This window comes from Thioalkalivibrio sp. ALJ21, assembly GCF_000378605.1.
GTDB lineage: Bacteria > Pseudomonadota > Gammaproteobacteria > Ectothiorhodospirales > Ectothiorhodospiraceae > Thioalkalivibrio.
The window spans coordinates 398,463-508,053 of sequence record NZ_KB905156.1 but is presented as its reverse complement, the minus strand read 5'-3'; the positions used below and the strand labels follow the sequence as shown (position 1 = coordinate 508,053).

Below are 109,591 nucleotides of genomic sequence, written 5' to 3'. Positions count from 1 at the left end.
CCTGAAAGGCACTCTCGCCGCCGGCACCGTCGGCGTGGCCGTTGGGGCTGGCCTGCTGGCTCCGAGCAAGCTGCTGGCCGCCTGGCCGTCGGATGTGTTCGAGGCCCAGGGTCTGGACGCCGCGATGGAAGCCGCGCTCGGCTCCACCGACATCCCGGACAGCGACGACATCGATCTGAGCGCCCCGGAAATCGCCGAAAACGGCGCCGTGGTCCCGGTTTCGATCGAAACCAGCCTGGACGACGTCACCGAAATCGCCCTGTTCGCCGAGGAGAACGACTTCTCCGCGACCGCCCATTACGTCCTGGCCTCCGGCACCAAGCCGAAAGTGTCCAGCCGTATCCGTCTGGGTGAGTCCTCGAACGTCGTGGCCGCCGTGAAGTCCGGCGATAGCTGGTACAAGACGGTCCGCGAAGTGAAGGTCACGGTCGGTGGCTGCGGCGGTTAAGCCGCGCGTCCCTATCGCTGATCGAACCCTATTGGAGGAATAAGATATGTCTATTCGAGTTCGCGCCCAGGAAAGCAACGGCGTTGTTAACGTCCGCGCTCTGATGAGCCACGACATGCTGGTCCCGGATGATGACGGTGGCCCGCACTTCATTGAAACCGTGGAAATCAAGCGTAACGGCGAAGACGCCATTACCGCCCACTGGAACTTCACCGTCTCTCGTAACCCGTTCCTGCAGGTCGAGTTCGACGGTTCCGCCGGCGACACCGTGTCCGTCTCCTGGACGGACAACAAGGGCGAATCCGATTCGACCGAAGTCGAAGTCGGCTAAGGAAGCCTCGCTTCCTGACGTCCAGCCGGGGCCTTCGGGCCCCGGCTTTTTTTTGCCAATTACATGACAGACGAATGCCTCGATCCGGTGTGCGTACCGGGCCGTGGCCAGCCTTGCTACACTGGGCCTTTGTCGTCTTGAATCGGAATCATGACTGAACGTACCGCTAGCGTCCGCCGCGACACCCTCGAGACCCAGATCACCGTCGAGCTCAACCTTGATGGCAAGGGCACAAGCCAGCTGGAAACCGGTGTCCCGTTCCTCGATCACATGCTCGACCAGGTGGCCCGCCACGGCATGGTCGATCTCTCGGTGCGCGCGCAGGGCGACCTGCACATCGATGCGCATCACACCGTCGAGGATGTCGGCATCACGTTCGGGCAGGCACTGGCCAAGGCCCTCGGGGACAAGAAGGGCATCCGCCGCTACGGTCATGCCTACGTCCCGCTGGACGAGGCCCTGGCGCGGGTAGTGATCGACTTTTCCGGGCGCCCGGGGCTGGAGATGCACGCGGACTTTCGGCGTTCGCACATCGGCGAGTTCGATGTGGATCTCTTTCACGAGTTCTTCCAGGGGCTGGTCAACCACGCCTGGATGACCCTGCACATCGATAGCCTTCGCGGAGACAACGCGCACCACGTGGCCGAGACCATCTTCAAGGCCTTTGGGCGCGCGCTGCGCATGGCGGCCGAGGCCGACCCGCGCGCGGAGGGGATCACCCCGTCGACCAAGGGCAGCCTGTAACGCGAATCACGGAAGGGATTTCCCGGCCATGGAAACAGTTGCCGTCATTGACTACGGCATGGGTAACCTGCACTCGGTGGTTCGCGCGCTCGAACACGAGTCCGGTGCCGATCAGCGCATCCTGCTGACGGACGACCCCGACACTCTGCGTGAGGCGGATCGCCTGGTCTTCCCGGGGCAGGGGGCGGCCGGCGATGCGATGCGGGCGCTGGCCTCGCGCGGGCTCGATTGCCTGCTGCCCGAGCTGGCTGCGGATCGGCCCTTCCTTGGCCTGTGCCTGGGGCAGCAGATCCTGATGCAGCACAGCGAGGAGAGCGGCGGGGTCGATCTTCTGGGCATACTGCCGGGGCGGGTCGCACGTTTCCCGGAACGCGAAGGCCCGGACGGCCGGCGCCTGAAAATCCCGCACATGGGATGGAACCGGGTCCTGCCGACGGGCGACCACCCCCTGTGGCACGGCCTGCCCGAGACGCCGTGGTTCTATTTTGTACACAGCTATCGCGTGTTGCCGGAGAACGAGGCGGATATCGCCGGGCGCACCGATTATGGCGAGACCTTTGCCTCGGCACTGGCGCGTGGCTCGCTGTTCACCATGCAGTGCCACCCGGAGAAGAGCGCCGCCTGCGGGCTGCGCCTGTTGCACAACTTTCTGCGCTGGGACGGTGAGGGTCCCGGGGCTGCGTGAGGAGTCGAAGATGCTGGTCATTCCTGCAATCGATCTGAAGGAAGGCAAATGCGTGCGCCTGCGCCAGGGCAAGATGGAGGATTCCACCGTGTTCGGCGAAGACCCGGTGGAGATGGCGAGGCGCTGGGTGGATGCCGGGGCAGAGCGCCTGCACATCGTCGACCTGGATGGCGCCTTCGCGGGCCATCCGCGCAATGCCGAGGCCGTGCATGCGATCGCCGAGGCCTTCCCCGACCTGCCGATCCAGATCGGCGGCGGAATCCGCGACGAGGACACCGTGCAGGCCTATCTGGACGCCGGGGTGGAGTTCGTGATCATCGGCACCCGGGCGGTGAGCGCGCCGCACTTCGTCAATGACCTGTGCCTGGAGTTTCCCGGGCGCATTATCGTCGGGCTGGACGCGAAGGACGGCAAACTGGCGGTGGATGGCTGGTCGAAGCTGTCGCACCACGATGTGATTGATCTGGCCCAGCATTTCGAGGCCGATGGTGTGGTGGCCTTCGTCTATACCGATATCGCCCGCGACGGGATGATGAAGGGCCCCAATGTCGAGGCCACCGCCCGCCTGGCCAGCAACGTGCGCGTGCCGGTGATCGCCTCTGGCGGGATCAGCTCGCTGGATGACCTGCGCCAGCTCGCCGAGAACGAGGAAGAGGGCATCACGGGGGCCATCGTCGGACGCGCGCTGTACGAGGGCGCGTTCACGCTCGAAGAGGCGCGCAAGGCGGCGTCCGGGGGCTGAGATGCTGGCCAAGCGCATCATCCCCTGCCTGGATGTCGATGCCGGCCGCGTCGTCAAGGGCGTGAACTTTGTCGGCATCCGCGATGCCGGCGACCCGGTGGAGATCGCGCGGCGCTACAACGCGCAGGGCGCGGACGAGATCACCTTCCTCGATATCACGGCCTCCAGTGACGACCGCGACACCATCCTGCATGTGGTCGAGGAGGTGGCGCGCGAGGTTTTTATCCCGCTAACCGTGGGTGGCGGCGTGCGTGCGGTGGAGGACATCCGCCGCCTGCTGAACGCCGGAGCCGACAAGGTCTCGATCAATACCGCCGCCGTGCATCGTCCGGAGCTGGTGCGCGAGGCGGCCGACTGGGTCGGCAGCCAGTGCATCGTGGTGGCGATCGACGCCAAGCGCGTCAGCGCGGACGGCGAGCCCCCTCGCTGGGAGGTGTTCACCCACGGTGGGCGTCGCGAGACCGGTCTCGAGGTGATTGAGTGGGCGCGGAGGATGGAGTCCCTCGGGGCCGGCGAGATCCTGCTGACCAGCATGGATCGAGATGGCACCCGGATCGGGTTCGATCTGGAGCTGACCCGGGCGGTCAGCGATGCGGTGGGTATCCCGGTCATTGCCTCCGGTGGCGTGGGCGAGTTGCAGCACCTGGTCGAGGGTGTGACCGAAGGCCATGCCGATGCAGTGCTGGCGGCCAGCATCTTCCATTTCGGTCAGCACACGGTGGGCGAGGCCAAGGACGCGATGGCCGCGGCGGGTGTGCCCGTGCGGCCGAACGATGCCGGGGTGGCCGCCTGATGGCCGGGCGTGTGTCCGATACCCCGGCGGGTGCCGAGCTCCTGAGCGCGCTGGCCGAAGTGATCGAACAGCGGCGCCAGGCCGACCCGGAGCAGTCCTATGTGGCGAAGCTGCATGCCCGGGGGCTCGACGAGATGCTGAAGAAGCTCGGCGAGGAGTCGGCGGAGACCATCATCGCCGGCAAGAACGATGACAGCGACGCGCTGGTGTCGGAGATGGCGGACCTGTGGTTTCATAGCCTAATCGTCCTGGTGGCCCGTGGCCGTCACCCCGACGATGTCCTCGATGAGCTGGCGCGGCGGTTCGGGTTGTCCGGCATCGAGGAAAAGGCCGCGCGCGGGCGCAGCGGCCAGCGCTCCGATAAAAACGATAAATAAAACGCTGCGTATTGATTATGGGCCTGGCGCCGTTCAGGCTTATCCCAAAGTTGAATGATCTTGGAGAGAGTCCATGGGTATTGGTGGCATCAGCATCTGGCAACTTCTTATTATCCTGCTCATCGTCGTGCTGCTTTTCGGCACGAAGAAGCTGCGCAACATGGGTGGCGACGTCGGCTCCGCGCTGAAGAACTTCCGTCAGGCGGTCAAGGATCCGGACGGCGAGAACAAGCAGGGTGAAAACGCGGAAGGCCAGGATGGCGAGACCCCCGAAGTCGAGGACCAGACCGGCGACAAGGGGCGTGTGGTCGACGGCGAGGTAAAGAAGAACTCGGAGCAGGAAACCGAGACCTCGCAGTCGGACAAGAAATCCTGATCCGCGCCCCGCGCGGGAGCACCGGACTCGGGCGGCGCTAGCGCATGTTCGACATCGGTTTCTGGGAGATCATCATCATCGTGCTGGTCGCGCTCCTGGTCGTCGGACCGGAGCGGCTGCCCGGCCTTGCGCGCGAGATCGGGCGCTGGGTGGGCAAGACCCGGCGTTTCGTGCACAGCGTGCGCTCGGACTTCGAGCAGGAGCTGCAGACCGAAGAGCTGCGCAAGATGCTCCAGAGTCAGGAGCGCGAGATTCGTCAGCTCAAGGGCACGATGGAGGAGACCGAGAAGGATCTCCGCGAGGACCTCGAGGAAACCGAAAAGGATCTGCGCGAGGATATCGAGGGGAAGCCCTCCTCCCGCAAGGGCCTGACGCGGGACCACCTGAAGGCCCTCGGCGACAAGCGCGCTGCGACGGATAAAAAGGCGAAGAAACCGGCCGTGCGTGAGCGCCGCACGGCGGATGCGGACGACACCCAGGGCGAGGGCGATCCCGAGCAGGCTGAAGTGCGCCGGGTGCCGACCCGCTCGGGTATAGACGGCAACCTGATGACCGACGACCCGGCGCTGGAAGCCGAACGCAAGGCACGCGCCGGAGAGGCGGACCGACCCAGCCGCAAGAAGCCGGCCGTGCGCCCGCGTCGGACCGCGAAGTCGGATACCCCCGAGTCCGCGGACCGCCCGGATGCCGACCAGGATCAGGCAAGCGACCCCACTCACGACGACCAGGCCCCCGACAAGCACTCATGAGCAAGACCAAGCCGGAGGTCGAACCGAGTCCGGAGGCCACCGAAACCCTGCTCACGCACTTGATCGAGCTGCGTGATCGTGTCCTCAGGATGTTCATCGCCATTCTGGTGGTGTTCCTGGTGCTGTTCCCGTTCGCCAACCCGATCTACACGTGGCTGGCGGATCCGCTGATGCAGCACCTGCCGGAAGGCACCAGCATGATCGCGATCGACGTCGCCGCGCCGTTCCTGATCCCGTTCAAGTTGGTCCTGCTGCTGGCCGTGGTGATCAGCATCCCGTACCTGCTCTATCAGGTCTGGTCGTTTGTTGCGCCGGGTCTTTACAGCCACGAAAAGAACATGGCCCTGCCGCTGGTGGCCTCGTCCACCATCCTGTTCTACCTCGGGATGGCCTTCGCGTATTTCGTGGTTTTTCCGCTGATCTTTGCCTTCTTCACCGCGACCGCCCCGGAGGGGGTGTCGGTGATGACCGACATCTCGCGCTATCTCTCGTTCGTCATCATGCTGTTCATCGCGTTCGGCATCGCATTCGAGGTGCCGGTGGCGACGATCCTGCTGGTCTCGCTGGGGGCGACCACACCCGACAAGCTGGCCAAGAAGCGCCCCTACGTGATCGTGGGGGTGTTCCTCATCGGCATGGTGCTCACGCCGCCGGATATCATCTCGCAGACGTTGCTGGCCTTGCCGATGTGGCTGCTGTTCGAGATCGGGCTGATCCTCTCGCGCATCATGGAACGCAAGAAGGCCGAGAAGCGTAGCGCGCAGGGTGGCGATGAGGCCGATGACCTGAGCGATGACTCCGGCGATGGTCCCGATGACCCGAGCGGTGGGCCCGGCGGTGGCGGCAAGGGTGCGTCTGGCGCCTCTAGCCGCAAGGCCGCAGCCGCCACGGCCACGGGCGGTGCGGCCACCTCCAGCACCACCGCTCGGGAGACCCCGGCCTCGGCGCGCGCGGGCTACACCCCGATGACCGATGAGGAGATGGATGCCGAGCTCGATCGCATCGAGGCGGAACAGGCCGAGCTCCAGCGCCAGAAAGAGGCACGCAAGTCCTCCGAATCGCAGACGGACGAAACACCAGACGCCGATTCGGCGCAGGACGACACGCCGCAGGAACCCGCCCGTGACGATGCCCGGGGCGATGGGGGACCCTCGCAGGAAGACTATGACGAGGGGCGTTTCCGCTAGGAGATCATTGATCAATTTCCCCGGGAGACGCTCACTGTTTCACACGCCAGCGTCTCCTGGATCACCGCGGCATCCATCTGCGCATTGGAACTTGCTAAAATGCCCGGATAACCCATTGACCCAGGTAATGAACCCGCGATGGCCGACCCGCGTCCGACCCCCCGCCGCCCTGTCCTGCTGATCGTTATGGATGGGGTTGGCGTAAACCCCTCCAAGGTGAACAACGCCTACGCCGAGGCCAACACCCCGCGCCTTGACGAGTATCTGTCCACCCATGCCCATACCACCCTGGATGCCTGTGGCCGTGCCGTAGGCCTGCCGGATGGTCAGATGGGCAACTCCGAGGTGGGCCACCTGACCCTGGGTGCCGGGACTGTGATCAACCAGGATCTGGTGCGCATCGACGACTCCATCGCCGATGGCAGCTTTTACGAGAACGATGCCCTGGTCAGTGCCGCCCGCGCGGCCGCCAACAACGACCTGCCGCTGCACTTGATCGGCCTGGTCTCCGATGGCGGCGTGCATTCGCATATTCGCCACCTGCGCGCGCTGGTCGAGATTTGCCAGCGCGAAGGCGCCAGGCCGATGGTGCACATGATCACCGATGGTCGCGACACGGCCCCGCGTTCCGCGCTCAACTACCTCGACCCGCTGGAAGAGGAGCTGGCCAGCGCCGGTGGTGCCATTGCCACGGTATGCGGTCGTTATTACGCCATGGATCGGGACAAGCGCTGGAGTCGCACCGAAAAGGCCTTCCGCGCGATCGCCTACGCCGAGGGCGAGCCCGCGGCCTCGGCGCGCGAGGCCATCGAGGCCGCCTATGCCGCTGGAGAGGACGACGAGTTCATCAACCCCCGCATCATCAACGGCGGTGCCCCGCTCGGGCAGGATGCGGTCTGTGTGCTGTTCAACTTCCGCAACGACCGGCCGCGCCAGTTGACGGCCGCGCTGGGCCTGGACGACTTCGACGGCTTTGACCGTGGCGACTTCCGCCCGGTGGCCGAGACCTGCCTGACCGAGTACGACCCGCGGTTCCTGTCGCCGATCGCCTTCCCGCCCGAACGCCCCTCGACCACCCTGGGGAGCACGATCGCCTCCGCCGGTATCCCGCAGTTCCACTGCGCGGAGACCGAGAAATACGCCCACGTCACCTTCTTCTTCAACGGCGGGAAGGAAGAGCCCTACGCCGGAGAGCAGCGCGTGATGGTGCCCTCGCCGCCGGTAGACACCTACGATGAGCAGCCGGAGATGAGCGCGGTCGAGGTGGCTGACGAGACCATCAAGGCTATGGAAGGGGGACGCTATGGGTTCATCCTGGTGAACTTTGCCAATGGCGACATGGTGGGCCACACAGCCAAGCGCGAGGCCCTGATCCAGGCCGTCGAGGTGCTGGATCGCGAGGTCGGACGCGTGCTGGACGCGGCGAAGGATGCGGGTTACTCCGTGATCGTGACGGCCGACCACGGCAACTGCGACGAGTACATCGACCCGGTGACCGGCGACCCGCACACCCAGCACACGATCTACCCGGTGATGTGCATGATTACCGACTCGCAGCGCTGGCGCCTGCGTACCGGGGGCGGTCTGGCCGATGTGGCCCCGACAGTGCTGGAATTGATGGGGGTACCCAAGCCCGCCGCCATGGGTGGCTGCAGCCTGTTGCTCGAGGAAGTCCCCGAGCCGGCATGAGGCCGATCATGTATACGCGCTACGACGACATCCCGGCCTATGACACCAAGGACGGCTCCGAAATCCGCGAGCTGATGCACCCGGATACCCATGGCAATGCGGCCCAGAGCCTCGCCGAGGCAGTGGTTGCGCCGGGTGCGACCACGCACCTGCATCGCCATGCGCAGACCGAGGAGCTCTACCACATCACCCGCGGACGCGGAGAGATGCGGCTCGGGGAGGAGATCTTCGAGGTGACGGTCGGGGATACCGTCTGCATCCATCCCGGTACCCCGCACAACATCCGCAACACCGGGGCCGAGCCACTGCATATCCTGTGCAGTTGCGCGCCACCCTATTCGCACGACGACACCGAGCTCTTGTAGCCGGGACCCGGCTTGCTCAAGCGGGGGGTGTCCGTTCCGGGCGGTCTGCCTCCCTCTCTTCTTCCAGTATCAGCGTCCGCTCGCTGTCGGATTCCGCTTGCGGGGCTTGCCGTTGGGGTGTCGGGCGCTGCTTCATGCGCGCCTCCAGCGAGTCCGCCATCGCGTTGTAGGCGGCATATACCCGTTCGAAATCATCGCGTCGCCGGGCGCGGATGCGCGTGTCCAGCCGGCCCTGACCGATCTGATCAAGGGCCCCGCGCAGGGTGTCCAGCGGGGCCTGCAAGCGGCGTGCGAGTACGTAGGCGCCCAGCGAAACGGCAAGCAGCGTCACCAGCGCGAGCAGCGTCAGGGCCAGCAATGTGGTCTGGTTGGCGGCCCGCAGCGAGCGCGTCGAGAGCCCCACCTGCAGCCGCCCGATCTCGATCTCCTGAAAGCGCACGGGCGCCTCGAACAGGAACATCTCGCGCCCGTCCGGGTCCTCCAGGGACCAGATCGCCTGCCCCCCGCGGCGGGTCAGCAGGTGCTCCTCCGAGGGCGATTCAAATGGGCTGCCAAGCGATGCGCGATCGCTGCTCGCCACCACGCGCCCCTGGTGGTCAGCCACGCTCAGCAGGGCAATCTCGCGATTGTCCTGCATGTCCTGCAGCCGCCCCTGTACGGCGATGGTGTCTTCCAGTAGCAGGTCCTCCGCGCTCTCCACCGAGATGATCTGCGCCAGCGTGGACCCGTAGTCGAAGGCCAGGTCCGTGATCACCTCGTTCTGTTTTTTCTGTACCAGGGCACCGGCGGCTGCCAGCGTGATGGCAACGGTCCCCACGAGGATTGCCGGCCAGCGCCACCGCAGCGGAATGATCCGCCGTCCGGCGCCGGCTCGCTCGCGCTCCATGCGCTCTTCGTCGAGCCGTTGCAGCTCTACCAGCAGCTCACCGGCTGACTGGTAGCGCTGGTCCGGTTGTTTCTCCAGCAGCCGTACGACCAAGTCGATCAGCTCTGGAGGGCAATCCTGGACGATCGGACGCAAGGGCGGCGGAGGGTCGCGCACCACGCGGGTCAGCAGCCCCTCGACCTCGTGCCCGCGAAAGGGTGTCGAACCGGTGAGCAGTTCATACAGGACGACCCCGACCGAGTAGAGGTCAGCGCGGGCGTCGGTGGGCAGCCCGCGAATCTGTTCCGGAGCCATGTAGTGGGGCGAGCCGGCTACGTAGCCATCCGAGTCGGCCCGCCAGGCGGGGTCATTCAGGGTCTGGGCAATACCGAAGTCCATCACCTTGATGTTCACCGTGGCGCTGGTGACGATGATGTTCTCCGGCTTGATATCGCGATGCACCACGCCATTGCGGTGGGCGTAATCCAGCGCCTCGGTCAGCTGGATCGCGATCTTCAGGACGTTGCGCAACAGGAGAGGGCGGAACTGCTCGGCGAAGGCGGCGAGCGTAATCCCGTCCAGCAGTTCCATTGCGATGAACGGGCGGTCCCCGGATTCGCCGACATCGAAGATCGTCACGATTCCCGGGTGGGTCAGCGTGCCGGCTGCGCGCGCCTCGGCCAGAAACCGTCGGCGGTACTCGGGCCGGCGTGCGTAGTCATCCTGCAGGCACTTGATCGCAAGCTCGCGGCGGATCTCCGGGTCGAAGCCGCGATAGATCACGGCCATGGCCCCGCGACCGATCTCCTCGCCTACGCCATAGCGACCGATCCGCTGCACGCCGGACGGCTCGTTCAGGTACTTTCGAGCAGGATGCGCGCGACTGCCGCGAGCACCAGGATCGCGACTGCCACCCCGATCCAGCGCCAGGAGGAACGCCGCACGCCACCGGCGGGCAGCACCTCCGAGCCGTCATCCCGGCGCCGGAAGATGAACTCCGCGCGCCCGAAGCGGACATGGTCGCCGTCATTCAGCGTGGCCTCGTGTACCTTGCGCTCGTTCACCCAGGTGCCGTTCGTCGAGAGCAGGTTGACCACGCGACAGACTCCGCCGTCGTTGACCAGCCAGGCGTGTTGCGACGAGACACTGCCTTCCTGCAACACGATGTCATTGTCGCCTTGTCGGCCGACGGACTGCTTGCCAGGCTTGAGGGTCAGGCGTTGCTGGCGGAACGGTTCGACGACGCCCACCAGGACGGGGTGTCCACCGGGGGGCGTCTGCGACTGCTCTGCGGTGGCTTCCGTTTCCGGCAAAGTCGCGCCCTGGAACAGCATGGTCCCCTGCGGGCCACTACGCTCGCGTTCACTGTCTCGTCCCTGATCGCTCATGCGGCCTCCATTGCGCAGCTGCGGTGTACCGCCCGAGTATGCCTTTCGCCCCGATGGCGAACAATGCGCGGTGCCCCGGTCAGGCTGCTATGCTCGAAACCGTTACCAACCCAAAGGGCAGGAGTATTCGCATGGAAGCACAATCGACAGCTAATCCGCAGCTTCGCGAACTGATCGAACCGCTGGTCCGCGGCAAGTTCTGGATGCAGTTGATCGGCGTGATGCTGATCATCTCGGGCGTGCTTACCGCCCTGTCCATTGTCGGCATCCTGATTGCCTGGATCCCGATCTGGGCCGGAGTGGTACTGATGCAGGCGGCAGGCGCCGCGCAGCGTGCGTTCGATAGTGCCGACCCGCTGGAGATCAAGTACGCACTGAGCCGGCTGCGCATCTACTTCACCATCTTCGGCGTGCTGCTGCTGATCTACCTGGCCCTGATGATCGTCGGCATGCTGTTCGGCATTGGCGCTGGCATGATGGGCCTCGGCGCCATGGGCGAACACATGCAGTAACCGCAGGGCCATCTCCCGCCCGGAACGGCTTCCGCAAGCCGGGGTCATAACGGCCGACCCTGGCAAGCAAGGAACAGGATCTTGGATATAGCAAGGCGACTGCGGGGACGGATGGATCCGCTATACGCGGAGGGCGAGGACACACGGCGAGGGTTTGCGGCCTGGCTGCGTGCCACGCGCATTCCGCAGGTGCGCTACATCGCGTTTCTGACCGCTGCGCTATATCTGTTGTATGCCGCCATCGAGCAGACGGTAGCCGTCGATGCGTCGGGCCAGCGGCTGCTGGCCCATGGCTTGCTGGTGCCCGGCATGTTGCTGGCCGTGGCGGCGATGACTTTCCGCGCGTCGCTCCAGCGTCCGATGTGGGCCTTGCTGATTATCGCGCCAGTGGTCGCGAATGCCGCCAACCTCTACCTGAATGCCGGTTCGCCACAGTTTCTGGTGTTCGCCCCCGAGATCTATCTGAGCATCATGTGGACCTTTGCGATCTCGGGCCTGGCCCTGCGTCAGGCCGCACTGGCCGCTACCGGGATCGTGGTGCTGGTCGTGGCGGCCAGTCTCCTCCAGACCCTGGAGGCCGGCTTGCTACAGCTGCACCTGCTGTGGGTGCTGGCGGCGTTTTCGTTTGGTTGCCTGAGTGCCTTCGTGCTGGAACGAGCCCTGAAACTTACCTTCCTGCAGCAACGGGAGCTGGCGCATTCGGCGCAGGTCGACGAGCTGACCTCATTGTCGAATCGTGCGCATATCGAGCAGTTGTTCGAGGAGGAGTGTGCGCGCACCGAGCGCTATGGCCAGCCATTTTCTGTGATCCTGATCGACATCGACTACTTCAAGGCCGTGAACGATACCTGGGGCCACAGGACCGGTGACACGGTCCTCAAACAGTTCGCCGAGCTTCTGCGCCAGAACCTGCGCAAGGTGGATGCCATTGGGCGTATTGGCGGCGAGGAATTCTTCGTGCTGCTGCCACAGACCGACGCCGAGCAGGCGCAGGCGGCGGCCCGCGACCTGCAGGCCCGGATCAACGCCTTTGACTTTGACGCCGTCGGGCGGCGCACCGCGAGCTTCGGTGTGACCGAATACCGCCCGGGCGAGCGCCGGGTCGATACCTTCGACCGGGCCGACCAGGCCCTGTACGCGGCCAAGAAGAACGGCCGCAACCGCATCGAGGTGCGTTGAGCCCGGACAAGGGCACAGTAGTGGTTTTCCGACGGCCGTTGGTGTGGCCGGTTAGCGTGTTATCGAGGGCCGAAGTGAAAGCGGACACCGGTGCCGATGAAATTGGAACCGCTGGCATCGCTGACCACACCAAAGACGCCGGAGCGGTGATGGATACGCAGGAAGGCCTCCCAGGAACTGTCTCGTGACGCGGACGGCGCGAAGGTGACTTCGGCCATCATGAACGCCTGGGTGCGGCTGGGGCGGCGATCCTCGATGACCGGATCGCCGAAGGCACGCGAGGGGCCGATGCCCCAAGCGGCCGAGGTGTCCACCAGGTGGTCCCAGGGGAAGCGGGTCCAGCGCAGGTTGGCGGCCGCGTTTAGTTCGAAGTGATCCTGCTGACCCCAGTGCCGGGCGACATTGATCTCGCCTTCGAGATGCAGATGGTCACTGAAGCGGTGGAGGCGGCGAGAGATGCCCACGGCCGCCAGGTGCGAGTCCTGCATCGCGGTCTGGAACTGGAGGATCTCGACGAAGCGGGTGTCGGTCCAGCGAGCGCCATAGGCGAAGACCGAGATGTCTGGCCGCTGCTGCACGGCCGCTCCGTCGTCTCGGGCTGTGGCCGCCCCAATCTGACAGGCGGCCAGCAACGCGGCGAGGGCGCTGGCGCTGCGATAGCGGCTGGCGGTCGCGATGCCGTGGTCCTCCTGGCGGTACTTGTGCCGGGCGCAGTACAACAAGCGTAGACGTCCATTCTGCGCGGGGCGAGCGATCGGTTAGTGGCTCGTCACAGAACCCGCCTCCCCGTCAGCCGATAACGCCGCCATGATCGCCTCTTGCGATTGAATCAGCGTGTCCCGGGCTGCCACCCGGGTTTCGTTGTTGGGGCCTCAGGTCTTCCGGTAGATCTCCGCGCCCTTCTCGACGAATTCCACCGCCTTCTCCTGCATGCCCTTCTGCAGGGCCTCGTCAGCGCTGATGCCCTGGGCCGCGGCATAGTCGCGCACGTCCTGGGTGATCTTCATCGAGCAGAAGTTCGGCCCGCACATGGAGCAGAAGTGGGCGACCTTGTGGGCCTCCTTGGGCAGGGTCTCGTCGTGGAATTCGCGCGCGCGCTCCGGGTCCAGTGCCAGGTTGAACTGGTCCTCCCAGCGGAACTCGAAGCGTGCCTTGGACAGGGCGTTGTCCTGCAGCTGCGCGCCGGGGAATCCCTTGGCCAGGTCGGCGGCGTGGGCGGCGATCTTGTAGGTGATGATGCCGTCGCGCACGTCCTGCTTGTTGGGCAGGCCCAGGTGTTCCTTCGGTGTCACGTAGCAGAGCATCGCGGTGCCGTACCAGCCGATGTTGGCCGCGCCGATGCCGGAGGTGATGTGGTCGTAGGCCGGGGCGATGTCGGTCACCAGCGGGCCGAGGGTGTAGAACGGCGCCTCGAAGCAGTCCTCCAGCTCCTTGTCGACGTTCTCCTTCACCTTCTGCAGCGGGACATGGCCGGGGCCCTCGATCATCACCTGCACGTCGTGCGCCCAGGCCTTCTGCGTCAGCTCGCCCAGGGTCTCCAGCTCGCCGAACTGCGCGGCGTCATTGGCATCGGCCAGGCAGCCGGGGCGCAGGCCGTCGCCCAGCGAGAACGAGACGTCGAAGGCCTGCATGATCTCGCAGATCTCGTCGAAGTGGGTGTAGAGGAAGTTCTCCTGGTGATGCGCCAGGCACCACTTGGCCATGATCGATCCGCCGCGGGAGACGATGCCGGTCACGCGGTCGGCGGTCAGCGGCACGTACTGCAGGCGCACGCCGGCATGAATGGTGAAGTAGTCCACGCCCTGCTCGGCCTGCTCGATCAGGGTGTCGCGGAACAGCTCCCAGGTCAGGTCCTCGGGCTTGCCGTCGACCTTCTCCAGCGCCTGGTAGATCGGCACGGTGCCGATCGGCACCGGCGAATTGCGCAAGATCCACTCGCGGGTCTCGTGGATGTTCTTGCCGGTGGACAGGTCCATCAGGGTGTCGCCGCCCCAGCGCGCGGACCACACGAGCTTCTCCACCTCTTCCTCGATCGAGGAGGTGACCGCGGAGTTGCCGATGTTGGTGTTCACCTTCACCCGGAAGTTGCGGCCGATGATCATCGGCTCGAGCTCCGGGTGGTTGATGTTGGCGGGGATGATCGCGCGACCGCGGGCAATCTCGTCACGCACGAACTCGGGGGTGATTTCATCCGGGATGGAGGCGCCGAATGATTCACCGGCGTGTTGCCGCAGCAGCTTCCGGTAGCGCGGGTCGGCGCGCAGCTCCTGCAGGCGGTTGTTCTCCCGGATCGCGACGTACTCCATCTCCGGGGTGATGATGCCCTTGCGGGCGTAGTGCATCTGCGAGACGTTCGCGCCGGCCTTCGCGCGGCGCGGCGGGCGGATGTGCTCGAAGCGCAGGCGGGCCAGTTCCGGGTCCGCGGCGCGGGCGCGGCCGTACTCCGAGCTCGGGCCGTCCAGCCACTCGGTGTCCGCGCGTTCGTCGATCCACGGGCCGCGCAGGTCCGCCAGGCCCCGGTGCAGGTCGATGCTCGCCTCGGGGTCGGTGTAGGGGCCGGAGGTGTCGTACACCGGGATCGGCGGGTTCTCCTCGGGCGTGCCGGAGGTCATCGTCGGCGTCTGCGCGACCTCGCGATACGGCACGCGGATGTCCGCGCGCGACCCCTCGACGTAGCGCTTCTCGGAGTTCGGGAACGGGCGGGTGACCTCCGCGGAGACCTCGGCGGTCTTGCGGGCAAACGACTCGGGGATGGCGCTCATGATCGGACCTCTGCTGTCGCGTGAGGCGAAGGGAGCGCGGGCAGGGCGATCGCGGGGGCAGGGACCCCGGGTACAGCAGACCGTTGACCGAGCTTCCCTCCGCCGGTGTTAACCGGTTCAGGTGCGGGGAAACACGGACCAATGTACACGCTCGCGCTCGAGTCGCTTTTGCGTGCGAACAAGGCGCGGCGACTGCCGTGCAGTCATTCTGCACAAGGGAGCCGCAACGCCGTGCGCGCGCAAAAGCGGCCGAGCCCCTTGGGGTTGGTACCCCAGGTTCCCCGATCCTGCGTTGCGTCGCTTGCGGGTAGAACCACTACCCGCTGCCCGACGCGCCTTGTCTCGGAAAACCTGGGCCACCAACGCGAGTGTGTACATTGGTCCGTGTTTCCCTAGGGGACTCTCTCAGCCCGATATGTGGTACGGGCACCCCCAGCTCTGATCGCGAGTGTAGCGCACGCGGCGCAGATTCGCCTGCAGGCGACAGGGTATCGAGGGTTGTTTTGCGGTACATTGCGCCTTTGTGACATCCTTCGCGCCGCCATGAGCCCCAAGAACTTCGTCTTCGAACTGTTTGGCCGTTCGCCAGTGCGCCCCCTGCAGGCGCACATGGAGAAGGTGCGTGCCTGCATTGCCGAACTCCCGCCCTTCATCGAGGCCATGGCCCGAGACGACTGGGACACCGCGCGCGTACAGCAGAGGAAGATCGTCAAGCTCGAGCACGAGGCCGACCGCCTGAAGAAGGACCTGCGGCTGCACCTGCCCAAGGGCATGATGCTGGCGATGTCACGTCGCGACGTGCTCGATACCCTGCTGATCCAGGACCGTATCGCGAACATGGCCAAGGACATCGCGGGGTTGATGCTCGGACGTCAGATGCAGTTCCCGGCCAACATGCAGGATCCGTTGCAGCGCTTTCTGGATCGCAGTGTGGATGCGGTCAATCAGGCCGGGCGCGCGGTCAACGAGCTGGACGAGCTGGTCGAGGCGGGCTTCCGCGGGCACGAGGTCGAGGTGGTCAACGACATCCTCACCGAGCTGGACCAGATCGAGCACGAATCCGACGAGGCCCAGCGCGAGGTGCGCGAGATCCTGTTTGCCCAGGAGGCGGAGTTGCCCCCGGTGAACGTGATCTTCATGTATCGCGTGATCGACTCCATAGGCGAACTGGCCGATCTGGCCCAGCGCGTAGGCAGCCGCCTGCAGCTGATGCTGGCCAAGTAACCACCCGCACCACGTACCGAGGACCGCATGGAATACGGCACCCTGCTGCTCGGCCTTGCAGTCATCTTCGGGCTCTTCATGGCCTGGGGCATTGGCGCCAACGATGTCGCCAACGCAATGGGTACCTCGGTCGGCTCGCGGGCCTTGAACATCCGCCAGGCGGTCTTTGTGGCCGCGGTGTTCGTGTTCGCCGGGGCCTGGCTGGCCGGCGGCGAGGTCACGCAGACCATCCGCAGCGGGATGGTGGACGCGGCACTGCTCGCGGACAGTCCCTCGCTGCTGGTCTACGGGATGCTCGCGGCGCTTGCGGCGGCCGGCACCTGGCTATTGACCGCCTCCTATTTCGGCTGGCCAGTCTCCACCACGCACTCCATCATCGGCGCGATTATCGGCTTTGCGGTGGTGGGCCTCGGATTCGAGGTGGTGCGGTGGGAGCGTGTCGGGACCATCGCGATCTCCTGGGTGCTGTCCCCGATGATCGGCGGGATGATCGCCTTCGCGCTATTCCGCAGCATCCAGTTGCTGATCCTCGATACCGTCGACCCGCTGAAGAACGCCAAGCGCTGGGCGCCGCTGTATATCTTTCTGACCGCCTTCGTGACCGCGCTGGTCACGATGTTCAAGGGGCTGACGCACGTCGGGCTGGACCTGACCACCGGCCAGGCCTACGGCCTCGCCGTGCTGATCAGTGTGGCGGTGGTGGTGGTCGGGCTCTTCGCGATCCGGCGCCTGCGGTTCGAGGAGGTCACGCCGCAGGCCCATGGCTCGCATTTCAGCGATGTCGAGAAGGTCTTCGGCGTGATGATGGTCGTCACCGGCTGCGCGATGGCCTTCGCGCTGGGCTCCAACGATGTCGCGAACGCGGTCGGGCCGCTGGCCGCGGTGGTGGACGTGATCCAGACCGGCGAGGTGGACCCGGAGACCGTGGTGCCGATGTGGGTCCTGCTGCTGGGCGGTTTCGGGATCGTGTTCGGGCTGTTCACCTATGGCCACAAGGTGATCGCCACGGTCGGCACCGGCATCACCCAGCTCACGCCCAGCCGCGGTTACGCGGCCACCGCGGCGGCGGCCGCGACCGTGGTGCTGGCCTCCGGTACCGGGCTGCCGATCTCCACCACCCATACGCTGGTGGGGGCGATCCTCGGTGTCGGCATGGCGCGCGGGATCGCCGCGATCGACCTGCGCCTGGTGCGCATGATCTTCATGTCCTGGATCGTGACCCTGCCGGCCGGGGCGATCCTGGCCATCGTGTTCTTCTTCATCCTGCGCGGGGTGCTCGGCTAGTCGGCGTTTACCGGGCCGCACCAGCGCCCAGCCCGGGTGCCTCAATAGAAAGGCCCGTCCAGTGAGACGGGCCTTTCTTTATGGGGCGCTTTGCGGTGACGTCAGCCGCCGGTCATGGACATGAACCGCATGACCTTCTCCGGGCGTTCCGAGAACTCGTGACGCTCGGGCTTCAGGTTGATCGCCTGGATCACAAGCTCTTCGAGCTCCGAATCGCTGCTGCCTTCGCGCAGATAGGGACGCAGGTTCAGGCTGTGGTCGTTGCCCAGGCAGGTATAGATGGTGCCGTCCACCGACAGGCGCACGCGGTTGCAGGTGTCGCAGAAGTGCTGCGAGATCGGGGTGATGAAGCCGATGCGCACGTCGGTATCCGGGATTTGCATGTAGCGCGCCGGACCGCCGCCGGGCATCACGCCGGGCACTAGGTTGTAGCGCTGCTCCAGACGGGCGCGCACATCCTGCAGGTTCACGTAGTGACCCTCTTTCGCCTCGCGGCCGGTGTCGCCCATCGGCATGGTCTCGATGAAGCGCAGGGTGAAGCCGTGTTCGATGCAGAAGTCGACCATGTCCTCGACTTCCGGCTCGTTGATCCCGCCCATTACCACCATGTTGATCTTGATCGGGTCGAGCCCGGCGGCCTTGGAGGCCATCAGTCCGTCCAGCACCTTGTCCAGCTTGCCGCCGGTGATCTCCTTGAAGACCTCCGGCTTGAGCGAGTCGAGGCTGACGTTGATGCGGGCGACCCCGGCGTCCTTCAGCTCCCGGGCGTGGCGCGCCATCCGCGTGGCATTGGTGGACAGCGAGATGTCGTCGATGCCGGGCAGCGCGTTCAGCCGTGCGGCCAGGTCCGGGAGGTTCTTGCGTACCAGTGGCTCGCCGCCGGTCAGGCGCACGCGGCGGGTGCCCAGCCGCCCGAAGGCCCCCATCACCCGCTCGATCTCCTCGAAGCTCAACCAGTGGTCCGGCTCCTCGAAATCACGAAAGCCCTTGGGCATGCAGTAGAAGCAGCGCAGGTCGCAGCGGTCGGTAACCGATAGGCGGACATATTCGATGCGGCGGCCAAAGGCGTCGACCAGCGCATTCTCATCCTTGAGGGGTTCTTCCATGGGGTGTCCCGTCCTGCCGATGGGGGCGATATGTTTCATGGTACACATCGTAGACCACTTTTCCGCGATTGCCACAACAAGGCCCCAAATTCGATGCGGCAATAAATAAATTCTCTTATAGATTATTTTTGCTTATCCATAGATAAGAACTTTTCGTTGGTCAAAAGGCTTCTTTATGGCCAATATGCCCAGCGTGAATAAGCAAACCATTATCTATGGGGTCGCCTGAATGAGTGCCTTACCCGAGTTCGAGAACCACAGCGAGCAGGAGATCAAGTACACCACCTGCTACATGTGTGCCTGCCGCTGCGGCATCAAGGTTACGGTCCAGAACAACAAGGTCCGCTATATCCAGGGCAATCGGCATCACCCGATCAACAAGGGTGTGCTGTGTGCCAAGGGCAATGCCGGCATCATGAAGCAGCAATCCCCGGCGCGCCTGCACCAGCCGATGCGCCGCAAGCCGGGCACCGAGCGTGGCGCCGGCGAGTTCGAGCCGATCTCCTGGGACGAGGCCCTGGACATGCTGTCCACGCGTCTGCAGAAGATCCGCGAGACCGACCCGCGCAAGCTGGCGTTTTTCACCGGCCGCGACCAGATGCAGGCCCTGACCGGTCTTTGGGCGACCCAGTTCGGTACCTACAACTGGGCGGCCCACGGTGGCTTCTGTTCGGTCAACATGGCCACCGGCGGTCTGTACACCACCGGTTTCGCGTTCTGGGAATTCGGCGACCCCGACTGGGACCGCACCAAGTACCACATGCTCTGGGGCGTGGCGGAAGACCATGCCTCCAACCCGATCAAGATCGGGCTGGAAAAGCTCAAGCGCCGCGGCGGCAAGTTCGTCGCGATCAACCCGGTGCGCACCGGCTACCAGGCAATCGCCGACGAGTGGGTGGGCATCAAGCCCGGTACCGACGGCCTGTTCGCGCTGTCGATGCTGCACGTGCTGCTGAAAAACGACCAGTTCGACTGGGACTTCCTGGTGCGCTACACCAACGCCACCCAGCTGGTCGTGCAGACCCCGGGGCAGAAGGGCGATGGCCTGATCCTGCGTGACGAGGCCGGCAATCCGCTGGTCTGGGAGCTGGAGCAGGAAGCGTTCGTTGACGGCACCCAGGTCGACATCAAGCCGGCGCTGTTCGGCGAGTACACCGCGCCTGACGGCCGCCCGGTCAAGACTGTAATGACGCTGCTGGCCGAGCGTTACCTGTCCGAGGAATATGCCCCGGAAAACACTGCCAAGATCACCGGCGTGCCGGCCGACCAGACCGAGCGCCTGGCGCTGGAGATGGCCCACGTCGCGTTCAAGGAGACGATCGAACTCGACATCGAGTGGACCGACTCCTGGGGCCGCAAGCACGACAAGGTGTTCGGCCGTCCGGTGTCCATGCACGCGATGCGCGGCATCTCCGCGCACTCCAACGGCTTCCAGACCTGCCGCGCGATCCATCTGCTGCAGATCATGCTGGGCTCGGTGGACTGCCCCGGTGGTCACCTGGCCAAGCCGCCGTACCCCAAGCACGTCCCGCCGGGCATCAAGCCGGCCAAGGAATGCGCGCCGAACACCCCGCTGAAGAGCCCGCCGCTCGGTTTCCCGACCGCGCCGGAGGACCTGGTCATCGATGACGATGGCAACCCGCTGCGCATCGACAAGGCCTTCTCCTGGGATGCGCCGATCTCCAACCATGGCCTGATGCACATGGTGGTGACCAACGCGGTCAACGGCGATCCCTATCCGATCGACACGCTGATCTTCTTCATGGCGAACATGTCCTGGAACTCCTCGATGAATACCGCCGAGGTAATGGACATGCTGCGGGCCAAGGACGAGAGCGGCGAGTACAAAATCCCGTTCCTGGTGGTCGCGGATGCGTTCCACTCGGAGACGGTCAACTTTGCCGATCTGGTGCTCCCGGATACGACCTATCTGGAGCGTTACGACACCATCTCCATGCTGGACCGCCCGATCTCCGAGCCGGCCGCGGCGGCGGATTCCATCCGCCACCCGATCCTCGAGGTCGACCGCGACGTGCGTCCCTGGCAGGAGGTGATGGTCGAGCTGGCCGGCCGCCTGAAGTTCCCGGCGTTCACCAACGACGACGGCAGCCGCAAGTTCGAGGACTACAAGGACTTCATCGTCAACTTCGAGAAGGAGCCGGGCATCGGCTTCCTGTCCGGCTACCGCGGTAAGGATGGCAAGACCCACCTGCGTGGCGAGCCGAACCCGAAGCAGTGGGAGGCGTACATCGAGAACCAGGGGTTCTTCGTGCACCACCTGGCGCCGAACCAGCAGTTCTACCGCTTCGCCAACAAGGAGTACCTGGAGCTGGCCAAGCACGCCGGCTGGGTGGGCAAGACGGATCCGATCACGATCGAGCTCTACTCCGAGACCCAGCAGCGCTTCAAGCTGGCCGGCCAGGGCCTGTATGACGGTCCGCAGCCGACCAAGCAGGAGCACAAGGATCGCCTGACCCAGTTCTTCGATCCGCTGCCGATCTGGCACAAGCCGCTGGAGCAGACCCGTATCGACGAGGACGAGTACCCGTTCTACGCGGTCAACCAGCGCCCGATGTTCATGTACCACTCCTGGGATTCGCAGAACGCCTGGCTGCGCCAGATCTGCGCCCAGAACTACCTGTACATGAACCGTGGCAAGGCGGAGTCCATGGGCATCGAGGACCTGTCCTGGGTGTGGATGGAGTCGCACAACGGCCGTGTCCGCGTGCAGGTCAAGCTGATCGAGGGCTGCGAGCCGAGCACCGTCTGGACCTGGAACGCCATCGGCAAGCAGAAGGGCGCCTGGGGCCTGAAGCCGGAGGCGAACGAGTCCAACAAGGGCTTCCTGATGAACCACCTGATCAGCGAGCTGCTGCCGAAGAAGGGCGATCCGGTGGACAACATCACCAACTCCGACCCGGTGACCGGCCAGGCCGCGTGGTACGACCTGAAGGTCAAGATCACCCCGGCCGATCCGGAAGAGACCAGCACCTGGCCCGATTTCGACACGGTCAAGCCGGCCCCCGGCATGTCCGAGGCCCCGGACCAGCTGCGCTACGCCGCGCACAAGCCGGTGCACCTGAATCGTTCCATCCGTGACGTGCTGACCCGCGGCTCGCTGGACGAAGACCGCTAGGTATCACGGATCCGGGCCATGCCGCCGGCCCCGGCCGGCGGCCCGAGGAAATTTGAGGAGTAGTTGTATGCGACTTGGACTCGTAATCGACATGGACACCTGCGTGGGCTGCCACGCCTGCGCGGTGGCCTGCAAGCAGTGGAACACCAGTGGCACCACCGGTGCGCTGACCGACTATCGCCCGTACGGCGAGGATCCGAGCGGCGTCTGGTTCAACCGTGTGCGCCACTACGAGGTTGGGGATTACCCCAACAACAAGACCGTGAACATCCCGATGTCCTGCATGCACTGCCAGCATGCCGACTGCGTGAATGTCTGCCCGACCGGCGCCTCCTACAAGCGTCCGGAAGACGGCATCGTGCTGGTCGACCAGGACAAGTGCATGGGTTGTAACTACTGTGCCTGGGCCTGCCCCTACGGTGCGCGCGAGCTGGACCGCGAAGACGGCGTGATGAAGAAGTGCACGCTGTGCGTGGACCGCATCTACGACGAGGCCCTGCCGCCGGAAGAGCGCCAGCCGGCCTGCGTGATCACCTGCCCGGCGCATGCCCGGTTCTTCGGTGACTTCGACGACGACAACTCCGAGGTCAGCCGCCTGGTGCGCGAGCGCGGCGGTGTGAAGCAGATGCCGGAGTTGGGCTACAAGCCGGTCAACACCTATCTGCCCCCGCGTATCACCCGTCCCATCCCCATCGACGACGTGCGGGCCAACCGCCTGGTCAGCTCGGTGAAGGATTGGGTCAACAAGATGGTCGCGCGCTAGGCGCGGCCCGATCGGGAGAATTCATATGCATCCGGCATTTTCCGTCATCCTGTTTACCGTCATCTCCGGTGCGGGCTATGGCCTGTTCATCCTGCTGGCGGCCTTCCATCTCGCGGGCATCGGCCCGGCCATGAGCCACGGCGAGCTGCTGGCGCACGGCGTGGCGTCACTGGGTCTGATCACCCTGGGTCTGGTCTTCTCGACCGGCCACCTGGCGAACAAGAAGAACGCCTGGCGCTCGTTCATGCGCTTCAAGACCTCCTGGCTGTCGCGCGAGGCCGTGTTCGCGGTGCTGTTCTATCCCTTCGCCGGCATCTACGGCCTGGGTGTCCTGCTGCAGGGCGCGGCCATCGGCCCGCTGCCGGCCATGGCGGGCCTGATCGCCGCCGTGCTCGCCGTGATCACCCTGTTCTCCACGGGCATGATCTACGGCTGCCTGAAGACCATCCGTCAGTGGAACACCGCGCTGACCCCGGCCAACTACATTATGCTGGGCATCGCGACCGGTACCACGCTGTTTGCCGCCATTGCCACCGTGTTCGGCAATGCCACGGCGATGCATGCGGGTGTCGCGATGGTCGCGCTGGTTTCTGCCGCCGTCCTGAAGGCGATCTACTACTTCTGGATCTCGCGTGTGAATGGCCCGACGATCAACACCGCAACGACCTTCAACCGGGCGACCGTGCGTCTGCTGGATACCGGCCACACCGCCGGCACCTTCCTGACCGACGAGTTCGGCTACGACCCGCGCAAGGACACCATCGACAACGTGAAGATGGGCGTCTTCCTGCTCGGCTTTGTGGCCCCGGTTCTGGTGTTCGCGTCGATCCTGTCGGGTGCCCCGGCCGGCATCGCCTGGCTGGCCGCCGTCTCGAGCCTGATCGGCATCGGCATGGAGCGCTGGCTGTTCTTCGCCGAGGCCAAGCACGTCGTGCGCCTGTACCACGGTGCCCAGACCTGCACCAACTCCCTGGCCGAGCCGGCTCGCGGCCGTACCTCGGTCGCGCCGGTCACGGACCCGACCGACGCACGTCGCTGGGAGCTGGGGGACACCCCCGGGGGCTCCGGCTCCTGATGCCAGTCGGCCTTCGGCGGTTACCGGGCGCAGCGGCCGGGTGACCGTCGAGGGTCTCGTCAGGGAATACCCAACTGAAAACGGGCCAGCATGCTGGCCCGTTTTTTATGGTGCCTGGTTTCCCCGCGGCGGGTTACTTCGCCCGGTCGTCCTCGTGCATGCCATGCAGGATGAAGTACCCGACATACACGAAGAACGCCACGATGCCCACCAGGGTCAGGATCGTCAGGATCCCGATGGGCGATTGAAACATGATTTCCGTCAGCATCACGCACTCCCGGTTGCAGTGGTCACCTTCAAGCTAGCGCTGCTGCCGGGACTTCGATTTGATCTGGATCAAGGGAGTGGCGGCATTTGCCGTTCAGGATGCCGGATCGCTTGGCTGGTCGAGCGAGGCCTGTTGGAGGCGGCCCGATAGTGCGCCCGAGAGGGTGAGCCGGGGTTTCGCGAAGCACGGCTTCGCGCCGGCGAATGTTCCGGGGCTATCGCCGAGGGGGTGACTTGCGATGCCGTGCGCGCTGCGCAGGCCTTGATTTCGACGGGGGCGCGGCGTTGGGCTCGGGGGTGTTCAGGCGTCGCGCCCGAGAGGATGGCTTTGCAGCCTGTGGCGGCTCGGTCCTCCGGACCGGTGCAGCCATTGGCTGCACCGCGATGTCGGCCCGCTTTGCGGGCCTCGATTCGAACGGAGGTTCGAATCGGGCTCCCGGGGCACACCCCCATAAAGAATAAGGGCCCGCTAAGGGGCCCTTATTCTTTATGATGGCGCGCCCGAGAGGATTCGAACCTCTGACCTCTGCCTCCGGAGGGCAGCGCTCTATCCAGCTGAGCTACGGGCGCAAGACGGGTAATGATACGGGGCGCCGAATGGGTCCGTCCAGCGCATTTTTTGACTGCCCTACTGGGTTTGTGGTCTCGAGCGGGACGATGCCCTATACTCGGCGCCCGATTTGCGCGCCAGGCGCGTGGGAAGACTTGGGCTAGGAACCATACGGCCGCGCGCGGCCCGCACCTTTCGGAGGAAGATCAAGTGGCGAATCAACCGATCAAGATGGACACCGGTAACAAGGTGTTGCTGTTCATCGCGTCCGTGGCGCTTGTTGCCACCCTGATTTTTCTGGTCAGCCACCTGGCGAGCTTCATCGGTCAGCTCAAGCTGGGTGAGCCGAGCGAAGCCGAGCGTGACCGGATCGCCGAGCGCATCCAGCCGATCGGTCGTGTGACCTCCGGCCCGGTCGACGCTGCGGAGGAGACCGCCGACCTGAGCCCGGGCGACATCTACAGCAATGTCTGTGCAGCCTGTCACGATACCGGCGCCTCCGATGCCCCGATCAAGGACGACACCGACGCCTGGGCCGCCCGCCTTGACGAGCGCAGCCTGGACGAGGTGTTCGACAACGCCATCAACGGCATGGGTGCGATGCCCGCTCGTGGTGGTGATTCCAGCCTGAGCGACGAGGAAGTGAAGCTGGTGGTCGCTTACATGCTGGATGAAGCCGGCATTGATCATGGCTGGGAGCCGGAAGACGCCAATGGCGACGAGAATGGCAACGGTGATGAGAACGGCAACGGCGAGGCCGTGACCGAAGATGACGATGCCGCTGTCGAGGACGATGACGCGCTGGAAGGGATCGCACTGGACGCCGGTGACCCGAGTCGTGGCGAGTCTCTGTACAGCACCTGCATCGCCTGCCACGGTGCGCAGGGCCAGGGTTCCCCCGCGTTCCCGAAGATCGCCGGCCAGACCGCCGAATACATCGCCGACAAGCTGGTTCGCTACCGCGCCGGCGAGACCGTCGGTGAACGTACGGGCCTGATGGCGCCGAATGCCGCCCGTCTGTCGGATGAAGATATCGCCGACCTCTCGGTCTTTATCGCGGCGTTTGACGACTGATCGGGTCTGACCCGGTCCCGAGGCCCGCGCCGGCAGCCGCCGCGCGGGCCTTTTCTTTGGGTGACCTTACTGCGTTCGCCAGTGATCGAGCGCGCGATAGCTGAGCGCCTCGGTCAGGTGGGCGGTGGTGATCGGATCGCTGGGTTCGAGGTCGGCGATCGTCCGCGCGAGGCGCAGGATGCGGTGATAGGCACGCGCCGACAGGCGAAAGCGCTCCGCCGCCCGGTCCAGCAATGCGCGATCGCCTGCCTCCAGGGTGGCGTGCTGGTCCAGCGCCTGGCCCGCCAGTTCGCGATTGAGGGAGCCCTGGCGTTGCCGCTGGCGTTCCTGCGCCAGGGCGACGCGTTGCGCGACGGTCCTCGAATCTTCGCCGGGTTCGCCATGCCAGGCCAATTCGGGCGGCGGGATGCGGGGGACCTCGATCGCCAGGTCAATACGGTCCAGTAGCGGCGCGGACAGGCGCCGCCGGTGGCGCGCCATCTGTTCCGGGGAGCACTGGCAGCGCGCCCCGAGGTCGCAGTCGAAGCCCTGTGGACAGGGATTCATCGCCGCTACCAGCTGGAACCGGGCGGGAAACTCGGCCTGCCGGGCGGCTCGGGCGATATGAATCGTCCCGGTCTCAAGCGGCTCGCGCAGGACATCGAGCACACTGCGCTGGAATTCGGTCAGCTCGTCCAGAAACAGCACGCCGTGATGCGCCAGCGAGATCTCGCCCGGGCGTGGTGTGGAGCCACCACCGACCAGTGCGACCCCCGAGGCCGTGTGGTGGGGCGAGCGGAACGGTCGGGCGCGCCAGTCGCGCTGCAGGTGGCCGGTGTCGCGCAGGCTGTGGATCGCGGCGGTCTCCAGTGCTTCCGCCTCGGACATCGGTGGCAGGATGCCCGGTATGCGTGCGGCCAGCATGGACTTGCCGCTGCCGGGCGGGCCGACCATTAACAGGTGGTGGCCACCCGCGGCCGCGATCTCCAGTGCGCGACGTGCCTGGTGCTGACCGCGCACATCGGCCAGGTCGGGGTAGCGATCCGGTTCCGCTTCGACGGGTCGGCCCTCGTCCAGCTCGCCCTGGCCCTGCAGCCCGGCGCAGACCGCGATCAGGTGGTCGGCGGTGCGCACCCGCGCGGCGCTGGCCAGTGCCGCCTCGGCCCCGTCCTCGGGGTTCACGATCAGCTCGCGCGCCTCATTAGCGGCTGCCAGTGCGGCGGCCAGCGTCCCGCCGACCGGTCGCAGGGTCCCGTCCAGTCCCAGTTCGCCCAGAAACTCGCGCCCTTCGAGGGCGCTGCCCGGGATCTGCTGGCTGGCGGCGAGGATGCCCAATGCGATGCCGAGGTCGAAACGCCCGCCATCCTTCGGCAGGTCGGCCGGGGCCAGGTTGACGGTGATGCGGCGGCGGGGAAAGTCGAAGCCGCTGGTCTGGATGGCCGCGCGGACGCGGTCGCGGCTCTCGCGCACGGCCGCCTCCGGCAGGCCGACAATCTGGAATGACGGCAGGCCGTTGGCCAGGTGAGTCTCGATGGTGACCAGCGGTGCCTGGATCCCGGCGACCGCACGGGCATGGCTGATGGCAATGGGCATCCTTGCCCTCCCTGTTGCGGGTCCGGGCCTCCGTGCCCGGTGGTTCTATGGGGAGTGTGTTACTCCGCGGTCTTGCGTTCGGCCTCGAGGGCCTCCACGCGGGCTTCCAGCTCGGCCAGGCGTTCGCGGGTGCGTTCCAGCAGCGCAACCTGGACGTCGAAGTCCTCGCGGGTGACCAGGTCCATGCGCTCGAAGCCGTGCTGCAGCGACGAGCGGACTTGACGCTGGACATCCTCCTGCATGTGGCGCACCGACTCCGGCAGGCTCTCGGTGATCCGGCGCGCGAGATCGTCAAAGCGTTTGGGGTCGATCATGGGCCGTTCTCTTCTTTTGATTCGATGATGCATTCAGTGTAGCGCGTCGCGCGGATCGTTACTGCGAGGCGGAGCGTCCGCCATCCACCGGGATCACCTGTCCGGTGATGTAAGGCGCATCCAGCAGCAGAAAGCGTACCGTACGGGCGATGTCGTCGGGGTGGCCCTCGCGTTTGAGGGCGGTGCGCTCGACCATCGCTTCGTGCGTCCCGGCATTGTTCGGATCCTCGGGCGAGAGGATCGCGCCGGGTGCGACGCCGTTAACACGCACGTCCGGGCCCAGTTCGCGGGCATAGGCCTGGGTCAGGGCCCAGAGTCCCGCCTTTGCCGCGGAATACACGGGGTAACCCTTCAGCGGGCGCAGGGCATGAATGTCCACGATGTTGACCACTGCGCCCCGGGTGCGCGCGAGCGCCGGCGCACAGGCCTGGGTCAGAAATGTGGGGGCCTTCAGGTTGGAGCCGACCAGGTCATCCCATGCCTGCGTATCGATCGCGCCGACCGGGGTCGCGTAGAAGGTCGAGGCATTGTTGACCAGGTAATCCAGCCGCCCCCAGGCCTCTTCCGCCTCGCGTGCCAGGCGCTGGATGTCGTTCAGGTTCAGCAGGTCGGCTTGCAGGATGCGCGCGCTGTCCTCGCGCCGGGCATTCAGCGAGTCGGCCAGGGCGGCAGCGTCGTCGCGCGACCCTCGATAGTGAATGAGCACGCGCAGGCCCTCGCCGTGCAGCCAGCGCACGATGGTCGCGCCGACCCGGCGCGCGGATCCGGTGACCAGCACCACGCCGGTTTCCGATCGCTCTCCCTGTGTGTGTTCCGTCACGTCATGCCTCGCCTTGGTACCATTTGTCGCCATGCTGCCGCCGAAACCTAGCACACCCACGCCGGACGACCCGGCTGCCGCCATCGCGCGGCAGATGCACGACTCCCTGCAACAGAGTATCGCCGCGCACGGCGGGTTCCTCCCGTTTGTCGATTACATGCACCAGGCGCTGTATGCGCCGGGGCTCGGCTATTACGTGAACGGGGCGCGCAAGTTGGGCGCGGGCGGTGATTTCGTGACCGCGCCGGAGCTGTCCTCGCTCTTCGGCGAGACCCTGGCCAGCTGGCTGGCCCCGCTGCTGCGCGACGAACTGGCGGGCGGCGGGCAGTTGCTGGAGTTTGGCGCGGGCAGCGGCCGGCTGGCCGGCGATGTGCTTGTGACGCTGCGCGAGCTGGGCGTGGGCTGGCAGTGCTACAAGATCATCGAGGTCAGCCCGGACCTGCGGGCCATGCAGCAGGAGCACCTGGCGGAACGCCTGGAGCCGGAGGAGTACGCCCGGGTGGAATGGCTCGATGCCCTGCCCGAGGAGCCGATCCGGGGTGTGGTACTGGCGAACGAGGTGCTCGACGCACTGCCGGTGGAGCTCTTTCGCTGGCGCGAGGGCCAGCCCTGGCAGATGGGTGTCACAGTGGATGGCGACGGCAGGCTGGTGCTGGCGGAGCAGTCGGCCCCCGAGCCACTGGCGGACGTCGTGCGCGAGCTGCAGGCGGTGCATGGCCCCTGGTCCGACGGATACACCTCCGAGTGGCGTCCGGCTCAGGCGGCCTGGGTTGCGAGCGTGGCCGCTTGTCTGGAGCAGGGTGTAGCGTTGCTGGTCGACTACGGGTTTCCGCGGGCCGCGTATTACGCCGCGGAGCGCCACCAGGGCACGCTGGTTGGCTATTACCGTCAGCAGATGATGCTGGACCCCCTGGCGCAGCCCGGGCTGATGGACCTGACGGCCAGCGTCGATTTCACTGCGGTGGCCGAGGCCGCGGATGCGGCGGGGCTCGATGTGCTCGGTTATGCCGCGCAGGGCGAGTTCCTGCTGGGTGCGGGTCTGGCGCAGCGCTTCGAGGCGCGCGTCGGCAGTGGCGAGGATGCCCGCAAGACCATGCAGGCCGCGCAGGCCGTGCGCATGCTGACCCTGCCCGGAGAGATGGGCGAGCGTTTTCAGGTGATGACCCTGGGTCGCGCCTGTACCGCGCTCGATTTCACCGCGATCCCCGATCGGCGCGGCCGCCTGTGAGGGACTCGCAATCCCGTCCGGTTCGCCCGGAATCCTTCCCCGCACCCGTGCCCCGAGGCATGCTGCTCTTATGAAAGTCCTGGGTATCGAGACCTCCTGCGACGAGACGGGCGTGGCGCTGATCGATGATCAGCGCGGCCTGCTCGCGCACCGGCTGTACAGCCAGACTGACCTGCACGCGGTCTACGGCGGCGTGGTACCGGAGCTCGCTTCGCGCGATCACATCCGGCGCCTGCTGCCGCTGCTGCGGGCGGTGCTGGACGAGGCGGGCGTGAAGGGCCCCGAGCTGGATGCGATCGCCTATACCGGCGGGCCGGGCCTGCTTGGGGCCCTACTGACGGGGGCCTCGGTCGCGCGTTCGCTCGCCTGGGGCTGGGGCGTGCCGGCGATGCCGGTACATCACCTCGAAGGCCATCTGCTGGCCCCGTTCCTGGAAGACGCCGGGCTCGATTTCCCGTTCCTGGTGCTGCTGGTCTCGGGCGGGCACACGCAGCTGATCCACGCCCGATCTCTGGGCGACTACGAACTGCTGGGCGAGAGCATCGACGACGCCGCTGGCGAGGCCTTCGACAAGACCGCCAAGCTGCTGGGGCTGGGCTATCCCGGAGGTCCCGCCCTGTCGCGCCTGGCCGAGCAGGGGGCGAGCGATGCCCTGCGCCTGCCGCGCCCGATGCTCGACCGGCCGGGGCTGGACATGAGCTTTTCCGGCCTGAAGACGGCCGTGCTGACTGCCCTGAACAAGCAGGAATACCGCCCGCAGGATGTCGCGCGCGCGTTCGAGGAGGCGGTCAGCGAGACCCTGGTGGAGAAGACCCGGAGGGCGCTGGAGCAGAGTCAGGCCCCGGCGCTGGTGGTCGCCGGTGGGGTGGCCGCGAATACCCGGCTGCGCGCGGGACTGCAGGCGATGGCCGCGCAGCAGGGGGTGCCGGTGTATTTTCCGCGGATCGAGTTCTGTACGGACAACGGGGCGATGATCGCGCTCGCCGGGCTGCGCCGCCTGCAGGCGGGCTGGACCCCCGACGACCAGGCCCCGGCGATCACGGCGCGTGCCCGCTGGCCGTTGGCGGAGCTCTCCGCCTGAGGCAGACCGCTAGTCTCGGGGCGGCTCTTCCGCTTCGGCTTCGTCCTTCTTGTAGCCGATCTTGCCTTCCTCGCCGCGCATCAGGCGGCGGATGTTGGTGTCGTGGCGGATGAACAGCACCACGGCCATGCCCGCCACGATCAGCGCGACCCAGAAGTCCGGCTCCAGGAACACGAAATAGACGGGTGCCAGGGTCGCCGCGACCAGGGCCGACAGGGAGGAGTAGCGCCAGATCGCGGCGACCACGAGCCAGGTCAGCAGCGTGAGCCCGCCGACCAGCGGGTTGAGCGCCAGTAGCACGCCCAGGGCCGTGGCCACGCCCTTGCCCCCACCAAAGCGGTAGTACACGGGAAACACGTGTCCGAGGAAGGCGGCCAGGCCGATCAGGCCAAGCGCCCAGGTCGGGAAGATGCCGAGCTGGGCGGCGACGAACACCGGCAGCCAGCCCTTGCCGACATCCCCGATCAACGTGATGATGGCCGCCTTCTTGCCGCCGTAGCGCAGTACGTTGGTCGCACCGGGGTTGCCCGAGCCCGTGTGACGCGGGTCCGGTAGCCGCAGCAATTTGCTCACGACGATGGCCGTGGAAAGCGATCCCAGCAGATACGCGATGACAATGCCCAGTACGATGTCCATGCAAACTCGACCTGAAGATTCGGTTGGGTGGGGTTCGGCGCGAACCGGCGCCCATGATACGCAAGCCGGGGCGCTGAGTTCAGGGTGGCGGCGGGTTGGCCCGCGATGACGCGCCCGACCCTGGTGCTGCTGCATGGCTGGGGGTTCTCCCCGGCCGTCTGGGCGCCGTTGCGTGCCGCGCTGCCCGGGTTCGAGATCCACGCGCCGGCCCTGCCCGGGCACGGGGAACTCGCTGGCGGCGAGGCCCTGGGCGATCCTGTAGCCACCTGCGAGGCCATCCGGGCCCAACTGCCGCGCACACTGTCGCATCCCGTCTGGGTGGGCTGGTCGCTCGGCGGGCTGGTTGCACTGGAGCTGGCGCGAACGATGCTGGATACCCGCGGGCTCATGCTGCTTAATGCCACGCCGCGTTTTGCGGCGGCCCCGGACTGGGCCCGTGCGCTGCCGGTCGCGGAGCTTGCGGACTTTCAATTGGCCCTCGAGGGCCCCCGACGGCGGTTGCACCGGCGCCTCGCCATGCTCTGTGCCAGGGGCTCGCCGGAAGCGGCCTCGCTGGCCGCCGATCTGGTCGGTGAGCTGGAGGGCGCCCCGGCGACCGATTCGGGCCTCGCGGCCGGGCTGGCCTGCCTGATGGAGTGTGACCAGCGCGCCTGCTGGCAATCCAGTCCGGTGCCGGTCGCGGCCTGTCTCGCCGAGGGGGACGCGCTGGTCCCGGCCACTGTGGCGGACGACCTGCGCGGCCTGCGTCCGGACGCCCGGCTGGCCGTGCGGCCTGGGGGGCATGCGCAGTGGTGGCGGGACCCGGCGCCCGTGGCGGCCTTTATAAACGAGTTTGTAGCGGCACTGGAGTGATCGTCGATCCATGACGGGGGCGGATGAATACGCACTGGACAAGGCGCGCGTACGCGACGCCTTCGGGCGGGCGGCCGCGGGCTACGAGGCCCATGCGGTGCTGCAACGCGAGGTCCAGGGACGGCTGCTCGAGCGACTTGATCTGGTCAAGCTGCAGCCCGCCCGCGTGCTGGATCTGGGCTGCGGGACCGGGGAGGCGCTGGATCTCCTGGCGCGGCGCTACCGCAAGGCCGAACTGACCGGTGTCGACTTTGCCCCGGGTATGGTCGCGGCGGCGCAGCGCCGCGGCCGCTGGTGGCGCCGGCCGCTGGCCGTATGTGCGGACATCGAGGCACTGCCCCTGCCGGAGGCGCACTACGATCTGGCGGTCTCCAGTGCGGCGCTGCAGTGGTGTTCCAGCCTCGATCAGGCCTTCACGGAGGTGCGGCGTGTGCTGGCGCCGGGGGCGCTGTGGACCTTCTCCACCTTCGGCCCGGATACCCTGAGCGAGTTGCGCGCGGCCTTTGCCGAGGTCGATGGCGGGGGTGCGCAACACGTGAATGCCTTTGTCGATATGCATGACATCGGTGATGCCCTGGTGCGCGCGGGGTTCGCCGATCCGGTGATGGATCAGGAGACCCTGACGCTCACCTACGGCGATTTCCAGACCCTGCTGCGGGATCTGCGCGGGGTGGGGGTGCGCAATGCGCTGGCCGGGCGTGCGCGCGGACTGCTGGGCCCGCGTCGGCTGCAGGCTGTGGCGGAAGCCTATGCGCGGGCGTTCGCAGTCGAGGATCGCCTGCCGGCGACCTGGGAGCTTGTGTACGGTCACGCCTGGGTGCCGGAGGCCCCGCCGCCCTCGAAACCGCAAGGCCGGGTGATTCCCGTTCGGCCGGTCTCTTGATCCAGATCAATCCGGGGCGATTGGCCCCTCGCAGAGCAAGACCATAAAGATGTATTCTCTCTGGCGCTGAAAGTTCCGCCTGACTTGGGGCTATTTCCGAGTGTTACAGGCGGTCTTGGTTTTTTGTGCGTCTGGAATGGGGTAAAGTTCACGCCCCCCGAAACCATCGGGACATCCGTGTTCCCCGCAGCAAGGTGGAAAAAGTCATGTCGCAAGCAGCCACTACGGCGGGTTCCGTACCCGCAACGTCAGTCGCTTCAACCGAGCAGTACAACTACGCGATCGTCAAGCGTTTCGCGATTGCCGCCGTCCTCTGGGGCGTGTTTGGCATGGCGGCCGGGGTCTGGATTGCCTCGCAGCTCGCATTCCCGTTCCTGAACTTCGATATCGCCCAGATCACCTTTGGCCGATTCCGTCCGGTGCATACCACGGCGGTCATCTTTGGTTTCGGTGGTAACGCCCTGTTTGCGACGTCGTACTATGTCGTCCAGCGCACCTGTCAGACACGGCTGTATGGTGATTCGCTGGCGAGCTTCACCTTCTACGGGTGGAACCTGGCGCTGATCCTCGGCGTGATCACCTACACCATGGGGATTACGCAGGGTCGCGAATACGCCGAGTTCAACTGGCAGATCGACCTGATCATCCTGGTCGTGTGGGTGGTCTACTTCTGGATCTACCTGCAGACCCTGCTGCGCCGGACCCAGCCGCACATCTACGTGGCGAACTGGTTCTTCATGTCGTTCATCCTGGCGACCGCGCTGCTGCACATCTTCAACAACCTGGAAGTGCCGGTCGGCATCTTCCACTCGCACTCCTACCCGCTGTTCTCCGGCGTGCAGGATGCGATGCGTCAGTGGTGGTACGGCCATAACGCGGTCGGCTTCTTCCTGACCGCGGCCTTCCTCGGGATGATGTACTACTTCGTGCCCAAGCAGGCCGGTCGACCGATCTACTCGTACAAGCTGTCGATCATCCACTTCTGGGCGCTGGTGTTCCTGTACATGTGGGTGGGCGCGCACCACCTGCACTGGACCGCCCTGCCGGACTGGGTCTCCACCCTGGCGGCGACCTTCTCCATCCTGCTGCTGCTGCCCTCCTGGGGCGGCATGATCAACGGCATCATGACCCTGTCGGGGGCCTGGGATAAGCTGCGCACCGACCCGATCATGCTGTTCCTGATCACCGCGCTGTCGTTCTACGGCATGTCGACCTTCGAAGGTCCGATGATGTCGCTGAAGAGCGTGAACGCGCTGTCGCACTACACTGACTGGACCGTCGGCCACGTGCACTCCGGTGCGCTGGGCTGGGTGGCGATGATCACCTTCGGTTCGCTGTACCACCTGATCCCGCGTCTGTGGGGCGTCAACCTGTACAGCCTCAAGCTTGTGTACGTGCACTTCTTCCTGGCGACCATCGGGATCGTGCTGTACATCACCGCGATGTGGGTGGCCGGTATCGGTCAGGGCCTGATGCTGCGTGCCTTCGACCAGTACGGGAACCTTGCCTACACCTTCACCGAATCGGTGGTGTTCCTGCATCGTCCGTATGTGGTGCGTGCCATTGGTGGCGGGTTCTTCCTCGCCGGCATGCTGATCATGGCCTGGAACATTGCCATGACCGTCCGCATGGGCATCAAGTCCGAAGCTCGCGAGCGTGAAGAAGCCCGCGCGGCCGAAGCCCGCACGGCCTGATAGGGAGAGACTAGATCCATGAAGCACGAAAGCGTTGAAACCAATGCCGGCCTGCTGATCATCCTGACGCTCGCGGTGATCAGTGTGGGCGGCCTGGTCGAGATCGTCCCGCTGTTCTACATCGACGACACGATCGAAGAAGTAGACGGCGTGCGCCCGTACACCCCGCTGGAGCAGCGCGGGCGGGACATCTTTGTCCGCGAGGGCTGCTACACCTGCCATTCGCAGATGGTGCGCCCGTTCCGTGACGAGATGCTGCGTTACGGCCACTACTCGCTGGCAGCGGAGTCCAAGTACGACCATCCGTTCCAGTGGGGCTCCAAGCGTACCGGGCCTGACCTGGCGCGCGTTGGTGGCAAGTACTCCAATGAATGGCAGGTCCAGCATCTGATTGACCCGCAGTCGCTGGTGCCCGAGTCGATCATGCCCGGTTATCCGTGGCTGGCGACCACGCCGCTGGACTACTCCGATGTCGCGGCGCGTATGCGTGCCCTGAAGCGAGTCGGCGTGCCGTACTCGATCACCGAGGAAGAGTACGAGGCCAATGTCGAGAAGTTCGGCGAACAACACGCCCGGATGTTCGACATCAACAACGCCGAAGAGATGCTGATCGAGCAGGCGCAGGCCGAGAACTTTGACGGCGACTCCTCGTTCATCTCCGAGATGGATGCCATGGTGGCCTACCTGCAGGTGCTCGGCACCATGGTGGACTTCAGCGAATACGACGACGGCCACTTCGCCGAGTTCCGTTAGGGAATTCGGCCCGGCCAAGGTTGGGAGAAATGGCAGCAGCCTGGGAATGGATCACGGATCTCGGCAACAGCAAGATGTTTGCGCTGGTGCTGTTCATGAGCACGTTCATCGGGATCGTGATTTACCTGTTCGCCAAGCCGAGCCGGGCCAGGAAGTTCGAGACGTATCGCTACATTCCTCTGGAAGAAGATGATTCGCACCTGGAGCCCACGGCCCGGCGCGACAAAACCGAGAGCGAAAAGCAATGAGCACACAGGACAACCGCGATAAGAACCAGGTCGAGACCACCGGGCACGTCTGGGACGGGGACCTTCAGGAATACAACAACCCGCTCCCGCGCTGGTGGCTGTGGGGCTTCTACGCCACGGTCGTGTTTGCGCTGGTCTACTGGCTGATCTATCCGGCCTGGCCCATCGGCGACAGCTTCACCAAAGGCTTTGCCACCATCACCTACGAGGTGAACGGCGAAGAGCGCACCACGCACTGGAATACCCGTGCCCTGCTGGCCCGCGACATGCAGACCGGCGAGTACGCGGTGCGCCAGCGCGAGATGCTGGAGCAGGTCGCCAGCCAGGACTACGAGACGATCCTGGCCGACGCCGACTCCATGAGCTTCGTCAACGCCTACGCCCAGGGCTCCTTCGGGACCTGGTGCGCGGCCTGCCACCAGGTCGGCGGCGCGGGTGTGATCGGGCAGTATCCGAACCTGCGTAACGACCACTGGAAGTGGGGCGGCACGGTCGAGCAGATCGAGCACACCATCCGCGAAGGTCGTCTGGGCTACATGCCGGGCTATCGCGACACGCTGACCGGCGATCAGATGAACGAAGTGGCGGCCTATGTCCTGTCGCTGAACGATTACGATGTTGACTCCGACCTGGCGGATGCCGGCGAACGGATCTTCACCGGCATGGAGGGCGGCTGCTTCCAGTGCCACGGCGAAGATGGCCAGGGCCTGGCCTCGCAGGGCGCGCCGAATCTGACCAACAACATCTGGGGTCTGATCGACGTGCAGGGTGCGGACAGTGACTCCGAGCGCCTGCGCCTGGTGGCCAACTTCGTCCGCGATGGTATCCAGCGCGAGATGCCGGCGTTTGCCGACCGCCTGTCGGACGACGAAATCAAGATGCTGACGGCGTACGTCCACTCGCTGGGTGGCGGTCAGTAAAGCCATTACTCCCGGGGTTCACCTGCGGGTGGGCCCCGGTTCGCACTACAGGGGTTCCGCACGGGTTTCTTGACGGCCGTACGGGCCCCTGCTTCCGTTGGGGAGACACTCCCTCGCACATGGTGGTGTGCGTACGCCGGGTTCATGCCCGGGAGGATTCATGGCGCAAGGCCAGCCAATCTACGAGGCTCGGATTCCGATCCACCCGCGATCGGTCAAGGGCCGTTTCCGCAATCTCAAGACCGGGATCCTTCTCCTGGCCTACGGGGTATTCTTTGGCCTCCCCTGGCTGCGCTGGGACCGTGACTACGGTCCCAGCCAGGCGGTTCTGTTCGACATCCCCAACCGGCAGTTTTTCCTGTTTGATCTGGTCGTCTACGCCCAGGACATCTTTTGGCTGGCGGGCTTTCTGGTCCTCGCGGCATTGCTGCTGTTCTTCGTCACCGGCGTGCTGGGCCGGGTTTTCTGTGGGTATTTCTGCTTCCAGACACTGTGGACCGATGTGTTCATGTACCTGGAGCGCAAGATCCAGGGCGAGCGGCCGGCCCGTATCCGGCTGTCCAAGCAGCCGTGGAACTTCGAGAAGGTCTGGAAGCTGGGGGCCACCCACCTGTCCTGGCTCCTGGTCGCATTCGCCACGGGCCTCGGTTTCGTCCTGTACTGGGCCGATGCCCCGACCCTGGTGCGTGACTTCTTTACCGGTGATGCCCGGTTTGCCGCCTATGTGACTGCGGGACTTCTGACCGCCACCACCTATACCTTTGCCGGACTGGCGCGCGAGCAGGTCTGTACCTTTATCTGTCCGTACGCCCGATTCCAGAGTGTGATGTTCGATCGCGATACCCTGATCGTTTCGTACGACCAGAACCGCGGCGAGGGAACGGCCGGTCGCGCGAAGGTGAAAGCGGGTCTGAAGACCCGCGAGGAGCGTCAGGCCGCCGGGGTCGGTGACTGCATCGATTGCGGGTACTGCGTCCAGGTATGCCCGACAGGGATCGATATCCGGGATGGGCTGCAGGTCTCGTGCATCCACTGTGCGCTGTGCATCGATGCCTGCGACACCATCATGGACAAGCAGGGGTGGCCCCGCGGCTTGATCGCCTATTCGTCCGAACGCGAGCTCGAAGGCGGCAAGACCCGCTGGCTGAAGGGCAAGACGCTCGGGTATGGCGCGGCGGTGCTGGTGGTCATCGGCGCGCTGGTGTTCAGCATTCTCGAACGCCCGCCGGTCGATGTGAACGTCAACCAGGTGCGCCAGCCGCTATTCGTGCAGATGTCCGACGGTCGTGTGCAGAACAGCTACGAACTGCGCCTGAACAACGTCTCCGACCAGGAGCTCGATTTTACGCTCGATATCGACGGCCTCGAGGGTGCGACGCTCGACCTGGGCCAGGTCGAGCAGATCCGGCTTGAACCCGGCCAGCGGCTGACTGTGCTAGCCCGCGTGCGCCACGACGTGGAGGCCGGAGCGGGTTCGCCGATTCGCTTCTATTTCGTGATCAGCGATCGCGAGGGGCGGATCGACCCGGTCGAGGCCGATGCCCGCTTCAGCCACCGCTAATCGCGCGGGAGACGCTGCATTATCGGTGTGTCCCCGCGGCACATGGACGTGCCGCCGGAGATCGACCACCGCAGGTGGTTGATTCCGAAGCAAGCTGAAAACCCCTTTGCTCGTGCAAAGGCATCAAGACGGTGAAGCGCCGCGTGCGGCTCTGAAAGCCAGGAAGGCTTTATTTGGCGCTTTTGTAAGTTACGACAATCCGGCTGGCGAAACTGGCGCGCCGCCATCCGAGTGATACCCTGCTGCGCCGGAACGACACGATGAAGACATCATGAGCAATCTCGTCATCTCACTTGGACTGGGCAGCGCCGCGCTCGCGTTGCTGTTCGCGCTGATCTACAAGTTCACCCGTCTGCGCGCCTACAACACGGCGGCCGTAGTGGTGGCGATCATGCTGTTCGTGTTCATCCCGACCTCCATCCTCACCTGGCAGGGCGCGGATGTATTCGCGATCCATCTCGCGCTGTACATCATCGTGCCCTACGGGCTGGGAATCATCCTTACGCAGAAGGAGGCCGAAGCCGAGGATGGGCAAAAGGGCTCGTTCAGCCTGCACTGGGCGCCGCTGGTGATTGTCGGATTCTTCACGATCATCGCCTCCGTCCAGGCGGTGCTGATCACGCTCGCCCACAACGGCATGCCCGAACGGTTTATCGGCACCCTGCTGCCCGAACCGGAAAATCCTGCCGAACGCGTGACGTCAGCCTTCCCCGGGACGGTGGGCGGCATCCAGGAGCGCGACGAGGCCCTCGCGGTGCACCGCATGACGCGGCTCCAGGAGCAGCGCGAACTCGGCTGGCAGGTGCGCCAGGGCTGGGTGGAAACCCCGGTCGAAGGGGAAACCGCCACGTTCCAGGTGGAGGTCCTCGATGCCGAAGGACGGCCGATCTCTGACGCCGACATTCGCGGCACCTTCATGTGGGTCGCCGACGAGCGCCGCGACCAGGCCTTCGATATGCAGCCGATCGGTGAAGGGCTCTATCAGGTCGAGCTGACGCTGCCGTCACCGGGGCGCTGGGACCTGCGCTTCCATGTCGAGCATGACGGCCAGCTGGTCGAACAGCAGGCGCGTACCCGCGTTCGCGGCCAGTCCAGCTAGTCTCGCCGACCGCCGGTGAGCGGATCTCGTCCCCAGGTGGAGTCCACGGGCACGCCCGCTGACGCGGACGGTGGCTGTTTTCATTGTGGCCTGCCGATTCCGGGTGGCGCGAACTACCCGGTCCAGTTCGAGGGACGCGAGCGGCCCACCTGCTGCCCCGGCTGCCAGGCTGTCGCCGGGGCCATCATCGAGCGCGGCCTGGGCGCCTACTATCACCACCGCCCGGCGCCGCCCGGGCAGGCCGGCGAGCCCCTGGTCCCCGACGAACTGCGGGAGCTCGAACTCTTCGATACCGAGGCCGTCCAGCGCTCGTTCGTGACCCCGGCGTCAGACGCCGCCACCACCGGCGGGTCCCGGCTCGAGGCGGCACTGATCCTCGAGGGGATCACCTGTGCCGCCTGCGTCTGGTTGAACGAGCGCCATGTGCAGTCCCTGCCGGGCGTGATCGCCTTCAGCATCAATTACTCGACCCATCGCGCCCGCCTGGTCTGGGACCCGGAGCGCATCGCCCTGTCCGCGATCCTCAAGGCGATCCGCGATATCGGTTACCACGCCCACCCCTACGACCCGGGCACCCGCGAAAAGGCGATTGCCCGCGAACGCGGTCTAGCCCTGCGCCGAATCGGGGTGGCCGCGCTCGGTATGATGCAGGTGATGATGCTGGCGCTGGCCATCTGGCTGGGCGAAGACGATGCCCAGCACGCCGACCTGATGCAGTTCATGCGCTGGGTGGCAGCGGCCCTGACCACCCCCGTGGTGTTCTACTCGGCTATCCCGTTCTACCAGAGCGCCTGGCGTGACTTGCGCCAGCGCCGGCTCGGCATGGACGTCCCGGTCAGCCTGGCCATCATCGTCACCTATGTGGCCAGCCTGTACGCGGTCCTGCTCGGGACCGGCGAGCATGTCTACTTCGAGTCGGTGGTCATGTTTGTGTTCTTCCTGCTGACCAGTCGCTACCTCGAGTTGATCGCGCGACAGCATGCGAGCCAGGCCATCGATCGCCTGGATCGACTGGTGCCGGCGCTGGCCCATCGTCTGGATGCCGGTGGGCAGGAAGAGCCCGTGGCTCTTGGTGACCTGAGCCCCGGCGACCGTGTGCGCGTCCGGCCTGGGGAATCCGTCCCGGCCGATGGCTTCGTCGTCCAGGGACGCTCCACGATTAACCGTGCCCTGCTGACCGGCGAACCGGACCCCGCGCCGGTTGCCGCTGGCGACGAGGTCGTGGGCGGCACCATCAATGTCGATGGGCCGCTGATTGTCGAGGTGCGCCACGTTGGCGCCGAGACCACGCTGGCCACGATCCAGCGCCTGCTCGATCGTGCGCAGAGTGAGAAACCCCGGATCGCCCGTATCGCCGAAACCGGGACTGGCTGGTTTGTCGGGGCGGTCCTGCTCCTGACCGCCCTCGCAGGCCTTGTCTGGTATGCCTGGATCGACCCCAGTCGGGCGCTGTGGGTGATGGTGGCGATGCTGGTCGCCACCTGTCCCTGCGCATTGGCGCTGGCAACACCCGTCGCGCTCACCGCGACGACGGGCACGCTGTCACGCCTGGGGCTCCTGGTAACGCGCGGCCGTACCCTGGAGGCCCTGGCGCGTGTCGATACCGTCTGCCTGGACAAGACGGGCACCCTGACCGAGGGCCGCCCGCGCCTCGTGGCACAGCAGGATCATGTGGCGCCGCCACCAGGGCAGGACTGGCGCACGTGGGCCGCGGCGCTGGAGGCCCATTCGGAACACCCTCTATCGCGGGCCTTCCGTGCGGCCGTGCCCGCCCCCGGCGTGGCCGCCCAGGCCGTCCATAACGAGCCGGGCAGTGGCCTGGTCGGCCAGATTGACGGGCGCGAGGTGGCGATCGGGGGGCGCGCAATGTTGTCGCAAGCGGAACCCCCGGCCGTCGAGGTCCCGGCGGACAGCCCGCTTGCATCGCCGGTCTGGCTGGTGGTGGATGGCCAGCCGGTTGCGACCTTCTGGCTCGCCGACACACCACGGCCCGAGGCGGCCGAGACGGTCGCGACGCTGCGTGCGCGCGGGCTCGAGGTGATCCTCCTGACCGGCGACCGTCCGGAGGCGGGACAGCGCTTTGCCGAACACCTGGGCATCGACCGGTTCCATGGCGGCCTGACGCCGGAGGACAAGCTGCGCCATGTACGCGACCTGCAGGCCGCGGGCCGTACGGTGCTGATGGCCGGGGAAGGCATCAACGACGCGCCTGTGCTCGCCGGGGCCGACGTCTCCCTGGCCATGGGTGGCGGCACCCGTCTGGCGCAGACCCAGGCCGATCTGGTGCTGACTTCCGACCGCCTGGATCGGTTGCCGGAGGCGCTGGATCAGGCGCGGCGCACGACGCGGATCGTGCGCCAGAACATCGCCTGGGCCATCGGCTACAACGTGGTGGCCCTGCCGATTGCCGCTGCCGGTCTGCTTACGCCCTGGCTGGCAGCGTTGGGGATGTCGATGAGTTCGCTGCTGGTGGTGGGGAATGCCCTGCGTTTGCGTCCGGGGCGCGACCGCGTGGCTGCCCCGCGCGAGCACGCCAGCCGTGCGCCTGCCGAGGCGTCCGTCTCGCCCCCGGGTTGAGGCCCGACGCAGGACGAGTAGACTGGGCGCCATGTCGATTCTGTACCTGCTGATTCCGCTGGCGATGCTGTTTGCCCTGGTCGTGGGGATGGTCCTGCTGTGGGCGATACGGTCGGGGCAGTACGATGACCTCGAGGGTCCGGCGCACCGTATCCTGATGGATGACGATGACCCGCGGATCCCGACTACCGAAGACGACGAGAAGGACCAGACTTCCGGGGAGACGCAGAGACCGGAAGACCGACCGCGCTGATCCGGAAACTTGCGCCGGGACCTACTCCCGCTTACCCTTTACCCATTCTTAAATCGATGTGTGTTGAGGGCTTTGGCTATGCGTGAGTGGTTTACCTTTGCGAACTTCCCGTTGACGTTCACCGCCGCCCTGATCATCTGGTCCTGGATCAGCTTCTTCTCGGTGATCCTGTTCGGCGGCTGAGCCGGGGATTCCCGCGCGCCGCCTGAGCGGCGTCGGAAGCCATGAAAAAGGCCCCGATCGCGCAAGCGGTCGGGGCCTTTTCGTTGGGTGCAGCCGGGGTGTCGCGTCAGTCGGCGAAGGCGGTGCGGATGCGCTTGATCGCGTTGTTCTCGATCTGCCGGATGCGCTCGGCGGAGACGCCGTATTCCGCCGCCAGTTCGTGCAGCGTGGCCTTGGGCTCGCTCATGTAGCGCCGCGCCAGGATGTCGCGGGAGCGTTCGTCCAGCTCGCCCAGGGTGCTGGCCAGCCGCTCCTGATAATGGCGATCCCAGTCCTCGTCCTCGGCCACCTGCGCCGGGTCGTCGCTCATGTCCTCGATGCTCAGGCGCTGGGCCGGGGCCAGGTAGGTGTGCTCGTCGTCGCTGTCGGGCGCGGGGTCAAAGCTCGCATCCTGACTGGACAGTCGCCGCTCCATCTCCCAGACGTCATTCTCGGAGACCCCGAGGTCCCTGGCGACGGCGGAGACCTCGTCGTTCGACATCCAGCCCAGACGCTGCTTGGCGCTGCGCAGGTTGAAGAACAGCTTGCGCTGCGCCTTGGTCGTTGCCACCTTCACGATGCGCCAGTTGCGCAGGATGAACTCGTGGATCTCGGCGCGGATCCAGTGCACCGCGAACGAGACCAGGCGCACCCCCTGGTTCGGGTCGAAGCGCCGCACGGCCTTCATCAGGCCCACATTGCCCTCCTGGATCAGGTCGCCCAGGGGCAGGCCGTAGCCCTGGTAGCCGCGGGCCACATGCACGACGAAGCGCAGGTTGTGCAGGATCAGTTGGCGCGCCGCGTCCAGGTCGTTGCGTTCGTGCAGCGACCGGGCGAGTTCGCGCTCGTGTTCCGGGTCCAGTACCTCGATCCGGCTAACCGCCTGCATGTAATGGTCCAGGTTCCCGACGGGAACGGGCAGGTCTGCATGCACGGTTGCCAGGGCCTTGCTGCTCATCGTGATGGATGCCTCCTGATAATAAAGTCAGAGATTAGCACTCGTGTACGTAGAGTGCTAAACCCGCTGAAAGTTCCGGGAGTTTTTGTGGCTCCGCGCGGGCTCAGGGCGCATCGCGCAGGGCGTGGCCGCTGCCCAGGCGCGCGCCCAGCCAGCCCAGTATCAGGCCCACCAGTATCAGGCCCAGCAGATCCCCGGCATGCGGCAGGCGCAGGGTGAACTCCAGATCAAACGCGGCGGCCGCCTCGGTCAGCGGTTCGCGGCTCAACGCAACCCCCACCAGCAGCAGGATAACGCTGAAAATACCCCCACCGAACCCGGTCAGCACACCCCCGTACAGCGACGGGCGGCGCAGAAAGCGGTGGGTGGCGCCACTGATGCGCGAGATCGCGATCTCTTCCTGCCGCTCGCGCAGTTCCGAGGCGGTGGCGAGCGCCAGGATCAGCACGGCGCCGAGGCCCAGCAGCGCGGCAACCACGGACAGGATGCGCAGGCCCAGCTCGTGCAGGCTGTTGAGCTGGCGCACCCACTCGTCGTCGGCGACCACCCCGGCCTCGGGCGCCAGCGCTCGCAGGTCGTCACGCAACGCCGCCACCGTAGCCGGCTGAGTGCTGGCGGGAACGACATCGATTACGTCCGGCAGCGGGTTGTCCTCCAGCCAGTCCAGCAGCTCCGGGTCCGGCAGGCTGTCGCGGTAGGCGCTCAGTGCGGTGTCGGCGTCGATGCGCTCCCAGCGTGCAACGCGCTCGTCGTCATCCAGCGCATCCTGCAGCCGGTCGGCGGTCTCCTCGTCGACCTGGTCGAGATAGAGTGCGATACGCGGATCGTGGTCGACGTGTGCCGACAGGGCGCGCGCGTTGTCGAGCAGTACCCAGAGGTAGGCGGGGAGCGCGAGGATGAAGCCCAGTACCGCGATGGTAATCAGGCTCAGTATCGGGGCCTGCAGTCGCCGGCCAAGGCTGCGCCGGGCGGCATCGCGGTGGCTGTCCAGCCAGGCGGGCAGGGCATCGAGCAGGCGGCGCCCGGGTCTCATGCGCGCGCCCCGCCGCGGGCCTCGATGCGGCCGTCTTCCAGGTGCAGCACCGGTTTGCCCATGCGGCCGATCAGCTCCTGGTCATGACTGGCGATCAGGGCGGTCATGCCGACGCGGTTGAAGTCGTCGAACAGCGCGAGGATCTCCTCCGACAGGGCCGGGTCCAGGTTGCCGGTTGGTTCGTCCGCGAGCAGCAGCACAGGGCGATGCACGATGGCGCGGGCGATGCCGACGCGCTGCTGCTCCCCGGCGGACAGGGTGCGCGGGTTGACCGTCTCCTTGTGCAGCAGGCCGACCTTGTCCAGCGCCGCGCGCACGCGCTTGCGCATCTCCGGGCGGCGGTAGGCGAGGATCTCCAGGGGCAGGGCGACGTTGTCGAACACGGGGCGGTCGAACAGCAGGCGGTGATCCTGAAAGACCAGGCCGATGCTGCGGCGAAAGCGCGGGATGGCCCGCGCCGACAGTCGGTCCAGTTCGTGTCCATTCACGCGGATACGGCCGCGGGTCGGGCGTTCCAGACCGGCGATCAGACGCAGCAGCGTACTCTTGCCGGCACCGGACGGGCCGGTGACGAAGGCCATGGCGCCCGCATCCACCCTCAGGCTGACATTGGACAGCGCATCGGCCGCGCTGCCAAAGCGCTTGGTTACGCGCTGCAACTGAATCATGCCGGCTAGTTTTCCTCGCGGCCCAGCAACGCGCGTACGAACGCGCGGGCATCAAAACGCTGCAGGTCTTCGGCCTTCTCGCCCACGCCGATAAAGCGCACGGGTACCCCCAGTTGCTCGGCCAGCGCGAACAGGACGCCGCCCTTGGCGGTCCCGTCCAGCTTGGTGACCACGATCCCGGTCAGCCCCAGGGCCTCGTGGAACTGCCGTGCCTGGCTTAGCGCGTTCTGGCCGGTGCCGCCGTCGACCACCAGCAGTACTTCGTCCGGCGCGTGTTCGTCCAGCCGGCCCATCACGCGTTTCACCTTGCGAACTTCGTCCATCAGGTTGGTCTGGGTGTGCAGGCGTCCGGCGGTATCGGCGATCAGGATATCGGTCTTGCGCGCCTGAGCGGCCTGGAGGCCGTCGTAGACCACGGAGGCCGAGTCGGCCCCGGTCCCCTGGGCGATCACCGGGACGCCATTGCGTTCCCCCCACGTCTGCAGCTGTTCCACCGCGGCCGCGCGGAAGGTGTCGCCTGCGGCCAGCAGCACCGAGCGGCCCTCGTCCTTGAAGCGATGCGCCAGTTTGCCGATCGTGGTGGTCTTGCCAGCACCGTTGATGCCGACCACCAGGATTGAAAACGGCCGCTCGGCCTGCGGGATATCCAGGGGGCGAGAGACCGGTTCCAGGATCTCCACCATTGCGGTCTCGAGCGCGTCCATCAGCGCGTCGGCGTTGTCCAGCTCGCGCCGTTTTACCTCGCGGGTGATACGATCCATGATCCGCTGGGTCGCATCCAGGCCGACATCGGCCAGGAGCAGGCGCTCTTCCAGTTCCTCGAACAGCTCGTCGTCGATCTTGCGCCGGAACAGGCTCTTGAGGTCGCCGCCGAGGGCCTGGCCGGTCTTGGCCAGGCCCTGGCGCAGGCGCTGGAACCAGCCGCCCCGGGCCGGTTGCGCGTCGGGTTCCGGCTCGGGCGCCGCCGCGGTTTCCGGCGGGGCCTCCGGCGTGGTTTCCGGGCTGGGCGTGGCGGAGTCTTCGGATTTCTTCTTGCGGAAACCGAACATGTTTCAGGTGGTCCAGTAGAAAGTGTTCATGCTAGCACGGGGATCGTATTGCAATGCGTAGAGCAGTGCTCGGAAGTCTCGTTGGATGGATGGCCGTCTGGCTGATCAGTGCCAGTGTCGTGGCCGGTGAACTGGAGATCGAATCGGATGTGGTGGAAGCCACGCTCGACAACGGTCTGACCGTGCTGGTCCTGGAGGACAGGCGCGCACCGGTGGTGGCCAACATGGTCTGGTATCGCGTCGGCTCGGCCGATGAACACAGCGGCATCACCGGTATATCGCACATGCTGGAACACATGATGTTCCGCGGCTCGGAGAAATACGAGCCGGGCGAGTTCTCGCGGATCGTCGCGCGCATGGGCGGGCGCGAGAACGCCTTTACCGGTCGCGACTATACCGGCTATCACCAGGTGATCGGCTCCGACCACTGGGAGACCGTGATGGCCATGGAGGCCGAGCGCATGCAACACCTGAAGCTGCAGGAGGACGAGTTCCGTCCGGAGCTGCGGGTGGTGCAGGAGGAGCGGCGCCTGCGTGTGGAGGATCAGCCCAACTCCCTGCTGCGCGAGCAACTGATGGCGACGGCTTTTTTCAACCACCCGTACGGCCAGCCCGTGATCGGCTGGATGACCGATATCGAGTCCTACACCCTGGAGGACCTCCAGGACTGGTACGACCGCTACTACCACCCCAGCAACGCGGTGGTCGTGGTCGTCGGCGATGTCGATGCCGACGAGGTGATCGCGGCCGCCGAGAAGCACTTCGGTGCCATCCCCAGCGGCAACGTGCCGGAGGCCAAGCCGCGTCGGGAGACCCCGCAGGCCGGGGAGCGCCGGATTACGGTGCAGGCCCCGGCCCAGGTCCCGTTTCTGATGATGGGCTGGAAGACCCCGGTGCTGAACACGCTGGACTCGCACGAGGACGCCTACGCCCTGCTGGTGGCCGCCGGGATCCTGGACTCGGGCGAGGCCTCGCGCTTCGCGCGCGAGCTGGTCCGGGGGCAGGAACTGGCGAGTGCCACCTCGGCGCGCTACAGCCCGTTCGCTCGGCTGGACGATCTGTTCATGGTCGCCGCCGTGCCGACCTCGGACACGGATATCGAGTCCCTGGAGCAGGCGCTTCTGGACGAGATCGATCGCCTGGCCGAGGAACCCGTGGATGGCCGCGAACTGGAACGTGTGCAGGCGCGGGTAATCGCCTCGGAGGTCTTTGAACGCGATTCCGTGCGTGCCCAGGCCTTCCAGTTGGGCATGCTCGAGACCGTTGGAGTCGGCTGGCGGGAAAATGATCGTTTCCTGGAGCGGGTGCGCGAGGTGACCGCCGAGGACGTCCAGCGCGTGGTACGCGAGTACCTGGTGCCCGAACGTCGCACGGTCGGGGTTCTCGACCCGCAGCCGGTGGATGACGAGGAGGCCCCGGCGCCCGGGCCGTACGGTGCCCCGGATCTCGATGGTGGCTATCCGGAGGAGGGTCACTAATGCTGCACGCAATCAAGAAGCTCTCGCGCCATTCCCTGTTCGCGGGACTGGTCCTGGCCCTGCTGGCGATCCCGGTGCAGGCGGTGGAGATCGAACGCTGGGAGACCGACGAGGGGCTGCGCGTCCTGTATGTCGAGGCGCCGGACCTGCCGATGGTGGACCTGCGCCTGACCTTCGATGGCGGGGCGGCGCGCGACGGCGACCTGCCCGGGCTGGCGATGATGACCTCCCGCAGCCTGCGTCATGGCACCGAGGAGATGGATGCCTCCGAGCTCGCCGAGCGCTTCGAGTCGGTCGGCGCCCGATTCGGCACCAGCTCCCTGCGCGACATGGCGATCGTCAGCCTGCGCACCCTGACCGAACCGGACTGGATGGAGACGGCGGTCGGCACCCTCACCGACGTGCTGTCTGCGCCCGCCTTTCCCGAGGGCGATTTCGAGCGTAGCCGCCGCCAGGCCCTGCAGTCCCTGCAACGCGAGCGCCAGGAGCCTTCTTCGGTGGGGACCCGTCGCTTCTACGAGCTGATGTACGAAGACCACCCGTATGGCAGCTGGCCGGGCGGCGAGGTCGATACGCTGGAGGCGATGACGCGCGATGACGCCCGGGACTTCTTTGAACGCCACTACGCGGCGGGGAACGGCGCGCTGGCGATCACCGGCGGGGTAAGCCGTGAGCAAGCCGAGGAACTGGCCGCCCGGATTTCGGCGGCGCTGCCCCGTGGCGATGCGGTTGACCCGTTGCCGCCAGTGCCGATGCGCGAGGAGCCGGTGGAGGAGCGCATTGCGTTCCCGTCGGAGCAGGCGCACATCTTCATGGGGGCTCCGGCCCTGCGCCGGGGCGACGAGGCGCACTTCGCTCTGACGCTGGCCAATCATGCCCTGGGCGGGGGTGGCTTTACCTCGCGCCTGTTCCAGGAGGTGCGCAGCGCCCGCGGGCTTGCCTATTCCGTGCACAGCCGCTTCCAGCCGATGGCGGTCGAAGGCCCGTTTGTGATCAATATGCAGACGGGGGTGGACCAGACGGACGATGCGGTCGCGGTCCTGCGCGAGCAGGTCCTGCGCTGGCACGCCGAGGGTGTGGATCCTGAAGAGATGGAGGCCTCGCGCGAGAACGTGATCAACTCGTTCCCCTTGTCGCTCGCTTCCAACAGCGACATCGTCAGCCTGCTTGGCATGATCGGTTTCTACGGACTCTCCGATGACTATCTGGAGCGCTATGTCGAGCGCATGCAGGCGGTGGAGCTGGAGACCATGAACACCCAACTGGCCGACCGTCTCAACCCCGAGGCCCTGGTCACGGTCATTGTCGGTGGCCAGGAAGACTAGGCGCGGTCCGCCAGGGCGCAGCGCGCGTATCCGCATCATTGGCGGGGCCTGGCGCCGCCAGTGGCTGCCGGTGCCGTCCGTCGGGGGGCTGCGCCCGACTGCGGATGCCCAGCGCGAGACCCTGTTCAACTGGCTGCAGCCGCAGCTGCCGGGTGCGCGAGTACTGGACCTGTACGCCGGCACCGGCGCCCTGGGCTTCGAGGCCGCCTCGCGGGGTGCGCGCGAGGTCTGGCTGGTCGAGCGCGACGCACGGGCGGCGGCCCAGCTCGAGGCCAACCGTGAACGCCTGGGGGCCACCCAGGTGCACATCCGGCGCGACGATGTGGCCCGTTTGCTGGGCCAGCTTCCGGAGGGCGACCCCTTCGATGTCGTGTTTCTCGACCCTCCCTTTGGTCAGGGCCGGGTCGCCCCGGCGCTCGCCGCACTGGCCGTCCAGGGCTGGCTGAGCCCCGGCGCACGCGTCTACGCGGAGCTGGAGTCGGAGGCCGATCCGAGTTTTGTGCAGGAGGACGGCTGGGCGATCGAGCGCGAACGCGTGTGCGGGCAGGCGCGGGGTCTACTGCTTGCGCGCAGTCCCGCCGAGGACGACTCGTGAAGCGTTTTGCAGTTTGCCAGGTCATTGGCTACGGTAGGAGCGTCGTCCGTCGGCACCGTTTTGTCGACTGAGCGCGTCCCCGACCGTCAGGCGCACGGGAAGGCTCGGGATGCAATGTCCCGAGGTGTGCCGAATACGCCGGTGTGGCGTTCAAGCGCAACACAAGAATAGGGGAGCCAAGCATGGAAGAACCGTCTTCAAGCCCGGGGCTGAACCAGACCCGGATCGCCGGCTTCGGCATCATCTGCAGCCCGGTGTTCTGGATTTCCAGTGCCGTGATCGCCGCATTCGTTCTGTTCGGGGCGGTTTTCCCGGACACGGCGGAGGAGATCTTCGAGAAGCTGCAGACCGGCATCTCCGAATACCTCGGCTGGTACTACATGCTGGTGGTGACGGTCTTCCTGATCTTCTCTCTGTACCTGATGTTTTCGCGCTACGGGGGCATACGGCTCGGAGACCAGTTCGAGGCGCCGCGTTTCAGCTATGCCGCGTGGTTCGCGATGCTCTTCTCCGCAGGCATGGGGATCGGACTGCTGTTCTGGAGCATTGCCGAGCCGATGTACCACTACCTGGATCCGCCGCATGCCGATGGCGAGACCAGCGAGGCCGCGACCGAGGCGATGCGCTACACCTTCTTCCACTGGGGGCTGCATGCCTGGGCGATCTACATCGTCGTTGGCCTGTCGCTGGCCTACTATGCCTACCGGCACAACCTGCCGCTGCTGATCCGTTCCTCGCTGTATCCGTTCATCGGTGACCGCATCTATGGCCCCTGGGGGCACCTGATCGACATCCTGGCCCTGTTCGGGACCATGTTCGGGGTGGCCACCTCGCTGGGTCTCGGGGTCATGCAGATCAACTCGGGCCTGAACTACGTGTTCGGGATCGAGGAATCCACGGCCATGCAGATCATCCTGGTCGCGATCATCACCCTGATCGCGGTGGGCTCGGTGGCACTGGGGATCGACAAGGGCATCAAGCGGCTGTCGAACTTCAACATCGGGCTGGCGGTGATCCTGCTCGCCCTGTTGCTGATCATGGGGCCGACACTGTTCATCCTGCGCGTGCTGGTGGAGTCGACCGGCGTCTACGTGCAGCACTTGCCCGAGATGAGCCTGTGGGCCGATACCATCGACGAGACCGGCTGGGCCACCGCCTGGACCATCTTCTACTGGGGCTGGTGGATCTCCTGGGCGCCGTATGTCGGCATGTTCATCGCCCGCGTCTCGCGCGGGCGCACGATCCGGGAATTCGTGGCCGGCGTGCTGCTGGCCCCGACCGCTGCTGCCTTTGTCTGGCTGGCCGTGTTCGGCGGTACCGCGATGGGCTACGAGCTGGGTGGCGTGGCCAATATCTCCGGCGCGGTCGAAGAGAGCGTGTCCACCGCGTTGTTCGCGACCATCGAGGCGATGCCGCTGTGGGACTGGCTGGCGGTGCTGGCCATGGCCGCGGCCACGGTGCTCATCGTGACCTTCTTTGTCACCTCCTCGGACTCCGGATCGCTGGTGATTGATACCCTGGCCTCGGGTGATGTGCGCAACCCGACCGTGACCCAGCGAGTCTACTGGGCAATCCTCGAGGGGATTGTGGCGTCGATCCTGCTGCTGGCGGGCGGTCTTGCCGCCCTGCAGGCGGCGGCGATCAGCGTCGGCCTGCCGTTCTCGGTGGTGATGCTCGTGATGGTGTTCGGGTTGTGGAAGAGTCTGCATTCCACCGAGGCCGTGACGCCGACCAAATATCAGAAAGAGGCGCCACCGCCGCATACCCTGCTGGGGTATACGGAGGATCTGGACGACAAGATCAAGTAGGAGGTCACTATGGCTGCGTCCCGCGTGGCGCTGCTGGGCTGCGGGCTCATGGGGCAACCCATGGGCCTGCGTCTTTTGCGCGCCGGTTTTTCCGTCGAGGCCTACAACCGCTCCCAGGAGCGGGCCAGCGACCTGGCCAGCGAGGGGGTAACGGTACACACCGTGCCGGCGGCGGCCGTCGCCGGGGCCGATACCCTGGTGCTGATGCTCTCCGATGCCGCCGCAATCCAGGCAGTGCTGAGGATGTTGCCGGAAGGCGCGTTGAGCGGGCGCTGTGTGATCCAGATGGCGACGATCCTGCCGGCCGAGAGCCGCCAGCTGGCCGAGCACCTGCGCCGCTCCGGGGCCTGTTATGTCGAGGCGCCAGTGCTGGGGTCGATTCCGGAAGCGCGTGAGGGGCGGTTGCTGGTCATGGCCGGCGCTGATACGGAGGCGGATTTCGAGCGTGCGAGTCCGGTCCTCGCGGCGCTGGGCGAGAACCCGCGGCATGTCGGTCCGGTGGGGCAGGGTGCGGCCCTGAAGCTCGCGTTCAACCAGCTGATCGCCAGTCTGACCGCCGCCTTCTCCTTGAGCCTGGGGCTGGTCCGCCGCGAGGGGGCGGAGGTCGATACCTTCATGGAGATCCTGCGCGAGTCGGCGCTGTATGCGCCGACTTTCGACAAGAAGCTGGACAAAATGCTCTCCGGTGACTTCGGGACGGCGAACTTCCCGGTCAAGCACCTGCTGAAGGACGTGCGCCTCGCCGAGCGCGCTGCCGAGGACGCGCAACTGATCGGCCCGTGGCTCCCGCTGCTGGCGCAGCTACTGGAGCAGGCCCAGGATCGCGGGCTGGCGGACGCCGACTACTCCGCGATCTACAGCGCAATCGCTCCCGAACCGTCGGCACACTGAACGGTCAAGCGGCCCCGTTGGTCTTGGAAGGGGCAACCGGTTCCGGGGTGACGTCCCAGATCTGGCTGGCGTAGTCGCGCACCGTGCGGTCGATGGAGAAAAAGCCCATGCGGGCGACATTGTGGATCGCCGCCTCGGCCCAGGCGGACGGGTCCGCGTACAGGGCATCCGCCCGTTCACAAGCCTCCGCGTAGGCCGAATAGTCGGCCAGCACGAAGAACGGATCGTCCTCGCGCAGGTAACGCCCCAGTTCGCGGTGGGTATCCGGGTCGTTGCAGGTAAAGAACCCCGATTCGATCATGTCCACCGCGGCTGCCAGGTCGGGTGTGCGCTCCAGGATGGCGGATGGCCGTTCGCCACGGGCGCGGTGCTCGACCACTTCCTCGGCGGTCATCCCGAAGATGAAGACGTTCTCGTCGCCAACCGCATCGCGGATCTCGATGTTGGCGCCATCCAGCGTGCCGATGGTCAGGGCCCCGTTCAGGGCCAGTTTCATGTTGCCGGTGCCGGAGGCCTCGAAGCCGGCGGTGGAGATCTGCTCGGAGATGTCAGCGGCCGGGATGATGATGCTGGCGGAGCTGACTTCGTAGTTCGGGAAGAACACACACTTCAGGCGATCGCCAACGGCCGGGTCGTGGTTCACGATGTCGGCTACCTCGTTGATCACCTGGATGATCGCCTTGGCGCGGGCGTAGCCCGGTGCGGCCTTGCCGCCGAACAGCACCACGCGCGGCGGGATGTCCTCGCCGGCGCGGATGCGGCGGTACAGGTCCACCACGTGCAGGAGCTTCAGCAGCTGGCGCTTGTACTCGTGGATGCGCTTCACCTGAACGTCAAAAAGCACGTCCGGATTCAGCTCCACGCCGGTGCGTTCGCGCACCAGGTCCGCGAGCCGGGCCTTGTTGGCACGCTTCACCGCCATGAATTCACGCTGCAATTCCGGATCGGTGGCGTAGGGTTCCAGTGCGCGCAGGCGCTCCAGGTCGTATTGCCAGTCGTTGCCGATACGCCGGCCCAGGAGTTCGGTCAGGGCCGGGTTGGACTGGATCATCCATAGTCGTGGCGTCACGCCGTTGGTCACGTTGACGAAGCGTTCCGGCCAGAGCTCAAAGAACTCCTCGAACAGGGTCTCCTGCAGCAGGCGCGTATGCAGTGCGGCGACGCCATTGATGTGGTGCGAGCCGACCACCGCCAGGTGCGCCATGCGGACCCGGCGCTCGCCTTCTTCGTCGATGATCGACAGGCGCGCCAGGCGGTCATTGTCCCCCGGGTAGCGGTGCCGCACCTCCTCCAGGAACTCGTGGTTGATCTGGTAGATGATGCCCATGTGGCGCGGCAGCACGTGCTGCATCAGCGGGACCGACCAGGTCTCCAGCGCCTCGGGCATCAGGGTGTGGTTGGTGTAGGCGAAGGTCCGCCGGGTCAGATCCCAGGCGCGATCCCAGGGCACTTCATGGTGGTCGACCAGCAGCCGCATCAGTTCGGCCACGGCGATCGCGGGGTGGGTGTCGTTCAGCTGGATCGCGGCCTTGTCCGGAAGGGCATCCAGCGGGTAGCCCAGCCCCAGGTGGCGTTCGAGGGCGTCCTGTAGCGAGGCAGAAACAAAGAAGTATTCCTGCTCCAGGCGCAGTTCCTTGCCGATCGCGGTAGCGTCGTTCGGGTACAGCACCATGGAGATGGTCTCGGACTCGTTCTTGTCCGCGACCGCCCGGATGTAATCCCCTTCATTGAAGTAGCGCAGGTCGAAGTCGCGGGTTGCCTTGGCGGCCCACAGGCGCAAGTTGTTTACGTTGCGCCGTCCGTAGCCCGCGGTCGGATAGTCGTAGGCCATGGCCAGGACTTCCTCGCCGTCTTCCCAGGTATAACGGGTCTCGCCGTTTGGATGATGGTGCTCGACCACGTAGCCGTAGAAGTGGATCGAATACTTGCGATCCGAACGCGGGAACTCCCAGGGGTTGCCGTAACGCAGCCAGTTGTCCGGGTGCTCCACCTGGCGGTAGGGTTCGAACTCCTGGCGGAACATGCCGTATTCGTAGCGGATGCCATAGCCATAGCCGGGATAGCCCTGGGTGGCCAGTGACTCCAGGATGCAGGCCGCGAGTCGACCGAGGCCGCCGTTGCCCAAGGCCGCGTCGTCTTCGAGATCCACGATCTGGTCGAGATCCACGCCGAGATCGCTCATCGCCTGGCGCGCCTCGTCGAGGATGCCCATATTGCGCAGATTCGCCTCGAGCATGCGCCCGATCAGGTACTCCATCGACAGGTAGTAGACGCGCTTGACGTCTTCTTCGGCGAACTGGCGGCGGGTCAGCAGGCGGCGCTCGACCATGCGCTCGCGGATGGCGAAGGCCAGGGCCTCCAGCCAGTCGCGGTGGGTGGCTTTGCGCGGGTCTTCGCCCACCACGCGGACGACGGCATCGCGAATCGATTGCCGCAGGCCCTCCACGTCGTTGGGGAGGTGGGGCAGGTGTGTCACTTCGGGGGCGGCCATTCGGCGGTCTCCAGAACTAGGGAAACACTGATCAATGTACACGCTCGCGCTCGAGTCGCTTTTGCGCGCGAACAAGGCGCGGTGACCGCCGTGCAGTCATTCTGCACAAGGGAGCCGCAACGCCGTGCGCGCGCCAGTTTTTGATTACAACGGGCGGCCGAGCCCCTTCGGGGTTGGCACCCCAGGTTCCCCGATCCTGCGTTGCGCCGCTTGCGGGTAGAACCACTACCCGCTACACGACGCGCCTGGCCTCGGAAAACCTGGGGTACCAACGCGAGCGTGTACATTAATCAGTGTTTCCCTGGGGTGTGGGCCGCCGACCGGGGTTACCCCTCGCGAGCGACGGCGCGATAGCCAATATCTGTCCGGCAGTATATATCCTCGAAGTGGATCCGGTGCACGGCCTCGTAGGCCTTTTTCTGGGCGGATTTCACGTCCCTTCCAAGGCCCACGACGCAGAGCACGCGGCCCCCGGCGGTCACGACTGCGCCGTCTTCGCGCGTTGCGGTCCCGGCATGAAATACGTAAGCCTCGGGGTTGTTCTCCACCGACTCGAGTCCGGTGATCACATCGCCTTTGCGGTAGGCGCCCGGGTAGCCTCCGGCGGCCAGCACCACGCCGAGGGCGACGCGGGCATCCCAGCGGGCCTCGATCTGGTCCAGTCGTTCGTCCAGCGCGGCCTCGACCAGGTCGGCCAGGTCCGATTCCAGGCGGCTCAGGATCGGCTGGGTCTCCGGGTCACCGAAGCGGCAGTTGAATTCCAGCACCTTCGGGTTGCCCTCGGCGTCGATCATCACGCCGGCATAGAGGAAACCGGTATAGCGTTCGCCGTCGGCGGCCATGCCGCGCACGGTCGGTTCGATGACCTCGCGCAGGATGCGCGCGTGCAGTTCGTCTGTCACGACGGGGGCTGGCGAGTAGGCGCCCATGCCGCCGGTGTTCGGGCCCTGGTCGCCGTCGTCGCGCGCCTTGTGGTCCTGCGAGGAGGCCAGCGGTAGTACGTGCTCGCCGTCCACCATGCAGATGAAGCTCGCCTCCTCGCCGCGCAGGAATTCCTCGATCACCACACGATGACCCGCTTCGCCAAAGGCGTTGCCGGCCAGCATGTCGCGCACCGCGGCGCAGGCCTCGTCCTCGGTCTGCGCGAGGATCACGCCCTTGCCGGCGGCCAGCCCGTCGGCCTTGACCACGATCGGGGCCCCGTGGGTCTTGATGAAGTCCAGCGCGGCCGTCTCGTCCTCGAAGCTGCCGTAGGCCGCGGTGGGGATGCCGTGGCGCTGCATGAAGTCCTTGGCGAAGCTCTTGGAGCCCTCGAGCTGCGCGGCCTTTGCCGTGGGGCCGAAGCAGCGGCGCCCGGCGGCGCGGAAGGCGTCGACGACGCCCGCGACCAGCGGCGCCTCGGGGCCGACCACAGTAAAGGCGATGTCTTCGCGCTCGGCCAGGGCCAGCAGGCCGTCGATGTCGGTGACGTCCACCGCGTGGTTCTCGCACTTGTCCGTGCGCGTGGTGCCGGCGTTGCCGGGGGCGACCAGCACCCGCTGCACGCGCGGGGACTGGGCCAGTTTCCAGGCCAGGGCATGCTCGCGGCCGCCGTTGCCGATTACCAGTACATTCATGCGAGGCCCCGGATCAATGTCGGAAGTGGCGCATGCCGGTGAACAGCATCGCGATGTCGTGTTCATTGGCGGCGGCGATCACCTCGTCGTCGCGCATCGACCCGCCCGGCTGGATCACGGCGGTGATGCCCGCCTCGGCGGCCGCGTCGATCCCGTCGCGGAACGGGAAGAAGGCGTCCGAGGCCATCACCGAGCCGGCCACCTGCAGGCCCTCGTCGGCGGCCTTGATGCCCGCGATCCGTGCGGAGTAGACCCGGCTCATCTGCCCGGCGCCAACCCCGATGGTCTGTTCGTCACGGGCATAGACAATGGCATTCGACTTTACGTACTTCGCGACCTGCCAGGCGAAGCACAGGTCCCGGGTCTCCTGCTCGGAAGGGGCCCGCGCGGTCACGGTCTTCAGGTCCACATCCGCGAGCGAGCCACGGTCGGCATCCTGCACCAGCAGCCCGCCGCCGATACGCTTGTAGTCGAGACCCGGGGCCGTGGCGGCCGGCGGAATCTCCAGCACCCGGACGTTCTTCTTGGTGGCAAGGGCGCGCAGTGCACCCGGGGCGATCTCCGGGGCGATCACGACCTCCACGAACTGGCGGCTGACGATCGCGTGTGCGGTATCGCCATCCAGCGGGCGGTTGAAGGCGATGATGCCGCCGAAGGCCGAGGTGGGGTCGGTCTGGAAGGCGCGCTCGTAGGCCATCAGCTGGGTCGGGGCGACGGCCACGCCGCAGGGGTTCGCGTGTTTCACGATCACGCAGGCCCCGGCCTCGAACTGGCGCACGCATTCCCAGGCGGCGTCGGCATCGGCCAGGTTGTTGTAGGACAGGGATTTGCCCTGGTGCTGGCGGTAGCTGGCCAGCGAGCCGGGTGCCGGCGCGGGATCGCGATAGAACGCGGCGCGCTGGTGCGGGTTCTCGCCGTAGCGCAGCGCCTCGACACGTTCGAAGGTCGCATTGAGTTGACCCGGGAAGGGTTCCGCCTCGCCATTCTCGTCCAGCGCCGAGAGGTAGTTGCTGATCGCCGCGTCATAGCGGGCGACATGGTCGAAGGCCGCCACCGACAGGCGAAAGCGCAGGTGCGCCGGGACCTCGCCGTGCTCGGTCAGGCTGTCCACGATGGCGCCGTACTGCTCCGGGCTGGTGGCGACGGCCACGTCGCGATAGTTCTTGGCCGCCGCGCGCAGCATCGCCGGCCCGCCGATGTCGATGTTTTCGATCGCCTCCTCCAGCGTGCAGCCGGGGCGGGCCACGGTGGCCTCGAACGGATAGAGATTGACCACCAGCAGGTCGATTGGCGGGATGTCCTGCTCCTCCATCACCGTGGCATCGACATCGCGCCGCCCGAGCAGGCCACCGTGGATGCGCGGGTGCAGCGTCTTCACCCGGCCATCCATGATCTCGGGGAAGCCTGTGTGCTGCGAGACCTCGGTCACCGGCAGGCCTTCCTCGGCCAGCAGGCGGGCGGTGCCGCCGGTGGACAGGAGTTCGACACCCCGTTCGTGCAGGGCGCGAGCGAGCTCGGCCACGCCGGTCTTTTCGGATACGGATAACAGGGCTCGGCGGACGGGGCGGCTGGCGGTCATTCGGGGGGCCTCTGGGAAAGGGTCAAAAACCCCCATTATAGCGAAGCTGGCCGGGTCGGGTGGCCGCGCAGGCCCCGCCCCATGGCGGCCGCCAACTTGTAATTTTTGTGCAAAACCTTCAGGGTATAAAAACGATTTCGGAACCAATCGCCCGCGACCCGACGCGTTGCGAGGCGCCGTTACCGTTTCCTCGAACCAGGCGGGTGGGCCCGCCAGACCACGGTTCGGCATCCGGGCCCGATTGCCCTTCCGGATGCGAGGGAAAACCGGCTTCGGCCGGCCGCAGGCGCTGCCCGACAACGCGCTTGCGGGATAGGACGCCTGATCGCCGGGCGCAGTCAGCCCGGTCCGGATCATCGTCGATGTGCCGCCCGAGCGAGGTGCGCGACGGCGTCCGGTGGGCTTGGTTCCGGCGGTCCGGCCGACGGTCGGCTGGACCGCGTGAATAACGCAGCACAGCCAAGAGGAATCAGCATGTCCGCGAACATCAAGAATGATCAGGATTTCGGCGAGAAGCCGACCGAGCGTCGCGATACCGAGAACTATCGCAACGAGTACACCACCGGTTTTGTTGACAAGTGGGATGACCTGATCGACTGGGACAACCGCGCCAAGAGCGAAGGCACCTTCTTTATCGAGGAGCTGAAAAAGCGCGGCGCCAAGCGCGTGCTGGATGTAGCGGCCGGTACCGGCTTCCATTCCGTGCAGCTGCGCGAGGCGGGTTTCGATGTGGTCACTGCCGACGGCAGCCCGGAGATGCTGGCCAAGGCCTTCGAGAACGGCCGCAAGCGAGGCCACATCCTGCGCACCGTGCAGGCCGACTGGCGCATGCTGAACCGCGACATCTACGGCCGTTACGACGCGGTGGTCTGCCTGGGTAATTCCTTTACCCACCTGTTCAACGAACACGACCGCCGCAAGGCCCTGGCGGAGTTCTACTCCGCCCTGAACCACGATGGCGTGCTGATCCTTGATCAGCGCAACTACGACACCATCATGGACCACGGGTACTCGTCCAAGCATACGTACTACTACTGCGGCGACGACGTTCAGGTGCAGCCGGCGCATGTGGATGAAGGCCTGGCCCGCTTCCAGTACCGCTTCCCGGATGGCTCCGAGTACTTCCTGAACATGTTCCCGCTGCGCAAGGCCTATGTGCGTCGCCTGATGCGCGAGGTCGGCTTCCAGCAGATCGAGACCTACGGCGATTTCCAGGAGACCTACCGCGAGACGGATCCGGACTTCTTCATCCACGTCGCCGACAAGCGTTACATCGAGGACGAGAACCGATGAGCACTCAGTATTCCGACGTCGTCGAGACGGCGCGCGACTACTACAACAGCGAAGACGCCGATACCTTCTACAAGCTGGTGTGGGGTGGCGAAGACCTCCACATCGGCATGTACGAGTACCAGGGCGAGCCGATCGGTGATGCCAGCCGGCGCACGGTCGCGCACATGTCCGACCTGCTCGGCGAGCCGCAGCCGGAATGGCGCGTGCTCGACATGGGCGCCGGGTATGGTGGCGTGGCCCGCTATCTGGTCGAGAACTACGGCTGTGACGTGACCGCGCTCAATCTCTCCGAAAAGGAGAACGAGCGTGATCGCGAGATCAACAAGGCACGTCACCTCGATCACAAGATCACCGTGGTCGACGGCTCCTTCGAAAAGGTCGACGAGCCGGATGCCTCCTACGATGTCGTCTGGTCCGAGGATTCGTTCCTGCACAGCCAGAACGAAAAGAAAAAGGAAGTGATCAAGGAAGCCGCGCGCCTGTTGAAGCCGGGCGGCTGGCTGATCTTCACCGATCCGATGCAGACCGACAACTGCCCGGATGGCGTGCTCGACCCGATCCTGGCCCGCATCCACCTCGACTCGCTGGCCAGCCCTTCGCTCTATCGCGAGGCGGCCAAGGAAGCGGGCCTCTACGAGGTCGGGTTCGAGGAACACTCCAGCCAGATCGCGACGCATTATGGTCGTGTGAAGCAGGAACTGGAGTCGCGTGAAGAGGAACTGCGTGGCTATATCTCCCAGGACTACATCGACCGCATGAAGCAGGGTCTGCAGCACTGGGTGGACGGCGGCCAGTCGGGCTATCTGACCTGGGGCATCTTCCGCTTCCGCAAGCCGGCCGAGTAAGTCGGCCGGGGAGTGCTGGCGGCCGCTACGGGCCGGCCGTTATGGGCGGCTCGTCAGCCGCTTCCAGACCCCGCTCACCCGGCCCTCGATGGGCCGGAAGCGGGTCTTGTAGGCCATCTTCGGGGCCTGGTCGATCCAGTACCCGAGATAGACATGCGGCAGGCGCAGCCGCCGGGCATGCGCGATCTGCGTAAGCACGGCGAGGGTGCCCAGGCCGCGATCCGGGGTCTCCGGATCGAAAAAACTGTACATGGCCGACAGCCCCTGTGGGGTGCGGTCGGTGAGCGCAACGGCCACCAGGTTGTGGTCCCGGCGGAATTCGAGGATATCCACCGGACCGTTGCGGTGGCTGAGCATGCCCGCGTAATCGTCGCGCCCCATGCGCTCCATGCCGCCGCCGGTATGGCGATGGGCGAGATAGCGCGAGAACAGCGGCATGTGCTCGTCCAGGTCTGCGCAGGGTGTGTGCCCGGGCTGGTCCGGGGGGCGCGTAATCGTGACCGCGAGATCATGATTGCGTTTCAGGCAGCGGCGCTGGCTGCGGCTGGGTGCGAAGTCCGCAACCGGGATGCGCACCGGAACGCAGGCCGAGCACGTCGGGCAGTGGTGGCGATAGACGAACTGGCCACTGCGGCGAAAGCCCTCGGCAAGCAGTTGCCCATAGCGCGCCCCGCCCAGGCTGACCGCGGGGTCGACCAGCAGGCTCTGCATCTCGCGGTCGTCCAGATAGGGACAGGCCTGCGGGGCCGTAACAAACCAACGGATCGGGTGCTCCTGCATGTGGCTATCGTGACACGACTCGCGACGGGCGCAAAAGAGGATGCCGGGCCCGTACATCAATATCCGGAACACCGCCCCGCAAGGCGGGTTCCCGCCGGGCTGCACCGCGCTGCCCGGCCACGACAATGAATCCATTCAACACAATGGTGTACCGCACATGACGGCAACGCGAAACGACATCGAGAAGGCGCTGAAAGAGCGCATCCTGATTCTGGACGGCGGGATGGGCACGACCATCCAGCTGTACAAGCTGGAGGAGGCCGACTACCGCGGCGAGCGCTTCAAGGACTGGGAGTCCGATCTGAAGGGCAACAACGACCTGCTGTCGCTGACCCGTCCGGACATCATCGAGCAGATCCACAACGACTATCTCGAGGCCGGCGCCGACATCATCGAGGCCAACACCTTCAACGGTACCCGCATCGCGATGGCGGACTACCACATGGAGGACCTGGTCCCCGAGCTGAACCGCGAATCCGCGAAGCTCGCGCGCAAGGCCGCCGATGCCTGGACCGAGAAGACCCCGGACAAGCCGCGTTACGTGGCTGGCATCCTCGGCCCGACCAACCGTACCGCGTCGATCTCCCCGGACGTGAACGACCCGGGCGCGCGCAACGTCGATTTCGACACCCTGGTCGAGTCCTACAAGGAGGCCGCCGAGGCCCTGGTCGAGGGCGGGGTGGATATCCTGCTGATCGAGACGGTGTTCGACACTCTGAATGCCAAGGCCGCGATCTTCGCGGTGAAGACGCTGGAAGACGAGCTCGGGAAGGAACTCCCGATCATGATCTCCGGCACCATCACCGACGCCTCCGGCCGTACCCTGTCCGGCCAGACCACCGAGGCCTTCTGGAACTCGGTGCGTCATGCGAACCCGGTCTCCATCGGCCTGAACTGCGCGCTGGGCGCGAAAGAGATGCGCCAGTACGTGGAAGAGCTGTCGCGCATCGCCGACACCCACGTCTCCGCGCACCCGAACGCTGGTCTGCCGAACGAGTTCGGTGACTACGACGAATCCCCGGAGCAGATGGCCGCGGACGTCGGCCCCTGGGCCGAGCAGGGCCTGCTGAACATCATCGGCGGCTGCTGCGGCACGCTGCCGGAGCACATCCGCGCGATGCGCGAGGCGGTGGAGAAATTCCCGCCGCGCAAGGTACCGGAGATCGCCCCGGCCTGCCGCCTGTCCGGCCTCGAGCCGTGCAACATCACCGACGACTCGCTGTTCGTGAACGTCGGCGAGCGCACCAACGTGACCGGCTCGCGCAAGTTCCTGCGTCTGATCCAGAACGAGGAATTCGACGTCGCGCTGGAAGTCGCGCTGAACCAGGTCGAGGGCGGCGCCCAGATCATCGACATCAACATGGACGAGGGGATGCTCGAGTCTCAGGACGCGATGGTCCGCTTCCTGAACCTGTTGGCCGGCGAGCCGGACATCGCTCGCGTGCCGGTGATGATCGACTCCTCCAAGTTCGAGATCATCGAGGCCGGCCTGAAGTGTGTGCAGGGCAAGCCGGTGGTCAACTCGATCTCCATGAAGGAGGGCGAGGAAAACTTCATCAAGCAGGCCCAGCTGTGCCGCCGCTACGGCGCCGCGATCGTGGTCATGGCCTTCGACGAGGACGGCCAGGCCGACAACGAGCAGCGCCGCGTCGAGATCTGCACCCGTGCCTACAAGCTGCTGACCGAGAAGGTCGGCTTCCCGGCCGAGGACATCATCTTCGACCCGAACATCTTCGCGGTCGCGACTGGCATCGAGGAACACAACAACTACGGCGTGGACTTCATCGAGGCCACCCGCCGCATCAAGCAGGACCTGCCGCATGCGCTGGTCTCCGGTGGCGTGTCCAACGTGTCGTTCTCCTTCCGCGGCAACGAGCCGGTGCGCGAGGCGATCCACGCGGTGTTCCTGTACCACGCCATCAAGGCGGGCATGGACATGGGGATCGTGAACGCCGGTCAGCTGGCGGTCTACGACGACATCGACGAGAAGCTGAAGGAAGCGGTCGAGGATGTGGTCCTGAACCGCCGCGACGATGCGACCGAGCGGCTGCTCGACCTGTCCGAGGAGTACAAGGGCCAGGGCGGCGGCAAGAAGGAAGAGAACCTCGAGTGGCGCGAATGGGAAGTCACCAAGCGCCTCGAGCACTCGCTGGTCAAGGGCATCGACACCTACGTGGTCGAGGATACCGAAGAGGCGCGTCAGCAGTACGACCGCCCGATCCAGGTGATCGAGGGCCCGCTGATGGACGGCATGAACGTGGTCGGCGACCTGTTTGGCGAGGGCAAGATGTTCCTGCCGCAGGTGGTCAAGTCCGCCCGCGTGATGAAGAAGGCCGTGGCCCACCTGATCCCGTACATCGAGGCCGAGAAGACCGGCACCGAAAACAACGGCAAGATCCTGATGGCCACGGTGAAGGGCGACGTTCACGACATCGGCAAGAACATCGTCGGCGTCGTGCTGCAGTGCAACAACTTCGAGGTCATCGACATCGGCGTGATGCAGCCGGGCGCCGAGATCCTGAAGGCCGCCAAGGAGCACGATGTGGACGTGATCGGCCTGTCCGGCCTGATCACCCCCTCGCTGGAGGAGATGGCCAACTTCGCCGCCGATCTCGAGCGCGAAGGCATGAGCACACCGCTGATGATTGGCGGTGCCACCACCTCGCGCGCCCACACCGCGGTCAAGATCGAGCCGAACTACTCCGGCCCGGTGGTCTGGGTGAAGGACGCCTCGCGCGCGGTGGGCGTGGCCCAGAGCCTGATCAGCCCCGAACTGCGCGAGAAGTACGCCGCCGAGATCCGCGAGGAGTACGAAAAGCTGCGTGTGCAGAACGCCGGGCGCAAGAAGAAGACCCAGTGGGTCACCCTGGAGAAGGCGCGCGCCAACAAGCCGCAGATCGACTGGTCGAGCTATACCCCGACCAAGCCGAAGGCGCTGGAAACCGACAAGCTGCCGGGCGAGCCGAAGGTGCTGCACCCGCATGGCGACGGCTCCGTGCTGCTGCGCTTCGACGACTTCGACCTGAACGAGGTCAGGAACTTTATCGACTGGACGCCGTTCTTCCACTCCTGGCAGCTGCACGCCGCCTACCCGCGCATCCTCGATGACGAGAAGGTGGGCGAAGAGGCGCGCAAGCTATTCAAGGATGGCCAGGAGATGCTCGATCGCATGATCGAGGAGAAGTGGGTCACCCTGCGTGGTGTAGTCGGCTTCTTCCCGGCGAATACCGTCAATGATGACGACATCGAGGTCTACACCGACGAGAGCCGCTCGAAGGTGCTGAAGAAGCTGCACCACCTGCGTCAGCAGACCGAGAAGCGCCGTGGTCAGCCGAGCCACTCGCTGGCCGACTTCCTGATGCCGAAGGAGGCCGGTGGTCCGGACTACCTGGGTGCGTTTGCGGTCAGCGCCGGTGGCGACGTCGATGCCAAGGCCGAGGAATACGAGAAGGCCAACGACGATTACCACGCGATCCTCGTGAAGAGCCTGGCGGACCGTCTGGCCGAGGCCTTTGCCGAGTGCATGCACCAGTATGTGCGCAAGCACTACTGGGGCTATGTCCCGGACGAGGCGCTGGCGAACGAGGACCTGATCGACGAGAAGTACCAGGGCATTCGCCCGGCCCCGGGCTACCCGGCTTGCCCCGAGCACACCGAGAAGGGCACGCTCTGGGAGCTGCTGCAGCCCGAAGAGCACGCGGACATGACGCTCACCGAGAGCTACGCGATGCTGCCGGTCTCGGCCGTGTCCGGTTGGTACTTCGCCCATCCGGAGTCGCGCTACTTCGGTCTGGGCAAGGTCAACCGCGACCAGGTCGAGGACTACGCCAAGCGCAAGGGCATGTCGTTCGAAGAGGCCGAGCGCTGGCTCGCGCCGAACATCGGCTACGACGACAGCGACGAGGCCAAGGCGGAAGCCAGGGCCGAGCGCGAGGCCCGGTCCGCCTGATCGGCCTTGCTGGTCTGGTGTTGAAGGAAGCCCCGCCTCGTACGGGGCTTCTTTTTGTCTGCGTTTTCGTCCGTGATCAGGGCACCGGGGCCAGCAGTGCGATTCCGGTCAGCACGGTGACCACCTCGAAGGTGCGCTTGACCAGCCGGTTGCCGTAGCGGTGGGCCAGGGCCGCCCCCAGATAGCCGCCGATGAAGCTGCCGACCAGCAGCGCCGGCAGCCAGTCCCACTGGACGGTGCCGAAGGTGCCGAGCAGCAGGGCCCCGGCGCCATTCCAGACGAGTCCTACCAATACCATGGTGTAGCCGACCGCCTGGGTGTAGCTCATGCCGTACCAGCGCACCAGCCAGAGCGTCACCATCAGCCCGGTTCCGGAGGCCAGTGAGCCATTCAGGATGCCGATGATGAACAGGCCCAGTGCGCCGATCAGGGCGTGCTGCAGGGTCTTGTCCGTCTCGCGCACGGCCTGCCCCAGCTGCGGTCGGCGCCAGGAGTACCAGCCAAGGGCAATCGTCAGCAGGCCCAGGGCGATCTCGCCGGCCCGCGGGGGGATCCCCAATACCAGCCAGGCACCGATCAGCACCCCGGGAAGACCGGCCGCAAGAATGATGGCTAGGCGCGCCGGTTCGAATGTGCTTTGCTTGAGGTGCCGCAGACTGGCCCCGGCGCCCAGCGCAACGGTGGCGATCTTGTGTGTGGCCAGGGCAACGGGATAGGGGAGTCCCAGAAAAATGAGGACTGGCAACTGCAACAGGCCGGCCCCGCCGCCCGCGAGGGCGGAGAATCCATTCGCCAGGATGGCGATGAAAAGCAGTCCGAGGTGTTCGAATATGGTCATGTCAGGGGGCAGAAAGCGCGGTTCCGTGTGGGGGCACGGCGTTTTTTGGGGGCTGCTGGCACTGGTGCTGGCGCTGCCGGCTCATGCGGATATCTATCGCTGGGTCGATGATGACGGCACGGTGCACTACTCGAACACCCCGCAGCCCGAGGCCAGCCAGCGCGAGCGGCGCGTGTTTGATTCGCGTGGCCTGATGCGGGAGATCATACCCGCTCCCCCCACCCTCGAGGAGCGCGAACAGGCCCGGGCCGAACAGGAACAGGCGCAGCAGGAGCTGGAGGCTGCGCGCCAGGCGCGGGCCGACCGGGCGGCGCGCGAGCGCCAGCTGCGTCAGGCCTACGAGAATCTGGACGAGATCGAAGAGCTGCGCGCGCGCCGCGAGGCGGCCATCGGTGCGGATATCGCGCGTTCCGAAGCACAGGAGATCACGCTCCTGCGCGAGCGCGAGCGTATTCGTCGTCAGTATGAATCCAGCGAGTCGGCGTCGGCGCGTGCTCGGTTCGAGGCCCAGCTAGAGGATCTGGAGACGCGCATCGACCGCGAGCGCGCCTACCGTCGCGGGCAGGAAGACCGCCTCGCCGCCATCCAGCAGCGGCTGGACCTGGACCGCGAGGACTATCAGCGCCTGGTCGTCAACGGCGAAGGTTAAAAACGCCTTTAACGACTAATCAGGGTGCCCACGCCCTCGTCGGTCAGGAGCTCCAGCAGCACCGCGTGCTCCACCCGGCCATCGACGATATGCGTGGCGTTGACGCCGCTGCGCACGGCATCCAGCGCGCAGCGGATCTTCGGGATCATCCCGCCGTGGATCGTCCCGTCGCGGATCATCTCGTCGACCTGCGGGGCCGACAGCTTGGGCAGTAGTTCACCGTTGCCGTCCAGCACACCCGGGGTGTTGGTCAGCAGGAACAGCTTCTCCGCATCCAGCACCACCGCGAGCTTCTCGGCTGCCGTGTCGGCGTTGATGTTGTAGGCCTTGCCGTCGCGGTCGAAGCCGATCGGTGCGATCACCGGGATGAAGTCGCTCTCGTCCAGGGTATGCACGATCGCCGGGTCCACGCCCTCGACCTCGCCCACATGGCCCAGGTCCACGGTCGGCTGACCCTCGGAGGCGCCGTAGTCGCGCAGCGGATTCGCACGGATCATCTGCCCGTCCTTGCCGGTCAGGCCCACGGCGCGCCCGCCGAAGCGGTTGATCAGCGAGACGATCTCCTGATTCACGATCCCGCCGAGCACCATCTGCACCACGTCCATGGTCTCGCGGTCGGTCACGCGCAGGCCGTTGACGAACTCCGTCTCCTTGCCCAGGCGCTTGAGCAGCTGACCGATCTGCGGGCCGCCGCCATGCACCACCACCGGATTCACGCCCACCTGCTTGAGCAGCACGATGTCGCGCGCGAACGAGGCCTTCAGGTGGTCCTCGGTCATGGCGTTGCCGCCGTACTTGATCACGATCGTCTTGCCCGCGAAGCGCTGGATATAGGGCAGCGCCTCGATCAGGACATGAGCTACGGAATGGGCCGTCTGGGTATCCATGGTGTTTCGGTGGTCCGCAATAGGGGGCGCAGTTTACCACTGCCAATCGCCTTTCGTGCGGCCCCCGTCATTAACATGTATAGAAGATACATCGTTTGACGCATCGGTGGCGCCCCGGTATAAAGCTGCATTGCATCTATAACAAAATGGAGCTTGCGATGCTGCAATCCGTCTCGTTGTTACTGACGATCCTGCTGGTTGTCCCGGTCACGGCCGTCTTCCTCTGGGCCGCCTTTTCGCGGCCGGCCTCGGTCGATGCCGGTGAGCTGGCGGCCCGTTCCTATCGCCTGCGTGACTGGAGCTTCTGGGTTCTGCTGGCAGTGGTCACGCCGGTGTTTCTCTACACCCTGACCTTGATGCCCTACGGCGCCGACGCGGAGGCCGAAGGGGTACAGACGGTCAACGTGACCGGTCACATGTGGCGCTGGGACCTGTCGCAGGACGAGTTTCGCGTCGGTGAGCCGGTGCAGTTCCGCGTGACCAGCCAGGACGTGAACCACGGGTTCGCCATCTACGACGAGGACATGACCCTGCTGACCCAGACCCAGGCGATGCCGGGCTACACGAACATCCTCGAGTACACCTTCGAGCAGCCGGGTACCTACCAGGTCCTGTGCCTTGAATACTGCGGCGTCGCGCATCACGCGATGGTCGCCGAACTCACCGTCACGGAGTAAACGGTCATGAGTGATACGACGATGGAACCGGCCGTGCCGCGCGGCGCACGCAACGCGGTGATTACCTATCTGGCGACCACAGTGGTCGTGCTGTTGCTGATGATGGTCTTTGGGCTGCTGATGCGTCTGGAACAGGCGGGCATGGACCTGATGGGAGCCGCCGGCTTCTACCAGGTGCTGACGGCGCATGGTGCCGGCATGGTCGGGGCGGTGGCCCTCGGGTCCAGCGCGGTGATGTGGTATTTCCTGCGTCGTCATGTGGAGTTGTCCACCGGCGTGTTCCTGCTCAATCTGGCGCTGTTCCTGCTGGGGGCGGTGCTGATCCTGGGCGGCATCTTCATTGGCGGCTTTGCCGGCGCCTGGACCTTCCTCTACCCGCTGCCGCAGACCCCGATGGGCCTGTGGACGCAGGCCGCCGCGGCGTCGTTCTTCCTCGGGCTGCTGGCAATCGGCGTCGGCTTCTTGCTGCTGTACATCGATATCGCGCGGGCGCTGATCACGAACTATGGCGGGCTGGGCCGCTCGCTCGGTCTTCCGCAGCTGTTCGGTCGGGCGGGTGATCCGCCGCCGCCCGCGGTGGTGGCCAGCACCATGGTGCTGATCGTGAACACCCTCGGCATCGTGGCCGGCGCGGCGATTCTGAGCATGAGCCTGATCAACCTCTACCAGCCGGGGTTCGAGATTGATTCGTTGTGGGCGAAGAACCTGACCTACTTCTTCGGCCACGTGTTCATCAACGCCACGATCTACATGGCGGTCATCGGGGTCTACGAAATCCTGCCCCGTTACACCGGGCGTCCCTGGAAGGTATCGCGGGTGTTCCTGGCAGCCTGGGCGGCTTCTACCGTGATGGTGCTTCTGGTTTATCCGCACCACCTGCTGATGGACTTCTCGCAGCCGACCTCGCTGCACGTGCTGGGGCAGGTGATCTCCTACACGAGTGGTCTGCCGGTACTGCTGGTGACGGCCTGGGGCGCGCTGACCAACGTCTACCGCTCCGGTATCCGCTGGGATATCGCCTCCGGGTTCGTCTTCCTCGGTGTGTTCGGCTGGGCGGCCGGCGTGATCCCGGCCATCATCGACGCGACCATCGTGGTCAACACGGTGATGCACAACACCCTCTGGGTCCCGGGCCACTTCCACTTCTATCTGCTGCTGGGTGTGGTCGCGATGATGTTCGGCTTCATGGCGTGGCTGACCCGTTCGCAGGCGGAGGGCGATGGCTTCTTCGACCGGTTGGGGTTCTGGACCTTTACCGGTGGCGGCCTGGCCCTGGTGGCCGTGTTCCTCTACAGCGGCGCGTCCAGTGTGCCGCGACGTTTCGCCGAGCATCTGCCCGAATGGGCGGCCTATGCCCAGCTGGGTTCGGTTGCCGCGGCTCTGGTGATCCTTGGAACGCTGTTGCTGGCGTTGCGTTTCTTCCTCGGACTGAAGCGGGTGGCGAACAATGTGGCGTAATGCGATCTACGGGCTGACCATCATCGCCCTCGGGCTGGGTGGTTTTACCACCCTGTCCCTGGCCACCGACGGCTTTCGTGCGTTTACTGCGGAGGAGGCGCGCCGTCTCGCCGCCCGCGAGAATCCGGCGCCGGTGCCTGCGATGACGCTGGAGGATGCGCGGGGTGGGGAGTTGGACCTGGCCGAGCTGGGCGATCGGTATGTGGTACTGGATTTCATCTACACCGGCTGCCACCACGCCTGCACCACGCTGGGGGCAAGCTTCCACCGCATCCAGGAGGCGCTGCCGGAGGATGTGTTGGGCGAGCGCGTAGCCTTGCTCAGCATCACCTTCGATCTCGAGAACGACGATGCCGCGCGCCTGCTCGAGTATGGCGAGCGCTTCTCGGCTAACCCCGAGGCCTGGCATCTCGCACGCCCGAAAACCCGAGAGGACCTGGATCGCCTACTGCGCCACTTCCAGGTGGTGGTGATCCCGGACGGCCAGGACTTCGTGCACAACGGTGCCATTTACGTGGTGGAGCCAGACGCCCGCGTGGCCGGGATTCACGACATCGATGCGGTGGACGACGTGCTGGCCTACCTGGAGCCGCGTTGGTGACGCGGCCGTCCACCGTCTGGGCGGGGCCGGCATTGCTGGCAGTACTCGTCCTGACGCCCCTGAGGCTCTGGCTCGAGGCCAGCCTGATCGGCCACATGCTGGTGCAGATCCCGCTGCTGGTGCTGGCGGGTGCGCTGATGGCCCGGTCGCTGCCGGAGGTCTGGCGCATCCGGGCTGCCCGCCTGGATGAGTACGGGGTGCTGGGGCTCCTTCTGGCGCTGTTCGTTGTCGTCTACTGGCTGTTGCCCCGCAATCTGGATGCGGCCGTACTCGAGGCCGGGGCGGGCTGGATGAAGATCGTGACACTCGTGCTGCTGGCCGGGATACCGCTGGGGTTGACGGCACACCGGCTCCCGTTGCTGGTGCGCGGCGTGCTGTGGGTCAAGGGTACGGCCATGTTCTTCGTGATGGGCTGGCTCTACCGCGAGGCCCCGGACAGGCTGTGCAATGCGTATCTCCTGGGCGAGCAGTTGATGCTGGGCAACATCATGCTGGGGCTGGGGGCGATCAGTCTGGCTGCAATCCTTGCGCTTTTGTTTTTCGGGCCACCCAATCGGCACCGCCAGGTGGTCGCCGGCGAGACTCTTGATCAGAGTCAATTGTCACGGGCGCTATGAATGGTCCCACCTGTGCCCGGCCATGCGCTGATGGCCGCTCGTGTGCCGCGGGTGTTCGGGCGCCAGGGCAAGCCGATGTCCGGGTGTGTTTCGGAGCGATATCGACGGGATAGCGGTCCCCGTATTGCATGGGGCTGCCCTTAAACACGCATTGGGTATCCATTATTTGACGGCGTCGCAAGTCGCCCGTATAAAGCTGCATCTCGATTAAAACATAAGGAAGCCTACATGCTGTCGGACGACCACAAGGCCATCATCCAGAAGACGGTCCCCATCCTGGAATCCGGGGGCGAGGACCTGACCCGCCACTTCTACAGCATCATGTTCCGCGACTACCCCGAGGTACGGCCCCTGTTCAACCAGGCCCATCAGGCGAGCGGCCAGCAGGCGCGGGCGCTGGCCAATGCGGTGCTGCAGTACGCGCGGCATATCGACGAGATGGAGGCCCTGGGCCCGCTGGTCGGGCAGATCGTGAACAAGCATGTGTCGCTGCAGGTGCAGCCGGAGCACTACCCGATTGTGGGCGAGTGCCTGCTGCGGGCGATGCGCGAGCTGCTGGGCGAGGAGGTCGCGACCGACGCCGTGCTGGAGGCCTGGGGTGCGGCCTACCAGCAGCTGGCGGATATCCTGATCGCCGCCGAGGAGGATGCCTATCAGCAGGCCGAGGCGCAGGCGGGCGGCTGGCGCGGGCTGCGTTCGTTTGTCGTGCGCCGCAAGGTGCCGGAGAGCGAGGAGATCACCTCCTTCTATCTGGAGCCCCAGGACGGCGGGCCGGTCCCACCGTTCCAGCCCGGTCAGTACATCGGGCTGAAGGTGGATATCGATGGCGAAGAGCTGCGCCGCAACTACTCGCTCTCCATCCCGCCGGGTGCGGACGGGTTGCGCATCAGCGTGAAGCGGGAGCCGGAAGGCCGGGTATCGCGCTTTCTGCACGACCGCATCCAGGAGGGCGATGTGCTGCAACTCACCCCGCCGGCCGGTGATTTCGTCCTGCGCGAAAGCGATCGTCCGCTGGCCCTGATCTCGGCGGGTGTGGGGATTACCCCGACCATGGCCATGCTGGACCCGGCACTGCAGGCCGGTCGCCGGGTGCACTTCATCCATTGCGCCCGCCACAGCGGGGTCCATGCCTTTCGCGAGCAGGTCGAGGCGCGGGCGCGCGAGCACGATCATCTGCGCCCGTACTTCTGCTACAGCGAGCCTGCCAACGAGGATGCCGCCGATGCGACCGGCTTCCTGACCCGGGACAAGCTCGCCGAATGGCTCCCGCATCGCACGGAGGTCGATGTGTATTTCCTGGGGCCGACGCCGTTCATGCGGCAGGTGCGTCAGCAGCTGCGTGAACTGGGTGTGCCGGACGAGCGTTGTTTCTTCGAGTTCTTTGGCCCGGCCCGGGCCCTGGAAGCCTGATCAGATCGACTGGGTGGCCGCCACCAGCGCACGGAACAGGCGCTGGTGGCGGGTCTTCTGCGGCAGGTATTCGGGGTGCCACTGCACGCCGATACACCAGCCGTGTTCGGCCTCGATCGCCTGGACGACGCCCGTCTTCTCGCGCCCGACGATGCGCATCCCCTGGCCCAGTTGGTCCACCGCCTGATTGTGCAGCGCGTTCACATGGATCGCGCCTGCGCCCAGTATCTCGGCCAGATGGCTGCGGCCGTCGAGCATGACCGGCTTGACCGGCAGCAGGCTGCGCGCCTGCGGGGTCTCGACATAGAACTCCGCCAGATCCTGCTGTAGCGTCCCGCCGCGCACCACATTGATCAGCTGCATCCCGCGGCAGATGCCCAGTACTGGCCGGTGCTCGTCCAGCGCGCGATGGATCAGCGCCTTTTCCAGCCGGTCACGCTCCACGTCCAGTACGCCGCCGTGCGACTGGAACATCCGCCGCAGCAGCCACAGCGCGGGATAGAACAGGTACCCGATCAGTCGTTGCGACAGGCGGCGTTCCGCGCCGCGAATGGCCTCGGGGTTCGGGCCCTGAGGCAGCGACTCCCCGTACAGTTCGGGATCGACATCTGCACCGCCGCCGACCACCAGGGCGTCGAACGACCGCTGGGGACGGGGCTTGCCGGGGCGTACGCGCAGGGGTCGACCGCCGGCGCGCCAGACGGCCAGCGCAGTGAACAGCCAGGCCGGGCCCCCGCCCTGGTCGGGCCCGGTGATCGCAACCACCGGACGCCGTGGCCGCGGGTGGTCGCTCGGGGCCGCGGCATCCTGTTCAGAACCAGCCACGCAGCTTCCTGGCCCAGTCGTCAGCCCAGCGGCCCAGTGCCTGGCTGGGGCGTTCCAGGTACTCGCGGCCCATCCGCTCCAGGCGTTCGCGGTCTGCGGCGAGCCGTTCCACTTCGACCCAGCCGTTAAAGGGGTGGGCCAGGCTCCATTCGGGATCGTCGATCTCGCAGTTGGGCAGGCGATAGTGGAACGCGGGGCGGGCCTTGACCAGCTCATGTTCCACCGGGGCCGCGTCGATGCGTCCCTGGTCCAGTTCGGCATACAGCGGCAGCATGTCCAGCGGCCGATTGCGCGTGGTGTTGTGCGCGAGGTAATGGTCGATCAGTTGCCCCTGGTCCGGCTGGAAGTCCGGGTTCAGGGTCTCACGGACGAAGGTGCCGGGGAACGCGCGGATGTAGGGAGACAGGCGTCTGGCCAGGTCGATCTCGCCCGCATTCGTCAGCATCTCGTACAGCAGCAGGAAGGCCCGCAGGACATCCAGTATCCAGGCGGCATCGGTGCTGTGAACCTCGATATTGAGCTGCAGCCCGAACGCGTAGAGCAGCGAGCGCTCGGTCCCGAGCGCGCCGGCTTCCTGCAGTGCGGCACGGACGCGGTCCAGGCGCGGGAGCGCCGAGGCCGGTATCGGCGGTGCGACGATCTCGTGCGGTACCAGCCGCCCGGCGGCATCGGCCAGCCAGCGGTCCAGCGCGGCCTCGTCGGAGTCGTCGAGTTCGATCCCCAGCCGCCGCAGGTGGCTGCGGTATCCCCGGTCCTTCAGTACCCGGGCATCCAGCTCGACGCGGAAATCACCCTGGTCTGTATCGCAGACCCGGGCGACGAACGGGCTTTCACAGCGGACCTGCCCGCCGAATTCGGCGCGGATCGCCTCGCCCATGCGCTCGAGCGAGACGCCGGCCATCTCAATCTCCACGCCCACCTTTCGGGGTGACCCTTCCGAATTGTCTGGCCAGGGCAGATCGTGAAAGCGCTCGGGCATCAGGAATGTCCTTGGGAAGGTGCCGCGCCATGATAACGGTTCGGTGTACCTGCTGTGGGCAAGCCAGTACGATAGGCGCCGGCCACCACGGCCGGACCGCGAAGGTAAGGGATGGATCGAATCTACCTCAAGGATCTGCGCATTGATGCCGTCGTCGGCGTCTATGACTGGGAACAGCGCATCCAGCGCCCCCTGCGCTTTGATATCCAGCTGGCCACCGACACGCGCATCGCCGCGCACTCGGGCGAGATCACGGATACGGTCGATTACGAGGCGGTGGCCAACGCCGTGCGCGCGATCGTCACGCGCGAGCCCCACGCGCTGCTGGAATCGCTGGCCGAGGAGATCGCGGAGGCCCTGATGGCCGAGTTTCGCACCCCGTGGGTGCGCATCGAGCTGGGCAAGCCCGGTGCGGTCGCCGGTGTGGCCGAGGTCGGCATCGTGGTTGAACGCGGCACCCTCCCGGCCTCCGCCTGATCCCTCCGCGTCTGTTCCTGCCGTAGGTCGTCTCGACGCCGGCCGTGCGGCCGGTCACAGATTCCTCATTCTTTGACCCAATATGGTGCGTATGCGCTTTTAGTGCGCACCGCTTTTGTGCGCGCCTGCGTCGTTCCACCGCAACAGGTGTTGTGAAAAGCCGATCTGGCTCTGTTTTCCCGATATGGCACGCCCTGTGCAAGGACCGGGTGTCGACTACGCGACACTCGATTGCACAACTGGGAGAACACAATATGAAGAAGTTCACTCGTTCCGCGCTGGCCGCCGCCATTGTCACTGTCGGCTCCACCGGTGGTGTGGCCTTTACCTCGACCGCCGCTGCGGAGCTTTCCGTGAACATTGGGGCGGTTTCCAATTACTACTTCCGTGGTGGTTCCGAAACCGACGATGGCGCTGCAATTCAGGGTGGCATTGACTATGAACATGCGTCCGGCTTCTACGTCGGGACCTGGCTCTCCAACGTCGACTTTGGTGACGACACCAGCTACGAGATGGACCTTTATCTCGGTTTCGCCGACGAGTTCGCTAACGGGTTTGGTTACGACGTTGGTTACCTCTACTACGCCTACCCCGATGCCCGTGATGACAGCGGTTCGCTGAGCGCCGACTTCGGCGAGATCTATGGCGAACTGAGCTTTGATACCGGCCCCGTCGGTCTTTATGCCGGTGTTGCGCACGTTGTTACCGACAGCTCCGACTCCGCCCTGGAGCGCAAGGACACGTACTACTACGGCGGCCTCGACATCCCGTTCATGGATGTCTACAGCGTCGGCTTCCTGGTCGGCCGCCAGACCTTCGACGACACCGACGAGAACGACAACTACACCCACTACACCGCGAGCCTCGCCCGCGATGCCGGCGATTGGGGCGAGTTCAGCTTCAACCTCGAATACGTCGACGAGTCCGACGAGGACGTTGGTGCCTGGGTGGGCTGGACCAAGACGTTCTAAACCCGGCTTTTCCACTCAAGTAACCGCGGGTCCGCCTTTCGGCGGCCCCGCTCAAGGAGTCCGACATGAAGATGATTACCGCCGTGATCAAGCCGTTCAAGCTTGATGATGTTCGCGAGGCGATCTCGGAGATCGGCGTGCAAGGGATGACCATGACCGAAGTCAAGGGTTTTGGTCGTCAGCGCGGCCACACCGAGCTCTATCGCGGCGCCGAATACGTGGTCGATTTTCTGCCCAAGGTGAAACTGGAAGTGGCTGTCGACGAGAACCTGGTCGATCAGGTGGTCGAGGCCATTTCCAAGTCTGCCAGCACGGGCAAGATCGGCGACGGAAAGATCTTTATCACCCCGGTGGAGCAGGTCGTGCGTATTCGCACGGGCGAGACCGGCCCGGAAGCCCTTTAGGCTTCGCCTTCCATCGAATGAGGAATTTCAATCATGGAAATTGAACAACAAGTTGTCGAACTCGCCTATGCGATGGACACCTTTTACTTTCTGGTGGCCGGTGCACTGGTGATGTGGATGGCCGCGGGCTTTACCATGCTCGAGGCCGGGATGGTGCGCACCAAGAGTGTCGCCGAGATCGCTACCAAGAACATCGCCCTGTACTCGATCGCCAGCATCATGTACATGCTGATCGGCTACAACATCATGTACGGCGATGGCCTGAGCTCCGTGATCCCGAGCCTGGGCTTCCTGATCACCGGTGACAATGCCGTGGGTGACGTGCTGGGTAGCGATGGCGACATCTACTACTCCGATCGCGCCGACTTCTTCTTCCAGGTCGTGTTCGTGGCCACCGCGATGTCCATCGTCTCGGGTGCCGTGGCCGAGCGGATGAAGCTGTGGGCCTTCCTCGCCTTTGCGGTCGTGCTGACCGGCTTCATCTACCCGATCCAGGGCTTCTGGAGCTGGGGCGAAGGCTTCCTCGACCAGATCGGCTACCTCGACTACGCCGGTTCCGGCATCGTCCACTTTACGGGTGCCGCCGCGGCACTGGCCGGTGTGCTGCTCCTCGGGGCGCGCAAGGGCAAGTACGGCAAGGACGGCCAGATCAACGCGATCCCGGGCTCCAACATGCCGTTGGCCACCCTGGGCGTGCTGATCCTGTGGTTGGGCTGGTTCGGCTTCAATGGCGGGTCCGAGCTGAAGGTCTCGGACATCGAGTCTGCCAACGCCGTGGCCGCCGTGTTCGCCAACACCAACCTGGCCGCGGCCGGGGGTGTGATCGCCGCCCTGATCACCACCCGTCTGGTGTTTGGCAAGGCCGATCTGACCATGGCGCTGAACGGCGCGGTCGCGGGCCTGGTGTCCATCACCGCCGAGCCGCTGATGCCCAGCCCGTTCCTGGCGATGATCATCGGTGCCATCGGTGGCGTGATCGTGGTCTTCTCGATTGTCGCGCTGGACAAGCTGAAGATCGACGACCCGGTTGGCGCGATCTCCGCGCACGGTACCGCCGGTATCTGGGGTGTGATGGCGGTGCTGCTGTCCAACCCGGACGCGACGTTCTTCGGCCAGATCGCGGGCCTGCTCGCCATCTTCGCCTTCGTCTTCACGGCTTCCCTGATCGTCTGGGCCATCCTGAAGGCCGTGATGGGCATTCGCCTGAGCGAAGAGGACGAGGACATCGGTGCCGACATCACCGAGTGTGGCCTCGAGGCCTACCCGGAATTCACCGGGAAGCAGTAAACGCTCGAAACGCGAGTAGGGGTTCGGCCCGGAGGGCCGGGTCGAACCCCCAAAGTGTCTCCTCCGACGCCGACAGCAACAGTCTCCCAGGACTCAAGGATGTTGGCTTTCAGGGCGCCTCCCCGGCGCCCTCTTTTTTTGCCCCCGCGAAGCCCCGCGGGTTCGGTTACGATTCCGCTTTCGCCTGACCGGAACCGCCAGCATGGATCGCCTGTTCGAAGCACATGAACTGAAAACGGCCCACCTGGGCCCGCTGGAACTGCAACTCCAGCCGGGCGAGCTGGTGCAAGTCACCGGTGCCTCCGGCTCCGGCAAGTCCCTGCTGCTGCGCGCGCTGGCGGACCTGGACCCGAACACCGGCGAGGTCCGTCTGGCTGGTGCGCCCCGCGACTCGATGCCACCGGTGCAGTGGCGCCGGCAGGTTGCCTATGTACCGGCCGAGACCGCCTGGTGGGACGAGCGCGTGGATGATCATCTGCCCGCCGATTTCTCCCGCGAGACGGTGCTGCACCTGCTGGAGCAGGTCGCCCTTCCGGAAGAGTCCCTGCACTGGGAGGTCGAGCGCCTATCCAGCGGCGAGAAGCAGCGCCTGGGTCTTCTGCGGGCGCTGCTGAATCATCCACGCGTCCTCCTGCTGGACGAGCCCACGGCCAACCTCGACCTGGAGAACACCAGGCGCATCGAGCGCGCGGTACGCACATACCTGGCGGAGGAAGAGGCGGCGGCCCTTTGGGTCAGCCATGACACGCTGCAACGCCAGCGTCTCGGTGGACGCATCCTGACCATCAGCAACGGCAAGCTGGAGGCCCCCGCATGGAGCTGATCTCGCTTTCCCCATTCGACCTGAGCCTGGCGGCGCTGCTGGTCGTCGCGCTGGCCGGGGTGACAGTCTGGGCGCGTATGGGTCTGGGGCGCAGCCTGCTGATCGCCGGGGCGCGTACCGTGATCCAGCTGCTGCTGGTCGGGCTGATCCTGCAGACGCTGTTCGACCACGCCCAGCTTGGCTGGGTGGCGCTGATGGCCGTGGTCATGCTGGCGGTGGCCGGCTACGAGGTGATGGCGCGCCAGCAGCGCCGCTTCGCCGGGCTGTGGGGCTACGGGATCGGCACCGTCACCATGTTCATCTCGGCATTCGCGGTCACGGTGCTGGCACTGACCACCATGGTCGGCCCAACCCCCTGGTGGGAGCCGCAGTACGCGATCCCGCTGCTGGGCATGCTGCTCGGCAACACCATGACCGGCATCGCACTGGGACTGGACCGCCTGACCCAGACCGTCTGGCGCGAGCGCCGAACAATCGAGGGCCGGCTCGCGATGGGGGCCTCCTGGAGCGAGGCGGTGACGACCATGCGCCGCGAGGCCGCGCGCTCCGGCCTGATGCCGACCATCAACGCCATGGCCGCCGCCGGCATCGTCAGCCTGCCGGGCATGATGACCGGCCAGATCCTGGCCGGCGCCCCGCCGGTGGAGGCCGTGAAATACCAGATCCTGATCATGTTCCTGATCACCGCCGGCACCGGCTTCGGCACCCTGGGTGCCGTCTGGTTCGCCTCCCGCCGCCTGTTCGACACCCGCGAACGCCTGCGCCTCGACCGCCTCAAGGCCGGCCGCCACACCTAGCCCGATCCCGCTCACGGTGCAATTCGCATGCGCTCAATGCACCCTACGGCACTCGGTGGTGCCCTCGTAGGATGCGCTGAGTGCAGCGAACCGCATCGGCCAGATACACGTGCGGGCGTTAAGGATCGCGTTTCAGATCCCGGTAGAAGTTCTCGTGTGTGCCCAGCAGGAGCAGGTGGCGCGTGCCGGGATCGTACTCGTAGGCGAGCAGCATCAGTTGCCCGCGTGACTTGAACTTGTAAACCATGGCCCCCGCCAGATCTCCTTTCTTACTAGTGCCCAGCTCGGGGTTGCGGATGATGTCGGCGACTGCATCGTCCACGTCCGCCTTCTGGGCGGGGTGCAGGCGCTTGTAAGCCCGTCGGAATCGGGTGCTTTGCAGCACCTCCACGTCCGTGGACATCAGTCGCGCCGGCCCTCGGGAGTAAATGGCGTGGCCAGCTCCCGGCCCTCGGCCCGCGCGATCAGGAGTTCACAGATGAAGTCGATGGGCAGGTCGGGATTGTCCATGGCGGTGCGTCCCACCTCGGCCCAGAACTCGATCTGGCCGGCGATGGTTCGGTGCTCGGCCTTCGCGTGGGCGCGGGCCTGCTGGTAGAGCGTTTCATCAATGCGGACGGGCAAACTCATGGCCTGCTCCTTTTGCTACAAATGTAGCAATGGTAGCGCGCCCCCGAATTGCCAGCAACATAACGCCCGGGTCGGTGCATTCCGCATACGCTCAATGCATCCTACGAGGTGCGGTGGTGCCCTCGTAGGATGCGCTGAGCGCAGCGAACCGCATCATGCGGTGGCTGGTGGCAGCCCCTGCGTTAAGAGGGGACCAGTCGCCGCCCGCCTCAGGCGAACAGCTTGCGACGGAAGAACTCCGGGGTGGCACCGGCGGCGCGGTGGATCGCGGCGTTGTAGTAGTGCGTGATAAACGGCAGCTCCTCGGCCGCCTCTTCGCGCAGGAACGACACCGGGCAGTCCTTCGCGGCGATGGTGCAGGTCCACCAGCCGGAGGGGTAGGTGGCCTGCGGGAAGTGCATCGTCAGGGCGTCGATGAAATTCGCCGCGCGCAGGCTGTCGTGCATTGGGCGGATGATGCTGTCGGTGTGCAGCAGCGGCGATTCGCTTTGCTGCACCAGCAGGCCGTCCGCACCCAGGGCCTTCACGCAGTCCTTGTAGAACGCGGTGGAGAACAGGCCTTCGGCCGGGCCGACCGGGTCGGTGGAGTCGACGATGATCACGTCGATGGAGCCGGGGGCGGCGTCCTTCAGGTACTGCACGCCGTCATCGAACAGCAGCTCGGCGCGCGGGTCGTCGTTGGCGTCGCACAGCTCGGGGAAGTACTGCTCGGACAGGCGGGTGACGCGCTCGTCGATGTCCACCTGCACGGCGCGCTCGACCTCGTCGTGCTTGAGGACCTCGCGCAGGGTGCCGCAGTCGCCGCCGCCGATGATCACCACGTTCTTCGGGGCGCTGTGCGAGTACAGCACCGGGTGCGACATCATCTCGTGGTAGATGAAGTTGTCGCGGCCGGTCAGCATCACGCAGTCGTCGATCACCATCAGGTTGCCGAAGGCCTCGGTCTCGTAGATCTCGATCTTCTGGTACGGGGTCTGTTCCTCGTGCAGCTTCTGCTTGATGCGCAGGGACAGCGCCATGTCTTCGTGCGGTTCGCTGAACCAGTTGTTGTCGAGTGCCATTGGGCGGCTCCCCTTGCCGGTGCGGTGGACGGTATGATGCGCCGCTATGATAGTGCCCCGCACGCTGCGGGCAACTGGTCACACTCATGCGCAACCCCGGGATCGCCATGTCTGTCACGCCCTGGAATCTGGACGAGGCCCGCGCCACCTACGGGATCGATCACTGGAACGGTGGCTTCTTCGAGGTGAACGCCGCGGGCAATGTGGCGATGCGCCGCGCGGACTGGCCGGATCACCCCGGCGTGGACCTGTACGAGCTGGCGGGGCGTCTGCGCGAGGAGCATGTGGGTCCGCCGGTGCTGGTACGGTTCCAGGACGTGCTGGACGGCCGGGTGCGCCGCCTGGCGCGGGCCTTCGACACCGCCGCGCGCGAGCTGGAGTACGAAGGCGCGTTCACCGCCATCTACCCGATCAAGGTCAATCAGCAGCGCAGCGTGGTGGACCAGATCCTGGCGGCCGGCGATCAGCCGGATGCCGAGGGGCTGACCCCGCGTGTGGGGCTGGAGGCCGGCAGCAAGCCGGAGCTGATGGCCGTACTGGCGCAGTCGCGCCCCGGTGCGGCGATCATCTGCAACGGCTACAAGGACCGCGAATATGTGCGCCTGGCGCTGATCGGGCGCCAGCTCGGGCACCGCGTGTACATCGTGATCGAGAAGCCCTCCGAGCTGGAGGAGGTGATCCGCCAGGCCGAGGCCATGCAGGTCAAGCCGCTGCTGGGCCTGCGCGTGCGCCTGGCCTCGATCGGCAAGGGCAAGTGGCAGAACACCGGCGGCGAGAAGGCCAAGTTCGGCCTGTCCGCGGCGGATGTGCTGGGCATCCTCGAGCGCCTGCGCGGCCTTGGCTGGCTGGACCGGCTGCAACTGCTGCACTTCCACATGGGTTCGCAGATCGCGAACATCCGCGACATCCAGAACGGCATGGGCGAGGCGGCCAGCTATTTCGCCGCGCTGACCGAGGCCGGGGCGGCTTTGGGTGTGGTGGATGTCGGTGGCGGCCTGGGCATCGACTACGAGGGCTCGCGCTCGCGCAACGAGTGCTCCATCAACTATTCGGTGGAGGAGTACGCGCTGAACATCCTGCGCCCGCTCAAGCGCATCTGCGAGGAGCAGGGCCTGGCCATGCCCGAGGTCTTCAGCGAGTCCGGCCGTGCCCTGACCGCGCACCACGCGGTGCTGATCACCAACGTGATCGACTGCGAGCCGGCCCCGGGGGATAGCGATGTCCCGCCCGCGGAGGATGGCGAACTGCCGGAGATCGCCGCCATGCGTGCCCTGCTGGAAGACGACGAGCGCCCGGCCTCCGAGATCTACCACGATGCTGCCTACGGCCTGTCCGAGGTGCAGGCGCGCTTTGCCCGCGGGATGCTGTCGCTGGCCGACCGCGCCCGCGCCGAGGCAATCTACTTCGCCCTGTGCCAGCGCCTGCTGGCGCGGCCCGAGGCCCTGCCGGCCGAGATCCACGCGGAGCTGACCGACAAGCTGGCGGACAAGGTCTTCTGCAACTTCTCCGTGTTCCAGTCGATCCCGGACACCTGGGCGATCAACCAGATCTTCCCGATCATGCCGCTGCACCGGCTGGACGAGCGGCCGACCCGGCGCGCGGTATTGCAGGACCTGACCTGCGACTCCGATGGCCACATCGAGCACTACGTGGAGCGCGAGGGCACGCATACCACGCTCGCACTGCACCCGTGGAACGACCGCGAGCCGTACTACCTCGGCATCTTCCTGGTCGGCGCCTACCAGGAGATCCTGGGCGATCTGCACAACCTGTTCGGGGACACCGACACCGTGAACGTGGAACTGCTGCCCGAGGGTGGCTACCGTCTGGTGGACCCGGAGCGGGGCGACACCGTCGACGAACTGCTCTCCTATGTGCACTTTGCCCCGGATGACCTGCGCCGCACCTTCCGCGCCAAGATCGACGCCGCCGGCCTGCGTGGCGAGGCCGCGGGACGGCTGCTGGCCGAGCTGGAACAGGGCCTGACCGGCTACACCTATCTCGAGGACTAAACCCATGCAGTGCTATGTCTACCGCGCGACCCGGCGCGCCGATACCTACGTCTACCTCCCGCAGAAGGATGACTTCTCCGAACTCCCCGACGGCCTGACCCGCGCCCTCGGCCGTCTCGAATTCGCCCTGGAGTTTGAGCTGACCCCGGAGCGCGCCCTGGCCCAGGAAGACCCGCAAAAGGTCCTGGCTAACCTCAAGGAGCAGGGCTTTCACCTCCAGCTCCCGCCCCCGGAAGACGAATCCAGAGCCTGATCTTCCGCGCGGACGCCCGCACACGGCGCTGTCACACCTCGGTAATCAGCCTTCGTTCGAGCCATCTCGGACCCTGAATCTTTCACACGGTCATCCCGGATCACCGCTGCGCTGCGGCTGGGACGAACGGGCTAGAGGTCCAGACCGGAGACACCTCCGGGACGGAATATTCAATGCAGGAAGGGATTTTCGACGCGGATGCCTTCGATGACCTGGGAATGGTTCAGGTCTTCCGATAGGAGAGTCGTCGCACCCCCCTGCAAAGCGGTCGCCACGATCATCGCGTCCCAGAAGGAGAGGCGGTTCCGCTCCTGGATCTCGGAGGCCCGCAGGACGGCCTCTGTATCCGGGCACTCCACTTGCCAGGCCCGGTAGGCCTCGATCAACCGGCGCGCCTCGGCGGGCGGGAGAGGGTCCGCGATCTTGCGAGTCACGTTGACGTAGAACTCCTGTAGCACCTGGATGCTGATGACCGCCCCACCCGTATCCCAAAGCTGGCGGATGGCTTGTACGGCGCGCCGGTTCCGGTCGCCCGCATCCAGGTCGTACGCGTAGAGCAGGACGTTGGTATCGACGAAGACCTTATCGCTCATGCAGCGCGTCCCGATCCGGGCGTTCGCCGCCGAAGTGGTAGCCCTTGTCCAGGGCGGCCAGGGCCGCGCGCTTGGAGCGCTCATACCGTTCGGATCGTTCCACGATGTGCTCCAGTTCCTCCGTCAGCAGCCGGCTCACCGAAGTCGAACGACGGGCCGCGATGACCTTCAATTCGGTCAGTACCTGCTTGTCGAGGGACAGGGTGATGTTCTGTTTCATGCTGAATCCTCTAAGTTCACGTAAAAACGTGTAGCACGAAAATTACGTGCTTTCAACGGAGACCAGTGTGTTGTCAGCGATCGGTTCGAGGGGTGCCAGAGCGGCTTGACTACAAGACGCAGGCGGCCACCATCTCCGAGGCAACGTGGCTTCGGCAGGGGGAGGTTGAGTTGGGCCGGCGGCGCGGGGCGGCGAGGGAGCCTGCGCATAAAACGTGGAAGTCGCAGCGCGGTCGCGAATAAGTCTGTATAGTGTCGGCCCTTTTGCCAGTATCCAGAGTTTGTATTCCATGACCGAGAAGCTTCGCAACATCGCCATCATCGCCCACGTCGATCATGGCAAGACCACGCTGGTCGACCAGCTCCTGCGCCAGTCCGGCACGCTCGATGCGCGCGGCGACCACGGCGAGCGGATCATGGATTCGAACGCGATCGAGAAAGAACGCGGGATCACCATCCTGGCCAAGAACACGGCCATCGAATGGCAGGACTACCGCATCAATATCGTCGACACCCCCGGGCACGCCGATTTCGGTGGCGAGGTCGAGCGGGTGCTGTCCATGGTCGACTCCGTGCTGCTGCTGGTGGACGCGGTTGACGGCCCGATGCCGCAGACCCGCTTCGTGACCCAGAAGGCCTTTGCGATGGGCTTCAAGCCGATCGTGGTGGTCAACAAGGTCGACCGCCCCGGCGCCCGCCCGGACTGGGCCGTGGACCAGGTGTTCGACCTGTTCGATCGCCTCGGCGCGACCGACGAACAGCTGGACTTCCCCATCGTGTTTGCCTCCGCCCTGAACGGCTTCGCCGGCCTGGATTCCAGTGTCACCGAAGGCGACATGACCTGCCTGCTGGAGACCATCGTCAAGCACGTCTCGCCGCCGAATGTCGATGCCGACGGCCCGTTCCAGATGCAGGTCTCCTCGCTGGACTACAACAGCTACCAGGGCCTGATCGGCATCGGCCGCGTGAAGCGCGGACGCATCAAGCCGAACACTCCGGTCAAGGTGGTGGACCGCGAGGGCAAGGTGCGTAATGGCCGCATGCTGCAGATCATGGGCTTCCATGGCCTGGAGCGTGTCGAGGTCGCGGAGGCCCGCGCCGGCGACATCATTACCTTCACCGGCATGGACGAGCTGTACATCTCCGACACCCTGTGCGATCCGAATAACGTCGAGGCGATGGAACCGCTGACCGTGGACGAGCCGACGGTGACCATGACCTTCCAGGTCAACACCTCGCCGTTCGCCGGGCGCGAAGGCAAGTACGTGACCTCGCGCGTGCTGCGCGACCGCCTCCTGGAAGAGCTCAAGCACAACGTTGCCCTGCGCGTGGAAGAGACCGACGACGCTGACAAGTTCAAGGTCTCCGGGCGCGGCGAACTGCACCTGGGCATCCTGATCGAGAACATGCGCCGCGAGGGCTACGAGCTGGGCGTCTCGCGCCCGGAAGTGGTCATCAAGGAAGTGGACGGCGTAAAGCAGGAGCCCTACGAGGCCGTCACCGTCGACGTCGAGGAGCAGCACCAGGGCACGATCATGGAGAAGCTCGGCGAGCGCCGTGGCGACATGACCAACATGGTCCCGGACGGCAAGGGCCGCGTGCGCCTGGACTTCATCATCCCGTCGCGCGGGCTGATCGGCTTCCAGACCGAGTTCATGACCGCGACCTCTGGCACCGGCATCCTGCACCACATCTTTGACCACTACGGCCCTTACCAGCCGGGTGCGGTCGCCTCGCGCCAGAACGGCGTGCTGATCGCCAACGCCGCCGGCAAGGCGCTCGGCTTTGCGCTGTTCAACCTGCAGGATCGCGGCAAGCTGTTCATCGGCCCCGGCGACGAGGTCTACGAAGGCATGGTGATCGGCCTGCACTCGCGCGAGAACGACTTGGTCGTCAACGCGCTCAAGGCCAAGCAGCTGACCAACATCCGCGCCGCCGGCACGGACGAGAACATCCAGCTGACCCCGCCGATCCGCATGACGCTGGAGCAGGCCATCGAGTTCATCGACGACGACGAACTCGTCGAGGTCACTCCGGAAAACATCCGCATCCGCAAGAAGTTCCTGCTCGAACACGAACGCAAGAAGGCCGCCCGCGCCGCCTCGGCGTAACGGTCGACGCCAACGCCCCGCCAGTGGGGCAGGCAAAAAAAGCGCCCGGTCGGATCATCCGCCGGGCGCTTTTCCGTATATGGCCAGCGCGCGCCTTGCTGGGCGTCAGGCAAAAGGCAAGCTCTGACACCAGCGCTCTCTCCCTTCCAAAGCAGACTGAGGCCGGGAGCTACGGGCAGTCTGCGTCTTCGTGCGCGACTACGAAGTCAAACGACAGGGCTTCGGTTTGGCTGATCTGGTCAAAGATGAGAACGTTGTCGCCCGATTTTGTTACGGTGCCGCCGCCAAGTTCAGCTGTGCCCATGTCGCAGAGTTTCGTGTCTGGTCCCAGTGTCAGGATCATATCGCTCGACCACGTCTCGCCCGTCCATCCTTCCCAGTCGATAACACATTCATAAGAGGTGATCGAATCGACTGCATTTCGTCCTGAGCCCACGGTTTCCACGTTCGGGCCGCAGGTCGCGTAGACACTGTCGAATGTTAGGTCTTCAAGTACGGGACGGCTACCCGGACCATCATCAATTTGGGTCACGTCTCCCGCCACTAGCGTGGTTTCTTGATCACCCGGCTGCGGCAGCGAGTCGCCATCGTCCGTTCCGCAGCCCATGCCGCCTTCGTAAAGGCAGACGTGCCTGCCGGGGTTGCCTTCGAATGCACCCTGGCCATCTTCTAGCGCCTCGAAGCAGTCCCTCGGGCGATTGTTTCCGCTCCGGAACCGGGTAAGCATGAAATTGTGGCCCGTCAGGTTTTGGGCAACGTAAGTCGGATTCTGGCTCTCGCCTTCGGCAGGAGTAATCCCGATACCAATGGCTCGGATGCCACCCGCGGTCTCGATGAACGAACGGTAGAAGCGGTTCGAGCTGGTGCGGGGCTCGCGGCTGTCCCAAGCACTCGTTTCCTCCGCCAAGTGGTCACCGACGCAGGAGCGGTCGTTTGGGTTGGCGTTCTCCTGACGAACAATCCCGACGTTGCCGTACCAAGCCTCGCCAACGTAGCACTGGTAGTAAAAGTAAGAGTACCCCGAGGCGCTGTCTACGAAGGGCTCCAAGGAGCTGCCCAGTGGCTCCTGGCCGCGGCGCGTACAAAAACCGGCGTCGGAAGACAATACGCGAGTGACGACGGGATTCAGGCTGATCGTGCCTCCGTAATACACTCGGCCGCTAATGGTACTGAACAACTCCCCGGGATTGGTGGTGTCCATCGTCATCACTACTTCACCATCGCGCACAAGTTGAACCTCACCATCGCGCTGACGAGTCTCTGTGCCGTCTTCGATGGACGTGCCTTCGATGACGTTGGTGACCGTGGTGACGTCGGTTCCATCCAGCAGTTCCCCGCCCCCCATTCGTGCCCGGCCTGTCGGGGCGTTGAGGAAATTTCCTCCTTCGGAGTCCGCGCGCGCCGCGGCGACGCTGAATCGCGGATTGCTCCAGGCGACGGCAGTACTGATGATCACGTTCTGCTCATCACCCCGTCGATCGGTCCAGGTGACGCGAACCTCAGGTTCGAAAAATCCGAAGTCGGAGGTGTCCGGCAAGCTGGTCCATTCGAGCGTGTAATTGGCGTTGCGTCCTTCGGCTTCTGTTCGAACATTGTCAAGCCGGCGGTTCAGGTCTGACAGTGTCGAGGCGTTTCGCAGTTTCTCGATCTCGGTTTCCGCAATCTGCATTGCCTCTGCACGCGCTTTGGAGTCTCCGGCACTCGAAAGCAGATCGCCGTGGAGGCGCGCAATGGCCAGGAGCCCAAACGAGACCACCGCGATCGCGATGAGTGCTTCGATCAGCGATATACCAAAGACGCGGGCTCTCGAGCGGTCTTGCATGGTCCGACCTCCTGCAGTGCGGCGATTCATTCGACGGGCCCTCATCATTCGTTTACCCAGTGAGCCCAGTCTCGCCAGGCGCCGGAGATGGCGCCTCGTGCGCCCAGTTCTCCCGCTCCTGATGCAGCGACGGGGTCGAAGACAAAGTACGGAGTGCCGCCTGCATCGGTGGTGTCGCCTTGGATAACGCTGGCCCCGTAAACCGTTGGCGTGCCGTTCGCACTGAGGTTGCCGCGGACATACAGGACACCGTGCAACTCGAAATTTCCACTTAGCGTCGCATCGCCTTCCACAACGAGGACGACGGGATTGTCACGATTGCCTACCGTGTCGTTAAGGTCGACATCGCCGGTCATCCAGATAACTTCGTTGGTCATCCCGTCAATGCTGTCCGGGTCGAGCTGCGTTACGACGTTGTCGCGGTAGCTATTCGGTTCCTGACCCATGAAATTTCGGAAAAAGTCATCATCGGAAAGGGAGCTGAGCTGAAGATCGCCGGTGATAACGTCGGGGCCCCGCATATTTGCATCCGTGGTGCACACATACACGGTTCCCACACCGCACTGAGCGGGTTCGCTGGGAAGTGGGTCGCTCTCGCGAAGCGGCGGGTGATCCTGGTTGCGAACAAACGTGTTGCCGGGGTTCCCGGTGACATCCAGGTCCTGACCGGACCAGATAGTCAGATTGTTGTAGGCATTGAATACACGGGCTCGGCCATTGGTGTTCACGCCACCCCGGGTCGTAAGCGGGTTGGTGGGAGGGTCCGCCAGTGACGGCGCGCCGCGAATCGTTGTCGTCACGCCCCGTCGCGCGCTCTGGTCATCGCTCCAACCGCAAGACCAGATGCCAGCGTTCCGCAGGCTTTCTGGCTGACCGAGAGAAACGGCTACGCCCTGAAAATCATCCGGGGAATCAGGGCAACCCGGAATCTCGTCTACCGCGTCTGGGCTTATAAAGGCAGACCGGTAAAAAACAGGCCGGTCCGTTGAGTAGTCGTGCTCGAATAGCCGGCTAATGTCATCCTCGCCATCTTGAGCAAAGACAACCGCTCGCTCGAGCCCCGCCTGAGCAGCGTTAGTCGTCTGCTTCATGCGGGTTTCATTGGCTGCCATGCGCTCTTCGAGGATGCTTGTCTGCGCTGTAAACAAGACAGTCAGGGTAACGGCAACCATGATGATCAACGCGACCACCAATGTCGCGAGGCCGCGTTGCCTTGCTGGGGGCGTGGTGAAGGGCGCGTGGTTCATTAATTAGCCTCCACCGTAAAGATTCGATTATTGCGGACCCGGATGCTCTCATCGAACGTTACCTGCGTGTTTCCGCTGGATCGGTCGGCTGCCTCGAGGGTGACTCGGACCTGCCGGCTTTCGATGAGTACGTTGTCTCGGTCGGATTCGAGGGCGCCGTTGTAAGCCCCTTCGCAGAAGGCGCGACTTTCTTCGTCGGCCTCCCAGAATGCGTCATCTTCTGTATTGCCGCTGTCGCTACTGAGGTCCAGCGTCGTGTTGAGGCAAGTCGAGCCTTCGGTGCTGAAAGTCAGCGAGTTGACACGGATCGTTTCGCGGTCAGTTAGTGCTTCCCAGCTGCCAGTTTCACAGCTCTCGGTGCTGGACACATCAGATGACGCCAAGATCTGGATGACGCCTTCGGAGTTAAGGCGGTAGCCAAAGACAAACTGGCGCGACCCCGTCAGATCCGAGAGGTCGAACTCGAGCGAAGCGTCTTCAGGGGCATACTGGAAAGTCGGGTCGTAGCTCACCAAGATGCAGTTCGCGCTCCCCCCGTCATGGTCATGGATGGTGATGTTGCGGGTTTCGTCCATGAAGGGGTTCTCTGGCATCCCGGATTCCTCGGACACCTCTATACGGCTTGGGTGTGAGTAGCCAGCTCGTCGGATGTCGCTAGCCATGAGGTCCATCGAGATGCGCGTATCTTGCGTAACGCGGGCTTCTGTAACGACGAAGGCGCTGCCGCGTATCACTGTGATGTACAGGGCAATGACTCCCGCAACTACGATCGTACCGACGAGGATGCCGATCATCAGCTCGATCAAGGTGAAGCCCCGGTTAGAGCGCATGCGAGGGCGGCGGCTCGCTGGGCGGAGTTGGCGGGTCAGCATGCCGGGTACGCCCCCATGGCGCGATTCGTTCCACAGGCGCTTGGCCGCCCGATCGGGTTGATTTGAACTTCCATCTGGAGGCTGCTGGGCGACGAGGTGAATGCGATGGTTTCTCGTGCTCCCGAAACCATGCTGCGGACGTGGTCGAACCTTAATTCCTGGTCGCCGCTCATGGTGATGTTTCGGTAGTCAGTAGAAACAGTGGTTCTAAGGACGGGGTCTTCCTGGCCTGCCATCGTGATTTCGCACGCGTCACCTGCACCGGCAGCTTCGAAGCAGTCACAACCGGCCGTCTGCGAAATGCCATGACACCACTCGTCACCATCAGTCTGGCTGACGAACCAGATGTCGCGCCCCTGCTTGATGGCCTCGGAGCGCGCGGTCTGAATCTGGTCGAGCGCGCTTTCTGCGGCGCCGATTACGCGCCGTTGTTCGGCCAGGTTGAACGCAGGGACGGCCAGCGTGATCAGGATCACCAGGACGGCGATGGTGATCATCACCTCGATCAGGGTGAATCCGTACTGTCGGGGGGTTGCGGCCATGCACGGGTCCTGTTCGGAGTGCCGGAAGGTGTCGCCTCCCATTATACGGTTTGGGGTATGTTGGGCATGGCGCTCGGCTACCGCTCACGGGGCGAAAGAGACCCTTCGTCGATCTGGAAGGGGGCGAGTGGCTCGGCTTGTGGTGGAATCGGGTGTAGCCGTATAGCTGTTCCTGGAGGGAGAGATCGGGATGGACCAGACAAAACGCCGGATGGCCGGATTTACGCTGATCGAGGTGATGATCGTGGTGGTGGTGATCGGAATCCTTGCAGCGATCGCCTATCCCTCGTACCAGAACCACATCCTCAAGTCCCAACGCGCGGATGCTCATGATTCGCTGCTCCGCATCCAGTTGGAGCAGGAGCGGTGGCGGGCGAACAACCCGGAGTACACAGGAGATCTTTCGGATCTGGGCCTTACCGCCGAATCGGACGATGGGCACTACCAGCTGGCGATCTCTGACGAATCCGGGTCAAGTTTTACCGCGACCGCCACTGCCCAAGGGCGACAGACAAATGACTCTAGGTGTGAAACGATTACGCTCAGAGTCACCGGAGGGAGTGCGGAGCGCGACGGAACCCCGGGGGGCGATGATTGTTGGTGAGCCGTCGGTGCCAGAAGGAGCGGTTTTCGCACAACGCTAGTCAGGACAGTTTTGGGATGGCTCGCTGCGCGGCCGTCCGATGCTGCTGACGACTACGCGCCGCCCCTCCTTGGCGTGGCCGCATACGGTGAAGCTTCCCATCTGAAGGGCGCCATTGGCGCGCTGGGTCGTTCCGCGGGGGACGTACGAGACGTAGTCCCGAACCGGTGAATTGCCGCTGACCTGGACGTTTTCCAGGTTCGGGACTGCATGCCCGATCAGCGGGTCTTCGTCGGCGCGCTTCCCCGTGCTTCCTCGATCCGCAAACCATATCCAGCCATCCCCCCAGACGCCGTCGTCGCGGCAGGTTTCGCCGTCGCTGGACGGGCACAGGGTGACGCGCTCGTTGCGCTTGAGCGCCTCGCTTCTCGCCAGGTGCATGGCGTTGAGCAGGCTGTTGGTGGCGCCGATGACGCGCTGGCGCTCGAGTATCTGGCTGAAGGCCGGGGCGGCCAGCATTGCCAGGATGGCGAGCACGCCAATGGTGACCATCAGTTCGATGGCCGTGAAGCCTTGGTGACGCATCGCTTCTCCTCCTTGAGATCGCGTGCAAGCCCGAGCCTAGACCACCTTCACGTCTTCCGCCAGCCCTCTCCTAGGGAACGGGCCCAGGTGGATGTTGCCTATAGAATGGGCACGCCCGATTGGCGGGTGCCCTTAACGGTTTAAGTACGGGTTGGAAGGAGCCAATGGCCAAGAGCGTTCAGGCGATGGAGCAGGCGGATCTGCTGGATCTGCAGCAGAGAGCGGCGCGCAAGGCGTGGCTGGATGTCACGTTCCGTGACGAGGCGCGTTCGGGTGCGCTGACGCCCGAGTTGCAGGTGATCCCCCCAGGCGAAGGCGAGATCGGTTCAGATGCGTCGGAGTACGGGCATCAGGAGCACGAGTCGCCGCGGCGCTATGTAGTGCTGGAGAAGCCCTTTGCCTTGGGCCGCTTTGCCGTTACGCGCGAGGAATGGGATGCCTTCGCCGAGGCAGCAGGCTGGGAGCCTTGGGACTGGCTGGTGTGGCCACGGACTCCACGCACGCCGATCTTCAACATCAAGCCCGCGTCGATCCAGCAGTATCTCGATTGGCTGAGCGAGGAGACCGGCAAGCGCTACCGCCTGCCCACCGAGGCCGAGTGGGAATACGCCTGCCGGGCCGGTACGCGCACGCCTTTTGCCTTCGGCGAGGTGGTGGGCTGCCGCGATGTGCACTTCAACTCCCTGTTCCCCTATGAGGAGCGCCGCCAGCGTCGCAGGTGGTACATCCCGGCCTGTTTCCCCTTGTCCCGTCCGCTGGATGTCGGCAGCTTCCAGCCGAACCTGTGGGGCCTGTACGACATGCACGGCAACGTGCAGGAGTTCACTTCCACGCCCTGGCATGACAATCACGCGAACATGCCGCGCGACGGCGTATACCGTCGCGACCCGGACAACGAGTGGGTCGTGGTCAAGGGCGGCTCGTGGTTCGACCCGGCGGTCGCCACCCGCAGCGCCGCCCGGCGTCGCCGCAACATCGACGAGATGGATACCAACCTCGGCTTCCGCGTCCTGCGGGAGCTGGATGATTAGGCGCTCGGTTGCCTGAGCACGATGCGTTTCGCTTTGCTCAACGCATCCTACGGTTGGGGTGTGCAGCGTAGGGTGCACTGAGCGCAGCGAACTGCACCTTGGAGCGGTAGGGCTACAACCAGCGGGCGAGCCAGAGGCGCAGGCGCAGCTCCAGGGGCGGGGCGTAGCCCTGCTTGCGGAAGACGATCTCGCCGTCGGGGTTGATGATGAAGGTCGCGGGTACGCCGCGGACGTTGTATTGCGAAGCGAGTTCGCCCTGCGGGTCGTTGATCACGGCCAGTTCGCGCTCGCGTTCGTTCAGGTGCTCCAGCACCTCCTCCGGCGTGCCGGACTGCATGGAGACCGTGAGCACCGGGTGGCTCTGCGACAGGCGCACGATCTCGCCTTCCTCCAGGCGGCAGATCGGGCACCAGGTGGCCCAGAAGTGCAGCAGCATGGGCTCGTCCGCGTAGTCGGCGAGCGTTACTGGCGTGCCATCCAGCAGTTGTGCCTCGAATTCGGGTGCCGGGCCCTCGACCATGTCGCGCGCCATCCAGGCGCGTACGGCCAGGAAGATCAACAGCGCGATGCCGATCTGGACGCCCCAGCTCAGGGCGCGGCGGCGCCGGGAAGGCTTCGGGCGTTGCGGTTTTTCGGGGCGAGTCTCGGTCAACGGATCATCTCGGCTTGTCCGGGGCGGGCGCGGGTCCCGCGTTTTTTCGGGCCCTTGCGCACCGCAATGCGCACCAGTTCGTCTTCGTCATCCATCAGTTGTTCCCGCTGCGCTTCGGTCAGAAGCGGATTGCGCGCGACGAAGTAGCGCAGGTTCGGGTCGCGGTCGTTCACGCAGGCCTCGACCTGTTCCGGTGTCAGGTCGGGGCGCTTGGCGCAGTTCAGGCGCACGGTCTGGTTGGGGTCGGCCAGCAGCAGGGCGACCTCCTCGGGCGTGAGGTCCATGCGGCGGGAAAAGTAGGCCTTCACCTGGGCGTGCTGGTCGCGGACCAGCAGGGGACGCCAGTGCGCCTCGAGGTCCGCGGACAGGGCGAGGTCCATGCGTTCCTCGAATGTCATTGCCTTGTATTGCTGTTTCAGGTCGGTCATGGCCGGGGCATTATAGGCGCCCGGGTTGGGATGCGCGGGCACGCCCCCACAATGTGTAGGAACGACAGCGCCTTGGGGCCTGTCGTACTATTAGCTAACGATAATTTGCCCCGCATGCCGGGATGTCGAGGACCCATGACCGCACCGGTGGCCGAAATTCCGATCTTCCAAGTGCCGCGCACGGATCACGTGACGGCTTCGCTGCATGCGTTGACCGATGCCCAGCGCGACGAACTGGTGCGCCGGATCAAGCGCCTGCTGATCGAGCGCAACGCGGTGCTGGTGGCCCATTACTACGTGGACGAGTCGCTGCAGCGGCTGGCGGACGAGACCGGCGGCTGCGTAGCCGACTCCCTGGAGATGGCGCGCTTCGGCAAGGAGCATCCGGCCGAGACGCTGGTGGTCGCCGGGGTGCGCTTCATGGGCGAGACGGCCAAGATCCTGAGCCCGGAGAAGCGCGTGCTGATGCCGACGCTGGAGGCCGAGTGTTCGCTGGATCTCGGCTGCCCGGCGGAGGAGTTCGCGAAGTTCCGTGCCCAGTATCCGGACCACACGGTGGTGGTGTACTCCAATACCTCGGTGGATGTGAAGGCGCAGGCCGACTACGTCGTTACCTCGAGCATTGCCGTGCCGCTGGTCGAGCACCTGCGCGATCAGGGCAAGAAGGTCCTGTGGGCCCCGGACAAGCATCTGGGCGACTACATCCGCCGCACCACCGGTGCCGACATGGTGCTGTGGGACGGCTCCTGCGTGGTGCACGACGAGTTCCGCGCCTGGGCGCTGGAGGACCTGCGCGGCCGCCACCCCGGTGCCGCGGTGCTGGTGCATCCGGAATCCCCGCGGGAAGTGATCCATCAAGCCGATGTAGTCGGCTCCACCAGCCAGCTGATCGCGGCGGTGAAGAACCGTCCGGAACAGGAGTTCATCGTCGCCACCGACAAGGGCATCTTCTACAAGATGCAGCAGGCGGCCCCGGGCAAGACTCTGATCGAGGCCCCCACCGGCGGCCACAGCGCGACCTGCACCAGTTGCGCCCATTGCCCGTGGATGGCCATGAACGACCTGGTCTCGCTGGCCGAAACGCTGGAAGACACCGCCGAACCTGCGAAGAACGAGATCTTCGTCGACGAGGCTGCGCGCCAGAAGGCCCTGGTGGCCACGCAGCGCATGCTCGACTTCGCCGCCGAACACCGCAAGGCCACCGCCGGCGACGCCTAGGGGCTGCCCGCTATCGCGAGGCGCGCAGCGCCGAGGCGATCTTCGGGGGCGGCGCAAGCTGCGGGTTTCCGGATGGAGGTGGCCGCCGTTGGTGGCACCCCCTGTAGGAGGCCAGCCCTCTGGCCGATCGGGCACTTGTGCGCAGTGATGCCCTTGGGGCTAGCGGTCGTTCAGCCAGGCGGCCCACTGGGAGTGGGTGGAGACGTCCACGCCGTCGGCCTTCGCGGCCTTTTGCAGGTGAGTCTGCAGGTCATCCATCAGTTGCGAATCCATCAACTCCGGCGCCAGCGTAAGCTGCGCGTGCAGCGTGCTGTAGACGAGCTTGAGTTCATTCACCGGATAATGCGACCAGTCGAGGTGGGCCATGCCGTCCGTTCTCCGTTGTCATCCATTGCGCTATAGCCTGCCGCCGGTCGGTGGTGTCATTCAAAAGCACCTACCAGGGAAACACTGATTAATGTACACACTCGCGTTGGCACCCCAGGTTTTCCGAGACAAGGCGCGGTGCGCAGCCGGTAGTGGTTCTACCGGCCCGTTTTTGACTGATGCGGGCAGCAACGCAGGATCGGGGAACCTGGGGTACCAACCCCGAAGGGGCTCGGCCTCCTTTGCGTGGGAACGGCGTTGCGGTTCCCTTGTGCAGAATGACTGCACGGCAGTCACCGCGCCTTGTTCGCACGCAAAAGCGACTCGAGCACGAGCGTGTACATTAATCAGTGTTTCCCTTGGAGGCGGATATGTATAAGCGTCGTGCGCGGCTGCTGGCGGCCGCGGAACGCCCGGACGGGCGCGCCGCGCGCGTGGCGGAGCTGGCCGCGGCGGCCGAGTTCGAGGACTGGATAGAGGTGCGCCCGGCGCAGGCGATGGCCGAGGTGACGGACGCCGATCTGGCCTGGGCCGATCTGCTGGTGGCGCTGGATACGGCTGCGGCCCGCGCCATGCCGTCACAGCGCCCCGCGACCTGCCGGCCAAAGTACTGGCAGTTGCCCGGCGAGACCGGGGCAGATTTCGATCTGCAGACCCTGGAGGCGCTGCGCTGCATGGTCGGCGGTATGCGCATGTTGGCGCGCGTGGATGCTGACGAAGACGCCTGACGGGTGCCCTGACCCCGCCATCCCGGCCGGAGCGTAGCGTAGAGCCGGGATCTCCTGCGGTTGGTGTTGTCCCAAGAGATCGCCGCGGCGCTGCGCGCCTCGCGATGACGGGTGCTATTAGGGGTGGTACGGGACGGGCGGCCGGGCGTGCAGCTGGGCCAGGTGGTCTTCGTAGAGGGTCCAGATGCGCGGGGCGATGGCGCCGCGCGAACCGGGGTAAGTCAGGCGGTCGGGGTTGAAGGTGGCCAGGCGCTCGATCTCGGTGCAGCGCAGCTCCTGGTCGACCACGTTGAAGATCAGGATCTGTGTGCCCTGGTCGGCGATCGGCAGCAGGGCCCCGATGATGCCGGTGTCATTGAGCCCGGGCTCGCCACGGGCATCGCCCATCTCGGCCGGTGGGCGTACCAGCGTGCCCAGCAACTCCTGGTAGGCCTGGCCGCAGGCAAAGCAGATCTCCGGCGCCCGCAGCCCCTGCACACGTTCGCAGGCCTGGCGCACGGTATTGTCCGGCAGTGCCATGCGCGCGGGCGAGATCGGGATGCGGTTGCTCTCGCCATTGGGCAGCAGGCGCGGGACGGCCTCCTGGCAGGAGGGGCAGCGCCAGGTGGCGACCCGCGGGCCGTCGATCACGTTGCTGGGCGGCATGCGGTGGCCATGGTTCAGGGTGTGCGTCCAGTATACGGCGGGCGCGGCGGGCGCGCGGGCCAGCCCGCTCCCGCTTGGTCGATTCGGTTGACCCGCTGCGGCAGGTGCGTCAGCCGTAGTAGCCCGGTTCGTTGCCCGGGCGCCACTTGATGTTGCAGCCAAGGCTCGGGTGCTGCGGTTCGGGGGCGGGCTGCCCGGCCAGCAGGGCATCGCTGGCGGCGCGCAGGTCACGCCCCGTCACCGGGCTGTCGGAGCCGGGGCGGGTCTCGTCGAACTGGCCGCGATAGAACAGCTTGCGGTCGGCATCGAACAGGTAAAGGTCCGGGGTGCAGGCCGCGTGGTAGGCCTTGGCCACGGACTGGTCCTCGTCCAGGCAATAGGGGAAGTTGTAGCCGAAGCGGCGGGCGTCATCCTTCATCTTGTCCGGGGCATCATCTGGCACGGCCTGGATGTCGTTGGAGTTGATCGCGATCACCGCGATGCCCTTGTTGGAGTACTCGCGGCCGTAGCGCGCGAACTCGTGGCGGATCAGTTGCACGAACGGGCAGTGATTGCAGATGAAGGCGATCATGTAGCCTTTTGCGTCGGGAAAGCTGTCGAGGCTGATGGTGTCGCCGGAGACGACGTCCGGCAGGGAGAAGTTCGGGGCCTCGGTGCCCAGTTCGATCATCTGCGAGGGGGTGCGGGCCATGGTTGCTCCGTTAAGCTTTGATTGGGGATTCGGGCGCCGATTATACGGATTGGGGCGGGGCGGATTAATCCGCATCGTCTGAAGGACAGCTTGAAACCATCCGGGCGCGGCACCAGTCTGGATAATACTTGAGTCATGGAGTCGGAAATATGGGCTGGGTCACGGGGACCGTGCAGGAGTGCAAACAGTGGACGGACCGCCTCTTCTCGCTGCGGGTAGAGGCGGATGTGGAGCCGTTCAAGGCCGGGCAGTTCAACCGGCTGCGCCTGGAGATCGACGGCGAGCCGGTCGCACGCCCCTATTCCTATGTGAACGCGCCGGACGAGGCCCCGCTGGATTTCTACCTGATCACGGTGCCGGAGGGCCCCTTGTCGAACCGGCTGGTGCGGCTGGAGCCCGGGGACACGGTGGAACTGATGCCGCGCGCCACGGGGTTCTTCACGCTGGACGAGCTGCCGGACAGTCGCGACCTGTGGCTGCTGTCTACCGGCACCGCGCTGGGACCCTTCCTGTCGATGCTGAAGACCGACACCCCCTGGGAACGCTTCGAGAACATCCGGCTGATCCACGCCGTGCGCAAGGCGGACGAACTGACCTACCAGGATACGATCCGGCAGTTCCAGGAACGCGCCCCGAAACAGTTTCAATACATCCCGTTCGTCAGCCGCGAACCCTGCCCGGGCGGGCTCGAGGGTCGTGTCCCCGCAGCGATTGCCGAGGGGCGCCTGGAGCATCACGCCGGGCTCAAGATCGCGCCGGAGCACTCGCAGGTGATGCTGTGCGGCAACCCGGCCATGGTGAAGGACACGTCCGCCATCCTCCGCGAGCGAGGCCTGGAGAAGAACCGCCGCCGCAAGCCGGGACACATCACCACCGAGAATTACTGGTAGGCCCTGGGTCATGGTGTAGGAGGCCAGCCCTCTGGCCGATCGGACGCCGAGAAAACCCCATCGGCCAGAGGGCTGGCCTCCTACAAATCGTGGCGTGCGCTGGGGCTAATCGAGCAGGTTGGCGGCCCAGGCGTGGATCAGTCCGGCGACATAGCGGGTGTGTTCCGGGCGCGAGAGCAGGTGGTCGGTCTGGTGCAGTGCGACGAAGCTCTTGGGGTGGTGGGCCTGCTGGAAAATCTTGCGGGCGTGATCGACGCTGACCACCGTATCGCCGGGTGCGTGCAGGAGCAGCAGCGGCTGCGTTATGCGCTCCAGCGCGCTGTCCAGCGTCGGCTCTTCGATCGACTCCAGGAAGGGCTGCCCAATCTCGACCGGGCGGCCGCCAATATTCACACGGGCGAAGCCTTCGCGCTCGATGGTGTCGGCGATGTCGCCGAACAGATGCGCGACATGGCCGGGCCGGCTGGGCGCGGCGATGGTGACAATACCCCCCAGCTCCTCGCGCTGGCTGCCGACATGGATGGCCATGGCCCCGCCGAAGCTGTGTCCGATCAACAGGTCGGTGGGCTCTCCGGTCGCCTGCTTCAATGCGTCGAGTGCCGCGTTCAGGTCCTCGCAATAGGTGTCCAGTGTGCTGTCGCGAAAGCGGCCTTCGGAGTCGCCCAGGCCGGCGAAGTCGAAACGCAGCGTGGCGATCCCCTCCTCGGCCAGGGCGCGCGCCAGGCGTACGGTCGCGGGGAAGTCCTTGGAGCAGGCGAAGCAGTGTGCAATGCAGGCCTGGCCCAGCAGCGGACCGTCATCCGGTTCGACCAGGACGCCGTTCAGGCGGATACCGCGGGGGGTGTCGATGGGCAGGCTGGTGTTGCGGATGGCCATGGGCTCGGGATGGTCCGGGCGGGGTGGGTCTGCGATGATACGCGAGCTGGAAGTATCTCGTGATCGCACAGACAAGCGAGGAGGGGCTGTTGGAGACGGAGAGTCAGATTCGTGCACGACTGGCGGAGCTTGAGTCCGAGCATCGGGCGCTGGATTCCGCGATCGCGGTGATGCACGAGCAACCGGCACCGGATGCCTTCGCGATCCAGCGGCTGAAAAAGCGCAAGCTTCAGCTGAAAGACGCCATCCAGCGGCTGCGCAGTCGCCTGATCCCTGACCTGAACGCCTGAGCCGCCCCACAAAAGAAAACGGCGCCCGCAGGCGCCGTCTCCATGCATCGCTTACAGCCGTTACGGCTGCGAGCGAGTCTAGCCCCAGATGTCCCGGGTGATCCCGGCATACCAGGCCCGGGTGTACTCGGCCTCGCGGCGACGGAAACTCGAGGTCTCGCCCGAGGGGCTGACACCGCCGGCGCCTTCGACGCCTGCCTGGGCACCATCCTGGTACTTGTACACGGCCGCCACGCTGACCCCGTGCTCCGGGGTGATCAGGCTGTAGCAGGTGTTGGCCGAGGAGGGATCGAGCGGCTCCTGATCCATCAACTCGCGCACGATCGCCGCGGCGACGATTTTGCCCTGGTTGTTGGCCGAGTGGCCGGATTTCGGCATCGCGCCCGCCACGCTGGCATCCCCCAGTACGTAGATGTTGTCGTCCATCTCCGACTTGAAGGTCCGCTGATCGACCGGGACCCAGCCTTCGTCGTTGGTCAGACCGACATCGTGGGCGATCTGTCCGGCCCGCTGCGCCGGGATGAAGTTCATCACATCCGCGCGCACGCGTTCGAAGCCACTGTCGGCCCGGGCGGTCATCTCGCCGACATCGATTTCCTCGACCAGGCCACCATCCGACGCCGCACGCCACTCGATCATGTCGCCGTAGTGCATCTCCCAGCCTTCCTCGAACAGGCCCTGCTTGGAGAAGTTGTCCTTGGCATCGAGCACGATGATCTTGGAGCGTGGCTTGTGTTCCTTCAGGTAATGCGCGATCAGCGAGACGCGCTCGTACGGCCCTGGCGGGCAGCGGAACGGGTTCGGCGGGGCGACCATGACGAACACGCCGCCGTTCGGCATCTCCAGCAGCTGCGAGCGCAGCAGTTCGGTCTGCGAGCCGGCCTTCCACGCGTGCGGGATCGTATCCGCATCGGCCTCTTCGATGCCGGGTATGTCGTCGTAGCGGAAGTCGATGCCCGGGGACATGACCAGCTTGTCGTACTGCAGGCTGCCGCCGCTTTCGAGGCGCACGGTACGGCTGTCGGCATCCACGCCAACGACCTTGTCTTCGATCACGTCGATACCGTCGCGGTCGCGCAGGTTCTGGTAACCGTGGGTGATGGCATCCATGCTTTCGAAACCGCCGATCACCCAGTTACTGCCGTAGCAGGTGACGTAGGTGGCGTTGGGTTCGATCAGCGTGACCATCATGTCCGGCGAGAACTGCTTGAGGTAGCGCGCCGCGGTGGCACCGCCGGAGCCGCCCCCGACCACGACCACATGGGCCTTGGCGCCGTTACGGGCGGCACGCGGGGCGCAGCCAATACCGGTCAGCGCAGCCGCGCTGGTGATCCCGAAGGCCTTCAGGAAGTGGCGTCGAGTAAAATTGTGCATTGTTGTCATCCCCCGTGATCAGAAGCGCGAGAAGTAGACCGACATCGCTTCGATCTCTTCGTCCGTGTAGCCCTTGGCGTGACGATCCATGATGGTCGCGTCACGGTCGCCATCGCGGAAAGCGCGCATCTGACTGCGGATGACATCCGCAGAGATGCGACCCAGATCCGGGACGCCCTTCTCGGCGCCAGCCGCGTTGTGGCAGGCCTTGCAGGAAGCGGCCATCAGCTGGCCACGGGTGATTTCGTCATTGTCGGCGATTGCCTGGGATGCGGTACCGGCCATCGCCAGCGAGGCCACCAGCCCCGCCACGAACAAACGTGATTGCTTCATGTGAACGGACTCCTCCGTCTAGAAGTGGCTTTTTATATGGCGACAGCTATCTCGGTACTGCCTTGTTTCTACTGCCCGGTGCGGTTGCCGGGCCGGTATGCACTTCCGGGTGTGTTCGCCCGGAGTTGCGCCTGATCGTGTGATGGAACGATCATTGATCTGGGATATAGCACAACGTATCCATCTTTTCGATGCATTGAGAAGGCATCTGCAGCAGGAGAGAGGCCATGACAGGGGAACGTCGGCGCCATCCGCGCATCCCGATGACCGTCGAGGTGGTGGCGGAATGCAGTGACGGGAGCCAGGTACGGCTTACCACGAACGATATCTCCGGTGGTGGGGCCTTCCTGGCCTGGGAGGATCGCGACCAGTCCGGAATTGACGTCCTCAAGGGCTTGGGCCCGGGCGATCAGTTCATGCTGCAGGTGTTCGGCCTGCTCGGGGACGGCGGCGAACCGCCGCGGGTGCAGGCGCAGGTGGTGCGGGTGATGGAAGACGGGGTTGCCGTACAGTTCGATTCTGCCGCGCTGGGGGCCTGATTCGGCCCTGGTCGGGCCCGGGTCAGTGTTTCCTTAACGGTCGGCGGCCTGCATCTGTTCCAGCCCGGCCTCCCATTCGTCCGCGATCATCGGGTTGGCAATCAGGCGATGGGCCGTGTCCGGGCTCCAGTCGTCGCGGGCATCCTCCAGCGCGCCTTCCCATTCCTCCACCGCGTAGTCGCCCCGGCCGACCGCACTGAGCGCCTGCAGCTCCGCCTGGTACTCCGGCCCGAGCCCGCTCAGGGTGTCCTCCAGCTCGCGCAGCGTCAGATCGCCCGCGTGATCCGCCAGGACCTGCATGGCCCAGTCATCGTCCGAGGTGTCGGGGTTCGAGTCCGGAAACACGACCTCCTCCTTGGCGTGGAACTCCCGCGCCGCCTGGATCAGGCGGGCCAGCGTGTCGTCCTCGATGCCCAGAGGGGAGGTCATGGCCGGGTCAGTGGGCCGTGCTGCGCTCCTGGGCGAGCACCCAGGGGGCGGCGACGATGGCGGTAAAGACAGGGTTGTTTGCCGCCCAGCGGCGCGCGTCGTCATCCGTGGCACGGGCGACCTGGTCACTGGCCAGCCATTCGCTGACCTGGTGCGTGGCATCGTCGCGGAATGCGCGGGCTACCTCGATCAGGTCCAGTTCGGGGGCTACGCGGATCACCACGCCACGGGCAAAATGCGGCATCAGTTCGTCCCAGCGCAGGGGGCCGGCTTCTTCCTCCAGAGGTACCTCGGGTTCGGAGGGGGCGGGGGCTTGGGTCATGACGGGAACATCCGGTTTCAGATAACGTTCAGGCTAGGCCTATAGCCTTGTAGCTGCAAGAGTTTGTTCGCCCACACCGTCACGGAGACTACCGCTATGCGCCCCGGACCGGAGACCGTTGCCAAAGGCGATGGCCGGAGACGCCGAGTCATCGGCGGTGCGGGTGTGCTCGGGCTTCTGCTGGCGATCCTCGTGGCGCCCTTCGCGGCGCAGGCCCAGTTCATCACCGAAGACCCGCGCGCGGCCGTCTGGACCCTGGACGAGGCTGTCTCGCGCGTCGAGGCCAACTACCCGGGGCGGGTCCTCTCCGCACGCGAAGATTTGACCGAGTACGGGAATCGCGTGTTCATCGTGCGTATCCTGACCGACAACCAGCAGGTACGAACGATCAAGATCGAGGAAGGGACGGAGCTCGACCCATGAATCTGCGCGTGGTAGTGATCGAGGACGACCTGGCTCTGCGCAGCCAGATCGCCGAGGAGATGGAGAACAACGGCTGCCGCGTGGATACTGCCTCGGATGGCGACACCGGCCTGTACCTGCTGACCGAATACCACTGCGACATCGCGGTGGTAGACCTGGGGCTGCCGGGCATGGACGGGCTCGACGTCATTCGCAAGGCCCGCGAGGTGAAGCCGCAGCTGCCCATCCTGATCCTCACCGCCCGTGACCGCTGGCAGGACAAGGTCGAGGGGCTTGAGGCCGGGGCCGACGACTACCTGACCAAGCCGTTTCACATCCAGGAGCTGGTGGCGCGCCTGCGTGCCCTGGCGCGCCGCAGCCTGCAGGCCGGCCGCGAACAGCTGCAGTTCGGGCCGCTGGTGATCGACACCGCCACCGACGATGTCCGCCTGAACGACGAGCCGGTCTCCCTGACGACCTTCGAGTACCGCCTGCTGCTGACGCTGGTGCGCCAGCCGGGGCGCGTGCTGAGCAAGGAAGTGCTGGCGGACTACCTCTACGAGCACGACGAGGATCGCGAGAGCAACGTGATCGAGGTGCTGATTGGCCGCCTGCGCCGCAAGCTGGACCCGGACGGCAACCTGGGCCTGATCGAGACCCTGCGCGGTCGGGGCTACCGCTTCGTGCGCGAGGCGGATACCGCGACCCCGTCGGATTCCACCTCGGGCTCATGACGCCGCATACAGGCTGCATCGCCCCTTTGTCCGCCATCTCATGAGACACCCCCTGCGCCAGATCCGCAGCAGCCTGACCCTGCGCCTGGCGCTGGTCGCTGGGGCTACCGTACTGGTGTTTTCCCTGCTCACGGCCTGGGTGCTGGAAGCCGCCTTTCGCGACAACGCGGCGGATGCCGTCGAGACCCGTCTGGAGGCCCAGGTCCTGCTGTTGATGGGGCTGGTTGAGGTCGTCGGGCGCAACGAGGTCCGTGTCCCCGAGATGCTGCCTGAGAGCCGTCTGCAACTGCCCGCCAGCGGGCTCTACGCCCGTATCCTAGGGCCGGATGGTCGCACGCTCTGGCGCTCTCCTTCCGCGGTAGGGGTCTCCCTGCGTGGCTGGTCGGAGGACGACTTCTTTGCCTTCAGCCTCCCCGTGCAGTGGGAGCTGGACGGTGGCCAGGTCGGGCTGACCTTCCAGATGCTGGAGGACCGCGAGGCCTTCGAGGAACAGGTCGAGCAGTATCGCGCCAGCCTCTGGCAGGGACTGATGACGATGACGTTCTCGCTGATCGTCGCCCTGGGGCTGGCGTTGTGGTTCTGGGGGTTGTGGCCACTACGCCGCGTGCAGGGCGACCTGGAGGCGTTACGGCACGGGGACCACGGCCGGCTGGAGGGCCCGTACCCGACCGAGGTGCAGGCCCTGACCGGGAGCATCAATGACCTGATCGAGTTCGAGCGCGCGCGGCTGAAACGCCAGCAGAATGCCCTGGCCGACCTGGCGCACAGTCTGAAAACCCCGATCTCCGCGCTGCGTCTCAACCTCGAGAGCCAGAACCCCGACCCCGAGGACATGCGGCGCCAGGTCGACCGGCTGCAGGCGATGGTGCAGCACCAGCTCAGCCAGGCGCAGCGCCTCGGTCCGGCGCCCTTCCAGGCGCCCGAGCCGCTGGCCCCCATCATCGAACGTACCTGCCAGGCGCTCGGGCGTCTGGCCAGCCAGCAGGGCGTGGACCTGGGCAGCGAGCTCGATCCGGGCTGTGCCCTGCGCATGGAGCCGGGTGCGATTTTTGAACTGTTGGGTAACACCCTGGACAACGCGATCCGCCACGCGACCAGTCGGGTGCGGATCTCGACGCAGTGCACGCCGCAGGCCGTCACTCTGACCATCGACGACGACGGACCCGGGATCGCGCCAGCGGATCGTGCCCGGGTACTGGAGCGGGGGGAGCGCGCCGACGTGCGCGGCGATGCCGAGGCCGGTCAGGGCCTGGGGCTCAGCATCATCCAGGCCCTGGTGCAGGACCACGGTGGCGAGCTGCATATCGAGCAGGCACCGGAGCTGCATGGGGCCCGCATCCGGATGGTGTTTCCCGCGTCGTAAACGGGGTGGCCTGCATTGCCTCATGATGGGTTTCGCGTTGCTCAACACATCCTACAGCCCGCCCTGCCTATCGTAGGATGCGTTGAGCAACGCGAAACGCATCGCCCCGGGCCGAGATCATAGCCTCAGGTCTTCCATCGGCAGGGACGGCGATTCGCCCAGCACCCCCGCGCGCACCAGCGCTGCTGCCCCGCAGGCAAAGGTCCAGCCCAGATGCCCGGATCCGGTGTTCAGGTGCAGGCCCGCGATGGCTGTGGGGCCGAGGATCGGTGTGCCACGGGCACTCATCGGGCGCAGTCCGGTCCAGGGGGCCATCGTCTCCGGGTCGAAGGTTGCGGGCAGGCCGGTCAGGGTGCGCCGACACTGATCGAGGACATTGGCCGCGCGCTCGATGTTCAGCTGACGGTCGCGGCCGGCAAATTCGGCGGTACCGGCCAGGCGCAGGCGCGCCCCCAGCGGGGTCATCACCACCTTGTTGGCGTCATCGATCAGCGGCAGGTTCAGCCGGCAGTCGGCATCCATCGGCAGGGTCAGCGAATAGCCCTTTACCGGGGCGACGGGCAGATGAAGCCCCAGCGGGCGCAGGAGGTCCGGGGCGTGGTAGCCGTTGGCGACCACGCAGGCCTCCGCCGCGATCGGCCCTTCGGAGGTCTCCACCGCGTCGATGCGGCCCCGGTGGGTGCGCAGGCGCCGTACGGTGATGTTCGGGTAGTAGCGGATGCCCCGGCGCTGTCCGATCGCGAGCAGCTGCTCGGTGAACCGTGCCGCGTCGCCGATCGCATCCCCGGGGAAGAACAGCCCGCCGCACAGGCGGTCGTGGACCGGGGCCAGTGCCGGCTCTTCCGCGATGATCCGCTCCACGTCCCAGTCCTCGAAGCGCACGTCCTCATCAATCATCGCCTCGCTGGCGGCGCGATTGTGGGCCTGGCTGGCCGGGTCCTGGAACAGCTTCAGGATGCCGCAGCGGCGAAAGTCGAAGTCCAGCCCCTCGCTCGCCAGTTCCCGCTGCAGGCGGTCGATCTCACGGAGCGAGAACGCCGCGAGGCGGGCATTCAGGCGGGTGTGCTGCTCGAACAGTGAGCGGCGGCTGTGCCACAGGAAGCGCAGGCCCCAGCCGGCCAGCCCCGGCAGGGCGCGCGGGCGCAGCAGCAGCGGCGACTCCGTGCGACCGAGAAAGCGCAGCAGGTCCAGGCCGACGCCGGGGGTGTTCCAGGGTTCGGCGTGGCTCGCATGCAGCATGCCGCCGTTGGCCTGGCTGGAGCCGGTGGCGGGGGCGGGGGCGGCATCCACCAGCACGACCTCGGCCCCGGACTCCTGCAGGTACCAGGCGGTGGCCACGCCGATGACTCCGGCCCCGATCACGACTACGCGCATTCGCTGCTTCCCCTATCAAGAATGCTCATGTGCCACTCGCCAGTCGTTGGATCACGTCCGCGTATTCGCGTTCCAGCCGCTTGGGCGACACCTTCTCCCGGGTGCCCAGTTCCTGGGCGAACTGCGAGACGCGAAACTCCTCGATGCGGTAGCGAAAGGCGAGCACATTCGGGTGGTCCGGCGCCCGCGCGATCAGTTCCTGTGCCTGCTGCCACAGCGGCTCGACCGCCACGCGTCGGGCGCGGTCCTTGTCCGGGGCCTGGGTCAGGCGTTCCAGGCGCTTGTCGATTGCCTGCAGGTAGCGCGGCAGCTCGGGCAGCACGTCATGCGGGGTGCGCAGCAGGAAATCGGCCGGGACCAGGGCCTCGAGCTGCCCGCGGATGTCGCGTGCGGCCTCGATCCAGGACAGCGGCAGATCCCCCTGCAGCCGGGTGCGCAGGTCGTGCCAGTGGCGCAGGATCTCGGCGGCAAGGCGCGAGAGCTCCATCACCGTGGGGGAGAACTCGGGCAGGCGACCCTCCAGGCGTTCTTGAAAGGCTTCGGCATCGCGTGGCCACGGCTCGGCCAGGAACACGCGGTCGGCCGCGGCCTCCAGGATCTGGTCGCGCAGGGCCTCGCAGCTGCCGAGCGTCGAGTAGTTCAGGCAGGCGCGTTCGATCTCCGGGAGCTGGCGGCGCAGGTCGCGGGCGGTCTTGCGTGCGCCCAGCAGGAACAGCCGGCGCAGCCCCGCTCGGTGGGCGCGTGCGGCCCGCGCCGGGTCCGGTTCCAGCTCCAGCGAGACCGCGTCGCCGTGATCGACCAGGATCGGGAAGGCGCGCAGCTGCGCCCCCTGGTGGTCGAACTCCACACTCTCCGGCAGCGCGCCGAAGTCCCATTCGGTGATCCCCTCGCGGGTGATTTCGTCCGGGCGGCTGGCGTCGAAGTGGGCCTCGGCGCTGTCGCCCAGCCGGCGCTTCAGCGCGGCCAGGTCGCGGCCGCTGGCTTGCTCGTGGCCTTCCGGGTCGAGGATGCGAAAGTGCATCACCAGATGTGACTCCAGGTTCTCCGGGCGCCAGGCATCCAGCGGGATCTCGGTTCCGGTCATCGCGCGCAGGGCCTCGGCCAGCGCCGGGATCAGCGGGCCCTGGCGGTGCTCGATGCGCGCGAGCGCGGCCTGCGCGAAGTCCGGCGCGGGCACGAACTGGCGGCGCAGGCCCTTGGGCAGGCTCTTCAACAGGGCGGTCACGCGCTCCTCCAAAAGCCCCGGCACCAGCCAGTCGCCCAGCCAGTCGGGTACCGCGTTCAGCGCGGCGATCGGGATGGTCACGGTCACGCCGTCGTCCGGCTGACCGGGCTCGAAGCGGTAGGCCAGCGGCAGGCGCAGGCCCTCGACCTCCAGATGGTCGGGGTAGGCCCCTTGCGGGAGTGCGGTGTCCGGCTCGTTCAGCAGTTCCGCACGGTCGATCCGCAGGGCGTCGGGGTCCCGCTTCTCGGTCTTGCGCGCCCAGGGCTCGAAGCTTGTGCCGTCGGTGATGTCTTCCGGCAGGCGGGCGTCATAGAAGTCGAACAGCCGATCCTCCTCCACCAGCAGGTCACGCCGGCGCCCGCGCGCCTCCTGCTCGGCGATCTCGGCGACCGCCGCGCGGTTTGCCTGCACCCCCTTGGAGCGGGTGCGCAGCTCGCCGCCGACCAGGCCCTCGCGGATCAGGATACGCCGCGCCTCGGCCGGGTCGTGTCTTGCGAAGTCCACCGGCTTTTTCGGGGCGACGACCAGGCCGTACAGGGTGATGCGGTCGAAGGCCCCGACGCGTCCGCTGCGACGCTGGAAGTGCGGCTCGAAGATATGGTGCTTGAGCAGATGCGCCGCCGCGGCCAGGATCCAGTCGGGCTCGATACGGGCATTGTCGCGGGCGTAGACGCGGGTGGTCTCGGCGATCTCCGCGCTCATCACCCAGGCCGGCTTCTTTTTCGCCAGGACCGAGCCGGGATGGATCTGGAAGCGGCGGTTGCGCGCGCCGAGGTAGTCGCCGCGCTCGGTCTTCTGTCCGATCTGGCTGACCAGTCCGGTCAGCAGCGCGCGGTGCACGGGCTCGGCGTCGGCCGGCTGGTGGTTCGGCTTCAGGTCCATCTCGCGGGCCTGGCGCAGCAGCTGCACGCGCAGCTCCTGCCACTCGCGCATGCGCAGGAAGTTCAGGAAATGTTCGCGGCACCAGCGCTTGAGCGCATTCGAGCCAAGATCCTCGCGCGCGGTGTGCCAGGCCTCCCACAGCCGCAGCATGCCCATGAAGTCGGAGCCCTCGACCTGAAACTCCCGATGGGCCTGGTCCGCCGCCTGCGTGGCCTCGGCCGGGCGTTCGCGCGGGTCCTGGAGCGACAGGAAGGCGGCGATGGTCGCGGTCTCGGTCACGCAGCCGTGGTCGGCCCCGGCCAGCAGCATCGCGCCGTGGCGCGGGTCGATGGGCATGCGCGCCAGCTGGCGGCCGCGCGGGGTGATGCGGCCGCGGGCATCCACCGCGCCCAGCTCCTCCAGCAGGCGATAGCCGTCCTTGACCAGGCGCGGGTCGGGCGGGTCCACGAACGGGAACTGGCGCGGCTGGCCGAGCTTCAGCGCGGCCATCTGCAGAATCACCGAGGCGAGATTGGAGCGCTGGATCTCCGGGTCGGTGAAGGGCGGGCGCAGGTGGTAGTCGTCCTCCGCGAACAGCCGGATGCAGATGCCGGGGCCCAGCCGTCCGCAGCGCCCGGCGCGCTGGTCGCAGGCGGCCTGCGAGATCGGCTCCAGGCTCAGGCGCTGAACCCGCGAGCGCCAGGAGTAGCGCGAGACGCGGGCCAGACCCGAGTCGATCACGAAGCGGATGCCGGGGACGGTCAGCGCGGTCTCGGCGACATTGGTGGCGAGCACGATGCGCCGGCCCGAGTGCGACTGGAACACCCGCGACTGCTCGCGCGCGGACAGGCGCGCGTACAGCGCCAGGACCTCGGTGTCCGCGCGCACCTGGCCGCGCAGGGCCTTGTGGGCGTCGCGGATCTCGCGCTCGCCGGGCAGGAATACCAGGATGTCGCCGGGGCCGGCCCGCTCGCATTCGGCGACCGCGTCGCGGATGCCATCGAACAGGTCGCGCTCGCCGCGACCGGCGTCTTCGTCCTCGCCAGCGTCCTCCGGCTCGATCGGGCGGTAGCGCAGTTCCACCGGGTAGGTGCGGCCAGCCACGGTCAGGATCGGGGCGTCGTCGAAGAACGCGGACAGGCGCTCCGGGTCCAGCGTCGCGGAGGTGATAATGATGCGCAGCTCCGGACGCTTCTTCGACAAGCGCTTGAGCACGCCCATCAGGAAGTCGATGTTTAGGCTGCGCTCGTGCGCCTCGTCGACGATCAGGGTGTCGTAGGCGCGCAGCTCCGGGTCATGCGCCAGCTCCGCCAGCAGCATGCCGTCGGTCATCAGCTTGACCCAGTTGTTCGGCCCGGTCTGGTCGGAGAAGCGCACCTTGAAGCCGACGGTGGAGGTCGCATCACCCCCCAGCGTGGTGCCCAGTTCCTCGGCGATGCGGCTGGCGACCGAGCGGGCGGCGATCCGACGTGGCTGGGTGTGGCCGATCAGCCCGGCCTCGCCGCGCCCGGCCTCCAGGCACAGCTTGGGCAGCTGGGTGGTCTTGCCGGATCCGGTCTCGCCGCACAGCACCAGCACCGGGTGTTCGCGGATCGCGGTGACAATTCGCTCGCGCTCGGCGTGGATCGGCAGGTCGCCGGCATACACGGGCTGTGGGCGCAGACGTTCGCGTTCGGCGGCGCCCTGTTCGGCGCTTGCAAGGCGTTGGGTCAGGGTGGAGACGAGCCGGTCACAGGGCTGGCCGCGCTTGTGCCGCTGGCGGGCCCGACGCAGCAGTTCACCCAGTTCGCGGCGTTCGCTGCCCTGCGGCAGGGCCTCCACGGTCCTCGCCAGGGCGTCCAGGTCCGGGCCCGCCGCGGCCATCAACCG

General features: G+C 65.8%; 110 protein-coding genes and 1 tRNA gene (2 of these 111 only partly in view). 65 read left to right on the top strand and 46 right to left on the bottom strand.

Features of this window, described 5'->3' with window-relative positions:
• From soxY to F579_RS0108410, 12 genes are all read left to right on the top strand, one after another.
• Positions 1-448, top strand: partial view of a thiosulfate oxidation carrier protein SoxY gene (soxY, locus tag F579_RS0108465; protein WP_019023600.1) — the 3' portion only. The gene continues 26 nt to the left of window position 1, outside the view; the window shows 448 of its 474 coding nt (coding positions 27-474); its start codon lies off the left edge, out of view; its stop codon occupies positions 446-448.
• A 46-nt stretch (positions 449-494) separates the two neighbouring features.
• Entirely contained in the window at positions 495-779 is a 285-nt protein-coding gene (gene soxZ / locus F579_RS14660; protein WP_038029714.1) for a thiosulfate oxidation carrier complex protein SoxZ, read from the top strand.
• A 150-nt stretch (positions 780-929) separates the two neighbouring features.
• On the top strand, positions 930-1,523 hold the full coding sequence (gene hisB, locus F579_RS0108455) for an imidazoleglycerol-phosphate dehydratase HisB (protein WP_019023602.1): 594 nt from the start codon (positions 930-932) through the stop codon (positions 1,521-1,523).
• A 28-nt stretch (positions 1,524-1,551) separates the two neighbouring features.
• Positions 1,552-2,208 (top strand): imidazole glycerol phosphate synthase subunit HisH, encoded by a 657-nt coding sequence (gene hisH / locus F579_RS0108450; RefSeq protein WP_019023603.1) that lies wholly within the window; start codon positions 1,552-1,554, stop codon positions 2,206-2,208.
• A 10-nt stretch (positions 2,209-2,218) separates the two neighbouring features.
• The gene (hisA, locus tag F579_RS0108445; RefSeq protein ID WP_019023604.1) at positions 2,219-2,950 is read left to right on the top strand and encodes a 1-(5-phosphoribosyl)-5-[(5-phosphoribosylamino)methylideneamino]imidazole-4-carboxamide isomerase; all 732 of its coding nucleotides are present in this window, start codon (positions 2,219-2,221) and stop codon (positions 2,948-2,950) included.
• Between the two features lies 1 nt (position 2,951).
• A complete protein-coding gene (gene hisF, locus F579_RS0108440) occupies positions 2,952-3,743 on the top strand; it encodes an imidazole glycerol phosphate synthase subunit HisF (RefSeq protein ID WP_019023605.1) in 792 nt (263 codons plus the stop codon).
• Complete coding sequence (locus F579_RS0108435) at positions 3,743-4,120, top strand: phosphoribosyl-ATP diphosphatase (protein ID WP_019023606.1); 378 nt, start codon at positions 3,743-3,745, stop codon at positions 4,118-4,120. Before hisF ends, F579_RS0108435 begins: the two co-directional genes overlap by 1 nt.
• A gap of 73 nt (positions 4,121-4,193) precedes the next feature.
• Positions 4,194-4,496: a twin-arginine translocase TatA/TatE family subunit gene (gene tatA, locus F579_RS0108430; RefSeq protein WP_019023607.1), complete on the top strand. Its 303-nt coding sequence runs from the start codon at positions 4,194-4,196 to the stop codon at positions 4,494-4,496.
• Positions 4,497-4,540: 44 nt separating this feature from the next.
• Positions 4,541-5,245, top strand: coding sequence for a Sec-independent protein translocase protein TatB (gene tatB, locus F579_RS0108425; protein WP_019023608.1), 705 nt, complete (start codon positions 4,541-4,543; stop codon positions 5,243-5,245).
• Positions 5,242-6,432 (top strand): twin-arginine translocase subunit TatC, encoded by a 1,191-nt coding sequence (gene tatC / locus F579_RS0108420; protein WP_019023609.1) that lies wholly within the window; start codon positions 5,242-5,244, stop codon positions 6,430-6,432. Before tatB ends, tatC begins: the two co-directional genes overlap by 4 nt.
• A gap of 138 nt (positions 6,433-6,570) precedes the next feature.
• Entirely contained in the window at positions 6,571-8,121 is a 1,551-nt protein-coding gene (gpmI, locus tag F579_RS0108415) for a 2,3-bisphosphoglycerate-independent phosphoglycerate mutase (RefSeq protein WP_019023610.1), read from the top strand.
• Positions 8,122-8,129: 8 nt separating this feature from the next.
• Positions 8,130-8,486 (top strand): cupin domain-containing protein, encoded by a 357-nt coding sequence (locus tag F579_RS0108410; RefSeq protein WP_019023611.1) that lies wholly within the window; start codon positions 8,130-8,132, stop codon positions 8,484-8,486.
• Between the two features lie 16 nt (positions 8,487-8,502).
• Here the strand turns inward: F579_RS0108410 and F579_RS0108405 are convergent, their stop codons facing one another.
• Positions 8,503-10,191, bottom strand: coding sequence for a serine/threonine-protein kinase (locus F579_RS0108405; protein ID WP_019023612.1), 1,689 nt, complete (start codon positions 10,189-10,191; stop codon positions 8,503-8,505).
• A 14-nt stretch (positions 10,192-10,205) separates the two neighbouring features.
• Complete coding sequence (locus F579_RS0108400) at positions 10,206-10,739, bottom strand: FHA domain-containing protein (RefSeq protein WP_019023613.1); 534 nt, start codon at positions 10,737-10,739, stop codon at positions 10,206-10,208.
• Positions 10,740-10,870: 131 nt separating this feature from the next.
• Between F579_RS0108400 and F579_RS0108395 the strand changes: the two genes are divergently transcribed.
• Positions 10,871-11,251: a DUF5362 family protein gene (locus tag F579_RS0108395; RefSeq protein ID WP_019023614.1), complete on the top strand. Its 381-nt coding sequence runs from the start codon at positions 10,871-10,873 to the stop codon at positions 11,249-11,251.
• 111 nt (positions 11,252-11,362) lie between these two features.
• Positions 11,363-12,430 (top strand): diguanylate cyclase, encoded by a 1,068-nt coding sequence (locus F579_RS0108390; protein ID WP_019023615.1) that lies wholly within the window; start codon positions 11,363-11,365, stop codon positions 12,428-12,430.
• Between the two features lie 59 nt (positions 12,431-12,489).
• Here the strand turns inward: F579_RS0108390 and F579_RS0108385 are convergent, their stop codons facing one another.
• Positions 12,490-13,149 carry a hypothetical protein gene (locus F579_RS0108385; protein ID WP_018138206.1) on the bottom strand — a complete coding sequence of 220 codons (660 nt, stop codon included), beginning with the start codon at positions 13,147-13,149 and terminating at the stop codon, positions 12,490-12,492.
• A gap of 153 nt (positions 13,150-13,302) precedes the next feature.
• The gene (gene thiC / locus F579_RS0108375; RefSeq protein ID WP_019023616.1) at positions 13,303-15,192 is read right to left on the bottom strand and encodes a phosphomethylpyrimidine synthase ThiC; all 1,890 of its coding nucleotides are present in this window, start codon (positions 15,190-15,192) and stop codon (positions 13,303-13,305) included.
• Positions 15,193-15,735: 543 nt separating this feature from the next.
• Between thiC and F579_RS0108370 the strand changes: the two genes are divergently transcribed.
• Both F579_RS0108370 and F579_RS0108365 read left to right on the top strand, forming a co-directional pair.
• A complete protein-coding gene (locus tag F579_RS0108370; protein ID WP_017926480.1) occupies positions 15,736-16,416 on the top strand; it encodes a TIGR00153 family protein in 681 nt (226 codons plus the stop codon).
• 27 nt (positions 16,417-16,443) lie between these two features.
• Positions 16,444-17,700, top strand: a complete 1,257-nt coding sequence (locus F579_RS0108365; RefSeq protein WP_019023617.1) for an inorganic phosphate transporter — start codon at positions 16,444-16,446, stop codon at positions 17,698-17,700.
• Between the two features lie 101 nt (positions 17,701-17,801).
• Here F579_RS0108365 and moaA read toward each other — a convergent pair whose 3' ends face one another.
• Complete coding sequence (moaA, locus tag F579_RS0108360) at positions 17,802-18,806, bottom strand: GTP 3',8-cyclase MoaA (protein ID WP_019023618.1); 1,005 nt, start codon at positions 18,804-18,806, stop codon at positions 17,802-17,804.
• Positions 18,807-19,035: 229 nt separating this feature from the next.
• Here moaA and F579_RS0108355 point away from each other — a divergent pair, with 229 nt between their 5' ends.
• The 3 genes from F579_RS0108355 (at position 19,036) to F579_RS0108345 (ending at position 23,780) form a co-directional block, all read left to right on the top strand.
• Positions 19,036-21,942: a molybdopterin oxidoreductase family protein gene (locus F579_RS0108355; protein ID WP_019023619.1), complete on the top strand. Its 2,907-nt coding sequence runs from the start codon at positions 19,036-19,038 to the stop codon at positions 21,940-21,942.
• 67 nt (positions 21,943-22,009) lie between these two features.
• Complete coding sequence (locus F579_RS0108350; protein WP_018175142.1) at positions 22,010-22,705, top strand: 4Fe-4S dicluster domain-containing protein; 696 nt, start codon at positions 22,010-22,012, stop codon at positions 22,703-22,705.
• 25 nt (positions 22,706-22,730) lie between these two features.
• A complete protein-coding gene (locus tag F579_RS0108345) occupies positions 22,731-23,780 on the top strand; it encodes a DmsC/YnfH family molybdoenzyme membrane anchor subunit (protein WP_019023620.1) in 1,050 nt (349 codons plus the stop codon).
• 133 nt (positions 23,781-23,913) lie between these two features.
• Here the strand turns inward: F579_RS0108345 and F579_RS15450 are convergent, their stop codons facing one another.
• Positions 23,914-24,048, bottom strand: coding sequence for a hypothetical protein (locus F579_RS15450; RefSeq protein ID WP_019023621.1), 135 nt, complete (start codon positions 24,046-24,048; stop codon positions 23,914-23,916).
• Positions 24,049-24,540: 492 nt separating this feature from the next.
• A tRNA-Arg gene (locus tag F579_RS0108335) sits at positions 24,541-24,617 on the bottom strand.
• Positions 24,618-24,807: 190 nt separating this feature from the next.
• Here F579_RS0108335 and F579_RS0108330 point away from each other — a divergent pair.
• Complete coding sequence (locus F579_RS0108330; RefSeq protein ID WP_019023622.1) at positions 24,808-25,671, top strand: c-type cytochrome; 864 nt, start codon at positions 24,808-24,810, stop codon at positions 25,669-25,671.
• 66 nt (positions 25,672-25,737) lie between these two features.
• Here the strand turns inward: F579_RS0108330 and F579_RS0108325 are convergent, their stop codons facing one another.
• The 3 genes from F579_RS0108325 to F579_RS0108315 are packed head-to-tail and all read right to left on the bottom strand — an operon-like array spanning position 25,738 to position 28,338.
• Entirely contained in the window at positions 25,738-27,243 is a 1,506-nt protein-coding gene (locus F579_RS0108325) for a YifB family Mg chelatase-like AAA ATPase (RefSeq protein ID WP_019023623.1), read from the bottom strand.
• 59 nt (positions 27,244-27,302) lie between these two features.
• On the bottom strand, positions 27,303-27,557 hold the full coding sequence (locus tag F579_RS0108320; protein WP_012981566.1) for an accessory factor UbiK family protein: 255 nt from the start codon (positions 27,555-27,557) through the stop codon (positions 27,303-27,305).
• 58 nt (positions 27,558-27,615) lie between these two features.
• Positions 27,616-28,338 carry a pteridine reductase gene (locus tag F579_RS0108315; protein ID WP_018138211.1) on the bottom strand — a complete coding sequence of 241 codons (723 nt, stop codon included), beginning with the start codon at positions 28,336-28,338 and terminating at the stop codon, positions 27,616-27,618.
• Positions 28,339-28,471: 133 nt separating this feature from the next.
• Between F579_RS0108315 and F579_RS0108310 the strand changes: the two genes are divergently transcribed.
• Complete coding sequence (locus F579_RS0108310) at positions 28,472-29,605, top strand: class I SAM-dependent methyltransferase (protein ID WP_019023625.1); 1,134 nt, start codon at positions 28,472-28,474, stop codon at positions 29,603-29,605.
• Between the two features lie 70 nt (positions 29,606-29,675).
• Positions 29,676-30,686, top strand: a complete 1,011-nt coding sequence (gene tsaD, locus F579_RS0108305; protein ID WP_012981569.1) for a tRNA (adenosine(37)-N6)-threonylcarbamoyltransferase complex transferase subunit TsaD — start codon at positions 29,676-29,678, stop codon at positions 30,684-30,686.
• Between the two features lie 9 nt (positions 30,687-30,695).
• Here the strand turns inward: tsaD and plsY are convergent, their stop codons facing one another.
• The gene (plsY, locus tag F579_RS0108300; protein WP_012981570.1) at positions 30,696-31,322 is read right to left on the bottom strand and encodes a glycerol-3-phosphate 1-O-acyltransferase PlsY; all 627 of its coding nucleotides are present in this window, start codon (positions 31,320-31,322) and stop codon (positions 30,696-30,698) included.
• Between the two features lie 105 nt (positions 31,323-31,427).
• On the opposite strand from plsY, the gene F579_RS0108295 reads away from it, so the two are divergent.
• The 10 genes from F579_RS0108295 (at position 31,428) to ccoS (ending at position 42,162) form a co-directional block, all read left to right on the top strand.
• On the top strand, positions 31,428-32,174 hold the full coding sequence (locus F579_RS0108295; protein ID WP_019023626.1) for an alpha/beta fold hydrolase: 747 nt from the start codon (positions 31,428-31,430) through the stop codon (positions 32,172-32,174).
• A gap of 10 nt (positions 32,175-32,184) precedes the next feature.
• Positions 32,185-33,057, top strand: coding sequence for a malonyl-ACP O-methyltransferase BioC (bioC, locus tag F579_RS0108290; RefSeq protein ID WP_019023627.1), 873 nt, complete (start codon positions 32,185-32,187; stop codon positions 33,055-33,057).
• Between the two features lie 206 nt (positions 33,058-33,263).
• Positions 33,264-34,751: a cytochrome-c oxidase, cbb3-type subunit I gene (ccoN, locus tag F579_RS0108285; RefSeq protein WP_019023628.1), complete on the top strand. Its 1,488-nt coding sequence runs from the start codon at positions 33,264-33,266 to the stop codon at positions 34,749-34,751.
• Positions 34,752-34,769: 18 nt separating this feature from the next.
• Positions 34,770-35,504, top strand: coding sequence for a cytochrome-c oxidase, cbb3-type subunit II (gene ccoO, locus F579_RS0108280; protein WP_018138218.1), 735 nt, complete (start codon positions 34,770-34,772; stop codon positions 35,502-35,504).
• A 29-nt stretch (positions 35,505-35,533) separates the two neighbouring features.
• Positions 35,534-35,752, top strand: coding sequence for a cbb3-type cytochrome c oxidase subunit 3 (locus F579_RS0108275; protein ID WP_012981575.1), 219 nt, complete (start codon positions 35,534-35,536; stop codon positions 35,750-35,752).
• A complete protein-coding gene (ccoP, locus tag F579_RS0108270) occupies positions 35,749-36,672 on the top strand; it encodes a cytochrome-c oxidase, cbb3-type subunit III (protein WP_012981576.1) in 924 nt (307 codons plus the stop codon). Before F579_RS0108275 ends, ccoP begins: the two co-directional genes overlap by 4 nt.
• 160 nt (positions 36,673-36,832) lie before the next feature.
• Positions 36,833-38,233 carry a cytochrome c oxidase accessory protein CcoG gene (ccoG, locus tag F579_RS0108265; protein WP_019023629.1) on the top strand — a complete coding sequence of 467 codons (1,401 nt, stop codon included), beginning with the start codon at positions 36,833-36,835 and terminating at the stop codon, positions 38,231-38,233.
• Between the two features lie 271 nt (positions 38,234-38,504).
• The gene (locus F579_RS0108260; RefSeq protein ID WP_012981578.1) at positions 38,505-39,332 is read left to right on the top strand and encodes a FixH family protein; all 828 of its coding nucleotides are present in this window, start codon (positions 38,505-38,507) and stop codon (positions 39,330-39,332) included.
• Positions 39,333-39,347: 15 nt separating this feature from the next.
• A complete protein-coding gene (locus F579_RS0108255) occupies positions 39,348-41,909 on the top strand; it encodes a heavy metal translocating P-type ATPase (protein WP_038029721.1) in 2,562 nt (853 codons plus the stop codon).
• A 31-nt stretch (positions 41,910-41,940) separates the two neighbouring features.
• Positions 41,941-42,162 carry a cbb3-type cytochrome oxidase assembly protein CcoS gene (gene ccoS, locus F579_RS0108250; protein ID WP_012981580.1) on the top strand — a complete coding sequence of 74 codons (222 nt, stop codon included), beginning with the start codon at positions 41,941-41,943 and terminating at the stop codon, positions 42,160-42,162.
• Between the two features lie 289 nt (positions 42,163-42,451).
• Here ccoS and rpoH read toward each other — a convergent pair whose 3' ends face one another.
• The 4 genes from rpoH to ftsY form a co-directional block, all read right to left on the bottom strand.
• Complete coding sequence (gene rpoH, locus F579_RS0108240; protein ID WP_012981582.1) at positions 42,452-43,321, bottom strand: RNA polymerase sigma factor RpoH; 870 nt, start codon at positions 43,319-43,321, stop codon at positions 42,452-42,454.
• Between the two features lie 103 nt (positions 43,322-43,424).
• Positions 43,425-44,354, bottom strand: a complete 930-nt coding sequence (locus tag F579_RS0108235; protein WP_012981583.1) for an ABC transporter permease — start codon at positions 44,352-44,354, stop codon at positions 43,425-43,427.
• Positions 44,351-45,022, bottom strand: coding sequence for a cell division ATP-binding protein FtsE (gene ftsE / locus F579_RS0108230; protein ID WP_012981584.1), 672 nt, complete (start codon positions 45,020-45,022; stop codon positions 44,351-44,353). The genes F579_RS0108235 and ftsE overlap by 4 nt, the downstream gene beginning before the upstream one ends.
• A gap of 5 nt (positions 45,023-45,027) precedes the next feature.
• Positions 45,028-46,071 (bottom strand): signal recognition particle-docking protein FtsY, encoded by a 1,044-nt coding sequence (ftsY, locus tag F579_RS0108225; protein ID WP_012981585.1) that lies wholly within the window; start codon positions 46,069-46,071, stop codon positions 45,028-45,030.
• A gap of 89 nt (positions 46,072-46,160) precedes the next feature.
• On the opposite strand from ftsY, the gene F579_RS0108220 reads away from it, so the two are divergent.
• The 5 genes from F579_RS0108220 (at position 46,161) to F579_RS0108200 (ending at position 52,168) form a co-directional block, all read left to right on the top strand.
• Positions 46,161-47,549 carry a pitrilysin family protein gene (locus tag F579_RS0108220; protein ID WP_019023631.1) on the top strand — a complete coding sequence of 463 codons (1,389 nt, stop codon included), beginning with the start codon at positions 46,161-46,163 and terminating at the stop codon, positions 47,547-47,549.
• Complete coding sequence (locus F579_RS0108215) at positions 47,549-48,874, top strand: pitrilysin family protein (RefSeq protein ID WP_012981587.1); 1,326 nt, start codon at positions 47,549-47,551, stop codon at positions 48,872-48,874. Before F579_RS0108220 ends, F579_RS0108215 begins: the two co-directional genes overlap by 1 nt.
• Positions 48,875-48,902: 28 nt before the next feature.
• Complete coding sequence (rsmD, locus tag F579_RS0108210) at positions 48,903-49,469, top strand: 16S rRNA (guanine(966)-N(2))-methyltransferase RsmD (protein ID WP_168021581.1); 567 nt, start codon at positions 48,903-48,905, stop codon at positions 49,467-49,469.
• 182 nt (positions 49,470-49,651) lie between these two features.
• A complete protein-coding gene (locus tag F579_RS0108205) occupies positions 49,652-51,277 on the top strand; it encodes a BCCT family transporter (protein WP_019023633.1) in 1,626 nt (541 codons plus the stop codon).
• Positions 51,278-51,286: 9 nt separating this feature from the next.
• Complete coding sequence (locus tag F579_RS0108200) at positions 51,287-52,168, top strand: NAD(P)-dependent oxidoreductase (RefSeq protein ID WP_019023634.1); 882 nt, start codon at positions 51,287-51,289, stop codon at positions 52,166-52,168.
• 4 nt (positions 52,169-52,172) lie between these two features.
• Here F579_RS0108200 and F579_RS0108195 read toward each other — a convergent pair whose 3' ends face one another.
• The 3 genes from F579_RS0108195 to purH form a co-directional block, all read right to left on the bottom strand.
• Positions 52,173-54,659, bottom strand: a complete 2,487-nt coding sequence (locus tag F579_RS0108195; RefSeq protein WP_019025606.1) for a glycogen/starch/alpha-glucan phosphorylase — start codon at positions 54,657-54,659, stop codon at positions 52,173-52,175.
• Positions 54,660-54,985: 326 nt separating this feature from the next.
• Positions 54,986-56,275, bottom strand: a complete 1,290-nt coding sequence (gene purD, locus F579_RS0108190; RefSeq protein WP_019023635.1) for a phosphoribosylamine--glycine ligase — start codon at positions 56,273-56,275, stop codon at positions 54,986-54,988.
• Between the two features lie 13 nt (positions 56,276-56,288).
• Positions 56,289-57,854: a bifunctional phosphoribosylaminoimidazolecarboxamide formyltransferase/IMP cyclohydrolase gene (gene purH, locus F579_RS0108185; RefSeq protein ID WP_019023636.1), complete on the bottom strand. Its 1,566-nt coding sequence runs from the start codon at positions 57,852-57,854 to the stop codon at positions 56,289-56,291.
• Positions 57,855-58,328: 474 nt separating this feature from the next.
• On the opposite strand from purH, the gene F579_RS0108180 reads away from it, so the two are divergent.
• Positions 58,329-59,147 carry a class I SAM-dependent methyltransferase gene (locus F579_RS0108180; RefSeq protein WP_012981594.1) on the top strand — a complete coding sequence of 273 codons (819 nt, stop codon included), beginning with the start codon at positions 58,329-58,331 and terminating at the stop codon, positions 59,145-59,147.
• Positions 59,144-59,992 (top strand): methyltransferase domain-containing protein, encoded by an 849-nt coding sequence (locus F579_RS0108175; RefSeq protein ID WP_019023637.1) that lies wholly within the window; start codon positions 59,144-59,146, stop codon positions 59,990-59,992. Before F579_RS0108180 ends, F579_RS0108175 begins: the two co-directional genes overlap by 4 nt.
• Before the next feature lie 39 nt (positions 59,993-60,031).
• On the opposite strand, the gene F579_RS0108170 is transcribed toward F579_RS0108175, so the two are convergent.
• Positions 60,032-60,772, bottom strand: coding sequence for an arginyltransferase (locus tag F579_RS0108170; RefSeq protein ID WP_019023638.1), 741 nt, complete (start codon positions 60,770-60,772; stop codon positions 60,032-60,034).
• 157 nt (positions 60,773-60,929) lie between these two features.
• On the opposite strand from F579_RS0108170, the gene metH reads away from it, so the two are divergent.
• On the top strand, positions 60,930-64,721 hold the full coding sequence (metH, locus tag F579_RS0108165) for a methionine synthase (protein ID WP_026300991.1): 3,792 nt from the start codon (positions 60,930-60,932) through the stop codon (positions 64,719-64,721).
• A gap of 76 nt (positions 64,722-64,797) precedes the next feature.
• Here metH and F579_RS0108160 read toward each other — a convergent pair whose 3' ends face one another.
• On the bottom strand, positions 64,798-65,559 hold the full coding sequence (locus F579_RS0108160; protein ID WP_019023640.1) for a sulfite exporter TauE/SafE family protein: 762 nt from the start codon (positions 65,557-65,559) through the stop codon (positions 64,798-64,800).
• Between F579_RS0108160 and F579_RS0108155 the strand changes: the two genes are divergently transcribed.
• Complete coding sequence (locus F579_RS0108155; RefSeq protein ID WP_019023641.1) at positions 65,552-66,208, top strand: DUF4124 domain-containing protein; 657 nt, start codon at positions 65,552-65,554, stop codon at positions 66,206-66,208. The two genes, F579_RS0108160 and F579_RS0108155, sit on opposite strands and share 8 nt — an antisense overlap.
• Before the next feature lie 8 nt (positions 66,209-66,216).
• On the opposite strand, the gene argB is transcribed toward F579_RS0108155, so the two are convergent.
• The gene (gene argB / locus F579_RS0108150) at positions 66,217-67,095 is read right to left on the bottom strand and encodes an acetylglutamate kinase (protein ID WP_019023642.1); all 879 of its coding nucleotides are present in this window, start codon (positions 67,093-67,095) and stop codon (positions 66,217-66,219) included.
• 158 nt (positions 67,096-67,253) lie between these two features.
• Here argB and F579_RS0108145 point away from each other — a divergent pair, with 158 nt between their 5' ends.
• From F579_RS0108145 to hmpA, 5 genes are all read left to right on the top strand, one after another.
• Positions 67,254-67,772, top strand: coding sequence for a hypothetical protein (locus tag F579_RS0108145; protein WP_019023643.1), 519 nt, complete (start codon positions 67,254-67,256; stop codon positions 67,770-67,772).
• A gap of 6 nt (positions 67,773-67,778) precedes the next feature.
• Positions 67,779-69,230, top strand: a complete 1,452-nt coding sequence (locus F579_RS0108140; RefSeq protein WP_019023644.1) for a cbb3-type cytochrome c oxidase subunit I — start codon at positions 67,779-67,781, stop codon at positions 69,228-69,230.
• A complete protein-coding gene (locus F579_RS0108135) occupies positions 69,220-69,831 on the top strand; it encodes an SCO family protein (RefSeq protein ID WP_019023645.1) in 612 nt (203 codons plus the stop codon). The genes F579_RS0108140 and F579_RS0108135 overlap by 11 nt, the downstream gene beginning before the upstream one ends.
• Complete coding sequence (locus F579_RS0108130) at positions 69,828-70,448, top strand: hypothetical protein (protein ID WP_019023646.1); 621 nt, start codon at positions 69,828-69,830, stop codon at positions 70,446-70,448. The genes F579_RS0108135 and F579_RS0108130 overlap by 4 nt, the downstream gene beginning before the upstream one ends.
• 228 nt (positions 70,449-70,676) lie before the next feature.
• Positions 70,677-71,858, top strand: coding sequence for an NO-inducible flavohemoprotein (hmpA, locus tag F579_RS0108125; protein WP_019023647.1), 1,182 nt, complete (start codon positions 70,677-70,679; stop codon positions 71,856-71,858).
• Here the strand turns inward: hmpA and F579_RS0108120 are convergent, their stop codons facing one another.
• Together F579_RS0108120 and F579_RS0108115 are read right to left on the bottom strand one after the other, a co-directional pair.
• Positions 71,859-72,683, bottom strand: a complete 825-nt coding sequence (locus tag F579_RS0108120) for a gamma-glutamyl-gamma-aminobutyrate hydrolase family protein (RefSeq protein WP_019023648.1) — start codon at positions 72,681-72,683, stop codon at positions 71,859-71,861. It lies immediately after the preceding gene.
• Positions 72,670-73,662: an amidoligase family protein gene (locus tag F579_RS0108115; protein ID WP_019023649.1), complete on the bottom strand. Its 993-nt coding sequence runs from the start codon at positions 73,660-73,662 to the stop codon at positions 72,670-72,672. Before F579_RS0108115 ends, F579_RS0108120 begins: the two co-directional genes overlap by 14 nt.
• 111 nt (positions 73,663-73,773) lie before the next feature.
• On the opposite strand from F579_RS0108115, the gene folB reads away from it, so the two are divergent.
• From folB to fetB, 6 genes are all read left to right on the top strand, one after another.
• On the top strand, positions 73,774-74,139 hold the full coding sequence (folB, locus tag F579_RS0108110) for a dihydroneopterin aldolase (RefSeq protein WP_012981608.1): 366 nt from the start codon (positions 73,774-73,776) through the stop codon (positions 74,137-74,139).
• 254 nt (positions 74,140-74,393) lie between these two features.
• Positions 74,394-75,110, top strand: a complete 717-nt coding sequence (locus F579_RS0108105) for a TorF family putative porin (protein ID WP_019023650.1) — start codon at positions 74,394-74,396, stop codon at positions 75,108-75,110.
• A gap of 65 nt (positions 75,111-75,175) precedes the next feature.
• On the top strand, positions 75,176-75,514 hold the full coding sequence (locus F579_RS0108100; protein WP_012981610.1) for a P-II family nitrogen regulator: 339 nt from the start codon (positions 75,176-75,178) through the stop codon (positions 75,512-75,514).
• Positions 75,515-75,547: 33 nt separating this feature from the next.
• On the top strand, positions 75,548-76,801 hold the full coding sequence (locus F579_RS0108095; protein ID WP_018138249.1) for an ammonium transporter: 1,254 nt from the start codon (positions 75,548-75,550) through the stop codon (positions 76,799-76,801).
• Between the two features lie 202 nt (positions 76,802-77,003).
• Positions 77,004-77,624, top strand: a complete 621-nt coding sequence (locus F579_RS0108090; protein WP_012981612.1) for an ATP-binding cassette domain-containing protein — start codon at positions 77,004-77,006, stop codon at positions 77,622-77,624.
• Positions 77,615-78,421, top strand: a complete 807-nt coding sequence (gene fetB, locus F579_RS0108085) for an iron export ABC transporter permease subunit FetB (protein ID WP_019023651.1) — start codon at positions 77,615-77,617, stop codon at positions 78,419-78,421. The genes F579_RS0108090 and fetB overlap by 10 nt, the downstream gene beginning before the upstream one ends.
• Positions 78,422-78,539: 118 nt before the next feature.
• Here the strand turns inward: fetB and F579_RS0108080 are convergent, their stop codons facing one another.
• The 3 genes from F579_RS0108080 to speE form a co-directional block, all read right to left on the bottom strand.
• The gene (locus tag F579_RS0108080; protein ID WP_019023652.1) at positions 78,540-78,824 is read right to left on the bottom strand and encodes a type II toxin-antitoxin system RelE/ParE family toxin; all 285 of its coding nucleotides are present in this window, start codon (positions 78,822-78,824) and stop codon (positions 78,540-78,542) included.
• Positions 78,824-79,051 carry a ParD-like family protein gene (locus F579_RS0108075; protein ID WP_019023653.1) on the bottom strand — a complete coding sequence of 76 codons (228 nt, stop codon included), beginning with the start codon at positions 79,049-79,051 and terminating at the stop codon, positions 78,824-78,826. The genes F579_RS0108080 and F579_RS0108075 overlap by 1 nt, the downstream gene beginning before the upstream one ends.
• 209 nt (positions 79,052-79,260) lie before the next feature.
• Positions 79,261-80,112 carry a polyamine aminopropyltransferase gene (speE, locus tag F579_RS0108070; protein ID WP_019023654.1) on the bottom strand — a complete coding sequence of 284 codons (852 nt, stop codon included), beginning with the start codon at positions 80,110-80,112 and terminating at the stop codon, positions 79,261-79,263.
• Positions 80,113-80,219: 107 nt separating this feature from the next.
• On the opposite strand from speE, the gene speA reads away from it, so the two are divergent.
• Both speA and F579_RS0108060 read left to right on the top strand, forming a co-directional pair.
• Entirely contained in the window at positions 80,220-82,124 is a 1,905-nt protein-coding gene (speA, locus tag F579_RS0108065) for a biosynthetic arginine decarboxylase (protein ID WP_026300992.1), read from the top strand.
• A 4-nt stretch (positions 82,125-82,128) separates the two neighbouring features.
• Positions 82,129-82,377 carry a YcgL domain-containing protein gene (locus F579_RS0108060; RefSeq protein WP_019023656.1) on the top strand — a complete coding sequence of 83 codons (249 nt, stop codon included), beginning with the start codon at positions 82,129-82,131 and terminating at the stop codon, positions 82,375-82,377.
• Positions 82,378-82,547: 170 nt separating this feature from the next.
• Here the strand turns inward: F579_RS0108060 and F579_RS0108055 are convergent, their stop codons facing one another.
• Positions 82,548-82,970: a PIN domain-containing protein gene (locus F579_RS0108055; protein WP_018881467.1), complete on the bottom strand. Its 423-nt coding sequence runs from the start codon at positions 82,968-82,970 to the stop codon at positions 82,548-82,550.
• Positions 82,960-83,190 carry a hypothetical protein gene (locus F579_RS0108050; protein WP_019023657.1) on the bottom strand — a complete coding sequence of 77 codons (231 nt, stop codon included), beginning with the start codon at positions 83,188-83,190 and terminating at the stop codon, positions 82,960-82,962. Before F579_RS0108050 ends, F579_RS0108055 begins: the two co-directional genes overlap by 11 nt.
• Before the next feature lie 289 nt (positions 83,191-83,479).
• On the opposite strand from F579_RS0108050, the gene typA reads away from it, so the two are divergent.
• Complete coding sequence (typA, locus tag F579_RS0108040) at positions 83,480-85,300, top strand: translational GTPase TypA (protein WP_018860877.1); 1,821 nt, start codon at positions 83,480-83,482, stop codon at positions 85,298-85,300.
• 169 nt (positions 85,301-85,469) lie between these two features.
• On the opposite strand, the gene F579_RS0108035 is transcribed toward typA, so the two are convergent.
• Genes F579_RS0108035 through F579_RS0108020 form a run of 4 tightly spaced genes read right to left on the bottom strand, consistent with a single transcriptional unit; the run spans position 85,470 to position 89,783 of the window.
• Positions 85,470-87,122: a hypothetical protein gene (locus tag F579_RS0108035; protein WP_019023659.1), complete on the bottom strand. Its 1,653-nt coding sequence runs from the start codon at positions 87,120-87,122 to the stop codon at positions 85,470-85,472.
• Positions 87,123-87,166: 44 nt separating this feature from the next.
• A complete protein-coding gene (locus F579_RS0108030) occupies positions 87,167-88,369 on the bottom strand; it encodes a PilX N-terminal domain-containing pilus assembly protein (protein WP_019023660.1) in 1,203 nt (400 codons plus the stop codon).
• A complete protein-coding gene (locus F579_RS0108025; RefSeq protein WP_019025604.1) occupies positions 88,369-89,241 on the bottom strand; it encodes a prepilin-type N-terminal cleavage/methylation domain-containing protein in 873 nt (290 codons plus the stop codon). Before F579_RS0108025 ends, F579_RS0108030 begins: the two co-directional genes overlap by 1 nt.
• Positions 89,235-89,783, bottom strand: coding sequence for a GspH/FimT family pseudopilin (locus F579_RS0108020; protein ID WP_019023662.1), 549 nt, complete (start codon positions 89,781-89,783; stop codon positions 89,235-89,237). The genes F579_RS0108025 and F579_RS0108020 overlap by 7 nt, the downstream gene beginning before the upstream one ends.
• A 190-nt stretch (positions 89,784-89,973) precedes the next feature.
• Here F579_RS0108020 and F579_RS0108015 point away from each other — a divergent pair, with 190 nt between their 5' ends.
• Positions 89,974-90,387 (top strand): type IV pilin protein, encoded by a 414-nt coding sequence (locus F579_RS0108015; protein ID WP_019023663.1) that lies wholly within the window; start codon positions 89,974-89,976, stop codon positions 90,385-90,387.
• A 36-nt stretch (positions 90,388-90,423) separates the two neighbouring features.
• Here the strand turns inward: F579_RS0108015 and F579_RS0108010 are convergent, their stop codons facing one another.
• Positions 90,424-90,951 (bottom strand): Tfp pilus assembly protein FimT/FimU, encoded by a 528-nt coding sequence (locus F579_RS0108010; protein ID WP_019023664.1) that lies wholly within the window; start codon positions 90,949-90,951, stop codon positions 90,424-90,426.
• 164 nt (positions 90,952-91,115) lie between these two features.
• On the opposite strand from F579_RS0108010, the gene F579_RS0108005 reads away from it, so the two are divergent.
• The gene (locus tag F579_RS0108005; protein WP_019023665.1) at positions 91,116-91,982 is read left to right on the top strand and encodes an SUMF1/EgtB/PvdO family nonheme iron enzyme; all 867 of its coding nucleotides are present in this window, start codon (positions 91,116-91,118) and stop codon (positions 91,980-91,982) included.
• A 112-nt stretch (positions 91,983-92,094) separates the two neighbouring features.
• Here F579_RS0108005 and F579_RS0108000 read toward each other — a convergent pair whose 3' ends face one another.
• Both F579_RS0108000 and F579_RS0107995 read right to left on the bottom strand, forming a co-directional pair.
• Positions 92,095-92,634, bottom strand: coding sequence for a protein disulfide oxidoreductase (locus tag F579_RS0108000; protein ID WP_012981639.1), 540 nt, complete (start codon positions 92,632-92,634; stop codon positions 92,095-92,097).
• Positions 92,631-93,062 (bottom strand): hypothetical protein, encoded by a 432-nt coding sequence (locus F579_RS0107995; RefSeq protein WP_026300993.1) that lies wholly within the window; start codon positions 93,060-93,062, stop codon positions 92,631-92,633. Before F579_RS0107995 ends, F579_RS0108000 begins: the two co-directional genes overlap by 4 nt.
• Before the next feature lie 135 nt (positions 93,063-93,197).
• Here F579_RS0107995 and nadA point away from each other — a divergent pair, with 135 nt between their 5' ends.
• On the top strand, positions 93,198-94,280 hold the full coding sequence (nadA, locus tag F579_RS0107990; protein WP_019023667.1) for a quinolinate synthase NadA: 1,083 nt from the start codon (positions 93,198-93,200) through the stop codon (positions 94,278-94,280).
• Between the two features lie 159 nt (positions 94,281-94,439).
• Here the strand turns inward: nadA and F579_RS0107985 are convergent, their stop codons facing one another.
• Complete coding sequence (locus tag F579_RS0107985) at positions 94,440-94,646, bottom strand: hypothetical protein (protein ID WP_017926221.1); 207 nt, start codon at positions 94,644-94,646, stop codon at positions 94,440-94,442.
• A 371-nt stretch (positions 94,647-95,017) separates the two neighbouring features.
• Here F579_RS0107985 and F579_RS0107980 point away from each other — a divergent pair, with 371 nt between their 5' ends.
• Complete coding sequence (locus F579_RS0107980) at positions 95,018-95,374, top strand: hypothetical protein (protein WP_019023668.1); 357 nt, start codon at positions 95,018-95,020, stop codon at positions 95,372-95,374.
• A gap of 117 nt (positions 95,375-95,491) precedes the next feature.
• Here the strand turns inward: F579_RS0107980 and F579_RS0107975 are convergent, their stop codons facing one another.
• Together F579_RS0107975 and F579_RS0107970 are read right to left on the bottom strand one after the other, a co-directional pair.
• Complete coding sequence (locus F579_RS0107975) at positions 95,492-96,019, bottom strand: hypothetical protein (RefSeq protein ID WP_017926219.1); 528 nt, start codon at positions 96,017-96,019, stop codon at positions 95,492-95,494.
• Between the two features lie 109 nt (positions 96,020-96,128).
• Entirely contained in the window at positions 96,129-96,710 is a 582-nt protein-coding gene (locus F579_RS0107970; RefSeq protein WP_017926218.1) for a thioredoxin family protein, read from the bottom strand.
• Between the two features lie 149 nt (positions 96,711-96,859).
• On the opposite strand from F579_RS0107970, the gene F579_RS0107965 reads away from it, so the two are divergent.
• Complete coding sequence (locus tag F579_RS0107965; protein WP_019023669.1) at positions 96,860-97,600, top strand: ferredoxin--NADP reductase; 741 nt, start codon at positions 96,860-96,862, stop codon at positions 97,598-97,600.
• A gap of 105 nt (positions 97,601-97,705) precedes the next feature.
• Here F579_RS0107965 and F579_RS0107960 read toward each other — a convergent pair whose 3' ends face one another.
• The gene (locus F579_RS0107960) at positions 97,706-98,476 is read right to left on the bottom strand and encodes a carboxylesterase (RefSeq protein ID WP_019023670.1); all 771 of its coding nucleotides are present in this window, start codon (positions 98,474-98,476) and stop codon (positions 97,706-97,708) included.
• Between the two features lie 89 nt (positions 98,477-98,565).
• On the opposite strand from F579_RS0107960, the gene F579_RS0107955 reads away from it, so the two are divergent.
• Entirely contained in the window at positions 98,566-98,766 is a 201-nt protein-coding gene (locus F579_RS0107955) for a YdcH family protein (RefSeq protein WP_017926214.1), read from the top strand.
• Between the two features lie 78 nt (positions 98,767-98,844).
• Here the strand turns inward: F579_RS0107955 and F579_RS0107950 are convergent, their stop codons facing one another.
• Together F579_RS0107950 and F579_RS0107945 are read right to left on the bottom strand one after the other, a co-directional pair.
• The gene (locus F579_RS0107950; RefSeq protein ID WP_019023672.1) at positions 98,845-100,140 is read right to left on the bottom strand and encodes an FCSD flavin-binding domain-containing protein; all 1,296 of its coding nucleotides are present in this window, start codon (positions 100,138-100,140) and stop codon (positions 98,845-98,847) included.
• An 18-nt stretch (positions 100,141-100,158) separates the two neighbouring features.
• The gene (locus tag F579_RS0107945; RefSeq protein ID WP_012981651.1) at positions 100,159-100,473 is read right to left on the bottom strand and encodes a c-type cytochrome; all 315 of its coding nucleotides are present in this window, start codon (positions 100,471-100,473) and stop codon (positions 100,159-100,161) included.
• A gap of 227 nt (positions 100,474-100,700) precedes the next feature.
• On the opposite strand from F579_RS0107945, the gene F579_RS0107940 reads away from it, so the two are divergent.
• The gene (locus F579_RS0107940) at positions 100,701-101,012 is read left to right on the top strand and encodes a PilZ domain-containing protein (protein WP_012981652.1); all 312 of its coding nucleotides are present in this window, start codon (positions 100,701-100,703) and stop codon (positions 101,010-101,012) included.
• Between the two features lie 33 nt (positions 101,013-101,045).
• Here the strand turns inward: F579_RS0107940 and F579_RS0107935 are convergent, their stop codons facing one another.
• Entirely contained in the window at positions 101,046-101,441 is a 396-nt protein-coding gene (locus F579_RS0107935; protein ID WP_019023673.1) for a DUF3775 domain-containing protein, read from the bottom strand.
• Between the two features lie 7 nt (positions 101,442-101,448).
• Positions 101,449-101,763: a DUF2288 domain-containing protein gene (locus F579_RS0107930; RefSeq protein ID WP_019023674.1), complete on the bottom strand. Its 315-nt coding sequence runs from the start codon at positions 101,761-101,763 to the stop codon at positions 101,449-101,451.
• Between the two features lie 96 nt (positions 101,764-101,859).
• On the opposite strand from F579_RS0107930, the gene F579_RS0107925 reads away from it, so the two are divergent.
• Genes F579_RS0107925 through F579_RS0107915 form a run of 3 tightly spaced genes read left to right on the top strand, consistent with a single transcriptional unit; the run spans position 101,860 to position 104,262 of the window.
• Positions 101,860-102,186, top strand: coding sequence for a PepSY domain-containing protein (locus F579_RS0107925; RefSeq protein ID WP_019023675.1), 327 nt, complete (start codon positions 101,860-101,862; stop codon positions 102,184-102,186).
• A complete protein-coding gene (locus F579_RS0107920; protein ID WP_019023676.1) occupies positions 102,183-102,899 on the top strand; it encodes a response regulator transcription factor in 717 nt (238 codons plus the stop codon). The genes F579_RS0107925 and F579_RS0107920 overlap by 4 nt, the downstream gene beginning before the upstream one ends.
• 40 nt (positions 102,900-102,939) lie before the next feature.
• The gene (locus F579_RS0107915; RefSeq protein ID WP_019023677.1) at positions 102,940-104,262 is read left to right on the top strand and encodes a HAMP domain-containing sensor histidine kinase; all 1,323 of its coding nucleotides are present in this window, start codon (positions 102,940-102,942) and stop codon (positions 104,260-104,262) included.
• Between the two features lie 117 nt (positions 104,263-104,379).
• Here F579_RS0107915 and F579_RS0107910 read toward each other — a convergent pair whose 3' ends face one another.
• The 3 genes in view from F579_RS0107910 to F579_RS0107900 are tightly spaced (at most 25 nt apart) and all read right to left on the bottom strand, a layout consistent with a single transcriptional unit that may run on beyond the window.
• Positions 104,380-105,636 carry an FAD-dependent oxidoreductase gene (locus F579_RS0107910; RefSeq protein WP_019023678.1) on the bottom strand — a complete coding sequence of 419 codons (1,257 nt, stop codon included), beginning with the start codon at positions 105,634-105,636 and terminating at the stop codon, positions 104,380-104,382.
• Between the two features lie 25 nt (positions 105,637-105,661).
• On the bottom strand, positions 105,662-109,585 hold the full coding sequence (gene hrpA, locus F579_RS0107905) for an ATP-dependent RNA helicase HrpA (RefSeq protein ID WP_019023679.1): 3,924 nt from the start codon (positions 109,583-109,585) through the stop codon (positions 105,662-105,664).
• Positions 109,585-109,591 carry the 3' portion of an SPOR domain-containing protein gene (locus tag F579_RS0107900; RefSeq protein WP_017926208.1) on the bottom strand. Its footprint extends 578 nt past the window's final position, so the window shows 7 of its 585 coding nt (coding positions 579-585); its start codon lies beyond the right edge, outside the window; the stop codon is at positions 109,585-109,587. The genes hrpA and F579_RS0107900 overlap by 1 nt, the downstream gene beginning before the upstream one ends.

What these genes read in the sequence shown, in the direction of transcription:
- soxZ (WP_038029714.1), top strand. Translation starts at nt 495, where the DNA reads ATGTCTATTCGAGTTCGCGCCCAGGAAAGCAACGGCGTTGTTAACGTC.
- hisB (WP_019023602.1), top strand. Translation starts at nt 930, where the DNA reads ATGACTGAACGTACCGCTAGCGTCCGCCGCGACACCCTCGAGACCCAG.
- hisH (WP_019023603.1), top strand. Translation starts at nt 1,552, where the DNA reads ATGGAAACAGTTGCCGTCATTGACTACGGCATGGGTAACCTGCACTCG.
- hisA (WP_019023604.1), top strand. Translation starts at nt 2,219, where the DNA reads ATGCTGGTCATTCCTGCAATCGATCTGAAGGAAGGCAAATGCGTGCGC.
- hisF (WP_019023605.1), top strand. Translation starts at nt 2,952, where the DNA reads ATGCTGGCCAAGCGCATCATCCCCTGCCTGGATGTCGATGCCGGCCGC.
- F579_RS0108435 (WP_019023606.1), top strand. Translation starts at nt 3,743, where the DNA reads ATGGCCGGGCGTGTGTCCGATACCCCGGCGGGTGCCGAGCTCCTGAGC.
- tatA (WP_019023607.1), top strand. Translation starts at nt 4,194, where the DNA reads ATGGGTATTGGTGGCATCAGCATCTGGCAACTTCTTATTATCCTGCTC.
- tatB (WP_019023608.1), top strand. Translation starts at nt 4,541, where the DNA reads ATGTTCGACATCGGTTTCTGGGAGATCATCATCATCGTGCTGGTCGCG.
- tatC (WP_019023609.1), top strand. Translation starts at nt 5,242, where the DNA reads ATGAGCAAGACCAAGCCGGAGGTCGAACCGAGTCCGGAGGCCACCGAA.
- gpmI (WP_019023610.1), top strand. Translation starts at nt 6,571, where the DNA reads ATGGCCGACCCGCGTCCGACCCCCCGCCGCCCTGTCCTGCTGATCGTT.
- F579_RS0108410 (WP_019023611.1), top strand. Translation starts at nt 8,130, where the DNA reads ATGTATACGCGCTACGACGACATCCCGGCCTATGACACCAAGGACGGC.
- F579_RS0108400 (WP_019023613.1), bottom strand. Translation starts at nt 10,739, where the DNA reads ATGAGCGATCAGGGACGAGACAGTGAACGCGAGCGTAGTGGCCCGCAG.
- F579_RS0108395 (WP_019023614.1), top strand. Translation starts at nt 10,871, where the DNA reads ATGGAAGCACAATCGACAGCTAATCCGCAGCTTCGCGAACTGATCGAA.
- F579_RS0108390 (WP_019023615.1), top strand. Translation starts at nt 11,363, where the DNA reads ATGGATCCGCTATACGCGGAGGGCGAGGACACACGGCGAGGGTTTGCG.
- thiC (WP_019023616.1), bottom strand. Translation starts at nt 15,192, where the DNA reads ATGAGCGCCATCCCCGAGTCGTTTGCCCGCAAGACCGCCGAGGTCTCC.
- F579_RS0108370 (WP_017926480.1), top strand. Translation starts at nt 15,736, where the DNA reads ATGAGCCCCAAGAACTTCGTCTTCGAACTGTTTGGCCGTTCGCCAGTG.
- F579_RS0108365 (WP_019023617.1), top strand. Translation starts at nt 16,444, where the DNA reads ATGGAATACGGCACCCTGCTGCTCGGCCTTGCAGTCATCTTCGGGCTC.
- moaA (WP_019023618.1), bottom strand. Translation starts at nt 18,806, where the DNA reads ATGGAAGAACCCCTCAAGGATGAGAATGCGCTGGTCGACGCCTTTGGC.
- F579_RS0108355 (WP_019023619.1), top strand. Translation starts at nt 19,036, where the DNA reads ATGAGTGCCTTACCCGAGTTCGAGAACCACAGCGAGCAGGAGATCAAG.
- F579_RS0108350 (WP_018175142.1), top strand. Translation starts at nt 22,010, where the DNA reads ATGCGACTTGGACTCGTAATCGACATGGACACCTGCGTGGGCTGCCAC.
- F579_RS0108345 (WP_019023620.1), top strand. Translation starts at nt 22,731, where the DNA reads ATGCATCCGGCATTTTCCGTCATCCTGTTTACCGTCATCTCCGGTGCG.
- F579_RS15450 (WP_019023621.1), bottom strand. Translation starts at nt 24,048, where the DNA reads ATGCTGACGGAAATCATGTTTCAATCGCCCATCGGGATCCTGACGATC.
- F579_RS0108325 (WP_019023623.1), bottom strand. Translation starts at nt 27,243, where the DNA reads ATGCCCATTGCCATCAGCCATGCCCGTGCGGTCGCCGGGATCCAGGCA.
- F579_RS0108320 (WP_012981566.1), bottom strand. Translation starts at nt 27,557, where the DNA reads ATGATCGACCCCAAACGCTTTGACGATCTCGCGCGCCGGATCACCGAG.
- F579_RS0108310 (WP_019023625.1), top strand. Translation starts at nt 28,472, where the DNA reads ATGCACGACTCCCTGCAACAGAGTATCGCCGCGCACGGCGGGTTCCTC.
- tsaD (WP_012981569.1), top strand. Translation starts at nt 29,676, where the DNA reads ATGAAAGTCCTGGGTATCGAGACCTCCTGCGACGAGACGGGCGTGGCG.
- plsY (WP_012981570.1), bottom strand. Translation starts at nt 31,322, where the DNA reads ATGGACATCGTACTGGGCATTGTCATCGCGTATCTGCTGGGATCGCTT.
- F579_RS0108295 (WP_019023626.1), top strand. Translation starts at nt 31,428, where the DNA reads ATGACGCGCCCGACCCTGGTGCTGCTGCATGGCTGGGGGTTCTCCCCG.
- bioC (WP_019023627.1), top strand. Translation starts at nt 32,185, where the DNA reads ATGACGGGGGCGGATGAATACGCACTGGACAAGGCGCGCGTACGCGAC.
- ccoN (WP_019023628.1), top strand. Translation starts at nt 33,264, where the DNA reads ATGTCGCAAGCAGCCACTACGGCGGGTTCCGTACCCGCAACGTCAGTC.
- ccoO (WP_018138218.1), top strand. Translation starts at nt 34,770, where the DNA reads ATGAAGCACGAAAGCGTTGAAACCAATGCCGGCCTGCTGATCATCCTG.
- F579_RS0108275 (WP_012981575.1), top strand. Translation starts at nt 35,534, where the DNA reads ATGGCAGCAGCCTGGGAATGGATCACGGATCTCGGCAACAGCAAGATG.
- ccoP (WP_012981576.1), top strand. Translation starts at nt 35,749, where the DNA reads ATGAGCACACAGGACAACCGCGATAAGAACCAGGTCGAGACCACCGGG.
- ccoG (WP_019023629.1), top strand. Translation starts at nt 36,833, where the DNA reads ATGGCGCAAGGCCAGCCAATCTACGAGGCTCGGATTCCGATCCACCCG.
- F579_RS0108260 (WP_012981578.1), top strand. Translation starts at nt 38,505, where the DNA reads ATGAGCAATCTCGTCATCTCACTTGGACTGGGCAGCGCCGCGCTCGCG.
- ccoS (WP_012981580.1), top strand. Translation starts at nt 41,941, where the DNA reads ATGTCGATTCTGTACCTGCTGATTCCGCTGGCGATGCTGTTTGCCCTG.
- rpoH (WP_012981582.1), bottom strand. Translation starts at nt 43,321, where the DNA reads ATGAGCAGCAAGGCCCTGGCAACCGTGCATGCAGACCTGCCCGTTCCC.
- F579_RS0108235 (WP_012981583.1), bottom strand. Translation starts at nt 44,354, where the DNA reads ATGAGACCCGGGCGCCGCCTGCTCGATGCCCTGCCCGCCTGGCTGGAC.
- ftsE (WP_012981584.1), bottom strand. Translation starts at nt 45,022, where the DNA reads ATGATTCAGTTGCAGCGCGTAACCAAGCGCTTTGGCAGCGCGGCCGAT.
- ftsY (WP_012981585.1), bottom strand. Translation starts at nt 46,071, where the DNA reads ATGTTCGGTTTCCGCAAGAAGAAATCCGAAGACTCCGCCACGCCCAGC.
- F579_RS0108220 (WP_019023631.1), top strand. Translation starts at nt 46,161, where the DNA reads ATGGCCGTCTGGCTGATCAGTGCCAGTGTCGTGGCCGGTGAACTGGAG.
- F579_RS0108215 (WP_012981587.1), top strand. Translation starts at nt 47,549, where the DNA reads ATGCTGCACGCAATCAAGAAGCTCTCGCGCCATTCCCTGTTCGCGGGA.
- F579_RS0108205 (WP_019023633.1), top strand. Translation starts at nt 49,652, where the DNA reads ATGGAAGAACCGTCTTCAAGCCCGGGGCTGAACCAGACCCGGATCGCC.
- F579_RS0108200 (WP_019023634.1), top strand. Translation starts at nt 51,287, where the DNA reads ATGGCTGCGTCCCGCGTGGCGCTGCTGGGCTGCGGGCTCATGGGGCAA.
- F579_RS0108195 (WP_019025606.1), bottom strand. Translation starts at nt 54,659, where the DNA reads ATGGCCGCCCCCGAAGTGACACACCTGCCCCACCTCCCCAACGACGTG.
- purD (WP_019023635.1), bottom strand. Translation starts at nt 56,275, where the DNA reads ATGAATGTACTGGTAATCGGCAACGGCGGCCGCGAGCATGCCCTGGCC.
- purH (WP_019023636.1), bottom strand. Translation starts at nt 57,854, where the DNA reads ATGACCGCCAGCCGCCCCGTCCGCCGAGCCCTGTTATCCGTATCCGAA.
- F579_RS0108180 (WP_012981594.1), top strand. Translation starts at nt 58,329, where the DNA reads ATGTCCGCGAACATCAAGAATGATCAGGATTTCGGCGAGAAGCCGACC.
- F579_RS0108175 (WP_019023637.1), top strand. Translation starts at nt 59,144, where the DNA reads ATGAGCACTCAGTATTCCGACGTCGTCGAGACGGCGCGCGACTACTAC.
- F579_RS0108170 (WP_019023638.1), bottom strand. Translation starts at nt 60,772, where the DNA reads ATGCAGGAGCACCCGATCCGTTGGTTTGTTACGGCCCCGCAGGCCTGT.
- metH (WP_026300991.1), top strand. Translation starts at nt 60,930, where the DNA reads ATGACGGCAACGCGAAACGACATCGAGAAGGCGCTGAAAGAGCGCATC.
- F579_RS0108155 (WP_019023641.1), top strand. Translation starts at nt 65,552, where the DNA reads ATGGTCATGTCAGGGGGCAGAAAGCGCGGTTCCGTGTGGGGGCACGGC.
- F579_RS0108160 (WP_019023640.1), bottom strand. Translation starts at nt 65,559, where the DNA reads ATGACCATATTCGAACACCTCGGACTGCTTTTCATCGCCATCCTGGCG.
- argB (WP_019023642.1), bottom strand. Translation starts at nt 67,095, where the DNA reads ATGGATACCCAGACGGCCCATTCCGTAGCTCATGTCCTGATCGAGGCG.
- F579_RS0108145 (WP_019023643.1), top strand. Translation starts at nt 67,254, where the DNA reads ATGCTGCAATCCGTCTCGTTGTTACTGACGATCCTGCTGGTTGTCCCG.
- F579_RS0108140 (WP_019023644.1), top strand. Translation starts at nt 67,779, where the DNA reads ATGAGTGATACGACGATGGAACCGGCCGTGCCGCGCGGCGCACGCAAC.
- F579_RS0108135 (WP_019023645.1), top strand. Translation starts at nt 69,220, where the DNA reads ATGTGGCGTAATGCGATCTACGGGCTGACCATCATCGCCCTCGGGCTG.
- hmpA (WP_019023647.1), top strand. Translation starts at nt 70,677, where the DNA reads ATGCTGTCGGACGACCACAAGGCCATCATCCAGAAGACGGTCCCCATC.
- F579_RS0108115 (WP_019023649.1), bottom strand. Translation starts at nt 73,662, where the DNA reads ATGCCCGAGCGCTTTCACGATCTGCCCTGGCCAGACAATTCGGAAGGG.
- folB (WP_012981608.1), top strand. Translation starts at nt 73,774, where the DNA reads ATGGATCGAATCTACCTCAAGGATCTGCGCATTGATGCCGTCGTCGGC.
- F579_RS0108105 (WP_019023650.1), top strand. Translation starts at nt 74,394, where the DNA reads ATGAAGAAGTTCACTCGTTCCGCGCTGGCCGCCGCCATTGTCACTGTC.
- F579_RS0108100 (WP_012981610.1), top strand. Translation starts at nt 75,176, where the DNA reads ATGAAGATGATTACCGCCGTGATCAAGCCGTTCAAGCTTGATGATGTT.
- F579_RS0108095 (WP_018138249.1), top strand. Translation starts at nt 75,548, where the DNA reads ATGGAAATTGAACAACAAGTTGTCGAACTCGCCTATGCGATGGACACC.
- F579_RS0108090 (WP_012981612.1), top strand. Translation starts at nt 77,004, where the DNA reads ATGGATCGCCTGTTCGAAGCACATGAACTGAAAACGGCCCACCTGGGC.
- fetB (WP_019023651.1), top strand. Translation starts at nt 77,615, where the DNA reads ATGGAGCTGATCTCGCTTTCCCCATTCGACCTGAGCCTGGCGGCGCTG.
- F579_RS0108080 (WP_019023652.1), bottom strand. Translation starts at nt 78,824, where the DNA reads ATGTCCACGGACGTGGAGGTGCTGCAAAGCACCCGATTCCGACGGGCT.
- F579_RS0108075 (WP_019023653.1), bottom strand. Translation starts at nt 79,051, where the DNA reads ATGAGTTTGCCCGTCCGCATTGATGAAACGCTCTACCAGCAGGCCCGC.
- speE (WP_019023654.1), bottom strand. Translation starts at nt 80,112, where the DNA reads ATGGCACTCGACAACAACTGGTTCAGCGAACCGCACGAAGACATGGCG.
- speA (WP_026300992.1), top strand. Translation starts at nt 80,220, where the DNA reads ATGTCTGTCACGCCCTGGAATCTGGACGAGGCCCGCGCCACCTACGGG.
- F579_RS0108060 (WP_019023656.1), top strand. Translation starts at nt 82,129, where the DNA reads ATGCAGTGCTATGTCTACCGCGCGACCCGGCGCGCCGATACCTACGTC.
- F579_RS0108055 (WP_018881467.1), bottom strand. Translation starts at nt 82,970, where the DNA reads ATGAGCGATAAGGTCTTCGTCGATACCAACGTCCTGCTCTACGCGTAC.
- F579_RS0108050 (WP_019023657.1), bottom strand. Translation starts at nt 83,190, where the DNA reads ATGAAACAGAACATCACCCTGTCCCTCGACAAGCAGGTACTGACCGAA.
- typA (WP_018860877.1), top strand. Translation starts at nt 83,480, where the DNA reads ATGACCGAGAAGCTTCGCAACATCGCCATCATCGCCCACGTCGATCAT.
- F579_RS0108035 (WP_019023659.1), bottom strand. Translation starts at nt 87,122, where the DNA reads ATGCAAGACCGCTCGAGAGCCCGCGTCTTTGGTATATCGCTGATCGAA.
- F579_RS0108030 (WP_019023660.1), bottom strand. Translation starts at nt 88,369, where the DNA reads ATGAACCACGCGCCCTTCACCACGCCCCCAGCAAGGCAACGCGGCCTC.
- F579_RS0108025 (WP_019025604.1), bottom strand. Translation starts at nt 89,241, where the DNA reads ATGCTGACCCGCCAACTCCGCCCAGCGAGCCGCCGCCCTCGCATGCGC.
- F579_RS0108020 (WP_019023662.1), bottom strand. Translation starts at nt 89,783, where the DNA reads ATGGCCGCAACCCCCCGACAGTACGGATTCACCCTGATCGAGGTGATG.
- F579_RS0108015 (WP_019023663.1), top strand. Translation starts at nt 89,974, where the DNA reads ATGGACCAGACAAAACGCCGGATGGCCGGATTTACGCTGATCGAGGTG.
- F579_RS0108010 (WP_019023664.1), bottom strand. Translation starts at nt 90,951, where the DNA reads ATGCGTCACCAAGGCTTCACGGCCATCGAACTGATGGTCACCATTGGC.
- F579_RS0108005 (WP_019023665.1), top strand. Translation starts at nt 91,116, where the DNA reads ATGGCCAAGAGCGTTCAGGCGATGGAGCAGGCGGATCTGCTGGATCTG.
- F579_RS0107995 (WP_026300993.1), bottom strand. Translation starts at nt 93,062, where the DNA reads ATGACCGACCTGAAACAGCAATACAAGGCAATGACATTCGAGGAACGC.
- nadA (WP_019023667.1), top strand. Translation starts at nt 93,198, where the DNA reads ATGACCGCACCGGTGGCCGAAATTCCGATCTTCCAAGTGCCGCGCACG.
- F579_RS0107985 (WP_017926221.1), bottom strand. Translation starts at nt 94,646, where the DNA reads ATGGCCCACCTCGACTGGTCGCATTATCCGGTGAATGAACTCAAGCTC.
- F579_RS0107980 (WP_019023668.1), top strand. Translation starts at nt 95,018, where the DNA reads ATGTATAAGCGTCGTGCGCGGCTGCTGGCGGCCGCGGAACGCCCGGAC.
- F579_RS0107975 (WP_017926219.1), bottom strand. Translation starts at nt 96,019, where the DNA reads ATGCCGCCCAGCAACGTGATCGACGGCCCGCGGGTCGCCACCTGGCGC.
- F579_RS0107970 (WP_017926218.1), bottom strand. Translation starts at nt 96,710, where the DNA reads ATGGCCCGCACCCCCTCGCAGATGATCGAACTGGGCACCGAGGCCCCG.
- F579_RS0107965 (WP_019023669.1), top strand. Translation starts at nt 96,860, where the DNA reads ATGGGCTGGGTCACGGGGACCGTGCAGGAGTGCAAACAGTGGACGGAC.
- F579_RS0107960 (WP_019023670.1), bottom strand. Translation starts at nt 98,476, where the DNA reads ATGGCCATCCGCAACACCAGCCTGCCCATCGACACCCCCCGCGGTATC.
- F579_RS0107950 (WP_019023672.1), bottom strand. Translation starts at nt 100,140, where the DNA reads ATGCACAATTTTACTCGACGCCACTTCCTGAAGGCCTTCGGGATCACC.
- F579_RS0107945 (WP_012981651.1), bottom strand. Translation starts at nt 100,473, where the DNA reads ATGAAGCAATCACGTTTGTTCGTGGCGGGGCTGGTGGCCTCGCTGGCG.
- F579_RS0107940 (WP_012981652.1), top strand. Translation starts at nt 100,701, where the DNA reads ATGACAGGGGAACGTCGGCGCCATCCGCGCATCCCGATGACCGTCGAG.
- F579_RS0107935 (WP_019023673.1), bottom strand. Translation starts at nt 101,441, where the DNA reads ATGACCTCCCCTCTGGGCATCGAGGACGACACGCTGGCCCGCCTGATC.
- F579_RS0107930 (WP_019023674.1), bottom strand. Translation starts at nt 101,763, where the DNA reads ATGACCCAAGCCCCCGCCCCCTCCGAACCCGAGGTACCTCTGGAGGAA.
- F579_RS0107925 (WP_019023675.1), top strand. Translation starts at nt 101,860, where the DNA reads ATGCGCCCCGGACCGGAGACCGTTGCCAAAGGCGATGGCCGGAGACGC.
- F579_RS0107920 (WP_019023676.1), top strand. Translation starts at nt 102,183, where the DNA reads ATGAATCTGCGCGTGGTAGTGATCGAGGACGACCTGGCTCTGCGCAGC.
- F579_RS0107915 (WP_019023677.1), top strand. Translation starts at nt 102,940, where the DNA reads ATGAGACACCCCCTGCGCCAGATCCGCAGCAGCCTGACCCTGCGCCTG.
- F579_RS0107910 (WP_019023678.1), bottom strand. Translation starts at nt 105,636, where the DNA reads ATGCGCGTAGTCGTGATCGGGGCCGGAGTCATCGGCGTGGCCACCGCC.
- hrpA (WP_019023679.1), bottom strand. Translation starts at nt 109,585, where the DNA reads ATGGCCGCGGCGGGCCCGGACCTGGACGCCCTGGCGAGGACCGTGGAG.